Raw genomic sequence first — 112,639 nt, forward strand, 5'->3', positions numbered from 1 at the left:
CATGCAGCTTGCGGAACATCGAACCGACTCTGGTGGAAGGGAGAAAAGCGCTCGGGCAGGCTGCCCGCGGCGATGGCGTAGGCGAGCTCCACGGCGTGAAAGGCCGCGAGCGTCACGCCGGAATGGCAGAGCGCGACGAAGGCGCCGGGATGGCTCTGCGACTGCGCATAGATCGGATAGCTGTCGGGCGTCATGATGCGCAGCCCGGCCCATTGCCTGACGAGGCCGACCTTCGCCAAGGCGGGAACGATCTGCACGGTCTTGCGGCTGAGCCGCGCCGCCGCCTCGCCGGTGGTGGAGACGTCGAAGCCGGGATCGTCCTTGGTCGCGCCGATCATCACCGTGCCCTCGCCGGTCTGGCGCAGGCCGCTCGCCGGCAGCGGCAGGAAGGGAGCGAGCCGCTCGGTGACCAGCACCTGGCCGCGCTCCGGCCGTAAGGGAACGTCGAGACCGACCTGGCGCGCCAGCTCAGGCGAGCCGAGCCCGGCGGCGACGACGATCCGCGGTGCGGTGAGCGTCTCGCCGTCGAGAGTAAGCTTGAAGTCGGTGCCGACACGCTCGATCCGTTGCACCCGGGCGCGATGGCGTAGCGCGCCGCCATGATGGGCGACGCCGGCATGCAGCGCCGCCAGAAGCCGCAGTGGGTTGGCGTGCCCGTCCCGCCGGCCGAAGCTGGCGCCAGCGACGTCCGGACCGAGCGTCACCTTGGGCAGCAGCTTTTCCAGTGCCGGGCGATCGAGCATCTCCCAATCCGGCTCGTCGTCGCCGCGCTGGTTATGGAGGCGCAGCAGATCGACGCGGCGCTTCTCATAGCCTTCTTCGCCGAGGCAGAAGGCAAGGCCGCCATTTTGCTCATAGGCGAGGTCTATCGCCGTTTCTGTCTCCAATTCTTCGGTAAAGCCGCGCCAGAGCGCGATGCTGTCGCGGGTCAGGGCCTGGTAGGCCGGCATGCCCAGGCCCTTGCCCTGCAACCAGACCAGCCCGAAATTCGCCCGCGCCGCGCGGAAATCGCCATCCTCGCCGTCGAGCAGCAGCACCTTCTGCTGCCTGCGGGCAAGGCCATAGGCAATGGCGGCCCCGACCGTTCCTCCCCCGATGACGACGATGTCCGGCCGCATGAAAATCCCTTTCGCCCTTTGACGTTAGGAAGCGACATTGTATTTCGTCAAAGTCGTTTTTCTCTGCACTCTATTCCCTGGGGTTATGCCATGGTGAGGCGGCTCAATCTGCGCCAGGTCGAGGCCTTCAAGGCGGTGATCGAATACGGCACCGTCAGTCGCGCCGCCGAGATGATGAACGTCTCGCAGCCGGCGATGAGCAAGCTGATCGCCCATCTCGAAGCGGATACGGGCCTGCGGCTGTTCGACCGCGTGAAAGGCAGGCTCGTCGCGACGCGGCGCGGCATGCGGCTCTACGAGGAGATCGACCGGATTTTTGCCGGCGTGCGCCAGGTCGAGAATGCGGTCGAGGCGATCCGGCGCGACGAGCAGAGCCGCCTGCTGATCGGCGTCATGCCGGCGCTCTCCGGCTCCTTCATCCAGGAGGCGACCTCGCGCTTCCTCGCCAGGCAGCCCGGCGTGTTCTGCTCGGTCCAGTCGCGCAGCTCGCAATGGATTTCCGATGCGCTGGTCACGCACAGGCTCGATGTCGGCCTGATCATCGCCCCGGTCGACAACCCCTATGTCGCCGCCGAGCCGATGATGGGCCATCCCGTTGTCTGCATCCTGCCGCTCGGCCACCCGTTGACTGCCAAGGAGGTGATCACGCCGCGCGATCTCGCCGGTGTCCCCTTCATCTCCTTCGATCCGGAGAGCCACACCCATCGCAGCATCAGCCGGGTGCTGGAAGGCCATGGCGTCATGCCGGAGGTGGTGATGGTCGCGAATGTCTCGCCGACCCTCTGCGAGTTCGTCGCGGCCGGCGTCGGCGTCTCGCTGGTGCATCCGCTGATCGTCGGCGGCCTGCGCGACAAGATCGCCATCCGCCGCTTCGAGCCGGAGTTCCAGCTCGATTTCCAGCTCTGCCGCAACCGCGACAGTCGCAATGCCAGGCTGGTCGCGGCCTTCCTGGAAAGCGCGCGCGAGGCGGCGGCGGAAATCTCGCGGACGATCCTGACGCCGAATCCGGCCTGATCATTGGGTAGCGGCTACGCTTCGATCTGGCTGAAGCGTCATTGCGAGCGCAGCGAAGCAATCCAGGGGACGTAGAGCATTGCCGCCCTGGATTGCTTCGTCGCTCCGCTCCTCGCAATGACGAACTCTCGCCCAAACGGCGATCGGATTTGATCGAGACTGCTTAGGCCTCAGCGCGCCTTCAGCGTGGTCGCTTCGGTGATCGGCGGGGCGAGGTTGAGCGCACCCTTCAGCTCGTAGCCGAAGTCGAGCTTGTCGCTGCGGGCCCAGACCTGGCGCAGTTCGAACAGGGGAATCGCGCAGACATCGTCCATGATCTTGCGCTGGGCCTCCTTCCACAGCGCCTTCTGCGCATCCGCGTTCGGCGCAACCCTGGCCTCCTCGATCTCCTTGTCGGCGATGGCGCAGTGCGAGAAGTTCGTCGCCGCGGTCGGGGTGCCCACCGTCGCGCGCGAGTGGAAGAACTCGCTAAGATAGGTATCCGCGATCGGAAAGCGCGCCGCCCCGTAGAAGACGAGCCCGCTCAGGTCCTTGCGGCTCTGGCTCTGATAGGTCGCGTGGTCGACGACCTGCATTTCCAGCTTGATCCCGGCCTTGGCGAGCTGCGCCTGGATGATCTCCATGAAGGGCTGCTGCGCCGAGATGTTGGAAACGATCGCCTTGATGGTGATGCCGTCCTTGTGGCCGGCCTCGGCCAGCAGGGCTTTGGCCCTGGCGAGATCGAAGCCATAGCGCAGCGTGCAATCCTCGCCGAGATAGCCGGGCGGCACGACCGAGCAGCCCTTGGGGCCGACATCCTTTCCGACGAAGCGCACGAGGTCGTCGACATTGACGGCGGCGGCGATGGCGCGGCGCACGCGGATGTCGTCGAGCGGCGGCTGGCTGCGGTTGATGTGCAGCAGGCGGTACTCGCCGGGCTGGAAGATCTCGACATTGAAGCCGGGACGCTTGCGGGCTGAATCGACCCAGCGCTGCTCGCGCTTGCCGTAGAACAGGTCGAGCTCGCCGGAGGTGAAGGCGAGCTCGCGCGCGCTGTCGGACGGGATGGCGCGCATCATGATCGTATCGATCTTGGGCTTGCCGCGGAAATAATCGGGATTGGCGGCGAGCTTCACATATTGCTGGGTTACCTGCTCGACGAAGGTGAAGGGGCCGGTGCCGACGGGCTTGGCGCCATAGCGGTCGCCCAGTTCCTCGCCGGCCTTGCGGCTGACGATGTTGCCGCCATGGTAGTTGGAGACGCGGCCGAGGAAATTCACGTCCGGGTATTTCAGGGCGATCCGGACGGTGAGGTCGTCGACCTTCTCCACCTTGTCGATCGCCGAGAAGTCGGAGGAGAAGGTCGAGCGCTTCGGATCGCCGGCGCGCTGCAGGGAATAGACGACGTCGTCGGCATCGAGCGTACCCCAGTCGCCGTGGAACTTGACGCCCTTGCGCAAATGGAAGGTCCAGACCTTGCCATCCGGCGAGATTTCCCAGCGCTCGGCGAGGTCGGGTTCTAGATCCTTGGGATCGGCGCTGCCGGGCTTGAAGCGCACGAGGCCGTTATAGAGCCAGCCGACCAGCGCCTTGTCGTCGGTCGCGCTGGCGCGGTGGGCATCGAGCGTCGAGACATTGCTGGCGCCCGAGCTGACCCGGAGGACTGTCTCCTGCGCCAGCGCCTGACCGTGCAGGCCGGCAACCAGCATCAGGCCCGCAAGCCCGGTGGCATGCATCTTCATCGCTCTGTCCCCTCTTTGCTTGTTGGAGCGATAGTGGTGACGGCCAACCCAGTCTGTCCAAGTCGAAATCGGGGATGAGGTATTCTGCAGGGTTATGGCGAGGCGTGCGCTCGCTGCGCCACCGCCAGGCCACGAAGCGGGCTGGAGTTCAGTAGCGATTGCGCTGGGTGATGTCGCGGATCGCGGTCAGGCCGGACATCGCCTGTGGCGAGCCATTGGCGCGGTAGAGCGCCTGGAAGACCTGCGCGGCATCGTCGAAGCGGCCGAGATTGAAATAGGACCAGCCGCGCATCAGCATCAGGTCGGTGCTCTCGGAGGCATAGCGCGCCCGCTCGCCGAGCGTGATCAGCGCGCCGTTGAAGTCCTTGGCATCGTACTGGGCATAAAAACGTTCGGAGAGCAGCAGGCTCTGGAGCTCCTTGCGACGTGCCGGAGGCAGATTGGAGCTGGCGGCCGCGGCGCCCGCCTCCGCCGTCAGTCCCTGCTGCAGCTTCGCATAGGCCTTCCCCGCGGCGGCATCCGCGGCGATCTGGGCATTGCCGCTGCGCTGGGCGGCGTCGAAGGCTTCGGCCGCGGCGGCCGGCCGCTTCAGGTTGAGCAGGCACCAGCCGCGCTGCAGCGCCGCCGCCCCGCTGGCGCCCGCGCCGCAGGAGCCGCTGCGCGGGCGCTCGGCGGCCGGGCGCCGCGTCACCGTCGCAGCGGGAATGTCGTCTTCGTGGCGCATGACCGGCGCGGGCTCGGCCCGAACGATGCGACGTGGCGCCCGCTCTGCTGGCTCGGGTATCTGGGCTGTCCGCGCGGTCGGGGTTGTTTCCGGGAGGGGTCGGACTTCCCGCTCCTGCGCTGGGGAGCGCCTGCGCGCCGGGTTCAGCAGATCGGCGATGCGCGGCGAGCGATTGCGCCATTCGGCGATGATGGCACGCACTCCGGCCAGGTCGCGCAGGCGCTGATGCACCAAAGCGAGCCCATAGGCGGCCGGTTCGTAATTGCGATCCCAGGACAGGGCGGTCTCGAACCAGGTTTCGGCCGGGGCGATCTGGCCGGAATTATAGGCGTACCAGCCGAGCCCGGCGCCGCCTGGCGCATAGCGATCGACGCCGACCGTCTTGGCGATACGCTCGACGACGGCGCGCTCGAGCCGCGGCGCCGGCTCCTGCGCGATCAGCGCGGTCGCGACATCGAGATAGGCCTTTCGGTTGGCCGGGCCGGCGTCGAGCCATTGCGCACCGAGCGTCTCCGCCTCCTGGTATTTCTGCTGGGCGCCGAGGGCGAGCACGGCGCCTTCGGCCGCCTTGGCGCCACCATTGCGCGCCAGCGCAGTCTGGAACCAGGTCACGGCCTTGGCCGCATCGTTGTGGTGGAAACTGTAGAAACCGAGCAGGATCGCATCGTCCGGCGTCGTCGCCGCATTGGCGAGCGTCTCGATGCGGCGGAGCTCCTCGGGCGTCGCGGTCAGAGCCGGCTCTTCCGCGGCCTTGCCGATACGGCGCCGCGCGATCTCGTCGCGAATGCTCGAGAACTCGCTCTGCTTCTCCTGCGCCAGCAAGGGACCGACCAACGCCTCGGGCAGGCTGGCGAGCGCCTTCTGCATGGTGCCGACCCGCTCGGCCGGGGTGGTGCAGTTGGTCAGCACATAGGCATAGGCGTCGCGCGCGCGCTCCGGCGCGCCGGTCTGGACGAAGGCCTCGGCCACGCGCCAGAGCGCGTCGACATTGGTGCAGGTGAGCAGCGCCGGAATCTCGGTGCCGATCCTGATCACCTGCTCCCATTGCCTGGCGTTGGAGGCATTGACCAGGCGCAGACCAGCCTCGGCCCGGTCGAGCTGGGCGAGGAGATCGGCCGGAGCCTGCCAGGTCGCATCGGTGCTGCTGCGCTGGGCGATTGCCGCGCGCGCCTCGCCGAACTTGCCCTCGGCGAACAGCTTCCAGACTCGCTCCAGCTCGGGATCGCCGGCCGGCAGTGGCGAATTCAGATCGGTCGGCGGCTTCCATTCCGGATAGAGCGCGCGCAGCCTGGCAAGTTCCGCCTCGTAACGGCGAGTGTCGCCCTGGCTGGCGAAATAGCGCAATGCCGTCTCATCGACCTTCTGCGCTGGCCCGGGTGGCGGTGCCGACCGCCCCGGCGCTGCAGGAGCTTGAGCCAGTTCGGTCTCCAACTGACCGGCAGGGGTCGGTTGCGACGGCGGCGTCGGCTCGATCTGCGTCTCGGCCTGCGCCTGGCGCACGGCCGGCACAGATGCCGCCGGCCAGCTGAGGTCATGGCCATAGCGGCCCAGCCCGTAGAAGGCGGCGCTCGAGGCTGCGACGGCGATCAGCACGGATTTCACATGCATTGCGGATACCTCTCGCTGAGCATCGAGAGAGCAAGCAGATGCAGGGTCGACGGATAGTAGAGCGTCGGCTGGAAGGTCTTGAGCTCGGCCGGGATCGGCGTGCGGTCGAGCGCACAGGCCATCGCGGCGTTCAGGATGCGATAGCCGGCATCGGGCAGCGGCTCGGCCACCTTGCCGCTCGGCACGTCGATCACCGCCGTGCCATTGGCCCAGGCCTGGCGGAAAGGTTCGAGGCGCTGCTTGTCGGCAAGGCCGGCCCGCAGGAGATAGAGCGGGATGCGCAGCGCGTTATAGCCGAACTGCCGCGGGAAGCCGTCGGCGGGCTTCGGCTCGCCCTTGAGCGAGAGCCAGTCGGCCGCCGGGATCTTCCGCCTGGCGAGCTCGTCTAGCAGCTTCAGTCCGCTGGCCTGTACCTGCAGCCAGCTCTGATCGCCGGTGAGGCGGGCGAGGATGGGGAAGCTCTCGAACACCCAGTACGACGGGTTTATCACCGGCCCGTCCGGTCGCTCCTGCTCCGAGAAGCCCTTCGCCGCAGGCATCAGCCAAGTTTCGCCGCCACGCTTCAGGAGTGCAACCTTGGCCAATGACCGGGCGATCTGGCGGGCCGCGGTGGTGTAGGCCGGCATTGACCAGCGCGTCCCGGCGCAGGCGAGGGCTTCTGCGATGAGGAGGTCGCCGTCGCTGGCGTTGTTGATGTCGCTGATGCGCGGCGTGGCCTTCGGATCCCAGCGCCAGGCCGCCAGGCCGTCGTCGCGGATCAGGAATTCGGTCCGGGTGAAGGAAAGGATGCTGGCGAAGCTGCCGCGATCGCCGGCGAGGCAGGCCAGCAGCAGCCCATAGCCCTGGCTTTCGCTGTGGCTGATGCCGCCATTGGCGTCATCGACGACGCGGCCCTCGGCGGTGACGAATTTCTGCCGGTAGAGCTCCCAGGCGCCGGCGGGGAGGGCAGCCTGAGCGCCGGAGGTCAGGCTGAGCAGCATGGCGGTCAGGGTTGCGCGAAGCCGTTTCATGAACGCCTCCCCAGCCGGCCGAGCATCAGAAAGGTTCCGATGCCGAGTCCGATGCAGGCTCCCAGCAGGGTCAACGCATAGATGCCGATATTGCTCGACATCCAGTTGGCGAAGACGAGGCGCATATTGGCCAGGCTGAACGCCCGGGTCATGACGAAGGTCGTGCTGTCCGCCGAGAGGATGTGGTTGTCCTGCCCGCTGCGGAAGGCGGTGAGCTTGCCGGCCATCCCGGCCCAGTTGCCGGGGGTGACGAGCCTGTCGACGGTCTTCTCCAGTGCCTCTTCCTGGCGCACGACGAAGGCGGTCCAGACCTGGCGCGTATCGGGGTCTGTCGCTTGGGCGGCGATCAACTCGGCCCCTTCCGCCGGCTCATAGAGTGTTGGTGCGCGTGTGGGTGAGCGCAGCTGCGCGAAGGAAAGATCGAAGGTCCGCTGCAGCCATCGGTCGAAGCTGATGAAATAGCGTGCGAGGGGGCCGCCGAACGAGCCACGCCAGCGATCGCGGGTCGCCTCGGTGCTGGGTGCGACGCCGCCGGAATCTTCGGGCGTCGTCTGCCGCCCCTGGAAGCGGTTGATCACCGCATCGAACACGGCCGTGCCTTCGGTTTCCGGCACGAGGACGACGGCATCGGCGCGTTGCGGCCAGGTGTTGCGGACGTTGTCGGCCACGCCGACGCGCGGCATCAATCCTGCGGGCATCTGGCCTGCGGCGCCGACGATCAGGGCGGGGCGGTTGCCGATGGCGGCGGCGCTGCCGATGACATCGACCGGGAACGGCCGGTCGGCGCGCTGGGCGAGCCTTGCGAGCAGCGTCGCGGCGGCGCCGAGATTGGGAACGTCCAGGCGGCCGACGAGCAGGGCGATCTGGGAGGTGATCGAATAGGGGAAACCGGTTCCCGCTACGGCCGCCAGATTCGGGCTGACGCCGATCTTGGCGAAGTTCGGGATCGCCAGTGCCGTGGTGTCGAACAGCGCGAAGCGGTTCTTGCCGGGCAATGTCGCGCCCGGCCCGCAGGCGAGGTCGGACCTGGCTGGCGTCACCGCCTCGAGCCAAATCTCATTGATGCCGGGCCGGAAATGCCTGAGCGGTATCGTGATCGGGGTTTGCTGGAAGAGGCCCCCGCTCGTCGTATTGAGCGGGACGGTCGCCGCGACGTTGCCGTTGACGAAGATCTCGATATGGCTGTCGCCCGGCAGAACCTCGGAATAGGCGCCATCGAGATAGAGCGTGGCCTCGCCATAGGCGTTGGCGTAAAAATCTCCCGGCATCGCGAGGATGGCGCGCACGCGCATGCGCCGTCCCGAGGATTCCTGCGTCGGAACGCCGAGTTCCGAGAAGCGCAGCACCTGACTGTCGGAGACGAACGGCGCGTCGGGGACATGCCAGCTCGCCGTGGCCATCGTCTTGCGGTTGATGTTGGTCGGCCGGGAGACCGGCCCGGTCAGGAGCCTGGCGATGGTGGCCTCGAGATCCTGCCAGCTCTCGCCGGTGACGAGCAGGGCGGCAGGTCCGAGCTTCGGGTGCGTGGTGAAGCCGACGAAGCTGCCGACGCCAGCCTCCGCCGGCAAGGTGCCGATGAGGTCGCGCAGTTCCTTGCCCGTCCCGAGCAGCACGGTCAGCATGCCCGGGCGGACCCTGTCGGGCAGCTTCTCGGAGATTCGAATGGCTGCCTGACTGTAGCGGCCGCGTAGTGCAACGCCTTGAGCTACGGCAAGAATGCTGTTCGCGGCAACCGCGCTCGCTGCGCTCGGCGCGACGATCTGGATCGTCGTCTGCCCGGTCTCGTCGGCGCCGACGGCTGGCAGGTCGTCGATGCTGCGTAGCCGCGATTGCTGCGCCGGATTCCTGAAGCTGAGCCGCGTGCCGGCGCCGTCGATGCGCGTCCACAACTCATAGGTGGAGGCGATCGTGCAGTCGGTGCGATGGCGCTGCACCGCCTCGAAGCGGATCGTGTTCTGGCCGGGCCTGAGAAGCCCTTTGCGGATCGCGGTGGAGGTGCGCTTCAGGCGATCGGAGGAGGCGATCGGCGCTTCCATGATGCGCTCGCCATTGATGCGCACCGTCAGGCGCGAGGCCTCCGGCATCACGACCAGCGCATTCTGGAAGGCGATGTCGAGATTGAGGTCGGCGCCGGCCTCGTCCTGGGTCAGGTAAAAGGCCCAGCTGCGTGCATCGCCTTCGCCTTCGAGCATGACGCGGGCAGCCGGCAGCAGTGGCTTGAAGGCGAAGCTGGCGGGAATGGCGGGCGTTGCCGGGGCTGGTGCCGGCTCTGCCTGCGGTCTGGGTTCCACCGGGCGGGCGGCCGCAGGTTGCTGGGCAGGTGGGGCGATCATGAACGGCGCCGGCTCGTTCGGCGGCGTCGGCTGGGGTTCCTGTGCCCAGGGCGCGGAGCCCGGGGTCAGGATCGGAAGAGCTGCCGCCGCGGCCAATATGGGCAGGAGGCGCGTCCTCATTCCGCCGCTCCCCGCGTCGGATTGGAACGGGCAAAGCGGGCGAGGCCGAAGAAATAGGACAGGCCGCGGCTGGTCTGGAACACGGCGAGGCGCAGGAAGCGCAAGGTGCCGTAGATCACGCCCATGTTCTGGCGCCGCGCCTTCTGGAAGCTGCTCCAGATCCCGGCATCCGAGAAGGCGAGGTCCGCGATGATGCGGCTGTGCAGCGGCTCGCTCGGCTCGTAGCGGCAGCCGAGCACCAGGCCTTTTGCGTCGGGAGCGAGGCGCACGACGCGTACGGGCAGGGCGCCTACCGGCATCGCGATCGAGGTTTCGAAGGCGATCTCGCCGATGCTGTTCACTGGCAGCCTGTCGAACTCCTTGGACAGCACCCGGATGGCGACGCCGTCGACGGAGACGTTCTCGGTGACAACGGGCGCTGTCTTGCCATCGATGCTGATTTGCCCGCGGCGCTTGACCGGGAAACGCCGGGCGCCGCGGCCTTCCGGCCGCTCCGAGACCACGCCGAGGGCGCAGCCCGCCATCAGCAAGTTGAGGATGTTCCAGAGCCCGACCACGAGGGTGGTGTCGGCATTGTAGGGCTGGGTGATGATGCGCCAATAGGTGGCGACGACGCCGAGCGCCAGCACGGCAAAGATGATGAAGAAGGGCAGGCCGAGCTCGGAGACACGACGCGTTCCGAGCTCCTCGCTCTTGGCGGTGACCTTGAAGGTCGGCTTGCCGGGATTGAGGATGACCGAGATCACTGCCGGCAGCAGGTAGACCGACTGGATGAATTCGTAGAGCTCGGAGATCCAGGGCCAGCGATAGCGGCCATAGAGATAGTTCTGCATCATCAGGTTCACCGCCATGTAGCTGAACACGTAGGCGATGAATTCGGCGCCCGAGGCGGTGAAGATCTCCAGCCCGAAGAAGAGGTAGAATAGCGGCGCCACCAGGAAGGTCAGGCGCACAAAGGGGAACAGCCAGAACAGGGCCGAGGACGAGTAGCATAGGCGTTGCGGCAGCGAGAGGCCGCTTTTCAGCATCGGGCGGTGGTAGATCAGGATCTGCATCATGCCCTGCGCCCAGCGCGAGCGCTGGCCGATGAAGCTCGCGAAGGTCGCCGGCTGGAGCCCGGCGATCAGCGGCTTGTCGACATAGATGCTGGTCCAGCCGGTGGCGTGCAGGGTGATCGCGGTCTCGGCATCCTCGGTGATGCTGCGGCCTGAGAAGCCGCTGGTCGTCTGCAGGGCCGTGCGGCGCAGCACCGCGGCCGAGCCGCAGAAGAACGAGGCGTTCCACTTGTCGAGGCCGCGCTGGATGATGCCGTAGAACATCTCGTTCTCGGACGGCATCGCCTTGAAGGTCTTGAGATTGCGCTCAAGCGGATCGGGATTGATGAAGAAGTGCGGCGTCTGGACGAGGAACAGCTTCGGATCCTCGCCGAAATAGCCGATCGTCTCGGTCAGGAAGTTGCGCGCCGGCGCATGGTCGGCGTCGAAGACGACGACGAGGTCGCCGCTGGAATTGGCGAGGCCGTTGTTGAGGTTGCCGGCCTTGGCGCTGATGTTGCGCTCGCGCGTCAGATAGGTGCAGCCGAGCCCGGCGCAGAGCTTCTGCAACTGCGCCCGGCGTTCCCGCGCGGCGCTGGCCGCGACGAAATTGTCGGCATTGCATTTCTCGTCGGTGCCGCCATCGTCGAGCAGGTAGACGGTGAGACGATCCGCCGGATAGTCCATGGCGAGCGCGGCCGAGAGCGTCGTCGCCAGGAGTTCGGGCTCCTCGTTGTAGGACGGCACGAAGACATCGACGCTCGGAGCGTCGGCTGGGATCGGCGGCGCGCTCGTGCGTCGCGGCAGCGGCATCGCCACCACGAACAGGCTGAGAAACAGCATGCCGATGTTGTAGAACTCGGCGAGATAAAGGATCAGCCCGGGGATGAAATCCTCGAGCTGGTTCACCGGCGGCAACGTGCTCGTCGTGCGCCAGTAGATGTAGCGCAAGACCATCGCCGTGCCGAGGCCGAGCGCGATCAACCGCCAGACGCCGTAGGGGCGCAGGAATTTGAGCAGGATCATCGCCCCCACCACGATCGTCCCGGCGATCAGATGCGCCTGCAGGCTGATCGGCAGCGTGATCAGCGCCACGACCACTGCCGTGGCGATCGCCCAGAAGAAGACGTAGATCGCGGTTCGCATCGGCTCTCGGCGCGCTCGGCTCTCAGGGTGTCGTGGGCGGCGGTGGAACGGTCGGGTATCCGGCCAGCGGCCTGTCCGGGACAGGCTGCGTTTCCGGGAGACGCTCGGATTCGATCCGGGGCTGCCTTGCCGGTCGCGGACGGGCAACCTGCCGAGGGGCCGGCGTGTCGTCGGTTGAAGCCTGCGGCAGCGGGTAGATCGGCGCGCCCGCCTGGCCGAGGCCGGGTGCGGGCGCCGGCGCATCCCCTGCCGGGCCCCAGCCGCTGCGTCGCAAGGAGGCGTTGAGCGAATAGTCATAGGCGAGGCGCAGCAGCGCGGCTTCGCTCGCCTTGGGGTCGCAGATGCGCATGCGGACCGAGACCGCGCCCGATTTCGGCCGGAAGATGCTGTCGCCATCGGCGATGCGCTGCCAGGCGTAGAGGCAGGCCTCGCCGCCGGTGCCGCGGCCGAAGGCGTAGCTGAACGGCCCGTATTTGTTCTGGACGAAGACGGCGGAGGGCGCCATGGCGACGCCCGGCAGGCGCTCCTCCATGTCCTGCGCGACGGAAAAGTCGTCGATCCCCGGCAGCTTGAGCAGGTTGCCCTCGACGCCGGCACTATCCGGCAGATCGGCCGCTGTGAAGAAGGCGACCTCGATCCTGTTCTCGCCGGGCGTTTGGCCGCGCGTCGCCAGCGAGATCGTCTGCGCGATCGCATTCTCATAGCTGCGCTGGGTGATACCGATCACAGGCTGGCTGCCCGGCGGCAGCACGATCATCGCCCGGCCCGGGTCGACGGAGAGCGAGCGCGTCGCCGTCACCAGTTCCGAATCGGCAAGTCTCTGCTCGCCGCATCCAGCTATGGCCAGGCACAGGCCAACGGTCGCGACAGATATCGCCGCGCGCTTCCGTGGCGGATGGCGCCGCGCGGAACGTATGGCCGGACCCTGTCCTGCGACGTTCATCGGCGCGCCGGTCCATGTCTGGTCGGCATCGTCATATGGTGACCATCGATTAATACAGGTTAACGCGAGCCTACCGTCCGCTGCGCATCAACAATGCGGTCCGAGCATCTGAATCCTGTCGGCAATACAGATGATTCGCGCGGCTATTCCAACCGCTGATCGTACGAGATCGTCGCATGGCGATCCGCCGACGCTCTTCCGGCGACCAAAAAAATCGAGGCAGGACGCGGCCTTTAGGCAGGAAAACGGCTGCCCTGCAGTTTGCTGGGGATGACCGCGTCCGGTCGCCCGGGCCTTGACCGAGATCGTTGGGCCGACTCAGGCCGGCGATCGATCGAGGCGTTGCGCAGCATTCCTCAGTCCCAGCAGGGCGACGGCCAGCAGCCCGAGGGAGGCGAGCGCGTTCCAGCCGGCGAGGGAGAGGCCAAGGAAACGCCAGGCGGCCTCCGTGCAGGAGACGATCCGGGTCGTCTGCAGCTGCTTCATCAGGTCCTGGACGCCGGCGGCCGCCGGGGCGGGTGTGCCGCCACAATCGTTCGGACCGGCGAAAATCCCCCACTCCACGCCGGCGTGATAGACGCCGAGCCCGGTGCTCCAGGCCATCAGCAAGGCAAGGACGATCAGCACCGCGATCTGCAGCCGGCGCGAGCGGGCGAAGATCAGTGCGAGCGTCGTGAGGCCGATCACGGCGTAATGCGGCGCCCGCTGTTCGAGACAGAGCTTGCAAGGGCGCAGGTGCAGGACGAGCTCGAAGAACCAGGCACCGCCGATCAAGGCGAGGCTCACCAGGCCGATCAGTGCGATCAGGCGGCGGGGATCGGCAAGGAGGCGCGCGGCAGGGCCGGTCATGGCGACACTCAGCAGGAGAGGAACTGGCCCGAGCCTGTCAGCAGCTTGAGGCCGAAATAGAGCAGGATCAGGAGGGCGGCACCGCCGAGCGCGATCAGCTTCAGCCGCTTCTCGATGAAGTGGCGGATCGTCTCGCCATAGCGGCGCAGCAGGAAGGCAAGGGCGAAGAAGCGGGCGCCGCGGGCGATGACGCAGGACAGCACGAAGAAGCCCAGCCCGATATGGACGGCGCCGGCCAGGATCGTCACCACCTTGATCGGCGGCAGATGTGCCAGGCCCGAGGTGGTGAGCAGCAGCAGAGTCATATCCGGGGTGGCACAGGCGCGCAGTTGCTCGAAGGCGCCGAGCTTGCCGTAGAAGGCGAGTACCGGCCGCGCCAGCGCGTCGAAGGCGTAATAGCCGAGCGCATAGCCGGCGATGCCGCCGAGCGTCGAGAACACCGTCGCGATCAAGGCGAGGCGATAGGCCCGCTGCGGCTTGGCCAGCGCCATCGGCACGAACAGCACGTCGGCCGGGATCAGGAAGAAGGAGCTCTCGATGAAGGCGACGACGGCGAGCCAGACCTGCGCGCTGCGGCGGGAGGCAAGCGAGAGCGTCCAGAGATAGAGGCGTTCGAACATCGCCGGCCCTTAGAGCATCGGACCGAAAAACGGAAACCGCTTTTCGGAGGCAATCCGATGCCTGACAAAGTGATAGATCGCCATTTTGCGTCCGAAAGGACGCATGGCGATCTAGCGGGCGCCGGGCCGTCCGTCCATGGCTGCGACGTCGTTGGAAAAGCCGTTCACGCGAGATTGACCGGCCTTCGGCTATCGCTATAGTCCGCCCCGCCTGAAAAGGGCCCCTGTGGCGGAATTGGTAGACGCGCTCGACTCAAAATCGAGTTCCGCAAGGAGTGCTGGTTCGATCCCGGCCAGGGGCACCATTGTCGACGGCAGCTTGCCGGCTGCTCGATGCGCTAGGCCCGCCGCCCTAAAATCGCCTCTCGCTGCCGCTCTGTCTTGCCCCGAATCGATCCTTACGGGCAGCCGAGGAGTCTCAGCATGAGGGCAATTGCCATCACCGTCGCAGCCAGCATTCTCGGGGCCGTTCCGGCGTTCGCCGACGAGCTTCCGCAGCGCAAGCCGGGTCTCTGGGAAAGCAAGTCGACGAGCGCCGAGGGCGAGACCAGCGCCAAGCAATGTGTCGGTGCTGGCACTGACCGCGCCATGGTCGGCGGCATGGCAGGCGCCGCCTGCTCGAAGATGGAGGTGACGAAGACCGCGACCGGCTACGCGGTTGCGACCGAGTGCGCGATCGGCCAGATCAAGGCGGTCGGCAGCAGTACCGTAACCGGTGACTTTCAGGCGACCGTGCGCACCGAAGGCACCACCACGCTCACCGGCATGCCTGGACAGGCCGGGCCGGTCGAGCGCAAGCTCGTGGTCGAGGCCAAGCGTGTGGGCGATTGCGGACCGGGCCAGAAGCCTGGCGACATCATCATGCCAGACGGCAAGGTCATCTCGCTGCCGGGAGCGGCCGGCGCGAAGCCCTAGCTCCCGTTGCCGGCCGAAACGGCAACTCGCATTCGCCGAACAAAAAATTCGGCTGGCATGTCACATCTCGCCGAGCCGGTTCGTCCTGCTGGAGAGCGCTGCAGCGGCCATGCCGTCCTGTGAAGCGCGCTTCACCGGACGAGGACGGACATGGCAACGGACATCATTCTGGCTGGCGCAGAGAGCGCCGCCGTCGCGGGACGGCTGCTTCTGGGCGGGGCCTTCGCCTTCGCCGGCCTGCGCAATATCGTCAACAGGAGCCTGCTGGCGAGCCTGATCGGCGCGCGCCGCGTGCCGTTGCCGGCTGTCACCCTGTGGCTCGGCATCGTCTTGCAAATTATCGCCGGGCTGATGATCGTCTGTGGCACCAAGGTCTCGCTGGCCGCGCTGATGCTGCTCGCCTTCCTGGTCGCGGCGACGCCGATGTTCAACAATTTCTGGGATCATCAGGGCCCGGACCGGGCTAACCGCATCAACGGCTTCGTCGCCAATATCGCGATCGCCGGCGGTATCCTCGGCCTGATCGGCCAGGCCTGAGCCGCTCAGCCCGCCTCGCCGGCGATCACGCCCTTGCGGAACAGGAAGCAGCCATAGGGGCGGGGATCGCCGACCTGCACCACCGCGAAAGCCTGCTTGGCCGCTTCGTAGAAGGCGAAGCGCTCGATGCCGGCGAGCGGCTCCGAATGGCCGAGCGCCTGGTCGAGTTCGGCCTGGACCTGTGTCTGGACCTCGGGAATCGCCATGGCATCGCCGACGACCAGCATGCGCCGTGCCGGCTGCGGCTCGAAGTCGTCGATCGGCAGCACCGAGAGGATGGCGCGCGCTGCCCGCGCCATGGAAAGACCTGGCAGGCGCACCAGCCGGCCGCTGGTGGTGGCCCGGGCGATCTTTTCGGCTGGGTGGTTGGCGTCGACCAAGGCGAGGTCATCGCCATGGCCCATCGCCGCGAGCACCCAGAGCAGGTCGGCGGAGAGGACCGGGTCGATATTCTTCAGCATGTGACTGTCACCCTTGGTACGCTTCACCGTCGTTGCGAGCGCAGCGAAGCAATCCAGGAAGACTTGGCGCGGCGCCCTGCCGCCCCTGGATTGCTTCGTCGCTGACGCTCCTTGCAATGGCGATCAGCATTAGTTGCGTCCGCGCTGCGAGAGATAGAGCTTTGCGGCATTGCCGCCGAAGACGGCAATGCGCTGCGCTTCCGTGAGGCCGGCGAGCAGCGTTTCCGCCGCCTCGACCCATTGCGCATAGGAGGCACGCAGCGTCACCACGGGCCAGTCGCTGCCGAAGATCAAGCGCTCCGGACCGAAGGTCGCTAGCAGGTGCTCGACGACCGGCCGGAGCGTTTCCAGCGTCCAGTCCAGGCCGGCCTCGGTGACCAGCCCGGAGAGCTTGCAGGTCAGGCGGGGATCCGCCGCGAGCGCCGTAATGCCTGTGCGCCAACCAGCGAGGTCGCCGCTGACGAGATCGGGCTTGGCGCCATGGTCTATGACGCAAGCGAGATCGGGATGCCGCTCCAATACGGTGATCATCGCCGCGATATGGCGTGGCTTCAGCAGCGCGTCGAAGACGAGGCCGCTGGCGATCATCGCCTCGAAGGCCGAGGCCAACTCAGGACGCGCCAGCCAGCCGTCGTCGGCGATGTCCTGGACCATGGGCCGCAGGCCGACGAGCAGCGGGTCGGCCGCCAAGGTGGCGATACGCTCCGCTGCATCAGGCGCATTGAAATCGGTCCAGCCGACGACGCCGGCGACGAAGGGCGTCTTCTCGGCGATGTCGAGCAGATAGGCGGTCTCGGCCTCGGTCGGCGCCGCCTGCACCAGGATGGAGCGTTCGATGGCGTGGACGGCAAGGAGCGGGGCGAGGTCGGCGGGACCGAAGTCACGATGGATGACGCCCAGCGCCGGCGTCAGCCAGCCATAATCGCCGCGGGCGAGGCTCCAGAAATGCTGATGGGCGTCGATGCGCATGGGATCAAGCCGGAGCCGGGACATCGGCGCCGAGCAGGCCCTCGGCTTTCAGCTCTGTCCAGAGCGCGCCCGGAACCGGCGCCGCGAGCTCGGCGACCTGATCGGCGACCTCTTCCGGCTTGACGGCGCCCATGACCAGGCTCGCCACCGCCGGGTGGCCGAGCGGGAATTGCAGCGCGGCGCGGCGCAGCGGCACGCCATGGCGGGCGCAGACCGCCTCGATCGTCGCGACGCGGGCGAGGATCGCGGGCGGCGCCGGCTGGTAGTTGTACTTGGCACCGGCGATCGGGCCAGTGGCGAGAATGCCGGAGTTGTAGACGCCGCCGAGCATCAGGCCGATGCCCTTCTCCCGCGCCAGCGGCATGAAGGAGGCGAGCCCCGGCTGCTCCAGAAGAGAATAGCGCCCGGCGAGCAGCATCGTGTCGAAATCGCCGGCGCGGGCGAAGCGCTCGCACATCTCGGCTTCGTTGACGCCGACGCCGATCGCCTTGACCGCACCGGCAGCGCGCAGTGTGTCGAGGGCGCGATAGGCGCCGTCCATCGCCTGGGCAAAGTGGGCGTCGATTGCGTCCTTGCCATGGGTCCAGACGTCGACGTCGTGGATCAGCACGACATCGATGCGGTCGACACCGAGGCGCAGCGCCGACTGCTCCAGCGAGCGCATGGTGCCGTCATGGGAATAGTCGAAGCGCAGGCCGTGCGGCAGGCCGCCGAGATAGCCGGAACCGTTGCCGCGCCCGGCGAAGGGCTCGGCTACGCGGCCGACCTTGGTCGAGATCACGACGTCCTTGCGGCCGGAGCGCCGCAGCGCCGCGCCGATCCGGTGCTCGGAAAGGCCATGGCCATAGAGCGGCGAGGTGTCGATCAGGTTGATGCCGGAGGCGAGCGCCGTCTCGACCGTCGCGATCGCGCCGGCTTCGTCGAGATGGGCATAGAGATCGCCGAGCGGCGCACCGCCGAAACCGAGCGTGGTGACCTTCAGGCCGGAGCGGCCGAGCGGTCGAACGGGAAGCGTGGAAGTCGTCATCGAAGCTCGGGTGCACGGTCGTGGTGCATGACTATGTGCACGTCAACATGTTAGCTTGCAACCGCATTCGTTCCGGACTAGCGTGCGCACCATTCCGGTAGGCGTGGCCATGCTGAGCTCACCTGCCGGAACCGGATCAAGACGGCCTGAAACGGCCGCGCATTCAGTCCAGGGGAGGACATCCATGACCGAGATCTTGAAGCCCACACGGCGTGGCCTGCTGCGCGGCGCCGCCGCGCTCGGCGCCACCGGCGCCATCGCCTCGCCGCTGGTATTGCGCGAGGCGCGGGCCCAGGCCGCCTTCAACTGGAAGCGCTTCTCCGGCCAGTCGATCGACGTCCTGCTCGTCAAGAACCCGCGCTCGGACCTGTTCCAGGCCGCCGAGAAGGAGTTCACCGAGCTCACCGGCATCAAGGTCTCCTCCGAGCAGGTGCCGGAGCAGCAGCAGCGCCAGAAGGCGGTGATCGAGTTCGCCTCCGGCAAGCCGAGCTTCGACGTCAGCGCGATCTCGCTGCATGTGCAGAAGCGCATGGCGGCGAAAGGCAAGTGGTTCGCCGACCTCTCGCCGATGATAAAGGATGCCTCGCTGACCTCGCCCGATTTCAATTTCGAGGATTTCGGCGCCGGCGCCGTGGCCTATGCCCGCCAGGCCGATGGGGCGCTCGATACGCTGCCCTACTTCGTCGACTACTGGATGCTCTACTACAACAAGGAACTGTTCGACGCGAAGGGCGTCGCCTATCCCAAGAGCATGGACGAGATGGCGGTTGCCGCCGCCAAGCTGCACGATCCGGCCAAGGGCGTCGCTGGCTTCGTCTCTCGCGGCCTGAAGAATGCCAATGTGCCGGTCTGGGCCTGCCTGGTGCTCGGCCAGGGCATCGAGACCACCTCGGCCGAGGGCAAGCTCCTGACCGATACGCCCGAGGCGATCTGGGCCGCCGAGCTCTACAAGAAGCTCAACAAGGACACCGGGCCGGTCGGCTCCGTCGGCTTCAACTGGAACGAATGCCAGACGACCTTCATGCAGGGCCGCGCCGCGATGTGGCTCGACGGCATCGGCTTTGCGACGCCGCTTGAGGATCCCAGCAAGTCGCGCATCGTCGGCAAGGTCGGCTATGGCGTCACGCCGCCCGGGCCGAAGGCGCATCATGCCGGCATGTTCGGCGACGGCATCGGCATCTCGCGCGGCTCCGCCAAGAAGGAGGCGGCCTGGCTCTATATCCAGTTCATCACCAACAAGGCGCAGCAGCTCGCCATGCTGAAGGCCGGCGCCGGCGCTCCGGCCCGCTCCTCGGCCTATCTCGACACGGCGACGATCGAGGCTTCGAAATTCGGCAAGCAGTATTTCGACTGCCTGCTGAACTCGGCCAAGATCGCCCGGGCCGCACTGCCGCAGATCGTCCCGGTCACCGAGTTCCGCGACGTCTTCGGGGTGGCGCTGACCAATGCGATCGGCGGCGCCGATGTCGCCGCCGAGCTGAAGAAGGCGACGGAAGCCTTCGCACCGGTGCTGGCCAAGAGCGAGCAGGGCTGAGGCTGGCCGGCCAGCCATGAGAAGCGTCATGGTCGGGCTTGTCCCGACCATCCACGTCTTCCTGCGGGCAGGCCTGAGTTCAAGACGTGGATGCTCGCCACAAGGGCGGGCATGACGGCGTGAGTTTCCAGAGCAGATAATGACCAGCACAACCCTGCCAGCCAGTAGCCTGACGAGCCCGGCGCAAGCTCCTGCGGCCGACTCGCGGGATTTCACCCCGCGCTACTGGCTGTTCTCTCTGCCGGCGGTGCTGATCGTCGCCGGCGTGATCGTCTTCCCCTGGCTGTTCACGCTCTATATGTCGACGCAGGACTGGAAGATCGGCGGCGGGCCGGAATTTGTCGGCCTGCAGAACTTCGCCGAGCTCTTCCGCGATGCGCGCTTCATCGAGTCGATGGGGCACACTTTCTACTACACGGTGCTCGCAGTCGTGCTGCCGATCCTGTTCGGCACCGCCGCGGCGCTGGTCTTCCATCGCGAATTCCCGTTCCGTGGGCTGCTGCGCACCATCTTCGTCATGCCGATGATGGCGACGCCGGTCGCGGTCGCGCTGGTCTGGACAATGATGTTCCACCCCCAGCTTGGCGTGCTCAACTACCTGCTCTCGCTCGTCGGAATCGGTCCGCAGGCCTGGGTCTATTCGCCGAACACGGTGATCCCGACGCTGATCCTGGTCGAGGTCTGGCACTGGACGCCGCTGGTCATGCTGATCGTGCTCGGCGGCCTCGCGGGCCTGCCGCGCGAGCCTTACGAATCCGCGCTGATCGACGGCGCCAATGCCTGGCACATGTTCCGGCACATCACGCTGCCGCTGGTCTGGCCGTTCATCATGGTCGCGATCGTGATCCGCACCATCGACGCGCTGAAGGCCTTCGACACGATCTTCGTGATCACCCAGGGCGGCCCCGGGACGGCGTCCGAGACGCTCAACATCTTCCTCTATCTGCAGGCCTTCCAGTTCTACAAGATCGGCTACGCCTCCGCGGTCGTGGTGATCTTCTTCGTGATCATCATCATGCTGTCGCTGCTGCTGCTCTATGCGCGCCAGAAGTCGAAGTGGAACGCGTGATGAAGCGGTTCCTCTCCAAATTCGGCTTCTACGCCTCCGTCTTCGTGCTGGTCTCGCCGGCGGTACTGGTCTTCCTCTGGATGATCTCGCTCTCGCTGAAGAACGAGCTCGACAACACCGCCTTCCCGCCGGTGTTCATCCCGAACCCGCCGACCTTCGCCAACTATCTCGACGTCTTCGAGAAGAACAATTTCGCGCTCTATCTCTGGAACTCGATCCTGGTGACGGGCGGGGCGGTGCTGGTCGGCCTCGCCGTCGGCGTGCCGGCAGGCTACGGCATCGCCCGCGGCAAGGCCCACAAGTTCGCGATCCTGATCCTGGTCGCGCGGATGACGCCGGCGCTGTCCTACCTGATCCCGCTCTTCCTGCTCTTCCAGATCACCGGCCTCGTCGGCACGGTGACGGCGCTGGTGATCACCCATCTCGTCATCACCATCCCGATCATCGTCTGGATCATGATCGGGTACTTCGAGAACGTGCCGATGGAGCTGGAGGACGCCGCCCGCATCGACGGCGCCACCACCTGGCAGGCCTTCCGCCATGTCGCGCTGCCGCTGGCGCGGCCCGGCATTGTCGTCGGCGGCATCCTCGCCTTCATCTTCTCCTGGAACAACTTCATCTTCTCGGTGGTGCTCGGCGGCAAGGCCAGCCGCACGCTCCCGTCCGCCGTCTACAACTCGCTGACCTTCGAGCAGATCTCCTGGGGCCCGCTCGCGGCCGCCGCTCTGCTCGTGACCTTGCCCGTCCTGCTGCTGACAGTCCTCGCCCAGCGCGAGATCGTCGCCGGCCTCTCCGCCGGAGGGCTCAAGGATGGCTGACATCGCTGGCGCCGATCTTGCTGCGCGCCCGACCCCTTCAACGCCTCGATCGCTCATCTCACGGAAAGACACTTTGCAATGGCTCTGAACCCCAACCGCTTCGGCCTCTCCTGCGCCATTACCACGCCGATGCGGGAAGGCGGCGCCATCGACCTGCCGCGGCTCGTCCACCATGCCAGGCACGTGCTGGCCAATGGCTGCGACAGCGTCACACTGTTCGGCACGACCGGAGAAGGCGCGGCGCTCGGCAGTCCGGCCCGCACCGCCATGCTCGGCGCTCTGGTCGGCGCCGGCATCGACCCGGCCAGGCAGATCTATGCCGGCGTCGCCGCCGCCTCGCTGCACGAGGCGGTCGACCAGGCGCAGACCGCGCTGAACGTCGGCGCCAAGGGCCTGCTGGTCGCCCCGCCCTTCTACTTCAAGGGCGTCGGCGACGAGGGGCTCTATGCCTGGTTCTCGCAGTTCTTCGAGAAGCTGGGGAGTTCCGCCCGCGACACCATCCTCTATCACATCCCCTCGGTGACGGCGGTCGAGATCTCGATCGGCCTGGTCGAGCGGCTCAAGAAGGCCTTCCCGGGCATCGTCACCGGGATCAAGGATTCCTCCGGCGACTATGCGACGACGGAAGCCTTCCTGAAGGCGCATGGCGAACTCGCCATCCTGGTCGGCGACGAGCGCCTGCTCGGCCGGGCCGTGCGCAATGGCGCGCAGGGCTCGATCTGCGGCGTCGCCAACCTGGTGCCGCATCTGCTGCGCCCGGTCGTATACGAGGGCGCCGAGGACGCCACGGTGAACGCGCTGGTCGACGAGATCTGCTCCTATCCGGTGCTGCCGGCGGTCAAGGCGCTGGTCGGCCATCTCCACGGCGACGCCGGCTATGGCCCGATGCGGGCGCCGCTGGTTGCGCTCGACGAAGGCCAGCGCAAGGCGCTGTTCGCCGCCTTCGACCGGATCACCCGCGCCAAGGCGGACTGAGGAGGACGCGATGAGCCAGTCCGAGCCGGATCGCGACGGCGAGCCGCTGAAGCTCAGGGAGCGGGCCTATGCCAGCTTCACCGAGCGGCTGCTCGCCCGCGAGATCCGGCCGGGCCAGTTCGTCACCCAGCGCGAGCTCGTCGCCATGACGGGCTTCCCGCTCGGGGCGATCCGCGAGCTGATTCCGCGGCTGGAGGCGGAAGGGCTGATCAAGACCGTGCCGCAGCGCGGCATGCAGGTCGCCCATGTCGACCTCAACCTGATCCGCAACGCCTTCCAGTTCCGCCTCTTCCTCGAGAAGGAGGCGACGGCCGCCTATACCCGGACCGCGACCGACGAAGAGATTGCCGAGCAGCGCCGGCGCCACGAAGCGATCATCGGCCGCGCCGAGGCCGGCGGCGACGAGACGCTGATCGAGGATGCCGAGGATGTCGACCGGCTGATGCACGAGGCGATCATCGATCATCTCGACAACGATATCGTCAGCCAGGCCTTCCGCGTCACCTGGCTGAAGATCAGGCTGATCCGGCAATACGAGACGCGGATCCAGAACCATATCCTGATCCCGGTGATGCAGGACCATCTCAAGATCATCGCCGCGATCGAATCGCGCGATCCCGAGGCGGCTGCGGCCGAGATGAGCACCCATATCAACAACGCCCGGACGCGGGCGATGAGCTACTGACCAGCGATCAGGCGCCGATCGAAACCAGGCGCTGGAACGGCGAGCCGGAAAACCGGCCGCTCAGGGAGGAGAGCAACGATGACCAAGCTGACGAAACGTGCCTTTCTCGCCGGCTCGGCTGCAGCCGGCGCCATGATCGCGATGCCGACCGTGCTGCGCGCGCAGGCCACCGTGCTGCGCTGGGGCGAGATGCTGCCGACCACGCATCCGCAGGTGCAGATGGTCGACCGGATCGCCAAGGAGGTGAAGGAGAAGACCTCCGGCCGCGTCGACATCCAGTCCTTCCCCGCCGGCCAGCTCGGCTCCGGCAAGGACATGATGGAGTCGGTCGCCTCTGGCGCGCTGACCATGACGACGGACGGCGCCGCGGCGCTCGGCTCGTTCCTGCCGCAGCTCTCGGTGGTCGAGGCGCCCTATCTGTGGCGCGACCCGGCGCATATGGCCAAGGTCGCCAAGGCGCCGGTCTTCACCCAGATGAACGAGGAGTTGATCAAGAAGCGCGGCCTGCGCATGGCGGCGGTGACCTATTACGGTAAGCGCCACCTGACCACCGGCTCCAAGGCGGTGAAGAGCGCGGCGGATGTCGCCGGCCTCAAGCTGCGCGTCCCGCCGGTCGACACCTTCCGCGCGATGGTCGAGGCTTGGGGCGCCAAGGCGACACCGGTCAACTTCAACGAGCTCTATCTGGCGCTGAGCCAGGGCGCGGTCGACGGGCAGGAGAATCCGCTGCCGACCATTCACAGCGCCAAATTGCAGGAGGTGCAGAAACACCTGATCCTGACCGGCCACATCATCACGCCGCGTCTGATCGTCATCAACCAGGACTTCTGGAAGGGGCTGAAGGACGCCGACCGGACGATCCTGGAAGCGGCGATCGCCAACGGCGTCGCCTGGCAGGATGCCGAGCTGGCGAGCCAGGAGGGCAGCCTCGTCGCGACGCTGAAGGCGGCAGGTATGAGCGTCACCGAGCCCGATCTCGAAAGCTTCAGCAAGCCGGTGCTGGCGAGCCTGCCCAAGCAGTTCGAGAGCAAATGGGGCAAGGGCACCTGGGACGCGCTCGCGGCGCTGTGACGGGCGCTTCGACAGTCGTGATGGGCGCAGGGAACCCTTCTCCCGTGCGGGAAGGGCAGGGATGAGGGCCTGCCCTCACCGCAGAAGGCGCCGCGGCACCTTCGTACCCCAGCAATCAGCGGCGGTCCCTCACCCCTACCCTCTCCCATCCGGGAGAGGGGACGCCGCGCCCCCATGGTGGACGCTCATGAAATCCCTCGTCGCCTTCACCGACCGCCTCGTCCGCGCCGCAGCCGTCGGGCTCTTGCTGGCGCTGCTCGTCGCGGTCCTGCTCGGCGTCGCCTCGCGCCAGCTCAATGCCCCATTGGCCTGGACCGATGAGCTTGCGCAATACCTTCTCGTCTGGACCGGCTTCACCGGCTGGATCATCGCGGCGAGGCGGCGCTCGCATATCCGCATCACTGTCTTCGCCGACCTGCTGCCGAAACCGGCCGGGCGGCTGCTGGAACTCGTGACGCAAGGATCGATCATCCTCTTCGCCGCGATCCTGATCCGCTATTCCTTCGGGCTGATCGAGCGGACCTGGGATGTCGACTCGATTGCGCTGCCGGTGTCGAGCGCGGCGCTCTACGTGGTGATGCCGCTCGCCGGCCTCGCCCTCATCCTGCAGGCGCTAGCCGAGATCGGCGACGTCATCGCCGGCCGCAAGGTCGACACCGCCGAGCCCGGGACGCAGCCGCTATGAGCACCCTGATGCTGCAGATCCTGCCGGTCTGGTTCATCGCCCTGCTGATGGGCGTGCCACTCTTCGTCTCGATGGGGCTGGCGGCGGCGGTCTTCGCCTTCTTCGGTGGCTTCCCGCTCGGCATCGTGCCGCAGAAGATCGCGCAGTCCGCCAATTCCTTCCCGCTATTGGCGGCCCCGCTCTTCATCCTGATGGGCAACATCATGAATTCGGCGGGGATCACCGACCGGATCTTCGCCTTCGCCACGGCCTGCGTCGGCTGGCTGCGCGGCGGGCTCTGCCACGCCAACATCCTCGCCAGCGTGATCTTCGCCGGCATGTCGGGCTCGGCGGTGGCCGATGCCGGCGGCGTCGGCACGCTCGAGATCAAAGCGATGCAGGACGAGGGCTATGATCCGGAGACGGCAGCGGCGATCACCGCCGCTTCCGCCACGATCGGGCCGATCATCCCTCCCTCGCTGCCGATGGTGATCTACGGCGTTTCGGCAGACGTCTCGATCGGCGGGCTCTTCCTCGCCGGCGTGATCCCTGGCCTGCTCATGGCCGGCGCGCTGATGGCGATGGTGGTCTATGTCGCGAGGAAGCGCGACCTGCCGCGCCATCCCTTCCCCGGCGCGGCGCAGCTCTGGATCGCCTACAAGGAGGCGCATTGGGCGCTGATGACGCCCGTCATCCTGTTCGGCGGGATGATGGCGGGCATCTTCACGCCGACCGAGGCGGCGGCGGTCGCGACCGCCTATGCGATCGTGCTCGGCCTGTTCGTCTACCGCAGTTTCTCGCTGAACGACCTGCCGGAGCTGGTGGTTCAGACGGTCGAGACCACCGGCGTCGTGCTGGCGCTGGTGATGACGGCGGCGGCGCTCGGCTGGTGCCTGTCGATCTCGCGCATCCCGCAGACGGTCGGGCCGATGCTGGTCGACCTCGCCGGCAATCCGCTGGTCTTCCTGCTGATCGTCAACCTGCTGCTGCTCTTCGTCGGCTGCTTCATGGAAGCGCTGGCGGCGATGCTGATCCTGATCCCGATCCTGACGCCGGCTGCGGCGCAGTTCGGCATCGATCCGATCCAGTTCGGCCTGATCTTCGTGCTCAACCTGATGATCGGCACGATCACGCCGCCGGTCGGCGTGGTGCTCTTCGTCACGTCGAAGATCGCCAAGATCTCCTTCGAGGCGATGTCGCGGGCGATCGTCCCTTGGCTGCTGCCGCTCTTGGCGGTGCTCGCCGCGATCACGCTCTGGCCGCCGCTGACGACCTGGCTGCCCAACCTTGTGCTCGGCAAATGAGAACTGATCAGACCGTCCGCGTCACCTTGGAGAGGTGAGGCGGGCGGTCTGGATCGAGGCCGCGGCTTTCAGCGAGCGCAGCGAGCGCGCCATAGAAGGCGCGAACCTGCGCCAGAGGCAGCAAGGCGGTCGGCAAGTCCGGCGGCAGAGGCAGATTCTGTCCCGCGCCGCCGCCGGCATAGGCCAGATCGGCACCAAGGCTAGAGAAGGCCGTGGCCGCGGCGCGCACGCTCTCGCTGCCTTCGTCGCCGGGATCGAGCGCCAGCGCCGGGAACCCCTGTCCGACCAGAGCGAGCGGCCCGTGCAGCACCTCTGCGGCGCTGAAGGCCTCGGCATGGATCCGGCAGGTTTCCTTGAACTTGAGCGCGATCTCCTGGGCGATGCCGAAGGACATCCCCCGGCCGATCACATAGAGGCTGCTGGCCTCGCGCCAGGAGAGCAGGGCCGGCGTCCAGTTGCAGCGCCCGGCGGCATCGAAGGCCGCGGGTGCCTTTGCCAGGGCGGCGTACAGGGCCTGGTCCTGCGCCCATTCGGCCGCCAGATGCAGGAAGGCGAGGCAGGTGGCGAGGAAGCTCTTGGTCGCAGCGACGCTCCGTTCTGTCCCGGCGCGCAGCGGTACGATCACGTCGACCATGCCGGCGAGGGGCGAGGCTTCGTCGTTGACGAAGCCGACGACGAGCGCTCCGGCCCGCTTCGCCGCCTCGGTCAGCAGCAAGGCATCGGGGCTGCGGCCGGATTGCGAGGCGGCGATGAACACGGCGCGGGAGAGGTCGAGCTCGCCGCCATAGACCGAGGCGAGGCTGGGGCCGAGCGAGGCGACGGGCAGGCCGAGCGTGCGCTCGATCAGGTATTTGCCATAGCTCGCGGCATGGTCGGAGGAGCCACGCGCGCAGGTCGCGACGAAGGCCGGGCGCTTGATGCGCAGGCGTGTGACGAGATCGGCGATGATTGCGCCATTTTCCGCGCGCTGGCGGCGTGCGACGGCGGCGGTTTCGGCCGCCTCGCGAGTGAGCAGGGCTTCAACCATGGCGGCGCAGAGGCTCTTCAAGCAGTTGGTCGGCGACAGCGGCGACCTGGCGCGGATCGAGCTCATGGCCGGCGCCGCCGACACTCTGGACCGAGAGCGTACCACAGGCGATACCTTCGGCGAGGGCGCGTTCGGGGGAGCTCCCACCGAGCCAGGCCGCGAGGAAGCCGGCGTTGAAGGCATCGCCCGCGCCGGTGGTGTCGAGCACGCCCTGGCAGGGCGCCGCCGGGAGCGCGAGGCTCTCTCGCCCTTCGTAAAGGCGGGCGCCGTCGCCGCCATCCTTGATCACGACCAGTGCGAAGTGCTGGGCGAGCCGCCGGCCAGCCGTGTCGAGATCGTCGCAATCGGCGATCGCACGCGCTTCGGAGGCGTTCGGCAGGAAGATGTCGACGCCGTTGCAGAGTGCGACGAGATCGGGCGAGCGGATCAGCGCATCGTCCCAGCTCGGGTCGAGCGAGACGGTGAGGCCGTGATGCCTGGCATCGGTGACCAGATGCGGGATCTCGGCCAAGGTCGCGAATTCGGCGATATGGAGATGGGCCACGCGGACATCGCCGAGCGCGGCGGGCAGCGTCGCCGGGCGAGCCGATCCGGCGCGGCGCGAGAGGAAGGCGCGCTCGCCATCCTGCACCATCGCGACGGTGAGTTGCGGCCCGGCGTCAGGAGCGCGCTCGAGGAAGCCGAGCTCGACGCCGCTGCGCGCGAGCGCCGGCAGGAGCGATTGCGAGAGCGGGTCTTCGCCGAGGCGCGCCAGCAAGGCGGCAGGCCGGCCCAGCCCGACAAGATGGGCTGCGGTGATGAAGCCGCCGCCTCCGGGCACGATCGCGAGATCGTCGGCGAAGCGCTCCTCGCCGAGGTGCGGCATTGCCGTGAGCCCGCGGAAGACGAGGTCGCAATAGAGCCGGCCGGTGCTGAGCACGAGCCCGTCCGGTCGTGACCGCCGCGAGGTCACAGAGCGCGCTCGCTCTTGGCGTCGAAGAGGCGCAAGCCCGCGGCCGAGGCGCCGAGCCGGACGGCGCTGCCGACGGCGGGCGGATGCTTGGCCGGGGCCGAGGCGAGCAGCAAGCTGCCCTCGGCCTCGACATGGACGAATGTCTCGGGCCCCAGCGGCTCGACTACGGCCACCGTGCCGGCGAGGGTGAGATCGGCGGCTTCGCCCTCGCCGAGCACGCGCAGTTCCTGCGGCCGGACGCCGACGAGCACATCGGCCGGGAGCGCGGCAGGCCATGCCATCGGCGTCTCGCCGAGCTGCAGCGTGCCGTCGGTCGCTTTCGCCGGCATGATGTTCATCGTCGGCGAGCCGATGAAGCGGGCGGTGAAGACATCGGCCGGCTTCTCGTAGAGCTCCATCGGCGCGCCGACCTGGAGGATATGGCCGTCGCGCATCACCACGATCCGGTCGGCCAGCGTCATCGCCTCGACCTGGTCATGGGTGACGAAGACGATGGTGGTCCCCAGCCGCTGGTGCAGGCGCTTGATCTCGAGCCGCATCTGCGCGCGCAATTGCGCATCGAGATTGGAGAGCGGCTCGTCGAACAGGAAGACGGCGGGGTTGCGCACCATGGCGCGGCCGATCGCGACGCGCTGGCGCTGGCCGCCGGAGAGGGCGGAGGGCCGGCGCTCCAGCAGCTTGGTCAGGCCGAGCACCTCGGCGACCTCCTCGACCCGCTTGCGCTTGGCGGTCTTGTCGAGCTGGGAGGTGTAGAGCCCGAAGGCGATATTCTCGGCGACGCTCATATGCGGGTAGATCGCATAGTTCTGGAACACCATGGCGATGTTCCGCTCTTTCGGCTCGAGCCGGTTCACGACGCGGCCGCCGATCGAAATCGTGCCGTCGTTGATCTCCTCGAGCCCGGCGATCATGCGCAGGGTCGTCGACTTGCCGCAGCCGGAGGGGCCGACGAAGACGATGAACTCGCCGTCCTGGATGTCGAGGTCGATGCCGTGCACGACCTGCGTCGTGCCGTAGCGCTTGACCAGCTTGTCGATCGCGATCCCGGCCATCAGGCGGCTCCTGCGAGGGCGGTGAAGGCGGCGTCCAGTTCGCGGCGAGCTGCCTCCTCGCGCCGGGCGATCGCGGTGGCGGCATCCTCGGCTGCGGCGAGCTCGGCGCGATAGCCGGCGAGGGCCTCACTCAGCACCTTCGGCCCAGGCCCGCCGAAGCGCTCGCGCAGGGCGACGAAGTTCTCGGGCGAGACGGCGATGGCAAAGTCCTCGCGGCTGAGAGCAGGCTCGCGACCGGCGGCGTGGCGGAAGGCCTCGACGAAAGGCGCGTAGCCGTCGCGCGGCAGGTCGCCATCTGCCGCGACGACGGCGCGTGCGACCGCCGAGGCGACCTCATGGGCGGCGCGGAAGGAGAGCCCTTCCCGGCGCACCAGCGTGTCGGCGAGCTCGGTGATGGTAATGCAGGAGCGCCGGATCGTCTCGGCGACGCGGCGGCTGTCGACCGAGAGCGCCGGCAGCAGCGCCGCGAGCAGGTCGAGCACGCGTCCGCCGCTCTCGAAGGTCTGGTAGCCGGCTTCCTGGGTCTCGCCCTCCGAGTCGTTCATGTCGGTGAACGGCGTGTTGTGGACGATGTCGCGGACCATGCGGGCGCGACTGACGCTCTGCGAGGCGAGGTGGCGCAGATGCTCGATCGGCACCGGATTGCGCTTCTGCGGCATGATCGATGAGATCTGCACGAAGGCATTGGGCACATAAACCTGCCCGACCTCGAAGGCGGTCCAGAACTGGAGGTCCTGGATCAGCCGGCCGAGATGCAGGAAGACCAGCTCGACCGCGCTGAAGACGCCGGTGACGTAATCGACCGCGGCGATGCAGCCATAGGAATTCTGCAGCGGCGCCTTGAAACCGAGGAGATGGGCGGTGCGGTGACGGTCGAGCGGGAAGCCGGAGGTCGTGATCGCGGCGGCCCCGAGCGGGCAGAGATCGATGAGCTCGCGCGCCTGCATCAGGCGCTGGTGGTCGCGCAGCATCACCTCGATCGCGGCGGAGAGGTAATGTCCGAGCGTCGAGGGCTGGGCCGGCTGGCCATGCGTATAGGCGACGATCAGGGTTTCCTTCTCGCGCTCGGCCAGCGTCAGCGCCGCCGCGATCAGGGCGCGCAGCTGCGCCGCGAGCCTGTCGAGCCTCGGCTTCAGCGCCAGCTTGAACAAGGTGTGCTCGATGTCGTTGCGCGAGCGGCCGGTGTGCAGGCGGCCATTGTCGTCGGGCTTCAGGCGCTTGCGCAGCTCGGCCTCGACCAGGAAGAAATAATCCTCGACCTCGCCGGTATAGCTCAGCGTCGCCGGGTCGATCTCGCGTTCGATCTCGATCAGGGCGCGGGCGATGCCGGATGCCGTCTCGCGCGACAGGATGCCAGTCTCGGCCAGCATGACGAGATGGGCGCGGTCGACGGCGCGGAAGCCGGCGACATGATGCGTCTTCACCGCGTCGAAGAGCGGGCGCAGCACCGTCTCCTTGTAGACCGGATCGGGGAAGACGGACTTATCGGTCGTGCGCGGATCGGTATGGGCGGTCATCGTGTTCATCCCTTGAGCCCGGCGAGCACGACGCCGCGGACGATGTAGCGCTGCAGCAGCAGGAAGATGGCGAGCGTCGGCAGCGTCGCGAGCGCGGCGCCGGTCATGATCAGCTCCCACTGGATCTGCGATTCGACTGCGAAGGAGGCTAGCCCGACCGGGAGCGTGTAGAGTTCCTTGCTGGTCGTGACGATCAGCGGCCAGATGAAGGCGGTCCAGTTGCTCAGGAAGGTGAAGATCGCCAGGGCCGAGAGCGCCGGCGTGACCAGGGGCAGGGCGATGCGCCAGAAGATCGTGAACTCGTTGAGCCCGTCGACGCGCGCCGCTTCGAGGAAGTCGGTCGGCACCGTCTCGAAGAACTGCTTCATCAGGAAGGTGCCGAAGGCGGTCATCATGCCCGGGAACATGATGCCCCAATAGCTGTCGAGCCAGCCGAAGTTTTTGGCCATGACGTACCAGGGGATGACCAGCATCTCGGTCGGGATCATCAGGGTCGAGAGGATCGCCAGAAAGATGAGATAGCGGCCGCGGAACTGGAACTTGGCGAGCGTGTAGCCGACCAGGCTGTCGAAGAAGACGTTCGAGAGGGTGACGATCGTCGCGATCGCCAGCGAATTCCAGAACCAGCGCAGGAAGCGCCCGTCCGAGAGCACGGTTCGGTAGTTGTCGAGCGTCGGCGCCGCCGGAATCAGGCGGAGGTCGTAGATGTCGGCCGAGTCCTTCAGCGAGGTCGAGAACATGAAGAGCAGCGGCGTCAGCATCAGGAGGCCGCCGGCGAGCAGCAGCAGCCAGGCGATGACGCGCCCCGGGGCAAAGCGCGGGGAGAGGGCGGCGCCGGTCATCAACGGTCCCTCAGGAGGCGCAGCTGCAGCAGCGAGATGCTGAGCAGGACGAGGAAGAGCACGACGGTCTGCGCCGCCGCATAGCCCATGTCGAAGGAGGAGAACGCGGTCTGATAGATCATCAGAACCAGCGGCTTGGTCGCGTTGAGCGGGCCGCCGGGATCGCCGCTGGTCATGTTGTAGACCTGGTCGAAGATGCGCAGGAAGCCGATCGAGGAGAAGACGACGAGGAAGATGATCGTCGGCTTGAGCAGGGGCAGCGTGATCTTCCTGAGGATGGCGAAGTCGGAGACACCGTCGATGCGGGCGGCTTCGTAGTAGGTCGTCGGGATGGCGCGCAGACCGGCGAGGAAGATCACGACCTGGAAGCCGAGCCCGGCCCAGATCGCCGGTGCCAGCACTGCCGGCAGCGCCTGCGTCGTCGAGCGCAGGAAGGGCTGCTGCGGCAGGCCGACGGACGAGAGCAGGTCGTTGATCAGGCCGATCGGCACCGGCTGGTAGAACCAGCGCCAGACCCAGGCCATCGCCGTCGCCGTGGTCAGGAAGGGCAGGAAGTACAGCGCCCGGATGAAGCCATGCATGAAGCGGACGCGGTCGAGATGGTAGGCGATCGTGAAGGCTATGATGAGGCTGAGCGGCGTGCCGATGATCAGATAGAGGAAGGTGTTGCGGAACACCTGCCAGAACACCGGGTCGGCCATCAGCCGCTTGAAGTTCGCCAGCCCGACATAGGAGGGCGAATTCATCAGGTTCCAGTTCGTGGTCGAGATGATGAAACCCTCGACCGTCGGGTAGAAGCGGATCAGCCCGTAGAACAGGATCGGCACGGCAAGGAAGCCCCAGGCCCAGACCACCTGCTTCTGCTGCAAGGTGAGGCCCTGCCAGAGGCGCCCGCCGGAGCGGGCGACGTCGGTGTCGGCGGTCATGGCGCGTCCTGCCGTGTCGGGATGCTTCAGGCTGTCGCGATTGCGTCCTGCGCCATCACTTCTTGTAGAAGCGGTCGAGGATCGCCTGCTCGGCCTTGGCCGCCTCGGCGAGCGAGGCCTTGGCGTCCTGGTTCTGGATGAACACCCGGTTGGCCATGTCGAGCCCGACCTGGCGCTGCGCCAATTCGTCGACGAAGACCGTCGCCTGCGAGTAGTTCAGTGCCTTGAGGAAGGGACCGTAGATCGGGTGGGCGAGGTTCTTCTCTGTCTCGGCCGCGGCCTTGCGGGCCGGGAGCTCGCCGACCATGTCGAGCCAGACCTGCATCGCTTCCGGCGAGGTGGTGAAGGCCATGAACTTCTTGGCCGCCTCGAGCTTGACGCCGGTCGGCTTGGCGGTGATGGCGTTGACCCAGTAGCTGGCGAAGTTCGAGCGCTTGCCGTCGGCGCTCGCCGGCAGCTCGGCGACGCCCCATTCGAAGTTCTTGATGCCGCCGAAGGCGCCGAGGCGGAAGGAGCCGTCGACCGTCATCGCGGCGCGCCCGGCGCGGAAGGCAGCCTGGCCCTCGTCCATGAAGCCGGCCTGGCCGACCTTGTGGATGCGCTGCAGGTCGGCATACCAGTTCAGCGCCTTGGCGCCGGCCTCGCTGTCATAGGCGACGGTCTTGTTGTCGTCGGAATAGGGCTTGCCGCCCATCTGGCGCAGCAGCACCTCGCGCCACCAGTGCAGGTCCTGGCCGGGCATGTCGATCACGGCGCCGGCCGAGAGCATGTTGCCGGCAGCGTCGCGCTTCACCGTCTTCTTGGCGACCTCGAGATACTCGTCGAGCGTCTGCGGCGGCTTGCTCGGGTCGAGCCCGGCCTCCTGGAACAGCTTTTTGTTATAGAACAGCGCCAGCGTGCGCACCGCGGTCGGCAGGCCGTAATACTCGCCGTCGCGCTTCATCGTCTGGACGATGGGGTAGAATTCCTTCTCGATCACGTCGTGCGGGAAGGCGTCGCGCGGCAGCGGCTGGATGAACTTGGCGCCGACGAAATTGTCGAGCCAGCCATAATAGAGCTGGACCACGTCCGGCCCCTGGCCGGCCGGGACGGCGGCGGCGATCTTGGTCTGGTAGTCGGCATAGGGGAAGGTCGTGTGCTTGACCTTGATGCCGGGATTGGCGGCCTCGAAGCGCTTGATCAGCTCGTTCATCGCCTTGATGCGGGCGTCGAACACATATTGCCAGTACTCGATCTCGACGGCCTGGGCGCGCGCGCCGGCAATGGCGCCGATCGACATGGCAATGCCCAGGACTAGTCCGCGAAAGCCGCGCATGGGTCTTCCTCCCCGTCTGGTTGCGACGCCCGCCCGCATGCTCGCTCCCGGCTGCCGGACGTTCGGCGGGCATGCTTTCCCGCAGCTTGCTTGCTGTCAACAGATTAATTCACTTGAGTTTGATTAATGGCCAGCGCAGCCTGCGGCACGAAAGAGGCTGCCCATCATGCCGCATCGCAAGCTCCCGGCCGCGCCCAGCGCCGCCCTCGGCACCAATCCGGAGCGGGCGCGCCGCCATAACCGGCGGGTCGTGCTCGAGACGCTGCGTCAGCATGGCCGGCTCGGCCGCTCCGACATGGCCAGCCTGACACGGCTGACGGCGCAAGCCGTCTCCAACATCGTCGCCGAATTGCTGGAGGAAGGCTTTCTGGTGGAGCTTGGCCGCCGGCGCACGGCGCGCGGTCAGCCGCCGGTCGAGTTCGCGCTCAATGCCGATGGCGGCGTCACCGCCGGCCTGGAGATCGCCGCCGACCACATCACCACCGTGCTGGTCGACCTCACCGGCGAGGTCAGGGCCCGGCGCGTCGTGCCGTTGCCGGATCTCTCGGTTGAAGCGGTGCAGGCGCTGGCGGCGGCCGAGCTCGAGCAAGCGCGAGCGACGAGGGGTCTGCCGGAACGCCTGCTCGGCTGCGGCGTCGTCATGCCTGGCCCGTTCGATTTCGAGGGCACGATCACCGTCGGCTCGACGGCTCTCCCCGGATGGACCGGGCGTGACGTAACAGCCCTGATGAGCGCCGCGCTCGCGACCTCGGTGACGGTGGAGAACGATGCGACGGCGGCGGCGGTCGGCGAGCATCTCTATGGTGTCGGCCGCAATCTCCGGCATTTCTGCCTGGTCTATTTCGGGCTCGGCCTGGGCCTCGGGCTGATGCTGGGCGGAGAGCCCTTTCGCGGCGCCCATGGCAATGCCGGCGAACTCGGCCACGTCCCGGCCGTTCCGCAGGGCGCGCCTTGCATCTGCGGCCGCCAGGGGTGCCTCGAACGCTACGTCTCGCCGCCGGCGTTGCAGGACAGGTTGCGTCGGGAGGGAATCGCCGAGGTCGACGCGACGAGCATCGCCAGGCTTCACGCCGAAGGACACCCGGCGATCGCAGGCTGGATCGCCGAGGCCGGGCCGCTGCTCGCGCCGGTGCTCGCCATGCTGGAGAACCTGTTCGATCCGGAGACGATCATTCTCGGCGGCGGGCTGCCGGACAGCGTCATCGATGCGCTGATCGTGGCGGCCGAGCCCTTGCCGCTCTCCGTCGCAAGGCGTGATGGCCGCATCATCCCGCGCATCCAGCGTGGTACGACCGGCCAGTTCACGGCGGCGCTCGGCGCGGCGGCGCTGCCGCTGCTCGACGCGATCGCACCTCGGCTGGTACGTAATCCGGCAGCAGGCGAGCCGGTCGAGACCGAGCAGGCTGCCTTGGCGTGACGGTCGCCGGCTGGCGCGGACTTTTCACAATTGCGATTCGATCGGCAGGAGGCGGACAAGGGCCGCCGTAAGCCGGCGTCCGAAACCCGCTACGGGCTCCTGCTGCAGATGGCCGTCGCGTTGCGACCCTGCGTGCCAGCACAGGCGGTCACGATCGAGGCCGAGCCGGAACGAGCAATGCGGCGCGGTCTCCCTGGCGAAAATCTCCCGCATCTCGGCGACGAGGCCGTCATCGACGACGACGACGCCCATTTCCGTGTTCAGCGAGACCGAGCGCGGGTCGAAGTTGAAGGAACCGACGAAACCGGTATGGCGGTCGACCGTGAAAGCCTTGGTGTGGAGGCTTGCGCCCTTCGAGCCGAAGAGCGAGACGCCCGCCGGCATGAGCTCCGGGCGCAATTCGTACAGTTCGACGCCGAGCTGCAGCAGGCGCTTGCGATAGCCGGCATAGGCGCCGTGCACGGCGACGACATCGGTGGCGGCGAGCGAGTTGGTGAGGACCGTGACCTTCGCGCCGCGTGCGACGAGGGCGGAGAGCGCCTTGAGGCCGCGTTCGCCGGGGATGAAATAGGGCGAGGTGATCTGCAGTTCGCTCCGCGTCTCGGCGATCGCCCGATAGAGCCGGCGCGCGAGCCAGCCCTCCGCTCCGGCGCCGAGGGCCTTCTCCGGCGGATCGGAGAGGATCTGGACCTCGGCGACCCAGCGCAGCCGGCCCAGGATCTCGGCCAGCGCCGCGTCCGCGTCGAGCGTTTCGACGATGCGCGGCAAGGCGGCCACATTGGCGCGGTCTCGGGCCGTCGGCGGTATCGCACGGCTCGGCAGGCGCCGGGCGATAGGGCGGCTGAGCGAGGCGATCGGGACCGCGGTCGGGCTGTTCCAGAAGCGATCGAAGATCGTCTCGGCCTGAGCGACCGCCTCGCCGGCGACGAGCAGGTCGAGATCGTGGAAGTTGCTGGTTTGCGCCGCGTTGAAATAGGCGTTGCCGATGTTCCTGCCGCCGATGATGGCGAGGCGGCCATCGGCGATCCAGGCCTTGTTGTGCATGCGGCGCGTCACGCGGAAGGCGCGCAAGGCGAGCTCGAGGCCGCGGCGGATGCCGTTTGCGCGGTTCCGGCTCGGATTGAACAGCCGGACCTCGATGCCGGGATGCGCATCGAGCTCGAGATAGCTCGAATCGTTGCCGCGGGTGTTGATGTCGTCGATCAGCAGTCGGACGCGCACGCCGCGGTCAGCCGCAGCGACGATCTCGCGCATGAGCAGGCGGCCGGCGGTATCCTTGCGCCAGTAGTAATATTGCAGGTCGAGGCTCCGGCCGGCGCTGCGGGCGGTGAGAGCCCGTGCGGCAAAGGCTTGCGCGCCCTCCGAGAGCAGGACGACGCCATCGAGTCCGGGATGGGCCGTCAGCAGCGGGCCGAGCGCCCGGTCGATCGCGGTGTCGGCATCGGCCGGCGGCAGCGCATGCGACGGCGGAGCGCTGGTGTGGCGAGCGAAGCGGCCATAGGAATAGGCGGCCGTCACCGCGGTCAGCGCGATCAAGGCAAGGGTCGCGATCAAGACTTCGAGAAATGACATTCAGCGACTGCCGGAACTCCGTTTTTCCTATAACCCCTATCTCCGCGAGTCGTTCGTTCCATCCAGATCGAACCGTTGCCGCTTTGGGGAATTGATCATGGCAAGGCTCTTGCTAAGGGCCTTCTTGCTGAGAGCCCTTGTGCTGGAGCCCGTTCGATCGAGCGGGCCTTCGTGGAGATGCCGGCCGGATGCTGGAATTCGAAGGGCGCGGCCTGCGCCGGATCAGGGTGCTGCGGCCGCCGCAGATGTCGAGCTGGACGCGCGAAGCCACTGGCCAGCCGGCGTTCGCCAGCACGCCGCCGGCGACCGAACTCAGGATCGCCTCCTACAACATCCACAAGGCGGTGGGCCGCGATCGCCGCTTCGATCCAGACCGGATCATCGAGGTGATCCGGCAGATCGACGCCGATGTCGTGGCGCTGCAGGAGGCCGATCAACGCTTCGGCGAACGCTCCGGGCTGCTCGACCTCGCCCGCCTCGAGCGTCGCACCGGCCTGAAGCCGGTGCCGGTGCAGAGCGCCTGGCAGGGTCATGGCTGGCACGGCAATGTCGTGCTCTTTCGGGATGGCGCGGTCACCGCGACTCGGCAGCTCGTCCTGCCCGGCGTCGAGCCGCGCGGAGCGCTGATCGCTGATTTAACCGTCTGCGGCTCGCCGATCAGGGTCGTCGCGGCGCATCTCGGGCTGCTGCGCCATTCGCGCTCGCGCCAGGTCGAGACGCTGATCAACGCTTCGAAGCCGACGGATGGGCGCCCGATCTTCCTGATGGGCGACCTCAACGAATGGCGGATCGGCAAGAAATCGAGCCTGCACGGGCTGGCGCCGAAATTCGGCCCGCTACAGGCGGCGATCCCGAGTTTCCCAGCGCGCTTCCCGATCTGGGCGCTCGACCGCATCGTCGCCTATCCCGCCGAGACGATCACGCAGGTCCAGCTGCACGACACCGATTTGTCGCGGCTGGCCTCAGATCATCTGCCAATCAAGGCGGTGGTGCATCTCCCGGGCGAGGAGCGCCAGGCGCACTGATCCGGCGCCGGCCGCGGGACAGGCTTGAGGCATCCTCAAGTGACGCGTCGATGGGGGCATGCCACGATGGCGGCCCCATCAGACCGGATCATGCCCAATGACGACCGAGCCGCGCCGCGCCCCTGCCTACCGCACCCAGAACTGGAGCCTGGCCAAGCCGTCGGCACGCGGGCGCAAGGGCGTCGTCGTCTCGCAGAACCATGAGGCCGCCGCCGCCGGCGCGGCGATCCTCGAAGCCGGCGGCAACGCTGCCGACGCCGCAGTTGCCACCGCTTTCGCCTTGGCGGCGGTCGAGCCCTGGAACAGCGGACTCGGCGGTATCGGCTTCGGCGTCGTGCTCAAGGCCGGCGAGAGCAGGGCGCAGGTCGTCGATTTCGGCCCCGTCGCGCCGCGCCGCGCCGATCCGGCCGACTACCCGCTGACCGGTGCGATGAAGTTCGACCTGTTCGCCTGGCCGGAGGTCGAAGGCGATCGCAACATCCATGGGCCGTTGTCCTTCTGCGTCCCGTCTTCCGTCGCCGGCTACGCCAGGCTGAAGGAGAGATTCGGGACGAGCATGCCCGTCGGCGAGCTGCTTCAGCCCGCGATCGCCCTGGCCAAGCGCGGCCTGGCGCAGGACTGGTACACGACGCTCAAGATCGCCTCCTCGGCCGCGGTGCTCAGGCTCTATGAGGAGAGCGCGCGCATCTATCTGCCCGGCGGCCTGCCGCCGGTGCCACCTTATCAGGGCGTGCCGGGCTTCCGGACGCTCGGCAATCTCGGCGCGACGCTGGAACACCTCGCCAAAGCCGGGCTCGACGATTTCTATCGCGGCGATCTCGCCAGGCGGCTGGCGGCCGACATCGCTGCGGTCGGCGGCGTGGTCGATGCGCAAGACCTGGCGGAGTGCCGCGCGACCGTGCGCGAGGCGCCGGTGATCGACTGGCGCGGCACGCACCGGATCCACACGGCCGGCGGCTTGACGGCGGCGCCGACCCTGCAGGCGGTGGTCGAGGGCATGGCGGCAAGTCCGCCGCCGGAGGGCGGGCCGGATTCGGCCTGGTTCGCGAGGCTTTCGCAGGTGACGCGCGAGGCCTATGCCAGCCGGCTCGAGGGGCTCGGTGCCGCACAGATGGCGAAGGAGCCGGGCGAGACCTGCACCACGCATCTCACTGTCGTCGACGGCGAGGGCACCATCGTCGCGCTGACCACGACCCTGCTGTCGTCGATGGGCAGCCGCCTCGTCCTGCCCGAGACCGGCGTGCTGATGAATAACGGCATGATGTGGTTCGACCCGCGCCCCGGCAGCGCCAATGCCATCGCGCCGGGAGCCCGCCCCTTGTGCAATATGTGCCCCGTGGTCGTGACCCCCGCCGATGGCGGCTATCCCCGCCATGGCGCCGGCGCGTCCGGCGGGCGGCGCATTCTCGCCAGCGTCTACCAGATGCTGGCCTTCACCCTCGACAGCGGCATGAGCCTGGAGGATGCGGCCCACCAGCCGCGCATCGACGTCTCCGGCCCCGACGGCACCAGCGCCGACGCACGCCTGCCGGAGGGCACGCTCGATGCGTTGGCTGCCGTCGGCCCGCTGACGGTGGTCGAGCACGGCGTGCTGCCGCTCAACTTCGCCTGCCCGAACATGGTGCGGAGCGGGCAGGACGGGCAGGAAGGCATCAGTGACGCCGCCTCGCCCTGGTCGGCGGCAGTGGCGGCTAATTGAGGCAGGCGTCATGCTCTGGCCTGACCCGAGCATCTCAGGCCGGAGAGGTCGTCTGCTAGCGTCTTACCGTCATGAGTTTCTCGGGTCGGCGCTGCGCGCCGCCCGAGAATGACGGCGAAATCTCACCCTCGCTTCAGCCCCCAAGGATACGGCGCCGAGCCCGGCAGCATGCCGGTCAGGCCCTTGCGATAGGCCGTCTTGATCACGAACTGGCCGAGCGGGATGGTGGCGCATTCCTCGAGCGCCAGCCGGCCGAGCGCGACCGCCACCTGCTTCTGCTTGGCCTCGTCCGGCGCGTAGAGCCATTCCTCGGCCATCTCCTCGGCCTTGGCGTTGGTCCACCAGCCGAACCAGCCCTTGTCGCCGGGGCCGCGCACGAGGTTGGACAGGGCCGGGTTGCCCCAGCCGACGGCCGCGCCGGTGGTGTGGAAGATGCTCCAGCCGCCCTTCTCGACCGGCTCGCGGCTGTTGCGGCGCTGGATCACGGTGCCCCAGTCGCTCGCCGCCATCTCGACATTCATGCCCATCGACTTCAGCAGCTCGTAGGTGACGTCGCCGAGCGGGCCGATATCGGGGAAGTCGGTCGGGTTGATGATGACGACCTTCTCGCCGTTGTAGCCGGACTCCTTCAGCGCCGCCTTGGCCTTGTTGAGGCTCTGCGGCATCAGGTCCTCGAGTTCGCCGGTGTAATAGGGCGTGCCGCGCCACCACAGGTTTCGGCAGACCTGCCAGGTCGTGGTGTCGTCGCCCTGCGACGCCCGCATATAGTCTTCCTGGTTGACGCCGAGGCGGATCGCGGCGCGGACCTTGGGATTGTTGAAGGGCGGCTGGAGATGGTTCAGCCGCATGATCGAGCCGCGGCCGTTCTTGTCGATGACCTCGCGGACGACATCCGGGCTCCGCGCGAGCAGCGGCTGGAGGTCGGCGAGCGGGCGCTCCCACCAGTCGATCTCGCCCTTGGTCAGTGCGGCGGCGGCGGTCGCCGGATCGGGCAGGATCGGCCATTCGATCCGCTTGAAATGCGCGACCTTGCCGCCCGCGTTGCGGCTCGGCGGCTCGCTGCGCGGCTTGTAGGCCTCGTTCTTCTCGTAGACGACGCGGCTGCCCGAGACATACTCGCTTGCGACGAACTTGTAGGGGCCCGAGCCGGTCATCTCGGTGACCTGCTTGGTCGCCTCGGTCTTGGCCAGGCGCTCGGGCATGATGAAGGGCGGGTTGTCGGCCTTGGCCATGCAGTCGAGCATCATCGGGAAGGGCCGGGTCAGCTTGATCTCGATGGTGCGCTCGTCCGGCGCGCCCCAGGCCTCGACGGCCTTGATCATGAGCTGGCCGTAGGGGTCGCGCTGACACCAGCGCTTCAGGCTCTCGATGCAGTCGGCCGGGCGGACGGGCTGGCCGTCATGGAAGGCGAGGCCCTCGCGCAGCTTGATCTTCCAGACCTTGCCATCGGCGGAGACCTCGTGGCCCTCGGCCATTTGCGGCTGCGGCTTCAGGTCGAGATCGCCGCCATAGAGCGTGTCGAAGACGTAGTAGCCGTGATTGTTGGTCACGGTCGCAGTCGTCCAGATCGGATCGAGCGAGGTGAGGTTGGCTTGCGGCGCCATCTTGAGCACGGTCGCGCTCGGTGCCTGCGCCCAAGCCTCCCGGGCGAGTGTTGGAGCGAACAGGGCGGCGGCTGCCGTGCCCTGCAGGAACTGACGACGCTTCATATGGTCTCTCCCCTTTTATGATTGGATCGTGCGCCTACAAACTCTGCTTGTCCTGCTGTCGTGATCTGGAAGGTTGCGGGCTTCGACTAGTCGAAGCCAAGGAAATTCGGGCTGTCCGCGAGCCTCGGCGCGGCCTTCAGCCTGGCGATATCCGGCACGGGGCGCGCCGTCAGCGGATCGCCGGCCAAGAGTGACTCGAGCGCTGCCGCGACGGCAAGGACCTTGGCGTCGCCACCGCGCGGGCCGACGATCTGCAGGCCGAAGGGCATGCCGCTGCGGTCGAGCCCGACCGGCAGCGAGATCGCGGGATGGCCGACGATCGTCACTGCATAGGCCATGGCGAGCCAGTGGAAATAAGTGCGCGTCGGCTTGCCGTCGATCTCGGCGGGATAGAGTTCCGACCAGGGCCGCGGCGACAGCGTCATCGCCGGCGAGAGGATGACGTCGTAGGTCTCGAAGAAGCGCTGCCACTCATGGTAGAGCACGGTCTGCTGCTTGAGCGCGCGGGTGACGTCGAGCGCGCTGTAGCGCAGGCCTTCCTCGACATTGGCGCGGACATTGGGACCGACCTTGTCGGGCGTCCTGGTCGCGCGGTCGTGATGGCTGGCGAGGAAGGAGACGGCGCGCAGCACCTCGAAGCTCTCATCGGTACCCGCGCAGTTCGGGCTCGCCTCGCCCGCGCGACCGAAGACCTTGCTGAAGCGGCCGACCTTGTCGGCGAAGACTTCACGGATGTGCTTCTCGGTCGGGGCGAAGCCGAAATCCGGGGTGATCGCGACTTTCAGCGAGGCGAGGTCGCAGTGATCGGGCCGGGCGAAGTCTTCCGCGCGCCGGACCTGCCTGCCATGGATCGTCGTCGCCAGCGGGTCGACGGCGTCGTCGCCGACCATGGTCGAGAGCAGAAGGCAGAGATCGGGCACGGTGCGCGCCATCGGGCCGAGCACCGAGAGCGGATTCCAGCCGAGCGGGCGCTTGTCGCTCGGCACCACGCCCGGCGAAGGGCGGAAGCCGACGATACCGTTGAAGGCGGCCGGGTTGCGCAGCGAGCCACCGGTGTCCGAGCCGGTCGCGATCGGCACCATATTGGTCGCGAGCACGACGCCCGAGCCGCCGGAGGAGCCGGCTGCCGAGCGCGAGGGATCGAACGGATTGCCGGTGACGCCATAGACGGCGTTGCGGGTGTTGGCGCCGGCGCCCCATTCGGGCGTGTTGGTCTTGCCAACGATGACGGCGCCGGCCTTGCGTACGGCGGCGACGATGCCCTGGTCCTGCGTCGGGACATGGTCGGCGAAGAGCGGGCTGCCATAGGTGGTGCGCAGGCCGGCGACGTCCTCCAGATCCTTGATGCCGATCGGCAGGCCATGCAGCGCCGGCAGGTCGTCGCCGCGCATCGTGGCGGCGTCTGCCGCCTTCGCCGTGGCCCGCGCCCGTTCGTCGTCGCGGGCCACCATGGCGTTGACGGCGGGATCGACGGCGTCGATCCGGGCGAGGCAGCTTTCGAGCAGCTCGGTCGCCGAGAGCTTTTTCTCGCCGATCAGGCGGCGGGCGGTGACGGCATCGAGGTCGCAGGGTTCGCTCACGGCAGGAAGCTCCGGCAGTCGGGGCGGGTCGATCCTGACCCGTCCTGCCAGTCGAAGCGGCCTGAGCCGCTACGTCAACCCTCGCTGGGTCGAGTGCCGGCCTGCGTTCGCCTCAGATGTGCAAGGCGTGGCCCAGCGCCTTCAGCGCCGATTCCTGGAAGGCCTCGCCCAGCGTCGGATGAGCGTGGATCGTGCCGGCGACGTCTTCCAGCCGCGCCCCCATCTCGATGGCGAGGCCGAAGGCGGCAGACAGCTCCGAGACGCCCTGACCGACCGCCTGAATACCGAGGACGAGATGGTTGTCGGCCCGGGCGACGATGCGGACGAAGCCGGCCTCGCCATGGCGGGTCATGGCGCGGCCATTGGCCTGGAACGGGAAGAGCCCGATCTTGGTCTCGTAGCCGGCGGCCTTGGCCTCCGCCGGCGACAGGCCGGCCGAGACGATCTCGGGATCGGTGAAGCAGATCGCCGGGATGCAGGCCTTGTCCCAGATCCGCGGCTCGCCGGCGACGATCTCGGCGACCATCTCGCCCTGCGCCATGGCGCGATGGGCCAGCATCGGTTCGCCGGTGACGTCGCCGATGGCGTAGATGCCGCGCATCGAGGTCTCGCAGCGCTCGCCGATGCGGATGAAGCGCCCGTCCATGTCGAGCACGAGTTCGTCGAGACCGAGCTTGCTCGTCGCAGGCGCGCGGCCGACCGTGACCAGGATCTTGTCCGCCGGCAGCTCGCGCTCCTTGCCGTCGGCCGTCTCGATGCGCAACCCGTCGCCCTTGGCGGTCGGGCCGAGCGCCTTGGCCCCGAGCAGGACCTCGACGCCGAGCGTCGAGAGACTCTTGGCGACGGGCGCGGTCAGTTCGGCATCGTAGAGCGGCAGGATCTTCTCCTGCGCCTCGACCACGGAAACCTTGCTGCCGAGCTTGGCGAAGGCGGTGCCGAGCTCGAGCCCGATATAGCCGCCGCCGACCACGACGAGGCGCTTCGGCAGCTCGGTCAGCGCCAGCGCGCCGGTCGAGGAGATGACGTTTCCGCCGAAGGGCAGGAAGGGCAGTTCGACCGGAACCGAACCGGTCGCGATCACGATCGTCTCGGCCGTGATGGTCTTGGGACCGGTCTCGGTCTCGACCGCCACGGTCTTGCCGTCGCGGAAGCGGGCCTGGCCATGGACGATCTTGACCTTGGCCTTGCGCAGCAGGCCGGCGACGCCGTTGTTGAGACGCTGGACGATGCCGTCCTTCCAGGCGACGGCTTGCTTCAGGTCCAGCTTCGGCTCGGCGGCGGTCAGGCCGAACGGAGTCTTGCCGGCGGCGGCATGGGCCGCCTTCTCGAATTCCTCCGCGACATGGATCATCGCCTTGGACGGGATGCAGCCGATGTTGAGGCAGGTGCCGCCCAGCTTGGCGCTCTCGACGATGACGGTGTCGATGCCGAGCTGTCCGGCGCGGATGGCGCAGACATAGCCGCCGGGGCCGGCGCCGATGACGAGGAGCTTGCAGGTGATGTCGGTCATGGCTCGCTCCCGCCGCTCACATATCCACGAACAGCGTCGCCGGCGTCTCCAGCAGCTCTTTCAGCCGCTGCACGAAGACCGCCGCGTCCCAGCCGTCGATGACGCGGTGGTCGAAGCTGGAGGAGAGGTTCATCATCTTGCGCGGCACGAAGGTCGTGCCGTCCCAGACCGGGCGGACCACCATCTTGTTGACGCCGACAATCGCAACCTCGGGATGGTTGATCACCGGGGTCGTGGCGATGCCGCCGAGCGCGCCGAGCGAGGTGATGGTGATGGTCGAGCCGGTGAGCTCGTCGCGGGTCGCCGAGCCGTCGCGGGCCCGTTCCGCCAGGCGCGAGAGCTCGATGGCGCAGCCCCAGAGATCGCGCGCTTCGGCATGCTTCACCACCGGGACCATCAGGCCGGACGGCGCCTGCGTGGCGATACCGATATCGATGCCGGCATGCTGGTGGACGACGCCGGCCTCGTCGTCATAGATCGCGTTGAGATTGGGCTGCTCGCCGAGCGCCTTGACCATCGCCCGCATCAGGAAGGGCAATATCGTCAGCTTCGGCCGCTCGGCCGTCGGCTTCTTGTTAAGCGCGGCGCGCAGGTCTTCGAGCGCGGAGACATCGACTTCTTCGACGATCGTGATGTGCGGGATGCGCGACTTCGACAGCGCCATCTTCTCGGCGATGCGGCGGCGCAGGCCGACGATCTTGACGTCGGTGATCCCTGTCCTGGCGACGAGCCCGCCTTTGGCCGGAGCCTCGGGGCCGCGCAGGATGAAGGCGTCGATGTCCTCATGGGTGACGCGGCCGGCCGGGCCGGAGCCCTGGACCTGGCGCAGGTCGATGCCCGCTTCGCGCGCCTTCAGCCTGACGGCCGGCGAAGCCAGCGGCTTCTCGCCGACCGGGCGGCGCGGCGCCGGCGTGGTGATGGCGGGGGCAGGGCGGGCCGGAGCCGCGGGCTTCGGCGTCGGCAACTGCTTGGGAGCGGGCTCCGCAGCCGCGACCGGTGCGGCCGGAGGAGGCGCAGCAGCAGGCTTTTCCTTCGGCGGCTCGGCAGGCGCCTCAGCCTCGGCCGGCGCCTCGCTCGCGGCGCCATCACCCGAAACCTTCAGCTTGACCAGCGCCGAGCCGATCGCGACGGTGTCGCCGATCTCGGCGCCGACCCAGGTGACCTCGCCCTCGACGGGGGAGGGGATCTCGACGGTCGCCTTGTCGGTCATCACCGCGGCGATGAGATCGTCCTCGCGGACGATGTCGCCGACCTTGACGTGCCACTCGACCAGCTCCGCCTCGGCGATGCCCTCGCCGACATCGGGCAGCTTGATGATGCGCTCGGCCATCAGCGTGCCTCCATGATGTCGCGCAGCGCCCGACCAAGACGGGCGGGGCCGGGGAAGTAGTCCCATTCCTGGGCGTGCGGGTAAGGCGTATCCCAGCCGGTGACGCGCATGATCGGCGCCTCCAGATGGTAGAAGCAGTGCTGCTGGACGAGCGCGGCCAGCTCCGCACCGAAGCCTGACGTCAGCGTCGCCTCGTGCAGCACGATGCAGCGGCCGGTCTTGCTGACCGAAGCCACGATCGCGTCGAGGTCGAGCGGCAGCAGGGTGCGCAGGTCGATGATCTCCGCGTCGATGCCCGTTTCCTCGACTGCGGCCTGCGCGACATGGACCATCGTGCCGTAGGTGACGATGGTGACGGCCGAGCCTTCGCGGCGGATCGCCGCCTTGCCGAGCGGAATGGTGTAGTGACCCTCTTCGACCTCGCCGAGCTCGTGCTTCGACCAGGGCGTGACCGGGCGGTCGTGATGGCCGTCGAACGGGCCGTTATAGAGCCGCTTCGGCTCGAGGAAGATCACCGGATCGGGGTCCTCGATCGCCGAGATCAGCAGGCCTTTGGCGTCGCGCGGATTGGACGGCACCACCGTCTTCAGGCCGGAGACGTGGGTGAACAGCGCTTCGGGGCTCTGGCTGTGGGTCTGGCCGCCGAAGATGCCGCCGCCGGTCGGCATCCGGATCACCATCGGGCAGGTGAAGTCGCCGGCCGAGCGATAGCGCAGGCGCGCGGCCTCGGAGACGATCTGGTCATAGGCCGGGTACATGTAGTCGGCGAACTGGATCTCGACGCAGGGGCGCAGGCCATAGGCCGCCATGCCGATCGCGGTGCCGACGATGCCGAGCTCGCTGATCGGCGCGTCGAAGCAGCGGTTGACGCCGTATTTCTGCTGGAGGCCGTGGGTGCAGCGGAAGACGCCGCCGAAATAGCCGACATCCTCGCCATAGACGACGACATTGTCGTCGCGGCCCATGGAGACGTCGAGGGCCGAGCGGATCGCCTCGATCATGGTCATGCGGGCCAAGGTCAAACTCCGATCTGCTGGCGCTGGCGGCGCAGATGCGGCGGCAGCTCGGCATAGACGTCCTCGAACATGTCGCGCGAGGAGGGCTTGCCGCCGGCATGCAGCGTGCCGAAGCTCTCGGCTTCCTTCTGCGCGGCGATGACGGTTGCCAGAATCTCGGCCTCGGCCTGCTTGTGACGCTCCTCGGTCCAGGCGCCGATCGCGATCAGATGCTGCTTCAGCCGGACGATGGGATCGCCGAGCGGCCAGTCGTCGGATTCGTGCTTGGGCCGGTAGGCGGAGGGGTCGTCCGAGGTCGAATGCGCGCCGGCGCGATAGGTGACGTATTCGACCAGGGTCGGCCCGAGATTGCGGCGGGCCCGCTCGATCGCCCATTGCGCCACGGCATAGGTGGCGAGGTAGTCGTTGCCGTCGACGCGCAGCGCCGGGATTCCGAAGCCGAGGCCGCGCGCGGCGAAGGTGCCGGAGCCGCCGCGCGCGATGCCCTGGAAGGTCGAGATCGCCCACTGGTTGTTGACGACGTTGAGGACGACGGGGGCCTTGTAGGTCGAGGCGAAGACCAGCGCGGCGTGGAAGTCGGATTCGGCGGTCGAACCGTCGCCGACCCAGGCGGCCGCGATCTTGGTGTCGCCCTTGATCGCCGAGGCCATCGCCCAGCCCACAGCCTGGATGTACTGGGTGGTGAGGTTGCCCGAGATCGAGAAGAAGCCGTTCTCCTTGGAGGAGTACATCACCGGCAATTGCCGGCCCTTCATCGGGTCGCGCTCGTTCGAGTAGATCTGGCACATCATCTCGACGAGCGGGTAGTCGTGCGCGATCAAGAGCCCGGCCTGGCGATAGGTCGGGAAGTTCATGTCGCCCTTGCCGAGCGCGATGCGGAAGGCGCAGGAGACAGCCTCCTCGCCGGTGTGCTGCATGTAGAACGAGGTCTTGCCCTGGCGCTGCGCCATCTGCATGCGGGCGTCGAAGGCACGCAGCGTCAGCATGTGGCGCAGGCCGCGGACCAACTCGTCCTTGGAGAGCTCCGGGACCCAGGGGCCGACCGCCTCGCCCTCGCGGTTGAGCACGCGGATGATCGAATAGGCGAGGTCTCGGATTTCCTTGGGATCGACATCGACCGGCGGGCGCTGCACCGAGCCGGCCTTGGGGATCACGACATGGGAGAAGTCGGGTTTTTCGCCGGGGCGACTGGCGGGGACGGGAACATGGAACCGAAGCGGTGAGGGGTCTGTCATGTCCACGCTCCCTAGGCTCTGTCCGACCCAGCATTCCGCGCCACGGGCATCGCCGCAAGCCGTGTCTGCGGGGGCATCCGAAGGACGCCATTCTTATTCGGGCATGTTAGGGCTATGAAATGCCTATTTCTTACCAAAATGGCCTTGCGATTTGCTCCTGCTCGGACGATCTTTCTGTCATCTCGATCTTTGGCGGAAAATTCACTCTATGGCGATCAAGGCAAGGCGTGGCGAGGAGCTCGACCAGATCGACCGGCGCATCCTCTCGGCCCTGAACGAGGACGGCCGACTGACGATCAATGCGCTGGCCGAGAAGGTCGGCCTCTCACCCTCGCCGTGCTGGACGCGGGTGAAGCGGCTGGAGGAGAGCGGCGCGATCGAGAAATATGTCGCGGTGCTGAACCATCGCGCGCTCGGGCTCGACAATGTCGTCTTCATCGAGATCACGCTCGATAAGCATGACGACAAGCTGCTCGACCGCTTCGGCGAGGCGCTGGCGCGCATTCCCGAGGTGGTCGAGGCGCATCTCGTCACCGGCGACTACGACTATCTGGTCAAGGCCGTGGTCAGCGGCACCGAGCACTATGAGCGCTTCCTGCGCGAGAAGATCTACCGCCTGCCCGGCATGCGGCAGTCGCGCACGACCTTCGGCCTGCGCGCGCTGAAGCGGGCGATCTCGGTCGACCCGCTGCAGATCGCGCCGGTTTGACCTGTTCTACGCCGGCACCGAGATCGCCATGCCGTCGCGCTGCGGGTCGGCGCCGCCGGTCGCGAGCCCGTCCTCGATCTTGACGCCATGCAGCGCGGCGAAGGGATAGCTCTGGGCCGAGCGCTTGACGTCGTAACCGTCGGCCTTGAGCTGCGCCTCGACGCTGCGGCGGATGCGGTTACTGATGTCGATCGAGTTGGAGACGCCCATCACGCGCGGCGCCGCCACGGCCTCCAGCATCGACATCTCGAAATCGATGACGTTCATGATGCCTTGTGCCATCGCCGGGGCGATATAGCTGCCGCCGGGCGCGCCCATGACGATGAAGGGCTTGTCGCCCTTGAAGACGATGGTCGGCGCGGCCGACGAGGAGCGGCGCTTGCCGGGCGCGATCGAGCCGGCGCGGCCGGGGCGCGGATCGAAGCGGCTCATCGTGCCGTTGTAGATGAAGCCGAGCCCCTCGGTGATTGCGCCCGACGGGCTGCCGAGCGTATGGGTCAGCGCGACCGCGTTGCCGTGGCGGTCGACCACGGTGACATGGGTGGTCTCGCGCGAGGACGAGCGCTCCAGCCGCTTGACGTCGGCGCGCTCGCCGCGGCGGATGCTCTCGGCTTGGCTTGCCGCATGCTCCTTCGAGATCAAATGCGCGACGGGCACGTCGACATAGGCGGGGTCGCCCATGAACTGGTCCTTGTCGATGGTCATGCGCTTCATCGCCTCGGCGAGCAGGCGGACATGCTCGGCGCTGCCATGGGGCAGCGAGCCGATGTCGAAGACCTCCAGCATGTGGAGGATCTGCAGCATCGACATGCCGCTCGCCGGCGGCGGCGAGGTCGAGATGCGATGGCCGCGATAGGAGCCCCAGATCGGCTCGGCGACCGAAAGCTCGTAGCGGGCGAGGTCCTCGCGTGAGATCAGCCCGCCATGCGTTGCGAAGTCGGCGGCGATCTCCTGCGCGAGCTCGCCATGATAGAACAGGTCCGCGCCGCCCCTGGCGAGCCGCTCCAGCGTGTTGGCCATGTCGGCGTTGACGATGATGTCGCCTGGGCGCTTCGCGCTGCCATCGGGGCGGAAATAGAGCTTTTTGCCGGTCTCGCTGTAGCGCAGTTTGTCAGCCGTATTGACCTGGCCGGAGCCGCTCTGGTCCTGGGTCCAGAACCAGTGCATGTGCGGGCGCACCAGCACGCCCTCGCGCGCCTGCCGGATCGCCGGCGCCATGACATCGGCCCAGTCCATCGTGCCGAAGCGCGACAGCACATAGTCATAGCCCTTGACGCTGCCGGGCGTGCAGACGGCAAGATGGCCGAATTCGTTGATCCCGCCCTCGAGCAGGAAGGCGAAGCCGTCGCGTGACTGGCCGCGCAGCTTGTCCTGCCACATGTCCGGCTTCGCCGAATAGGAGGCGCGGGCATAGAACTCGACGATCTCGTGCACGCCCCTGCCGGGCATGTAGAGCTGCATCGAGCCGAAGCCGCCGATGCCGGACATCAGCGGATCGACCACCCCCTGCATGAATGCGCAGGCGATCGCCGCGTCGATCGCATTGCCGCCACGCTCCAGCACGGCGGCGCCGGCTTCGACCGCTTCCGGCTGCGGGGCGACGATCATTCCGTTCTTCATGGCGAGGGCCTTTCATTGGCGCGGCGTGGCCGGAAGGCTTCCCGTCTCCCCTTGCGGGAGAAGGTGCCGGCAGGCGAATGAGGGGTCGCGCTGCGCTGAATCACTGGCGACGAGCAACGGGGCAAAGAGGGCAGGTCGCGCGACCCCTCATCCGTCTCGGCTTCGCAGAGCCACCTTCTCCCGCAAGGGGAGAAGGGGAGGCCGCGCTCTTCATCACGCCGGCTCGCTCAATCTCCAGAACAGCCTGACGCCGCCATCCTCGGTACTCTCCAGCCCGGGCACGGCCGAGAGCAGCTTGCGGGTGTAGTCGTGCTGCGGCGCGTCGAAGATCTGGTCGCGCGTGCCTTCCTCGACGATGCGGCCGTCCTGCATGACGACGACGCGGTCGGAGACCTGCTCGACCACGCCGAGATCATGGCTGATGAACAGGCAGGAGAAGCCGTGCTTCTTCTGCAGCTGCGCGAAGAGCTCCAGCACCTGCGCCCTGACGGTGACGTCGAGAGCAGAGACCGGCTCGTCGGCGATGACGAAGCTCGGCCGCCGGATGATGGCGCGGGCGATGGCGACGCGCTGGCGCTGGCCGCCGGAGAGTTCGTGCGGATAGCGCTCGGCAAAGCCGTCGCCGAGGCCGACCTCGCCCAGAACTTCGGCGAGCCGCGCCTTCTTCTCGGCAGAACCCATGCCCTTGACCAGCCGCAGCGGCTCGCCGACGAGCTCGCCGATGGTCATGCGCGGGTCGAGCGAGGAATAGGGATCCTGGAAGACCATCTGGCAGTTCAGCCGATAGTCCCAATAGGCCGTCTCGCTCTTGTCGATCGGCTTGCCGTTGAACAGGATCGCGCCCTCGCTCGGCTTGATCAGCCCGGCAATGGCATGGCCGAGCGTCGTCTTGCCCGAGCCGGAGCCGCCGACGACCGAGACGACCTCGCCAGGCTTCACCGAGAGGCTGATGCCGTGCAGGGCGCGCTTGGGCTGCTCTTTCCGGAAGAAGCCCTGGCGGCCGCCATAATCGACGACGAGACCGTCGACCGAAACCAGCGGCGTCGCTGCTTCCGGCAGGTCACGTGCCGGCTCGCGATGCGGCATCGCAGCGAGGAGCTTGCGGGTATAGGGGTGCTGCGGCCGGGCGAGGATGTCTTCGCTCTCTCCCTGCTCGACGGCGTCGCCCTGGCACATCACGACGATGCGGCTGCAATAGCGCGCGACCATGCCGAGATCATGCGAGATCAGCAGCACGGCGGTGCTGTTCTCCTTGGTCAGGTCGACCATCAGCTCCATCACGTCGCGCTGGACGACGGCGTCGAGCGCGGTGGTCGGCTCGTCGGCGAGGAGCAGGGCCGGTTTCAGCAGCATCACCGAGGCCAGCATGATGCGCTGGCGCATTCCGCCGGAATACTGGTGCGGATAGGCGTTGAACGCGCCGTCGGGATCGCGGATGCCGACACGCCGGAGCATGTCGAGGATGAGTTCGCGCCGGCCGTTTGCGTCGAGCTTGCGATGCAGCGCCAGGCCCTCCTCCAGCTGGCGCCCGATCAGCATTGAGGGGTTGAGCGAGGTCATCGGCTCCTGGAAGACCATGCCGACCTTGGCGCCGCGGATCGCCCGCAGGCGCTTTGGCGCCATGGTCGTGACCTCCTCGCCGTCGAAGCAGATCGAACCGGAGATCGGGCGCACCGCCGGCGGGATGAAGCCCATCACGGCGCGGGCGGCGAGCGTCTTGCCCGATCCGGATTCGCCGACGATGCCGACGATCTCGCCGGGCGAGACCGAGAAGCTGACATTGTTGACGACGGTGCGGCCGGATGAACCGATCCGCAGCGTCAGGCCGTCGACCTCTAGCAGGGGCTTTGTCGAGGTCATCGCGCACCCCTCATCCGCGGGTCGAGCTTGTCGCGCAGGGCGTCGCCGAGCAGGTTGATGCCGAGCAGGGTCAGCGAGATGCAGAGGCCCGGGAAGATGCCGAGCCAGACCGCCTGGCCGATATAGGGCCGCGAGCCCGCGAGCATATTGCCCCAGGTCGGGGCCGGCGGCGGCACGCCGAGGCCGAGGAAGGAGAGCGAGCTCTCCGCCAGCAGCACCCAGCCGAACATCGAGGTCGCCAGCACGGTCAGCGGCGCGATGCAGTTGGGCAGGATGTGGCGGGCCATGGTGAAGGCCTCCGAATTGCCCATCACCCGCGAGGCCGAGATGAATTCGCGCTCGCGCAGCGAGAGCACAGTGCCGCGGACGATGCGGGCGACGGAGGGCGCGTAGGCGATGCCGAGCGCCAGGATGATGCCGTATTTGTTGGCGCCGACCACGGCGAGCAGGCCGAGCGCCAGCAGGATCCCCGGGAAGGCGAGCAGCGCGTCGTTGAAGGCCATGATGGTACGGTCGACCCAGCCGCGGACATAGCCGGAGAACAGGCCGATCATCGTGCCGAGCGAGACGGCGAGTGCGACCGTCAGCAGGCTGATCCAGACCGAGGTCGCGGCGCCCGCCATCAATCGCGAGAGCACGTCGCGGCCGAACTCGTCGGTGCCGAGCCAGTGCATGGCGGAGGGCGCCGCGAGCTTGGCGCGGAAGGAGAGTCGCAAGGGATCGTACGGAGTCCAGAGCGCGCTGACCGCGGCGACGAGGCCGAGGAAGCCGATCAGCGTGCCGCCGACCAGGGCGTTGGGAGCAGGGAGCTTCATTGCGCCGCCACCCTCGGGTCGAAGATCGGATAGCAGAGGTCGATCACCAGATTGACCAGCACATAGGTGAAGGCGACGAAGAGCATGCAGCCCTGGATCACTGGGTAGTCGCGGGCGAAAATCGAATCGACCAGCAGGCGGCCGAGACCGGGGATGGTGAAGACTGTCTCGACCACCGCGATGCCCCCTAACAGATTGCCGAGCACGAGGCCGATCAGCGTCCAGGTCGGCCCGAAGGCGTTCTTGAAGGCGTGGTTCCAGAGCACGGCGCTCTCGGTCAGGCCCTTGGCGCGGGCATGGGTGATGTAGTCGAGCCGCAGTACCTCCAGCGTCGAGGCGCGCGCCATACGCAGGATCACGCCGATCTCGTGCAGGAACAGCGTCATGATCGGCATGATCAGATAGAGGATGCCGGCGATGGGGTTCTCGGCGATCGAGACGTAGCCGACCACCGGCAGCCATTCGAGCTTCAGGCCGAAGAACAGCAGCAGCAAAAGGCCTAGCCAGAAGGTCGGGATCGATAAGAGCAGCGTCGCGACGGCGACGAGGCTGAAGTCGAGCGAGGTGTCCTGCTTCCAGGCGGCGAGCACGCCTGCGGGAACCGCGACGAGGCTGGCGAGCGCGACCGCAACGAGGACGATCTGGGCCGAGATCCAGAAGCGCTGCAGGATCAGCGGCAGCACCGCCTGCTGCGAGTTGATCGACTGGCCGAGATCGCCCTTGAGCAGGTTCCCGAACCAGATGCCGAACTGCACCGGCAGGCTCTGGTCGAGGCCGAGCCGCGCCTGCAGGTCGGCGATCGAGGCGGGTGTCGCCAGATCCCCCAGCATCAGCGAGGCCGGATCGCCCGGGATCAGCCTGATCAGGGCGAAGACCGAGACCGACACGATCAACAGTGTCGGCACGGACATGAGAATGCGCGTCAGCGCGAAGCGCAGCATCGGTTTCCTCCCGGATGCGCGGTGGCAGGTGGCGTCAGTTCGCCAGCGTCACTTCCCACATGCGCAGCTTCGACTGCCACGGCTTGAAGCCCTGGACGCGCTTGGCATGGGCGATGATGTCGAGGCCGTTGAAGGCGAAGATCATCGGGACTTCGTCGATGACGCGCCTGTGCAGCTCGTCGACGAGCTTCTGCCGTTCGCCCCGGTCGGAGGTGACGTAGAGCTTGTCGATCAGCTTCTGCGCCTCCGGATTGTCCCAGGTCTTGCGCGGCTGCTTGTCCTTCGGCCCCGAGAACTGCTCGAAGGCGATGGCGGGATCGAAGCGGGCCGAGAAGGAGAAGGACTGCATCTGGTAGTTGCCCTTGTTGAAGCGGTCGAGCTGGGTCGCCCAGTCGAGCACTTCGATCTCGGCGTTGACGCCGACGGATTGCAGCATCTGCTGCGCCACCACAGCGGCCGGGAAGCTCGGCACGACCGGGCGCTTGTTGGCGAGGATGACGATCTTCTCGCCCTTGTAGCCGGCCTCCTTGAGCAGGGTCTTGGCGCGGGCCGCGTCGTAGACATGGCCCTTCTTCTCGACGTCGCCGAAATAGCTCGAGCCGGAATAGATCGGCGAGGTGTTGGGCTTGCCAAGGTCGTTGTAGAAGGAGGCGACGATCTCATCCATGTCGAGCGAGGCGGCGATCGCCTGGCGCAGCTTCTGGCTGCCCATCACGGCATCCTTCGTCTGGATCAGGAAGACGTGCCTGACGGCATTGGGCTCGGCCGCGACCGAGAGCTTCGGGTTCTTCTTCAGCTCGGCCGCATCGCTCGGCAGGATCTCGGCCATGTCGAGCGCGCCGGAGATCAGGCCGGCCTTCACCGTGGCCGGATCCTTGACGATCAGGAACTTGACCTCCTTGAGCAGCGGCCGCTTGGAGCCGACATAGCCGTCGGCCTTGCCGCCGTCCTTCGGTGATTTGTAGCCGTCGAAGGCGGTCATGGTGAAGTACTCGCCGCGCTTCCATTCGCCGAACTTGTAGGGGCCGGTGCCGATCGGCTTGTCCCAGGACCCGTCGGCCTTGACCGAATCCTTGTGCAGGATCGCGGTCATCGCGCAGTCGGTGCGGGCGAGCGTGTCGAGGAAGAGCGCGTTCGGCTTGTCGATCTGCATGATGACGGTGCGGGCATCGGGCGCCGTCACCGACTCGACCTTGAGGCCGGAGCGGCCGTCGAATTCCGAGGTGCAGCGCCAGTCGGTCTTGGCGTCCATGTAGCGGTTCCAGCTCCACAGCACGTCGGCCGAGGTCAGCTCGGCGCCGTTATGGAACTTGACGCCCTGGCGCAGCGTGAAGGTGTAGGTCTTGCCGTCTGCGGAGACGTCGACCTTCTCGGCGAGCAATGGCGTCGCGACGCCGCCCTCATTGTAGCCGACGAGGCCCTCGACCAATTGCAGCGCGAAATCGTCGGTGTTGTCGTCGCGGTTGACGCCGGGATTGTTGCTGCGGATGTCGGCGGCGACCGCAACCGTGATGGACTGCGCCGCGGCGGGGCTGGCGAGCGCCAGCAAAGCGAAGGCGGAGGCGAACAGGCGGTTCATCGGCAATTCCCCTTTTTGTCTTGTTGTCTTGGTCTTGTCGTTGTGCGTGCGATCGCTGGTGTCAGGCGGCCCTGGCCGCGCCGGATCGGCGCTTGGCAAGCTCCTCGGCGAAGAAGTCCTCGACCCGCGAGACGGCCTTCAACCCGTCATGCGGCATGTTCGGCACGAGATCGAAGCGCACATCGATGCCGTGCTCCTCGAAATTGCGACGCAGGCTGTCGAGCCGTTCCGGGCGGTTCGTGCCGGCGCGGTTGGCGTCCGGCATCCAGCTGCGGTCGCCGGGCTTGTGGGTGATCTCCCAGGTCTCGAGATCGGCGGCACCGACGATCATCTGGACCGCGACCTTCCGCATCGCCTCGATGTCGGGCGCGCTGCCGAAGAGCTCGGCCATGCTGCGGGTGCCGACCCACCAGTCGCGCGTCGGGTCGAGCAGCGTCACCGAGCCTGGCGCACCGATCGAGGCGGCCCAGAGCTTGTGCGGCTGAAGCATCAGGAAGCGGTGCGCAAAGTGGCCGCCGCCGGAATAGCCGAACAGGGCGAAGCGGTCGAAGCGCAGGCCGTAATGCTCGGCGACCTCCTCGACCATAGCGAGCAGGATGTGGTCGTAGCGGACGTCGCCTTCGCGCATGTATTTGAAGCCGTTGCGGTTGCCGTCGCCCATCACGCCGATCGGGAAGAGCGGGGCGAGGATGACGCAGTTGTTCCAGCGGCCGAAGGACTCGAAGGCGTCGCGATAGCCGGTGAAGCCGCGCCCGGTGCCGTGCATGGTGACGACGAGCTCGGGAGGCTGGCCGCCCTTGCCGAGGCTCTTTGGCACGTAGAGGCAATAGCTGAAGCGGGGATCGGCCTTGCAGGCGATCACCGGGGTCGGGCCGAGGTCGTAGAGCGCGCGGGCGATCGCCGCCGCGTCGTCCTGCTTGGCGGGCTTTGCAGCGGGAGCGGTCATACGGCGGGTCCTGATTGGCTATAAGATTGGCGCCAATTTTGTTGCATGATACGGATGGAGCCGCAAGCCGGATTCGACCGATGCCGAGCGGCCTGTGTGCGAGACGTGCGAGCCGGCTCGCAAGCGTCATTGCAATGCTCTAGAGACCCGTCATGGCCAGCCGTCCGAAAATCCGCCAGCGCGCCAAGGGCGAACTCGCCAACGAGATCGCCAAGGCGATCCATATCCGCGCCTATCGTCCGGGCGAATGGCTGCGCCAGATCGATCTGGAAGAAGCCTTCCAGGCGACGCGCTTCGATGTCCGCACGGCGCTCGACGAGCTCGCCATACGCAAGACGATCGAGCACGTACCCAATCGCGGCTACCGCGTTGTCGAGATCGATCTCGCCACCTACCGCGCGATCCGCGATACCCGCATCATCCTGGAGAGTGCGGCCTCCCGCCTGGTGATCGGCAGGATGGACGAAGAGGCCGTCGCCCGGCTCGATGCACTCGCCCACGAGTTCAGCCGTGCCGTGCAGAGCGGTACGCGCGTCGAGCAGAGCGAGATCAACCGCGCCTTCCATAGCCTGATCTATGCCCATTGCGGCAACCCGGTGCTGGCGGAGACGATCTGGAGCCTGCGCGACCGCTCGCGCGGTTCGGCGGTCACGGTCTGGGCCTCGCATCAGGCCCTGCTCGCAAGCGATGCGGACCACCACGCCATGGTCGCGGCGATCCGCGCCGGGGATGGAGAGCGTCTGGCCGAGCTGATCAGCCAGCACATCCTCAAGGACCTTATCGAGGCCGGTGGTGCGGCCTAGTCCGCGACCGTGACTTCCCAGAGTCGCGGTTTCGACAGGATCGAGGATTTGTAGCCCTTGACCCGCTTGCCATAGGCGCCGGCGTCGATGCCGTTATAGAGCATCACCATCGGCACCTCGGCGATGAAGCGCTGGTGCAGTTCGTCGAACAGCTTCTGGCGCTCGGCCTTGTCGGAGACGACCATCGACCTGTCGAGCAGCGCCTGCGATTCCGGGGTGTCCCAGACCTTGCGCGGCTGCGTCGCCTTCGGGCCGGTCATCGATTCGAAGCTGAGAGCGGGGTCGAGCCTGGCCGAATAGGGGAAGGCCTGGAGCTGGTAGTTGCCCTTGGTATAGCGGTCGAGCTGCGTCGCCCATTCGAGCACCTCGATCTGGACGTTGATGCCGGCAGCCTGCAGCATCTGCTGCGAAACGACGGCAGCGTCGAAACTCTGCGGGTAGCGCTTGTTGGCGATCATCACCAGCGGCTCGCCCTTGTAGCCGGCTTCCTGCAGCAGCTTCCTGGCCGCGGCGAGGTCGTATGCATAGCCCTTGGCCTGGATCGGGCCGTAATAGGACGACATCGACGGCACGATCGAGTTGTTGCGCTTGCCGAGCCCGTCCGTGACCTGCCCCACGAGTTCCTCGGTGTCGATTGCCGCCGCGATCGCCTGGCGCAATTTGACGTTGCCGAGCAGCGGGTCGCGGGTCTGCAGGAGGATGCCGACCAGGCCCATGTTCGGCGTGATCGAAAGTCCGATGCGCTGGTCCTTCTTGAGCTCCTTGACCTCGGCATTGGCGACGTCCGGGATCACATCGACATCGCCGCGCAGTAGGGCCGCCTTGGCGGTGGCGCCGTCCGGGATGACCATGAAGCGGATTTCGTCGACGAGCGGGCGCTTGCCGCCGGTATAGCCGTCGGGCGCGCCCGGCAGGCTGGCATAGGCTTCGTTGCGGGTCAGGCGGACGAACTCGCCGCGCTTCCATTCGGCGAACTTGTAGGGGCCGGTGCCGATCGGCTTGTCGAAGGACCCGTCGGCTTTCAGCGAATCCTTGTGCAGGATCGCCGTCATCGCGCAGTCGGTGCGGGCGAGATTGGCGAGAAAGAGCGAGCTCGGCTTGTCCAGCTTGAAGACGATGGTCGCCGGATCGGGGGCTGTCACCGTCTCGACCTTGACGCGGCCGCGCCCATCGAATTCCGACAGGCAACGCCAGTCGGCTTTGGCGTTCATATAGTGGTTCCAGCTCCAGACCATGTCGGCCGAGGTCACGTCGGCCCCGTTGTGGAATTTGAGGCCCTTGCGCAGGGTGAAGGTGTAGCTGAGCCCGCCCGGCGAAACCTCGACCTTTTCGGCGAGCAGCGGCTTCACCTCCGAATCCTCGCCATAGGCGACGAGCCCCTCGACGACATGCAGCATCACGGCGTCAGTGTTGTCGTCGCGGTTGATCCCCGGATTGATGCCGCGGATGTCGGCATTGAGGTGGACCCGCAACGTCGCGGCCGCAGCCGGCAGGGCGGCAGCGGTTGCAAGGCCCAATCCGGCAAGGGCGAGGGAAAGGCGGCGTCGGTTGTGCATCGGCGGGTTCCCCTTGTCTTCTGGTTTTGGCTTGGATGCTGTCTGGCTTGGCGGCCCTATTCGGCGGCCTGCGCCAGCGTCACCGGCTCATCGGTCAGGCTGTAGCGGGTGAATATGCGGTTGAGGGCCGGGAGCGGTGCGACCTCCATGGTGCCCTTGGCCGGCTGCATGATCACCATCGAAACGGTGGCGGAGAGATTGCCGGTGTCGTTGAGGCGCGGCGGCCGGCAGACCGAATGCGGCGTCAGGAAATCGTCGAAGAAGGCTTCCTTGAGATCGTCGACCGTGAGCTTGCGACCGGCCTCGTTGAGCAGCTTCCTGACGCGCCAGTCGCGATAGAAGCTCTCGGGCACGCGCGGGATGCCGGTGTCGGTGAGCTTGGTCAGCGCGACCTGGCCGACCCAGTGATTGGCGTGCACGATCAGGCCGTCCTCGGGATAGAGCGGGAAGGCGGCGTCGGGCGCGCATTCGAAGTCGATGCCGAAGCCGGCGACCGTCGAGAGCATCATGTTGTTCGAACAGGCTTTCGGCGTCGTCGCGACCGCCTTGATCGCGTAGGCGAGATGCTCCTGCTCCAGCACCTTGCGACGGATCAGCGCGAGCGGCACGCCGGTTTGCGTGAAGTCGCGCTCGCTTTCGAGATAGTTGGCGGTGATCGAGATGCCGGCGGCGTTCATGCCGCAGCGGGCGAGGCCGCCGGCCTCGACGAAGGTCAGGAAATCGGGGCCGTCATTGCGGCGCACGCGCAGCACGATCGCCGTCTCCGCGCATTCGGCCTTCCAGTCCCAGTTCTGGCCGTGGATCAGTTCGCCCGAGGCACTGCGCTCGGGCAGGATGATCGCGCCGGTGCAGCCATCGTCGAGCTCTTCCTCCGCTCCGACCGGCCTGTTCTTCTCCAGCTTCGCCTTGGCGATGACCTCGGTGCGGGCGTTGATCATGATGATGTCTTCGAGCGCGACGCCGGCGCCGTCGGCGATGCCGCGCATCTCCTCGACATAGTGCTTGCCGAAGGCCTCGATCTCACGGGCGAATTCGCCGATCAGGCGCGATTTGGCGGCGGCGTCATAGCCGAGCTCGCCAAGCTGTCCGCCATAGAGTTCGATCGAGCGCTTGACGCGCTTCGGCACCGCCGCACCATGCTGGCGGCCGCGCTCATAGGGTGTGCCGGCGACATCGACGAAGGGAAAGGGTTCGACCATTGCCGGATCTCCGCGGGTTCGCGCTGGTGCTGTGTCTGGCTATAATGTATTTCATTTCAAACTAAGACAATCAAGAGTCTTCTCATGGCAGCACCGACACGATTGCAGCAGGAGATCGCCGAACGCATCATGCAAATGGTGCGGGAGGATGGACTTCAGGCTGGCGCCTGGCTCAACGAGAACAGCGCGGCGCGCCGCCTCAACGTCTCGCGCACGCCGGTGCGCGCCGCGATCGACCATCTCGCCCGTCAAGGGCTGGTGCGCCGGCATCCGAACAGGGGCGTCGAGCTGCTCAGCGCGCCGGAGGCGCCTGCCGATCAAGGCGCCAGCGCCGATGCGACCGAGCTCGTCATGGTCAAGGTGGCGCAGGATCGCCATGGCGGGCACTTGCCCGATGAGATTTCCGAGCTCGAACTGATGCGGCGCTACGAGCTGGGTCGGCCCGAGGTGCAGCGCCTGATGGCGCGGCTCGCCGATCTCGACATGGTCGAGCGCAAGCGCGGCTATGGCTGGCGTTTCCTGCACGAGGCGCGGGACCAGTCGGCGCATGACGAGCGCTATCGCTTTCGCCTGCTGATCGAGCCGATGGTCTTTCTGGAGCCAGGCTTTGCGCTCGACCAAGGCTGGATCGACGAGATGCGGGCCCGGCACGAACTGACCCTGTCGCAGCCCTGGAAGGAAAGCTCGGCGATCGGCTTCTACGAGATGAACGCCGATTTCCATGAGGGGCTGGCGGCCGCCTCCGGCAACCGCTTCATCCACTCCGCCATCCGCCGCCAGAACCAGATGCGCCGGCTCTCCAATTACGATTGGACCTATGGCTATGAGCGCGTCGTGGTGAACAGTCGCGAGCATCTGCAGATGCTCGCGACGATCGAGGCCGGCGATCTCCAGCTCGCCAGCGCCCTGATGCGCAGCCATCTCCAGCGCGCCATGCAGCTGCGCAGGCCGGACGGGCTGGACTGAGGCGGCTTGAAATTCTCACTATTGTCTTTTTGATATAAGAAAGACATCATGCGGCGATCCCTACCGAGGACCCGCCGATGACCGCGCATGCCTTTGCCGCCGAAAGCCGCCGCGACAACGTTCCCGATGCATTCTGGATGCCGTTCACGCCGATGCGCGCTTTCCGGCAGGCGCCGCTGCTGTTCGAGCGGGCGGAAGGCATGCACTACATCACCCCGGACGGGCGGCGCGTGCTCGACGGCATGGCCGGGCTCTGGTGCGTCAACGCCGGTCATGGCCAGGCGAAGATCACGGAGGCGATCCGCGCGGCCGCCGGCCGGCTCGATTTCGTCTCGTCGTTCAAGATGAGCCATCCCGACGCGCAGGCCTATGCTGCCAGGCTTTGCGACTTCGCGCCGGAGGGCATCGACCACGTCTTCTTCGTCAATTCCGGCTCGGAAGCGGTCGATACCGCCCTGAAGATCGCGCGCGCCTACCATCAGGCTCGCGGCCAGGCCGGGCGGACCAAGCTGATCGGGCGTGCCAAGGGCTATCACGGCATGGGCTGGGGCGGGCTCTCGGTCTCAGGCATCGGCCGGCACAAGGCCGCCTTCGGGCCGCTCCTGCCCGATGTGGCTCACCTGCCCTTGCCCTATGACCGCGCGACCATGGCCTTCTCGCGCGGCCGGCCGGAGGGCGGGCTCGCCGCGGCCGAGGCGCTGGAGACCCTGCTGCAGATCCATGATCCCGCGACCGTCGCGGCCGTCATCGTCGAGCCGGTGACCGGCTCGGGCGGGGTCTATCCGCCGCCAAAGGGTTATCTCGAATGCCTGCGCGCGATCTGCGACCGGCACGGCATCCTGCTGATCTTCGACGAGGTCATCACCGGCTTCGGCCGGCTGGGCAGTCCGTTCGCGGCGCAGGCCTATGGCGTCAGGCCCGACCTGATGAGCTGCGCCAAGGGCATGACCAATGGCGCGGTGCCGATGGGCGGCGTCCTCGTCGCCGGCCACGTCTACGAGGCCTTCATGGCCGGCCCGCCCGAGGCGATCGAGCTCTTACACGGTTATACCTATTCGGCCCATCCGCTCGCCTGTGCAGCCGGCCTCGCGACGCTCGACGTCTTTGCCGAGCAGGACATCCTGGGTAGCCTCGCCAAGGTGCTGCCGCTCTGGGAGGAGCGGGCGCACCGGCTGAAGGGCGCGGCCCACGTCGTCGACATCCGCACCGCGGGCCTGCTCTGCGCGATCGATCTTGCGCCGCGTCCCGGTGCCGATGGCGCCAGAGGCGGGGAGGCGAATGCGCTCTGCCTCGACGCCGGCGTGCTGGTCCGCAATGCCGGCGACACGCTGGTGCTGTCGCCGCCATTGGTCATCGCGCGCGCCGAGATCGAGGAGATCTTCGCCGCGATCGAGCGGGCGCTGGGGCGGATCGGTTAAGGGGTGTGCTGCGAGGCTGCGCTCCCGTCATTGCGAGAAGCGTAGCGGCGAAGCAATCCAGAAGCGGCAGCGCTCTACGTCTCCCTGGATTGCTTCGCTGCGCTCGCAATGACGGGAGCGGTGCTTCTCAGGCCCACTCGCCCTTGCGGAAGACCGCGACGCGGCTGCCGTCGGGCTTGATGCCGTCAATATCAACCTCGCCCGAGCCGATCATCCAGTCGATATGGATCAGGCTCTTGTTGCCGCCCTTCGCCGCGATCTGCTCCGGCGTCAGCGTGGTGCCGTCGATGAAGCACTTCGAATAGCACTGGCCGAGCGCGATGTGGCAGGAGGCGTTCTCGTCGAAGAGCGTATTGTAGAACAGGATACCGCTCTGCGAGATCGGCGATGAGTGCGGCACCAGCGCGACCTCGCCGAGCCGGCGCGCGCCCTCGTCGGTGTCGAGCACCTTGTTAAGCACCTCTTCGCCGCGGCTCGCCTTGGCTTCGACGATCCGGCCTTCCTCGAAGCGCACCTGGATGTTGTCGATCAGCGTGCCCTGATAGGAAAGCGGCTTGGTCGAGGAGACATGGCCCTCGACGCGGCGGGCATGCGGGGTGGTGAAGACCTCTTCGGTCGGGATGTTGGCGTTGCAGGTAATGCCGTTCTTGGCGGTCGAGGCGCCGCCCTCCCATTCATGGCCATCTGCGAGGCCGATGGTGAGGTTCGTGCCCGGCCCGGTGAAATGCAGCGCCGAGAAGCGCTGGCCGTTCAGCCATTTGGTGCGCTGCGCCAGCGCTGCGTTATGCTCCGCCCAGGCCGCGATCGGGTCGTCACGATCGACGCGCGAGGCCGCGAAGATCGCCTCGGCGAGACGGGCGACCGCGACCTCTTCGGCATCGCCCGGGAAAACCTGCTGGGCCCAGGCCGTGCCGGGATAGGAGACGATGTTCCAGTTGATGTCGAAATTGGCGATCTTCTCCAGCGCCGGCTGGTAGGCGATCGAGTTCGCTTTGTTGGCGCGGGCGACCTTGGCCGGGTCCTGCTCGGCGAGCAGCATCGGATTGTCGCCGACGATGGCGAGGCGGGCCGTGTTGGCGGCGAAGGCCTTGCCGACGCCCTCATAGAGCCAGGACGGGGCGCGGTCGAAGCTGGCGTCCTGCCCGAAACGATAGCGCGCCAGCGTCAGCGCCTCGTCGGAGAGGATCGGCGTGACCAGGCCGGCGCCGGCCTTGTAGGCGTGCTCGGCGATGCGCCGGACCAGCGGCAGCGCTGCGACCGGGGCGGTCAGGAACAGGTCCTGCCCCGGCTGCAGGTTGAGGCCGACCTTGATCGCGACCTGCGCCAGCTTGTCGAGCTTGTTGGCATCGATGCCGGAGACGTGCTTGTTCATGGGGGGCCTCGTCGAACTGATTTTAAGAGGCCGCATTGCTGGCGGAAATCCTGTCGGGGTCAACCGTTCCTGAGCAGAGGACGCATTCGTTCAGCGCCGGTCGGGCCGTGTGCGCCTCGCCTTGGAACGATCGCCGCGCCAATCGGCCACCGACATGGTCGGCAGGTCGAAATAGTCGCGCGTCGTGGCATAGCCATGGCCGCCCATGCGGCCGATCGCATCGAGCGCGACCGGATCGACGTAGTGCTTCACTTGGTCGACGGTGTCGGCGCGGAAATGCGCGTAGACGACCTCACCCAGGATGATCTCGCGCGAATTGCCGATGCCGAGCGTGGTGTGGTGGCGGCATTCGAAGGCGGCCGGCGCCTGGCCGATCCAGGGGCAGGGCACCTTGACGCCGGGCATTGCGGTGAGGCCGGCCTCGGCGAGCTCGTCCGTGCCCGGCTCGAACGGCACGGCGCAGGCATTCATGCCGTCGAGCAGCGCGTCGGAGACGATGTTGACGGTGAACGCCAGTGTCTCGCGGACATTTCGGCCGGTGTCCTTCTGTCCGCCGGTCTGGCGGTATTCGACGCCGAGCGCCAGGATCGCCGGATCGGCCGAGAGACAGTTGAAGAAGGAGAAGGGGGCGGCGTTGACGACGCCTTGCGCATCGATCGTGGTCACCAGTGCGATCGGGCGCGGCACCACGGCGCCGATCAGCAGCTTGTAGCGTTCGCGCGGGGTCAGCGCGGCAAAGTCGAAGGTGACGATCTCGGCGGCGGCCGACCGGTCCTGCGTCAGAGTCTGGGTCACGATGGGGTCAATCCTTCACTCAAGGCATAGGGTGCGAGCACGTCGCGGATGTCGCGTTCGCCGCGCGGCGCCAGCAAGGCGCGGGTGACGACCGATTGCAGGTGGTGGTCCATCAGCGCGGCGGCGCGGGCGGCGTCGCCAGCGCGCAGCGCTTCGATCAGCTGGCGATGCTCGGAGACGGCGCATTCGGAGGAGTGCGGGCGGCCGTAGATGGCGAGGATCAGCGAGCAGCGCGACGAGGCCTCCTGGACATAGCGCAGCAGCAGCGCGTTGCCGGTCATCTCGGCGAGCTTGATGTGGAATTCGCCGGACAGCCGGATCGATTCCGGCCCGTCCTGCTCATGCGCCTTTTCTTCCAGCCGCACATGCGCCTCGAGCTCGGCCGATTGCGCCGGCGTCAATCGGCCGGCGAGGTTCTCGGCGACGAGCCGCTCCAGCCCGCGGCGGACCTCGAAGACGTCGCGCGCCTCCTCCAGTGTCGGATAGGCGACATTGGCGCCGCGATTGGGCTTGAGCTCGACCAGGCCCTCGACGGCCAGCCGTCCGAAGGCCTCGCGCACCAGCGTGCGGCTGACGCCGAGCTGTTCGCCGATCGCATCCTCCGGCAGCTTCACGCCTGGCTTCAGCGCCTGCTCGATGATGGCACGCCGCAGCGCCTTGTAGACCGCCTGCGCGCGCGGCACCGGCGCGCCCTTCTCGGGCATCCTGACGTTGGAGTTCGACTTGCTCGCAGCGAGCGGGCGGGCAGGGCGCGGCATGAATCGAGTTTCCGCTTGTCTTCAATAATCGCATACAATACTGTTATTGTATCGTATGCAAGTTGATGAATTATCGCACACGAGATGGCGCGGAAAACGCCACGATGGTCACAGAGGCGGCAACGAAACGGCATTCCCCGGTACGCAGCGCGGGCCGGCGGCGAGCAAAGAAACAGGGGAGAGTTCGATGAAGAAGGCCTGGCTGCTGGCGGCCGTCGCCGCCTTTGCGCTGAATGGTGCGGTCGAAGCGAAGACGCTGAAATGGGGCGCGTCGCGCGAGATCGCCTCGCTCGACCCCTATTCCTATGGCGAGACCTTCACGCTCGCTGTGCTGAACCACGTCTACGAGGGGCTGGTGCGCTATACCGGCGATCTCAAGATCGAGCCGGCGCTGGCGGAATCCTGGGAGACGGTGACGCCGACGACCTGGCGCTTCAAGCTGCGGAAGAACGTCAAGTTCCACAACGGCAACCCGTTCACGGCCGACGACGTCATCGCCTCGCTGGCGCGCGTCACCCACGACACCTCGCCGCTCAAGGGCAATCTGCCGGCCTATAAGAGCTCGAAGAAGATCGACGATTACACGGTCGAGCTCGAGGTCAACGGCCCCTATCCGCTGCTGCTCAACGACCTCACCAACATCTTCATCTTCGACAAGGAGTGGATGGAGGCGAACAACTCGCTGCTTCCCACCGATTCCGGCAAGGGCGTGAAGGGTTATGCGACCGACAACGCCAACGGCACCGGCCCGTTCAAGATCGAGAGCCGCCGCGTCGACGCCAAGACGGTCTTCGCCAGGAATCCCGATTGGTGGGACAAGCCGCAGCACAATATCGACGTGATCGAGTTCACGCCGATCACCTCGTCATCGACGCGCGTGGCGGCGCTGCTCTCCGGCGAGATCGACTATACCAATGTCGCGCCGTTGCAGGACCTGCCGCGCCTCTCGGCCTCGCCCGAGGTCAAGGTGCTGCAGACCAACGAGTTGCGCTCGGTCTTCTTCGCCTTCAACCTGACCGACAAGCTGGTCGAGAGCGACGTCAAGGACAAGAACCCCCTCAAGGACATCAAGGTGCGCGAGGCGCTCTACCGCGCCATCGACATCGACGCTGTGCAGAAGCGTGCGATGCGCGGCCTCTCGCGCAATACCGGCGCGCTCGTCGCCCCGGCGATCCCCGGCTATGAGCCCTCGCAGGATGAGCGCCTGCCCTTCGACCTCGCCGGCGCCAAGAAGCTGCTCACCGAGGCCGGCTATCCCAATGGTTTCTCCTTCCTGATGAACTGCCAGAGCGACTCGCTCGTCAACGAGGAGGAGTTCTGCCAGGCGGTGGCGGCGATGTGGTCGCGCGCCGGGTTCAAGCCGAACCTCAGCCTGGCGCCGCGCAGCCAGCAGACGCCGAAGCGGGTGAAGGGCGAGTTCGACGTGATCTCGTTCGGCTGGGCCAATGAGCCGATGATCGACGCCTATTCGATCCTGGTGCAGGTGCTACGCTCCAAGAGCGGCACGGGCGGCGTGTTCAACTGGGGCAATTGGGGCGATCCGCGCATCGACGCGCTGGTCGACAAGGCCGGCGTCGAGCTCGATACGCCAAAGCGCATCGCGCTGATGCAGGAGGCGCTGAAGATCGCCAAGGCCGAGCAGCTCTTCATTCCGCTGCACCAGCAGCCGATGGCCTGGGCGATGCGCAGCACGGTCGCCTCCACGGTTCAGGCCTCGGACAACAAGCCGCGGCTGTGGCTCACCATGATGAAGTGAAGGCGCGCATAGCGCTTCTGGTGTGAGGTCGTCCCGGCCGGAGCCGCGTAGCGGAGCAGAGCCGGGACCCATGCCTGAACCGTTCCGGAATGGATCCCGGGTCTCCCTTCGGTCGCCCGGGATGACCAGACATCAAGTCGGCAGCGGAGTCCCCCAATGCCCGCCTTCCTGTTCAAGCGCTTCGTCAATGCCGCCGGCGTCATGCTGGCGGTGGCGTTCCTCGCCTTCCTGACCTTCCGCTTCGTCGGCGATCCCGTCGAACTGATGCTCAACGAGCAGGCGAGCCAGCAGCAGCGCGACGAGCTGCGGACCAGGCTCGGGCTCGACAAGGGCTTCGTGCTGCAGTTCGCGACCTTCGTCGGCAATGCCGTGCGCGGCGATTTCGGCATCTCCTACCGCAACCAGCAGGAGGTGTTCACGCTGATCGCCGAGCGCTTCCCGGCGACCTTCGAGCTGGTGCTGGTCGCGACCTTCCTGTCGCTGGCGGTCGGCATCCCGCTCGGCGTCTACACGGCGATCCGACGAGAGAGCGTCCTCGCCAAGGCACTACAATTCATCTCGGTGCTCGGCGTCTCCCTGCCGAGCTTCGCGCTCGGCATCCTCTTCATCCTGGTCTTCTCGGTGAACCTGCAATGGCTGCCCGCCTTCGGTCGCGGTGAGGTCGTCCAGCTCGGCTGGTGGAGCACCGGCTTCCTGACGGCGTCGGGCCGCAAGGCGCTGATCCTGCCCGGCATCACGCTCTCGCTCTTCCAGATCACGCTGGTGATGCGGCTGGTGCGGGCCGAGATGCTGGAGACGATGCGGACCGATTTCATCCGTTTCGCCAGGGCGCGCGGCCTGCCGGCCCGCGTCGTGAATTTCCGGCACGCGCTGCGCAATTGCCTGATGCCGGTGATCACGGTGACCGGCCTGCAGATCGGCAACCTGATCGCCTTCGCGCTGGTCACCGAGACGGTGTTCCAGTGGCCGGGCATGGGCATGCTCTTCGTCCAGGCCGTCACCTTCGTTGATATCCCGGTGATGGCGGCCTATCTGATCGTCGTCTCCTTCATCTTCGTCTCGCTCAACACGCTGGTCGACCTGACCTATGCCTGGGTCGATCCGCGCCTGCGCGAGGATGCGCTTTCGGGAGGCGCCAATGCCCGCTGAAGCCGCCAAACCCGGCCGCCTGCGCCGCTTCCTCGACAGCGACATCGGCTGGAGCTTCCGGCGCACGCCGGCCGCCTGGCTCTCGACGCTGGTGCTGTCGATCCTGATCCTGACGGCGCTGTTCTGCCCGCTGATCGCGCCGCAGAACCCGCACGACCTGGCCCAGGTCTTCATCGACAAGGCCGAGATCCCGCCGATCTGGTCGGCGGATGGCGAATGGCCCTTCCTGCTCGGCACCGACCCGCAGGGGCGGGACGTGCTCTCCGCCATCCTTTACGGCACGCGGGTCTCGCTGATCATCGGCTTCTCGGCCGTGCTGGTCTCGATGGTGATCGGCGTCTCGCTCGGCCTTGCCGCCGGCTTCTATGGCGGGCGGATCGATAATCTCCTGATGCGGCTCGGCGATACCGTTCTGTCGATCCCGACGCTGCTGATGGCGATCCTGGTCTCGGCGATCTTCCGGGAATTGCTGCCGCCCGGCTTGCGTGATCCTTTCGCAGCTGCGGTGCTCGTCGTCTCGATCGCACTGACCAGTTGGGTGCAATACGCCCGCACCGTGCGCGCCTCGACAATGGTCGAGCGGCGCAAGGAGTATGTGCTGGCGGCGCGGATCATCAAGGTGCCGGCCGGGCGGATCATGCGCCGGCACATCCTGCCGAACACGCTGACCCCGGTGATGGTCGCGGCCACCCTCAATCTCGGCCTCGCCATCCTGTCGGAAGCGACCCTCTCTTTTCTAGGCGTCGGCATGCCGATCACCCAGCCCTCCCTCGGCACGCTGATCCGCATCGGCAACCAGTATCTGTTCTCCGGCTCCTGGTGGCTCGTCGTCTTCCCCTCGCTGCAGCTCGGCCTGATCGTGCTCTCGGTCAACCTGCTCGGCGACTGGCTGCGTGACGCGCTGAACCCGAAGCTGCGCTGACGAGAAGAAACCAAACGAGGATACGCCTGCGATGACCGCCTCCCTGCTGCTCCGCAATGTCCATCCCTATGCCGGCAAGGCCGTCGATCTCCTGATTGAGAACGGCAGGATCGCCCAGATCGGCGCCAACCTTTCCGCGCCCGCCGGCGTCGCGATCGAGGACGGCAAGGGGGAGATCGTCATCCCCGGCCTGGTCGAGGCTCACACCCATCTCGACAAGAGCCTGCTCGGCCTGCCTTGGTACACCAACGAAGTTGGCCCGAAGCTGCTCGACAAGATCGACAACGAGCGGATGAACAAGAAGCGGCTCGACATCGATCCCGCGCGCCAGTCAGCCCGCCAGAGCATCCTCTCCTCGCTCAAGGGCACGACCCATATCCGCAGCCATGTCGATGTCGATACCGAGCATGGGATGTGGGGTGTCGAGGGCGTGATGCAGACGCGTGACGCCTATCGCGACATCGTCGACATCGAGCTCGTCGCCTTCCCGCAATCTGGCCTGCTGCGCCGGCGGGGCACGCTCGAACTGATGGACCAGGCGATGCAGGCCGGCTGCGAGATCGTCGGCGGGCTCGATCCCTGCACGATCGACCGCGATCCCAAGGGCCATCTCGACGCCGTCTTCGGGCTCTGCCAGCGCTATGGCAAGCCGCTCGACATCCATCTGCACGAGCCCGGCGAAGTCGGTGCCTTCTCGCTCGACCTGATCATCGAGCGGACCCGGGCGCTCGGCATGACCGGCAAGGTAACGGTCAGCCACGCCTTCTGCCTGGGCACGCCCGATCCGGCCCTGATCGATCCGCTGATCGAGGAACTCGCCGTGCTCGACATCGCGATCATGACGACCGCGCCGGCGAGCCGCCCGGCTCCCCCGGTCAAGAAGCTGCTGCAGGCGGGCGTGCGCGTCTGCTCCGGCTCCGACGGCATCCGCGACACCTGGAGCCCCTATGGCAACGCCGACATGCTGGAGCGGGCGATGTTCGTCGGCCTGCGCAACAATTTTCGTCGCGACGACGAGGTCAGGCTGGCGCTCGACGTCTGCACCACCGAGGGCGCCAAGGTTATGGAGATCGAGGGCTACGGGCTCGAGGTCGGCTGCGTCGCCGATCTCATCCTGCTGCCGACCGAGTCGATCGCCGAAGCCGTCGCGACCCGTCCGCCGCAACGCCGCGTGATCAAGCGCGGCAAGATCGTCGCCCGCGACGGCGTTTCGATCAGGACCGCGCCGTGACCCCGCGCGCCAAGAAGCGGCCGGACGGCCGTATCCTGATGACCGCGCGCTGGGTGGTCGGCCACAAGGACGGCCGCCACCGCCTCTATGAGAACGGCGAGGTCGTGTTCGAAGACGGCGAAGTCGTCTTCGTCGGCCATGGCTTTCCGGGCGACGTCGCCCGCCGCCTCGACTACGGCTACGCCCTGATCGGGCCAGGCTTCATCGATTGCGATGCCCTCTCCGACCTGGACACCACCATTCTCGGCTATGACAACCAGCCGGCCTGGAAGAAGGGGCGCGTCTGGCCGCGCAGCTATCTCGAGGCCGGCCCCTACGAGATGTACACGCGTGAGGAACTCGCCTTTCAGAAGCGCTATGCCTTCTCCCAGCTGATCCGCAACGGCATCACCACGGCGCTGCCGATCGCCTCGCTGTTCTACCGGGCCTGGGGTGAGACGGTGCAGGAGTTCGAGGACGCCGCGAAAGCGGCCGCCGATCTCGGCCTGCGCGCCTATCTCGGCCCCGCCTACCGGACCGGCAACCAGCTGGTCGAAGCCGACGGGCGCATCGTCACCCATTACGACGAGCCCCGCGGCCTCGCCGAGCTCGACGCCGCCATCGATTTCGCCCGGCGTCACGACGGCGCGGCCGGTGGCCTGATCCGGGCGATGTTCGCGCCCGACCGCATCGAGACCTCGACGGCCGAGCTGCTGCGCCGCACCGCCGCCGCGGCGCGCGAGCTCGATATCCCCGTCCGCCTGCACTGCTGCCAGTCGAAGATCGAGTACGATCTCGTTCTCGCCCAGCACGGCATGAGCCCGCCGGAATGGCTGGCGAGCCTCGGCTTCCTCGACCAGCGCTGCCTCCTGCCGCATGGTACGGTCGTCTCCGGCAGCCGCCTGGTCGACCGCCCCGGCCGCGACCTCGAGATCATCCGCGATTCCGGCGCCAGCATTGTGCATTGCCCGCTGGTCTCAGGCCGGCACGGCAACGCGATCAACCATTTCGGCCGTTACCGCACCATGGGTCTCAAGATCGCCATGGGGACCGATACCGCCCCGCCGGACATGATTATGAACCTGCAGGTCGGCATGATCCTCTCCCGCACCATGGCCGGCAATGTCGGCGCCGTGCGCTCCGAGGATTACTACGACGCTGCCACGATCGGTGGCGCGGATGCGCTGCGGCGGCCCGATCTCGGCCGCCTCCAGCCCGGCTCCCGTGCCGACATCACCGTCTTCGATTTCGACCGGCCGCATAGCGGCCAGGTCATCGACCCCATCCAGACGATGATGCTGACCGGCCATGGTCGCGATTTTTCGACGGTGGTGATCGACGGCCGCTTCGTCATGGAGGACCGCGCCATTCCGGGCCAGGACGAGGCCGCCGACAATATCCGCGCCCAGAAGCAGTTCGAGGGCGTGATGGCGCGCTATCCGGAGCGCACTTTGGGTCATCCGCCGATGAACAAGATCTTCTCGTCGAGCTACCCGATCGAACGCAAGGGAGACGCCGCGTGAACGCCCAGCCAGCGCTGCTCTCGGTCCGCGACCTGCGCATCGTCTTCGACGGGCGGCGTGGCCCGCTGACGGCGCTCGACGGCGTCTCCTTCGAGATCGCGCCGGGCGAAATCCTCGGCGTGGTCGGCGAATCCGGCGCCGGCAAGTCGCTGACCGGCACGGCGGTGATCGGCCTGCTCGATCCGCCCGGGCGCCTGGCCGGCGGCGAGATCAGGCTGTCGGGCCAGCGCATCGACAATCTGCCGGCCGAGACGATGCGCAAATTGCGCGGCCGCCGGATCGGCGCGATCTTCCAGGACCCGCTGACCTCGCTGCATCCGCTGCTGACCGTCGGCGAGCAACTGGTCGAGACGATCACGACGCATCTGCCGGTCGGCAAGGCCGAGGCGCGCAAGCGGGCGCTCGACCTTCTGAAGGAGGTCGGCATCCCCGCCGCCGAGACGCGGATCGACCATTACCCGCACCAGTTCTCCGGCGGCATGCGCCAGCGCGTCGTCATCGCGCTGGCGCTCTGCGCCGAGCCGACGCTGATCATCGCCGACGAGCCGACGACGGCGCTCGACGTCTCGATTCAGGCGCAGATCACCACGCTGCTGAAGCGGCTCTGCCGCGAGCACGGCACAGCGATCATGCTGGTGACGCACGATATGGGCGTGATCGCCGAGACCGCCGATCGGGTCGCGGTGATGTATGCCGGGCGCGTCGTCGAGATCGGCCCGGTCGAGGAGGTGACGCGCCGGCCGCGTCATCCCTACACCGCCGGCTTGATGGCCTCGATCCCGAGCGTTCACCGCCGTAACGCCGCGCTCAACCAGATCGACGGCTCGATGCCGCGTTTGAACGCGATCCCGACCGGCTGCGCCTTCAATCCGCGCTGCGGCCTTGCCACCGATCTCTGCCGGCAGACCAAGCCCAGCCTGCCGGTTTCCGATCACGCCGCCGCCTGCCATTTCCCGCTGCGGGAGATCGCCCATGGCTGAGGCGAACACCATCCTCGAGGTCACCGCCGCCTCCTGCCGCTTCGACGTCTCGGCGCCGGCGCTGTCGCGGCTGTTCTCAGCTGAGCCGCGCCGCATCCTGCGCGCGGTCGAGAATGTCTCGTTCAGCGTCCAGCGCGGCACGACCTTCAGCATCGTCGGAGAGTCCGGCTGCGGGAAGTCGACGCTGGCGCGCATGGTCGTCGGCTTGCAAAGGCCGACGCAGGGCCTGCTCGATTTCAAGGACATCAGGCGCGCCGACGGCTCCTTCGGGCCGCCGCGGGTGCAGATGATCTTCCAGGACCCTTACGCCTCGCTCAATCCGCGCTGGCGCGTCGGCGACATCATCGCCGAGCCGATCCGCGAATTGAAGCTGCGCAAGGACGAGAGCGAGACGGCGACCCGTGTCGGCGATCTCCTAGAGATCGTCGGCCTGTCACGCGCGGATGCGAGCCGCTTCCCGCATGAATTCTCCGGCGGCCAGCGCCAGCGCATCTCGATCGCCCGCGCGCTGGCGACCGAGGCGGACTTCCTGGTCTGCGACGAGCCGACCTCGGCGCTCGACGTGTCAGTTCAGGCGCAGATCCTCAACCTGATGGTCCGGCTGCAAAAGGAGTTCGGGCTGACCTATCTCTTCATCAGCCATAATCTCTCGGTGGTTCGGCATATGTCGGACCATCTCGCCATCATGTATCTCGGCCGCTTCGTCGAGAGCGGGCCAGCGGAGGACGTGTTCGGCCGGCCGCGCCATCCCTATACGCGGCTCCTCCTCGACACGATCCCCGATGTCGAGAAGCCGAACCGAGAGCGGCGGCCGATGTCGGGCGAGGTGCCGAGCCCGATCGCGCCACCGCCGGGCTGCGCATTCCATCCGCGCTGCGTACAGGCGGTCGAGCGCTGTCGCACCGAGGCGCCGGCGCTGCGGCGCGAGGGCGAGCTGGAGATCGCCTGCCATTTGGCTTGAACGTTTCCGTCATTGCGAGCGCAGCGAAGCAACCCAGGAGCGGCAGGGCGAAGTGGCTTGTTCCCCATCGATCGCTTCGCTGCGCTCGCGATGACGACAGCTCAGCAGAAGTCGAAATCGACACCTTCGTCGGCCTGGAGCACGTGCTCGTCATAAAGCCGATCATAGCCGCGCCGTTCTCTGGCCGGGGGCTGCGGCAAGGCAGCCCGGCGCGCTTCGAGCTCGGCCTCGTCGACCAGAAGGTCGAGCTTCCGCTCTGCGACGCTGAGCCGGATGCGGTCGCCATCCCGGACCAGCGCCAGCGGGCCGCCGACCGCCGCCTCCGGCGCGACATGCAACACGATCGCGCCATAGGCGGTGCCGGACATGCGGGCATCGGAGATGCGGACCATGTCCTTGACACCCTTGGCCGCGAGCTTGCGCGGGATCGGCAGATAGCCGGCTTCCGGCATGGCGGCGGCGCTCTTCGGGCCGGCGTTCTGCAGGACGAGGATATCGTCTAGGCCGACATCGAGATCGGGATCGTCGATGCGGGCCGAGAGGTCCTCCAGTGATGAGAAGACGACGGCGCGGCCCTCATGCTCCAGCAGGCGCTTCTCGGCCGCGGCGCGCTTGACGATGGCGCCGCGCGGGGCGAGCGAGCCGAACACGGCGACGAGGCCGCCATCGGGATCGACCGGGTCTTCGCGCGGGCGGATGATGGCGCGATCGACCTGGTCGACGAGGGGAGCGTCGATCAATTCGCGCAGCGTCTGCCCGGTCACGCTCAGGCAGTCGAGATGGAGCAAGTCGCGCAACTCCTTCAGCACGGCCGGCACGCCGCCACCGGCGAAGAAATCCTCCATGTAGTTGTTCCCGACCGGCTTCAGGTTCACCAGAACCGGCGTCTCGTCGGAGAGCCGGTTGAGGCGGTTGAGGTCGACCTTGATCCCGGCGCGGCGGGCGATGGCCGTGAGATGGACGACGGCATTGGTCGAGCCGGAGATGGCCAGCAGCACGCGCCAGGCGTTCTCGATCGCCTGCTCGGTGACGATCTGGCGCGGCAGCAGCGTTTGCGTGCCGATCAGTTCGACGGCGCGCTTGCCGCTTGCCTCGGCGCAACGCAGCCGGTCGGCATGGACGGCGGGAATCGCGGCCGAGCGCGGCAAAGCGAGCCCCAGAGTTTCGGCGATGCAGGCCATGGTCGAGGCGGTGCCCATCACCGCGCAGGTGCCGGCCGTGGTGGCGAGCCGGCCTTCGACCACGTCGATCTCCTCCTGGTCGATTTCGCCGGCGCGGAAACGGGCCCAGAAGCGGCGGCAATCGGTGCAGGCGCCCAGGCGCTCGCCCTTGTGGCGGCCGGTCGACATCGGCCCGCCGACGAGCTGGACGGTCGGGACATTGGCCGAGAGCGCCGCCATCAACTGCGCCGGCACGGTCTTGTCGCAGCCGCCCATCAGCACGACGGCATCGATCGGCTGGGCCCGGATCATTTCCTCCGTGCCCATCGCCATCAGGTTGCGGAATTTCAGGCTGGTCGGGTTGAGGAAGACCTCGCCGAGCGAAATGGTCGGGAACTCGACGGGCAGGCCACCGGCCATCAGCACGCCGCGCTTCACCGCCTCCAGCAGTTCGGGGAAGTGACGGTGGCAGTTGTTGAAACCGCTATAGGTATTGGCGATGCCGACGATCGGCCGGGCCAGGGCTTCGTCGGAGTAGCCCATCGAGCGGGCGAAGGAGCGGCGCAGATAGGCGGCGAAGTCTGGGTCGCCGTAATTGGTCAGCCCGCCGGCGATGCCGCGCGCCTTCGGTTCCTCGCCCGCCATGCGTGCTCCTCCCTCGACCTGTGCTGAAGAAGAAGCTTGCCGGGATTGCGGGCGCTGTCGAGGCCGCCTCATGCAGGGCGGCCTCGCACTGGACACTCAGTAGCCGAGGGCGCAGCCGTCCTTGCGCGGATCGGAGCCGCCGGTCAGCGTGCCCTTCTCCCAGTCGATCCAGACCGCCTGGGCGCCGCCCATCGGCGATTTCGGCACCTCGACCTTGAAGCCACGCGCCGTGAGGGCCGCGCCGACGCTCTCGCGCAGGCGTGCCTCCGCCTCCACCGTGTTCGTGCCCGGCAGGGGGAAGAGGCGCGGCAGGTCGATCGCCTCCTGCAAATCGAGGCCGTGGTCGAACAGCTTCGCCAGGAAATGGGCATGGCCCATCGCCTGGTAGTGCCCGCCCATCACGCCGAAGGGCATGACGACGCGGCCGTTCTCGGCGAGCATGCCGGGGATGATCGTGTGCATCGGACGCTTGCGCGGGGCGATCGCGTTCGGGTGACCCTGCTTCAGCACGAAGCTCTGGCCGCGATTGTGGAAGAGCACGCCGGACTTTTTGGTCATCAGCCCGCTGCCATAGGGCGAGAAGATCGAGTTGATGAAGGAGACGGCGTTGCGGTCCTTGTCGACGACGCTGATATAGACGGTGTCCTTGTGCTCGGCCCCGCCGGGGATGACCGGCAACGGATCTAGGGCGCGATCGGGATCGATCATCCCGGCGAGTTCGTCGGCGAGCGCATCCGAGAGCAGGTGCTCGACCGGCACCTCGGCTTTGGCGGCGTCTGCCAGGAAGCGGTCGCGCGCGGCATAGGCGAGCCGGGTCGCCTCCAGCTCGATATGCAGGTTCTCGACCACGAGCGGGCCACCCTTCGGCTTGAAGCGCTCGAGGATCTTCATGATCAGTAATGCGATCACGCCCTGGCCGTTCGGCGGGCACTCATAGACTGTGCGGCCACGGAAGGTCGCGCTGACGGGCGTGACGTACTCGCCCTCGGCGGCGGCGAAATCGTCCGCCGTGTGCAGGCCGCCGGCGGCCTGGAGATAATCGACCATCTCTCTGGCGATCTCGCCGCGATAGAAGGCGTCGCGGCCCTCGCGGCCGATCGCTTCGAGCGTCTTGGCGAGAGCCGGCTGACGCTGGACCGTGCCGGCCAGCGGAGCCTTGCCGTCGACGAGGAAGGTCGCGGCCGCGTTGGCGTCCTTGATCAGCAGCTCGTGCTGGGCGGCGAGATCGTAGGCGACGCGCGGTGTCAGCGCATAGCCGTCGCGGGCATAGGCGATGGCGGGCGCGAGGACCTCGGCCAGCGGCAGGCGGCCATGGTCCTTGACGAGCCGAGTCCAGGCGTCGATCGCGCCAGGCACGGTGACGGCATGCGGGGAGTGCCGCTCCAGCGTGGTGATGCCGGCCTTCGCGTACCAATCCAGCGTCGCGGCGGCGGGCGTGCGGCCCGAGCCGTTATAGGCGATGACATCGGTCGATCCGCCCTGCGAATAGAGCACGAAGCAGTCGCCGCCGACGCCGGTCGAGCCGGCCTCGACGACGCATTGCACGGCGCAGGCGGCGATCGCTGCGTCGATGGCGTTACCGCCAGCCTTCATGATGTCGAGCGCGGCGAGCGTCGAGGCGGGATGCGAGGTCGCCGCCATCGCATTGCGGCTGATTGCGAGGGAGCGGCCGGGAAGCTCGAGATCACGCATAGGCTGGCTTTCGTGGAAATCTGGCCGGCGCTGGTCGCCGGCCATGGGGAAGGAGGCGAAGGGCGCTCAGCCCTTGCGCAGATTGGTGAAGACCGGGACGCCGTTCAGCATGCCGGTCAGGTTCTTGCGGTAGGCAACCGGCTGGAGGTACTGCCCGGCCGGGACGTAAGGCACGTCCTGCATCGCCTGCAGCTCGATCTCGCGGGCGATCGCCTTCTGCTGCGCCGAGTCGGCAGCGGTCAGGAAGCGGGCGCGAAGTGCCTCGATCTGGGGGCTGTCGGGCCAGCCCGGGCTGCCCTTGGCGCCGTTGCCACGCAAAGGCGAGCTCGTCGCCGGCGAGCCGAGATCGAGCCCGGCCCAATAGGTGACATAGCAGCTCCAGCCGCCCTGCTCGACCGGGTTGCGGCTGCTGATGCGCTGGAGGACGGTGCCCCAGTCTGCGGCGACGAAGTCGACATTGACGCCGATCTTGCGCAGCGCATCCGCCGCGACGTCACAGACCAGGGCGATGCGCGGCACGTCCTGCGCCGCAAGGAAGACGGCGCGCTCGCCCTTGTAGCCGGCCGCAGCGAGCTCCTGCTTGAGTTTGCCGAAATCCTTGGGGCCCTTCAGGACCTTGCCCGCGACGTCGGATGCCATCGGCGAGTTGTTCGGGAAGAAGCCGATGCTGCCGCGCTCGACCTGCGGATCGCCGCCGCAGACCGCGTTCATGCACTCCTCCTGGTCGATCGCCTGGAGGATGACGCGGCGCACCGCCGGATTGTTGAAGGGCGGCTGCAGATGGTTGAGCCTGAGCTGCCCGGCCATTCCGGTCCGGTCCTTGACCTCGACGGTGATGTTCGGGTCCTTCCGCAGCAGCGGCAGCAGGTCGATGATCGGCTGCTCGACCCAATCGACCGCGCCGGTCTGCAATGCCGCAACCGCGGTCGCGGCATCGGGCATGACGGTGAACTCAATGCGGTCGAGATAGGGCGTGCGCGGGCCGGCGGTGAAGCTCGGCGTGCCCTGGCGCGGGACGTAACCCTCGTGCCTGGCATAGACATGGCGGGCGCCGGCGATGCGCTCGGCAGTGAGATAGCGATAGGGGCCGCTGCCGATCGCCTCCGGGATCTGCTTGAACGGGTCGGTTGCGGCGAGGCGCTCTGGCATGATCGCGGCGACGAGCGCGCTCGGGCGGGCGAGCGCCGCCGGCAGATGCGGGAAGGGCGCCTTCAGCCGGAAGACGATGGTACGATCATCGGGCGCGGAAAGCTCGTCGGTCGCGGCCATCAGCGCCTGGCCGAAGGTGTCGCGGGCGCCCCAGCGCTTGATCGAGGCGACGGCGTCGCGCGCCAGCACCTTGCTGCCGTCATGGAAGACCAGGCCGGGCCGCAGCGTCAGCGTCCAGCGTTTGCCGTCCTCCTCGACGACATGGCCCTCGACCATTTGCGGTTGCGGCTGGAACTGGTCGTCGAGCCCGTAGAGCGTGTCCCAGACCAGCAGCGCGTGGGTGCGGGTCGAATAGCCGTTGGTCCAGATCGGATCGATGATCGCGACGTCGGAATAGGGCACGAAGCGCAAGGTCTTGGCATCCTGCGCGCTGGCGAGATGCGGCGCGGCCGGCAGGAAGGCAGCCGCGGCCGAGGCTTTCAGGAACTGGCGTCGATCCATTATGGACCCCCTCGTTGTTTTGGTTGAGCCTTGGGTGTCCCTCGTCGGAGCGGCCTTCTGGCGAGCCGCTCGATCGTTCGGTTCAGGGCTGGGTGCTCGCCGGAAGCGCCGAAGACGCTCCTGCTGCCTGACTGCGTTTGCGCAGGAACTCGGCGAGGCGCGGCGCGGTGCGCAGGACGTGCTCGCGCATCACCGCCTCGGCATGCTCGGCGTCGCCGGTCCTGATCGCCTCGACAACCTCGTCCTGGCGCTCGGTCGCGTGGGCGGGTTGGGCGACATGGTGGAGCCAGACGCGCATATAGGGCTCGACGGCGATGTGCAGCGCTGCGATCTGGGCGATCAGCTTGGGCCGCCGGCTGAGGCCGCAGATATAGGCGTGGAATTCCTGGTGACGGCCGAGCCAGTCGCCGCCGCCGGCCGCACCGGCGCGGTGCATGCGGGCGACGTGGTCGTCGAGCTCGGCGAGCGCCGCTGCATCGAAGCGCGGCATGGCGAGGCGAACCGCGAGACCCTCCAGCACGGAGCGGATTTCGAAGAGTTCGTAGATCTCGTCGATCGTCAGGCCGGAGACGACGCAACCGCGATTGGGGCGGATCAGGACGAGGCCTTCATTGGCGAGGCGCTGGAAGGCTTCGCGCACCGGCATGCGGCTCATGGCGAGCTCGCGCGCGATCGTCTCCGGGATCAGGCGCTCGCCAGGCTGATAGCGGCCGCTGCGGATGTCCTGGAGAATGGCGCGATAGGCCTCGTCCTGCGCCGTCGCAGCCATGCCTTTCGAGGCGAAGCTCATCCCGTTTCCCCGCAAGCCATCTGCACTCGCTCAGCCACTTTGTATGAGTGTATCCACTATTACAAAGCTAGAATCAGACGATACGCAAGGGGGCTTGCGCGGCGACAGCGCGATGGCGTCGGAGGGTCAGAGCGCGGCGGTGTAGAATTCGAGATAGCGGCGGGCGACCTCGTGCCAGGAATAGGATGCGAGGTTCGAAAGACGCGGGCGCGTATTGCCGGGATAGCGGACGAGGTCGGCATGAGCCTGCTCGACGGCCAGGGCAGCCTCCTCCGCATCGGCGAAATCGACGGTCCGAACAACCGGGAACTTGCTGGCGAGGCCAGCGAAGGCCGCATTGGGCTGGACGACCGGCACCAGGCCGGCGCTCATCGCCTCGACCAGGGCAAGGCCGAAACCCTCGAACTCCGAAGCCGAGACGAAGAGCGAGGCGCGGCTCATCACCTGCCTTGCCGCGGCATCGTCGAGGCCGAGATGAAGGGTGACGTTCTGCTCCATGCCGGCGTCTGCGATCGCCTTGTGCAGCGCTTCTTCGGTCCAATCCGAGGCGACGCCGAGCATGTCGAGATGCCAGGATGGATCGCGCCGCGCCAGGGCCGCCATCGTCGCGATCAGCCGGTCCGGCCGCTTGTTCTTGGAGAAGCGGCCGATGCTGACCAGGCGCCTTTGCGGGTCGGGACTGGAGGCACCGGCGAACTTGTCGAGGTCGACGCCGTTCTCGATCACCCGGACCTTGCCGGGCGCGAGCCGCTCGAACATGCGGGCATCGTTCGTGCTGCAGCCGGCGATACCGCGATAGACCTGTGCCGAGAGCCGGGTCGGGCCGTTGAACCAGAGCTTCTTCAGGCCGGCAAAGTCGCTGGTGTGGAAGAAGCCGCCATGGGTGGTGGCGACGAGCGGCTTGCGATGCAGCAGCCAGCCCAGAGCGAGCGCATCGAAGAAGAAGTCGATCGCGTGGACATGGACGAGATCGGCCTCGCGCAGGTGCTTGAACACCTCGGGAGCGAGCGGATAGCGCGTCGAGCCGCGGAAGGGGATGCGGGTGATCGGGATGCCGTCGATCACCTCGCTCGCCGGCAGGACGAGCTCCGGCCGCGAGAACAGGCGGTCGAGCGTCACCACCGAGGGCTTGAGGCCGAGCGCCAGCTGCGCCCGGCAGAGATTGGCGACGACGTCTTCCAGCCCGCCGCGATTGGGCAGGAACTGGCGCACGACATGAATGACGCGCGTGCCCGCCGGCAGAGCGGGCGCGGCGCGATGGGAGAATGGAGCGGTCACGGCTTGGCCTCCCGGCCGCAAACGGCGCTGGGGCGCTTCGCCTTCAGGCGTTCGAGCAGCACCCTCATCTGCGGGCGCTCGCCCGCCTTGGTCGGTTCGAGGTTGAAGATGTAGTCCGCCGGCCACCAGGGCCCGGCGCCCCAGGCGGTCCAGCCCAGCCATTGCTGCGGGCTGGCGTCGACCTTCGCCACCATCTGCCGGAGTGCGGTCAGGCATTCCGGCTTGTTCGAGGCCGCGAACTCGCCGAGGAAGCCGCGGCGGTCATTGGCCTTGAGCCAAGCGGTGACGTCGTCGATCGCTTTCAGCGCACCGGCCGCGGCCGAGCATTCCGCTGCACGGCCGGAATAGTCGGCGTCGAGATATTGATGGAAGTCGTAGGCGTAGCGATCGAGCGGGTCGACGACGCCGAGGAGGTCGCGGCCGTTGTTGCCGACCGGCAGGTCGGAGGTCCAGCTATGGGCGCCGCCGAAGGCCGTGCCGGTGACCAGCAGGAGCTGCTTGGCGCCGGCCTTGCGGATCGCGGCGATGGCGACGTTCTGGATCTTCGCCCAGTTCGCGCTGGTGATGTCGTAGGGCTCGTTCATCAGCGAGAAGACGAGCTTGGGCCGTTCGCGATAATGCTCGGCGAGCCGGCGCCAGACATCCGCGAGCGCTTCGGCCGGCAGCTCCTTCGAGCCGAGCTGCTTCTTGGCATAGTAGCCGTAATTGTGGAGGTCGATGATGGCGATCAGCCCAGCCTCGTTGATCCGGCGGACCGTCTGGTCGAGATAGGCCAGCTCCATGATGTCGAGCCCGCCATTGAGGTCAGGCTGGATGCGTTCCCAGCGGAAAGGCAGGCGGATGGCACTGGCGCCGAGCTTGCCGAGCCGCTGGATCGCCTCTTCGCTCGGATAGGTATAGTCGGTGTCGACCTTGCCGGGGGTGTCGCCGAACTCGGCGCCAGACAGGTTGACGCCGCGCAGACAGGTCTCGGCCCGCGCCGGCAAGGTGGCGAGCAAGGCCAGGGCAAGAACAGGCAGTCTCACGGCGTGACGATCCGGATGAGCGCATCGAGCAGCCGGCGGCCGGCGGCGAGATGCGTGAAATTGTGGTCGGCGTCGGCCAGCATGGTCAGCGAGGTGTTCGGATAGGCGGCAAGCCCCTTGCCGGCTTCGCCGAAATAGGTCTCGAGCTCGGCGAGGCCGACATCGCCATCGGCATAGAGCAGCGAGAGCTCGACATTGCGTGCCGCGAGCGTCGCGAAATGGCGATGGCACTGGTGGTGGAGCCGGCCATGCTTGGTGAGGCGCCCGAGCAGTGGCGCGAGCTTGACCGAGAGCCGTTTGCGATAGCGCCAGATCAGATAGCGCCCGGCCGGTCCGACCCGGAGCTTGCCGGTGAGCAGGCGGCGCAAGCCGTCCTTGCGGGCCAATGTCGCGCCGAGGTCGCCGGCGCTGCGATGGGCATAGCGGATTGCATCCTCGACGCTCTCGTCGGGATCCCAGACGAAGCGCTCATTGTTGACGATGACGAGGCGGCGGATGCGCTCGTCGACGACGGCGGCATGGAAGGCGGCATAGGCGCCGCTGCAGCGCCCGATCAGGACGGGTGCGTCGAAGCCGCGCGCCTGCATGGCATCGATGGCGAGGCGGACATCGTCGATCTGCGCCTGCGAGTAGAGGATCTCCTCCGGCCCGTCAGCGGCGACGCCGCTGTCGCCGACGCTGCTGGCGTCGAAGCGCAATGAGGCGACGCCGCGCTGGCCGAAGGCGCGCGCCTGGCTGACGCTGACCCGGGCCCAGCCGATATGGTAGTCGCGGCCGGCATTGACGAAGACGATGGTTTCGCGCGCTGCCGGCCCGAGCGGCTCGCAGAGCACGCCGAAGAGCCGGCCATCCGGGCCGAAGCGGATCGGCCGTTCGATGAAACCATCGCCGAGCAGGCCTTCCGCCGGGCCGGGCAATTGCGACGTCCCGATGTCGGCGCGAGCAGAGCCGGCAGCCGCCGCCCGCTCGGCGATCCAGTCGACGATCCCGGCTATGGTCGCCATTGGCGGGCGCGCCGCGGTCGGGTCGGTCGTCAGCGTCTCATAGCCGTCATAGTCGCGCTGCGTCACGGTGGCGCCGAGACCGGTGAGTGCCTCGGCGAGTGCCGCGTCGCCACCATGGCCCGGCCGCGACAGCAGCAGAATCTGCTCGGACGGCGCCTGTCGGAGCGCTGCCGTGCCGAGCGTCGCGATCGCCGGCAGGCGGCCGGGCGCGATGCGCAGGCCCGCCACGGCGCAGCGTGTATCGTCGTCGGGGTCGGTGCCGATGCCGATCCGGTCCGAGACGATCCGCGTCCAGGCCGAGAGCTCGCGCAGATAGCGCTTGCCGTTGCCGACCGGCGCCATCAGCACGCTGGCCGCGACCGGCGCGAGCTGCTCGGCGAGCTTGAGCGCCAGCGTGCCGCCGAGCCCCTGGCCGAGCAGCACGAGGCGCTCGCAGCCGCTGGCGTGCCGCAGCAGGTCGGCGGCGGCGCGGATGGTCTCGAACCAGTCGTCCAGCCCCTGCACATCGGCGGCTTCATGGGCGTCGCCCTGGCCGGGATAGTCGAAGCGCAGGCAGGCGATGCCCCTGTCGGAGATCGCCTGCGCCAGGCTGCGCCAGGTCGCGCGCAGGCAGAGCTCCTCATAGCCGATGGCGCCGAGCATCAGCACTGCGACCGGGGCGCGGCCGGCATGGAGCATGCCCATGCTGCCGCCGAAGGTCACGGGCGTGCCGAAAGGCGATGGGGCCGTCCTCGCCTCGCCGGCCGGATCGATACGATAGGCTGCAGCTGCCGTCATCGGCCGGCTCCTTCGCTGGCGCGGCCGGGCGGCAGCGGGTCTGGCTGGTCCTGCGGCGCGCCGCCGAAGAGGAAGGGCCGGAAGAAGGCGGTCGCCATGTTGTCGATCCGCCATTTCTGCTTGATCCAGTACCAGGCGGCGAGGCTGGACGCCGTGCTGAAGATCAGCCCGGCGATGGCGATGCCCATCAGCCCGCCGACCCGCGCCAGCGCATAGAGCAGGCCGAGATAGAGGACGAACATGATCGCCCGCGCGATCAGGAAGAAGCGCTCGCCGCCGCCGATCATCAGCAGCCAGGAACCGGGGCCGAAGAAGGCGAGCGAGACCGACATCACGCAGAGCGCGACCAGAACGTTCTCGTGCTGGACGAACTCCGGATTGAACAGATGCAGGATGAAGGGCGCCACCACGGCGAGCGCCAGCGCACCCAGCAGCGAGATGCAGAAGCTGGCGAAGGAGAGCCGCCCGATCAGCAGTTGCGCCCCGGCCGTGTCGGATTTCTGGAAGCGGGCGGCGATCATCGGGATGCCGACCGTATCGATCGCTGCCAGCGGCAGCAGCAGCAGCATCGAAATCCGCAGCGCGACGAAATAGAAGCCGGCTTCGTTCAGCCCGAGCAGCGCGCCGATCAGGATCGTCTCGAGATAGGCCGAGGCCGAGTTCAGCACGTTGTTGGCGATGAAATAGCCGCTTTCCCGGCGCCACTCGCCATGGGTCTCGGCCGGCACCTGGTCACGCGCCTTGAGCCAACCCACCCCCTCGTCCTGGAGGAAGCAGACGCTCTGATAGAGCGTCGTGGCGGCGAGCAGTCCGGTGATGATCGCCATGGCGCCCGCGCCGCCGCCGAGGAGGCCGACGAACCCGGCACCGGCGATCAACAGGATCGAGCTGCCGCGCCAGACGATCTCGCGCGGCACCAGTGACATGTTGATGCGGCCATGGATGCGGAAATAGTTCTGGAGGTACTCGCTCAGCGCGAAGATCGCGGCGAAGACGAAGGCGAGCCAGAGATAGTGGTAGGTCGGCGGCAGCCGGTCGGCGAAGAGCCAGAGCGGCAGCGCCGCCGCCAGCAGCACGAAGCAGCCGAGCGCGAGCCAGCGCGCGTTGACGCCGAGGAGGGCCTGGTTGAGCGGATGGCCACTCGCCTCGGCCCGGCGATAATGCTTCACCACCAGGATCTGCTGGCCGAGCACGGCGATCAGGCCGAGCGCGCTGCCGATCGAGAACAGGAAGACATAGAGCCCGTATTCCGAGGTCGGCAGGAAATGGCTCGCGGCCAGCAGCACGAGGAAGCTCAGCAGCGTGCTGCTGAAGCGCGACGAGAAGGCCGGCAGGAAGCGGCCGGCCCCGGTCCAGGCGAGATCGAGCAATTCCCTCACGGCCGCGCCTCCCGCGGCTGCAGGAGCGCGGTCCCGGCCGGCTTGCCGACGAGGCCATCGAAGACGGCGCCGTAGGCGGCGGCGATCCGGTCCGGGCTGTAGCGGGCGGCGGCGGCGAGCGCGCCGGCCGATTGCACCGCGACGAGCCCGCGATCCCGGGCGTAGGCCGTGATCTGCGCCGCCAGCGCGGCATCGTCACCCGGCTCGAACAGGGCGCCATTGACGCCCGTTTGGATCGTCTCGGAGATGCCGCCGGACCTGGCGCCGATCACCGGCACGCCATGGGCGAAAGCCTCGATCACCACCCGCCCGAACGGCTCGCGGAACAGCGAGGGAACGGCGAGGACGTCGATCTCGGGCAGGAAGGCATCCGGCTTGGTCCAGCCGAGGAAGCGGGTGTTGTGCGCCGGGAAGCGCCCGGGCAGCGCCTTGGCGTAGTCGCTCTGGCCGGTGCCGGCGATCAGGAACTCGACCGGTTCGCCGGCGAGCCGTTGCGCGGCTGCGGCCAGCGTGTCGAGGCCCTTGATCGGGTCGTGTACGCCGATGAAGCCGATGCGTAGCGGGCGCTCCGCCGGCGGAGCTGAGCGGGGCAGAGCGCCGGGCACGGGCGCGATCGCGCCGGGAATGGCGTGCGTCGTCGCGTTCGGGAAATAGCCGTGCTCGGTGTGGCGGCCGATGATGAAATCGGTCTCGCCGATCACGGCGTCGACGAAGCGCGAGTTCAATTTCTTGCCGTAGGAGCTCACCTGGCAGGAACCGCAGGCGCGTCCGCAATTGTCGTTGCCCTTCCACATGCTGCCCTTCCAGCAGAGCAGGAAGGTGCTGCGCAGGATATGCGCGACCGGCACGCCGCAGCTTTTCGCCGCCGCCCAGGTCGCGACATTGATGTTCTCGATCGAGTCGGTCAGCACGATGTCGGGGCGTAGGCGCCTGATCTCGCGACGCATGACGAAAAAGGCGCGCGGATTGAAGTTCTCTAGTGCGTGCCAGATCGCTTTCTTCCAGCCTGGCCGAGGCAGCCGGTAGTTCCAGTCGATGTTGAGCGAGCGCAGGCGGTGCACCGGCACGCCGTCATAGGTCTCGTGCCTGTCCTCGCCGGAGACGTTGACAACGGTCAGGTCATGGCCGGCCGCGAGCAGCAGCTTGGCGACGATCATCGCCGAGATCGGCCCGCCGCCGTCGATGAAGGGCGGGAACGCTGCACAGGCCATCAGGATACGCATGCTGTCTGGACTCGTCCTCGTCACGGCGCGTTTGCCGGGGCGGCCTTTCCCAAGGGCAGCAATACCCGGCGCGGGCTAAGCAAAGGTTGGCGTGCCCGGGGGATTTCTTCGTGTTGTAAACGAGGCGTGAACGGGATCGCGCAGGCCACAGGTAGGGCGGTCGAAAAATCGTTCCGGTCACGCTGATTTTCGTAAATGTTGAACTATCATCGGCGTCCCCGGAGCGGAACAGCTCATTGAAAATGCTTTGGCCGTGTAGTTAATTTTCGGCGGGCTGATTGATTGAATACTTGAATCAAATCGCCCTGAGTCTGTTGCCGAAATGTTAACTACGCCTCGGCAGGATGCGCGGTGGAATTCCAGCCGAGCCGTCGGCGCGTCCGGCCGTGGATGCGCCGTGCCGGGCCGGATCGAGGAGGCTTGTGGTGTCGGCTGCGTTCGAGGCGGGGAGACGGGAGGAGGCGCCGGCGAAGGACCGCGACTCCGCCGCTTTCAGTCTGTCCGAATTGCTCCAGCTGCTGCGCCGCCGCCGCTGGCTGGTGATCGCCAGTGCCGCGATCTGCCTGCTGTTCGCGCTCGCCTATCTTGCGGTGCAGGTCCCGGTCTATCGCGCGACCGCCGAACTGCTCGTCGACCCGCAGGCGCTGCAGGTCGTCGGCAAGGACATCGTGCGCACCGACACCTCGGCCTCGATCGACTTCGCCAATGTCGACAGCCAGGCGCTGGTGATGACCTCCACCGGCGTGCTGCGCCAGCTGATCGAGGAGCTGGACCTCGAGAACGATCCCGCTTTCGTCCGGCCGCCGGGGCTGGTCTCGCGCCTGCTCGGCAGGCTGGTGCAGCCGACGCCGGAGCAGCGCCTGGCCCAGGCGGTCGATGCGCTCAAGAAGGCGATCGTGATCCAGCGCGTCGACAACTCGCTGGTCTTCCGCATCACCGTCTCGCATCCGCAGGCGCAAAAGGCGGCCGACATCGCCAATGGGCTGGCCCAGGCCTATTTCCGCCAGGGCAATGATGGCCGCCGTGCTGTCGTCGAGCGCGCCAACATCTCGCTGATCGGCCAGATCGCCGGCCTGCGCACGCAGCTCGACGAAGCCGAGCGCGCCGTCCAGAGCTTCCGCAGCCAGCACAGCCTCGTCAGCACGGGCGAGGGCGGGCTCATCGTCTCCCAGCAATTGCGCGACCTCTATGGCCAGATCAGCCAGGCGGAGGCCGAGTTCGCGCGCCAGCAGGCAAGGCGCGACCAGCTCGCCCGCTATCAGAGCCGCGATCCCTTGTCCGACACCCTGCCGGAGGCGCTCACCTCCTCGGTGGTGACCTCGCTCAGGGGGCAATACGCCCAGAGCGCGCGCGAGGCGGCGAGCCTTGCCCAGACGCTCGCGCCGCAGCATCCGCGCCTGATCGAGATCCGGGCCGAGCTCGCCGAAACGCGCAGGCTGCTGTCCGGAGAGCTCGCCCGCCTGCGTTCGACCGTGCAGGAAAGCTATCGCCAGAGCGAGGCCAATCTCGCCAATCTCAGGAAACGGGCGACCGAGCTGACAAAATCGCAGGAGGTCAGCGGCGCCGCGCAGATCAAGCTGCGCCAGCTCGAGAGCGAGGCCGAGGCGGTGCGCGTCGTCTACAGTGCCTCGCTGCAGCGCGCCAAGGAGCTGGAGCAGCAGAAGCGGATCGAGACCAACAATTCGCGCATGCTGTCGGAAGCGGTCGCGCCGGCGCAGCCGACGAAGCCGCCGGCTCCCATCGTGCTCGCCGCAGCCCTGCTTTTCGGCGCCTGCGCCGGCCTCGGCATCGCCTATCTGCTGGAATGGCTACCATCCTCGCGGATCATGCCCGAGCGGCTGAAGCCGATGGCAGCGTTGACGCCGGAAGCCGCCGGTCGGGCGATCGGGGTCGGCACGGTGGTGTCGCTGCCGGCCGCTGCCGCCCGTCGCGAGGATGCGCTCATACCTGTGACACGCCTGCTGCAGCGGACGCTCGGCCCGCATCTGCCGGCCTCCGTGATGATCGCGGGCTCGGTCGACGATGCGACGCAGGCGGCGCTCGCCGAACATCTCGCCAACAGCCTGGCGGCGCATGGCGAGAGCGTTCTGCTCTGCCAGGACGGCTCGGGCCGCGACATGAACATCCGCCGGATCGAGCCAGCCGCCTCGGCCACGGCCAGGCCCGGGCGGCGGCGCAATTTCATCATCATGCGGCAAACCTCTCCTTCGGACGGCAAGGCGGGTGCACGTCCGGACGCGATCGTGCTTGCTTCGTCCCTGACGGGCGAAACCCCGCGCAGTCTCGTCGATCAGGCGGCGGCGATCGATCCGGTCGGCGAGCACATCGTCGCGCTCGTCGTTCCCGAGGATGCCGGAGCCGGGGTGCGGGGCCTGGCGTCGCGTTGGCTGCGCCGCCCGGCGCAGGCGGCCGCGTGACCAGGCAGGCGGCGATGGCCGGTGGCGTCGACCCGACCCGCCCGATGCCGATCCTGCCGCTCGCGCTGCTGATCGGCGCGCTCACCTTCAACATGGCGTTGTGCTTCATCAACACCAACGTCATGGGCATCAACGACACCATGGTGATGGGGTGCGAGGTCGTGCTGGTCGCGACCGCGCTCTATCTCGGCCTCGGCCGCAATGCCGCGCCCTATCTGCTGCTGGCGGTGTTCTTCTCCTATGCCGTGCTGCTGATGGCGATGCGGCCGCTGATCGACCCCAAGGCGGTGCGCGACTTCCTGATTCCGGTCGCCTTCTATCTGCTCGGCAAGAGCTGCAGCGATCCGCGCCTGGCCGATCGCGCTGCCCTGATCAGCGGGCTCATCGTCGTCGTCTTCGGCCTGTTCGAGTTCCTCGCCCTCGACCTCTACGTCACCTATTTCAACATCATCAAATACTATGTCGCGCGCGGCACGGTCGCGCCAAGCGACGTCAGCAGCCAGACTGGCGCGCTCTTCGCCAGCGGCCTGCGTCCGGATTCGCGGACGCTGCTGCCATTCCTCGGGCCCCACCGCGCCTCATCGGTCTTCCTGGAGCCGATCTCGACCGGCAATTTCGGCGCGATCCTCTATATCTGGGCGCTGAATCGTCCGCAGATGGCCAAACGCTGGCTGACCATGGCCGCGGGCATGACCGCGATCGTGCTCAGCGATTCCCGCTTCGGCGCCAATGTCTGCATCGTCGCGACCGTCGCCTATCTCGCCGCGCCGATCACGCCGCGCTTCGTCTGGCTGGTGGCGCCCTTCGTCATGCTGATCGGCTTTGCCATCTACGGCTTCGTCAGCGCCGAGGTGAACTGGCAGAACAACTTCGCCGGCCGCATGCTCTGGACGTCGCGCCTCATCACCTCGTTGTCGCCGGCCGCGGTCTTCGGCCTGTCGCCCGACAAGCCCTTCCTGTCGGATTCCGGCTATGCCTATTCGCTGAACCAGATCGGGCTCTTCGGCGTCATCGGCTTCTGGAGTCTGTTCATCTTCGCGCCGGAGAGGTCGCCGCAAGCCTGGCGCTTCAAGGTCTGTGTCGCGACTTATATCTGCCTTTTGATGATCGTCAGCGACTCCGTCTACTCGATCAAGACCGCGGCTCTGCTCTGGTTCATGACAGGGTCGAGCGATGCCGATGCCGGGCCTGAGCCCGCACCTATCGCCGAGCGCAGCATGGTTCCCAACTATTCCGCGGCAACGCCCGGCTGAATTCACTAAAAATCGAGTATTCGCGGCAATCCACCGTTTACCACATCTCCAGACGTCGGGCTGTGCGACGCTTCTGCCAGTCATTCTACGGCAGGCGCAAGGTAACTTTAAATTTTATGCGTTAGGCCTGACGCAACGAACAACACGGCGTTAAACCAACCGACCTAAGCGTCCCTGAGGTGATCGCGAGCGCCCTGCGCCAGCGTTTGCCGCCGCACGCCGAGGACGGAGCCAAGACGGGGCTGCACCGCAGCAGCGATGGCATCAGACAGGGCAGGACCGAAAGATGAAGACCAGGATCCGCGAAATCCTCAAGACCACCGGCAAGCTGCCGGTCGATGTCGCAACCCTCGCCGACGAGGCAGATCTCTATAATGCCGGCCTGACCTCCTTCGGCACGGTCGAGCTGATGATGGCGCTCGAAGAGGCCTTCGAGGTCGAATTCCCCGACAACATGATGAACCGGCGCAACTTCGCCTCGATCGCCGCGATCGAGAGCGCGATCCGCACCATCCAGAGCGAGCACGTCTGATGACGACGCTCGCCCGCCTGGCCGAAGCCGGCTACCAGCTCACCTCGGAAGCGACCGGCGCCAGCGCCGAGGCGCAGAAGGCGATGATCGCCAAGGCGCGCAAGATCGCCAAGATCGCGGCCGAGCATGCCGGCGATGTCGATGCGAAGTCGCGCTTCCCGCACGAGGCCTTCGAGGCGCTGAAGCGCGAGCGCCTTCTCGGCATCATGATCCCGGCGGCCCATGGCGGCGAGCAGGCAAGCCACGCGACCATCGCCGAGATCTGCTCTGTGCTGGCTCAGGCCTGCGCCTCGACCGGCATGATCTACGCGATGCACCAGATCAAGGCGTCGAGCCTGGTCGTGCATTGCAACGACGATCCCTGGCACGCATCCTTCATGGCGCGCATCGCCCGCGAGCAGCTGCTGCTCGCCTCGGCCACGACCGAGGGTGGCGGCGTCGGCGGCGACCTGCGCTCCTCGATCTGCGGCGTGGTCCGCGAGGGCGACGACTTCACTCTCGACAAGGAAGGCTGCCTGATCTCCTACGGCGCGCAGGCCGACGCCATCCTGATCACCTCGCGGCGCACGCCAGAGGCGCCGCCCTCCGATCAGGTCATGTCCGTCCTGACCAAGGACCAGTACACGCTGGAGCGCAGCGCCGCCTGGGACACCATGGGCATGCGCGGCACCTGCTCCGACAACTTCACCTTCTCCGGGCGCGCGCCTGCCGAGCAGATCATCCCGGTCTCCTTCGCCGAGATCGCAGCGCAGTCGATGCTCCCCAACGCGCATCTGCTCTGGGCCTCGGTCTGGTACGGCATCGCGGCCGAGGCCGTCGCCCGTGCCGAGGGCTTCGTGCGCAGCGAGGCCCGCAAGCGCCCGGGCTCGACACCGCCGAGCGCGCTGCGCCTGGCCGAGCTGCTCGCCCGCCTGCAGCAGTTCAAGGCGCTGGTCGTCGCCGGGCTCGACCGCTACGAGCGCGCCCGCGGCGATGCCGACGAACTCTCTTCGATGGGCTTCGTCGTGGCGATGAACAGCATCAAGGTCGTGGCCTCGCAGAGCGTCGGCGAGATCGTGATGCAGGCCTTCCTGATCTGCGGCATCCAGGGCTATCGCAATGACAGCCCAGCCAGCCTGGCGCGCCTGATGCGCGATGCGCTCTCGGCGCCGATCATGATCAACAACGACCGAATCCTCGGCAACACCTCCAACCTGCTGGCGGTCTACAAGCACGACCCCAGCCTTTCCAGGTGATCGCATGTGCCAGAACTGCCCCCAGCCGCAGGGTTTCCTCGCGGAACTGATCGATAGCGGCCTGCTGATCGACACCGGCGTCGACGGCCTCTATGGCCGCAGCGGCCTGTTCGAGGAGGTGATCGCCCGCTTCGACGACCTGATCACCCGCCATGGCGGGCAGGACGGCGCCGAGATCGTGCGCTTTCCGCCGGCGATGAGCCGCAAGCATTTCGAGAAGAGCGGCTATCTCAAGAGCTTCCCGCAGCTCGCCGGCACCGTGCATTCCTTTGCCGGCGACGAGCGTGCTCATGCCCAGTTGCTGCACAATGTGGCCGACGGCGTCGACTGGACTGACGGGCAGATCTCGACCGAGGTCGTGCTGACCCCGGCCGCCTGCTACCCCCTCTATCCGGTCGTCGCCAAGCGCGGCCCGCTCAAGACCGAGGGCGCGCTGTTCGATCTCCAGTCCTATTGCTTCCGGCACGAGCCCTCGAAGGACCCGGCCCGGATGCAGCTCTTCCGGATGCGCGAATATGTCCGCTTCGGCACGCCCGAGCAGGTCACCGAATTCCGCGCGACCTGGCTGGACCGTGGCCAGGCGATGATGGCTTCGCTCGGCGTGCCGCTCAATCTCGACGTCGCCAACGATCCGTTCTTCGGCCGCGCCGGACGCATGCTCGCCAACAACCAGCGCGACCAGCGCCTGAAATTCGAGCTCCTGATCCCGATCGAGAGCGAGGAGAAGCCGACCGCCTGCCTCTCCTTCAACTACCATCAGGACCATTTCGGCACGACCTGGGGCATTGAGACCGCCGCCGGCGAGACCGCCCACACCGCCTGCGTCGGCTTCGGCATGGAGCGGGTCGCCCTCGCCCTGTTCAAGCACCATGGCTACGATGTCGAGCGCTGGCCGGCTTCGGTCCGCAACGTGCTCTGGCCGTGAGCGCGATGACGGCCCAGCACAGGATCGCCGCGCCCGCCGCCATGGCGGGCCGGCTCCTGCCGATCGATCCGCTCGCCTATGACCGGCATGCCATGCATGCCGGCGAGCGGCACTGGCCGCAGACCAATTGCTATGCCGACCTCTGGATCGAGATCCTACATGCGCTCGGCCTGGAGCCGGCGGCGGCCTTCGGTTTCACGATCACGCAGGATTTCGAGGGCGACCAGTTCACCTTCTTCAAGCCGCCGCTCGATGACCTCGAGGCGCTCTACGGCCTCAGGGTGACCGAACTCGCGCTCTATGACGATCTGATCGGCCATATCGAGCAGCAGATCGGGCTCGGCCGTCTCGTCCTGCTCGAACTCGATTCCTTCTACATGCCCGATACCCGCGGCGTCTCCTATCGCGACAGCCACGGCAAGACGACGATCGCGGTGAACCGGCTGGACCGCGCCGCCCGCGAGCTCGACTATTTCCACAATGACGGTCTGCACCGGGCCGAAGGCGAGGATTTCGACGGGCTGTTCCGGCTGCTGCCTGGACAGATGCACGACGACACCCTCTTCCCCTATGCCGAGATGGTGCGGCTGCCGCCGCGTCGGCCGGACGAGGCGGCTTTGCGCGCCGCCGCGTTGAAGCTGCTCGCCCGCCATGTCGCGCGCCGGCCGAGCGACAATCCCGTCGCAGCCTTTCGGGCAGTCGCGACCGCGCAGGCCGAGGCGCTGGCCGAGCGGCCGGGCTCGGCGTTTCACCATTACGCCTTCAACACGCTGCGCCAGCTCGGCGCCAATTTCGAACTGCTCGCCAGCCATCTGACTTGGCTCAGCCAGTCGGTCGATGGGCTGGAGGCCGCCCGCGATGGTTCCCTGCGTATCGCCGAGGGTGCCAAGGTGGCGCAGTTCCATCTCGCCAGGGCGATGAAGCAGAAGCGCTTCGAGCGTTTCGACGCGACGCTCGCCGGCCTCGTCGGTGAGCACGATCAGGTCAGCGAGGCGCTCGGGCAGCGCTTCCCCGGCTGAGCCATGGCCCGCATCGTCGCGCGTAGCGGTGAACGGCTAGAGCCGCTCGCAGGCTGGTCCTGGCTCGCGACGGCTGCCGATGCCGCCGCAACGCCCGCCGATCTGCCGGAGGCCGGCGATTGGCAGGAGGCCGCAGTACCCGGCACGGTCGTCGGGACGCTGCGCGCCCTCGGCCGGCTCGACGATGCCAGCGCCAATGCGATCGGCCAGCAGGATCACTGGTATCGCACGCGGCTGACGGAAGCCCTGAATGGACGCGTGCGTTTCGAGGGGCTGGCGACCGTTACCGAGATCTGGGTCGGCGGCGTCAAGCAGGCCGATAGCGCCTCGATGTTCGCGCCCGTCGAGCTTGCCGTGGATTGCCCGGCCGGAACCCAGATCGCGCTGTGCTTCCGCGCACTCGCCCCGAAGCTTGCCGCTGCCCCGCGCCGGTCCCGCTGGCGGCCGGCGATGATCCAGCCCAACGGCCTGCGCTGGTTCCGCACCAGTGCGCTCGGCTCGATGCCGGGCTGGTGCCCGCCCGGCCTGCCGACCGGCCCGTACCGGCCGGTGCTGCGGATCGAGAGCGAGGCGAATGCGCCGAGGTTCGAAGCCGTCGATCTGCGCACGCGCTATGATGGGCAGACCGGCACCATCACGCTCAGTCTCACGCTGGCCGCGAACGCGGCGTTGCCGGCTCGCGCGATCATGCGCTGCGCCGGCGACGAAGCGGCCTTGCACGCGGATGGTGACAGGCGATTAGCCGGCACATTATCCTTGCCCGGCATCGCGCCCTGGTTCCCGCATACCCATGGCGAGCCGGCGCTGCATGCTCTCACGCTCATGCTGGATGGCGAGACGATCGATCTCGGCCGTGTCGGCTTCCGCTCGCTCGAAGTCGATCGCGGCGATGATGGCGAGGGCTTCGGCCTGATCGTCAACGGCGTGCCGGTGTTCTGCCGTGGCGCCTGCTGGAGCAATGCCGACGTCACCACGCTGGCCGGCGGCCGTGCGGCCTACGAGCCCTGGCTCCGGCTGGCGCGCGAGGCCGGCATGAACATGATCCGCCTGCCCGGCGTGATGACCTATGAGGGCGAGGCCTTCTTCGCGCTCTGCGACGAACTCGGCATCATGGTCTGGCAGGAGATGATGCTCGCCAATTTCGACTATCCGCAGGGCGATGCCGGCTTTCGTGCCGCGATCACGGCGGAGGTCGAAGCGCTGCTCGGCCGGACGCAGGGCTCGCCGAGCCTCGCCGTGCTCTGCGGCGGCAGCGAGGTCTTCCAGCAGTCGGCGATGCTGGGCGCGCCGGCCGAAGCCTGGTCCGGCCCTGTCTTCGACGAGGTGCTGCCGGATGCGGTCGCCACTTTCAGGCCGGACATCGCCTATGTCCCGAACTCGCCCTCGGGCGGGCCGCTGCCCTTCGTCGCCGACAAGGGCGTGACGCATTATTACGGGGTCGGCGCTTATATGCGCGGGCTCGACGATGCCCGCCGCGCCAATGTCCGCTTCGCCGCCGAGAGTCTCGCCTTCGCCAATGTGCCGGAGGAGGTCTCGTTGCGCGCCGGCAAGCCGCCGGCGATCACCCATCATCCCGATTGGAAGCGTGCCGTCCCGCGTGACGCCGGCGCCTCCTGGGATTTCGAGGATGTGCGCGACCACTATCTCGAGCGGCTCTACGGGCTTGAACCGGCGCGTTTGCGGCGAGAGGATCCGGAGCGCTATTTCGCCCTGTCGCGGGCGGTCGTCGCTGAGGTGATGGAGGAAACCTTCGCCGAATGGCGCCGGCCGGCCTCGCCCACGCGGGGTGCGCTGGTCTGGCTTCTGCAGGACCTGCAACCTGGCGCCGGCTGGGGCGTAATCGCCAGCGACGGCGAACCGAAATCGGCCTGGCACGGGCTCGCCCGCGCCTTCCGCCCGGTCCAGCTCGCGCTGACCGACGAGGGCGTCAACGGCCTCGGCCTGCATGTCCTGAACGAGTGCCCGGAGCCGCTGACTGCAACCGTCGAATTGACTTGCTGGCGTGCCGGTGAAGTTGCTGTCTTCCAGGCGAAGCGCGAGGTCGCGCTCGGGCCGCACTCGGCGACGACACTCTCCGCCTTTGAGCTGATCGGCCGCTTCTTCGACATCGCCTATGCCTATCGCTTCGGCCCGCCCGGCCATGACGTGACCTCCGCGGTGCTGCGCGATGCTGCGAGCGGCAAGGTCTTGGCCGAGGCTTTTCATTTCCCGCTCGGGCGCGGCCATGAACGCCATCATTGCGGGCTCGCCGCAAAGCTGGAGTGCGAGGGCGACGACTGGAGCCTCGTCCTCTCGACCCAGCGCTTGGCGCAATCGGTCGAGATCGTCGATCACGGCTGGCGGCCGGAACACAGCTGGTTCCATCTCGCGCCCGGCGAGCCGCGGCGAGTCCGCATAACTCGCCGTCCGGGCACCAGCAGTGAGCCCTCCGGCGAGGTCCGCGCGGTCAACGCGATCGACCACGCCAGTTACGCCGTGGGGGCGTGAACGCTCAGCCGTCCGCGCCGACAAGGGCGTCGATCTCTTTGCGCCTCGCCTCGACATGCCGCAGCAGCGGATCGAGATGCGGCACGCGGTCGCCGGCCGCGGCGAAGGGGGCCGCCTCGCGCACCAAAGCGAAGAGCTTGCCGGTGATGGCGCCGAGCGGCGCCGCCTTGCGGCTCTGGGTCGCCTGAGCCGCGACCATCAGTTCGACTCCGGCGATCGATTTGCACAGGCCCGCCACTTCCATCGTCTTGCGCGCCGCGAAGGTCGCCATGCCCGCCCGGTCGAGATTGCCGTTGGAATGGCTCGAGCTGGCGAGCTCCTGAACCACCGGAGCCGTCGCCAGCCGCGCCTCCGAGGTAATCGCCTTGTGGACCTGGGCGAGGCCGTTGAAGCCTGGCAGGCCGACGCCATCCTCTTCGATCAGCCCGACCGTCAGCCCCGACCAGAAGGAATCGACCTGCTTGGCGACGCGCTCTGCTGACGCCGTCACCACCGGCGCGAAGGCGAGGCGGGCGATGTCGAGCGCCATCGAGAGCGAGACCGTGTCGAAATTGGCGACCGAGACCAGCGAGCGCTCCTCCCTCCTCCCTCCATGCTGAACGCGCCGATCAGGCTCCAGAGGTCGAGGCTGCGCTGCAGATCGGCGGCGCCTTCCCGAGGGAGGTGCACCGCCCCTGCCTAGTGTCCGGACAATCGCTGCAGAGCTTGGCCCGGGTTCGCCTGGGCCGTGCTCCCGTCTTCCATTCGGCTTTGGCTGATCGGGTTGCCTGACGTGACGAATGTCGCGATCGGACCGATTTGCACCCCTGGGCCAATTTGTCGCCCCAAGCCTGCCATGCCCCTAACTCGCCCTTAACCTTGATCAGTCATTTCCTTCAAGGGAGTGGTGGCTTCGCGCGGGCTGTAGCTGCTGCGGTGCGAGGGTGACACACCATGCGGCTGATCGTCGGCGCAATTATTGTCTTCGTCTGCGTCTTCGGCAGTTACGCGGCCATGGGTGGACATGTCCTGGTCCTCTGGCAGCCGTTCGAGTTCGTCATCATCCTCGGTGCAGCGATCGGTGCCTTCGTCATCGGCAATCCCGCGCCGGTCCTCAAGGCCGTGCCGTCCATGCTCGGCACGATCATGAAGGGCTCCAAGTACAAGCAGGAATGCTATGTCGAGCTGCTGGGGATGCAGTATTCCCTGTACAAGCTCGTGAAGCAGAAGGGCATGCTCGCCGTCGAGGAACACATTGAAAATCCCGAGAAATCGACGCTGTTCAATGCCTTCCCGACATTCGCCGCGAACCATCATGCCGTCGAGTTCGTCTGCGACTACATGCGGATGCTGACACTGGGCGCCAACAACGCCCACGAGATCGACGCTCTCATGGACGAGGAGCTGGAGACGCACCACCAGGAGCAGGAGCGTCTCGTCTCGGCCATGCAGTCGCTCGCCGACGGAACGCCGGCGCTCGGCATCGTCGCCGCCGTGCTCGGCGTGATCAAGACGATGGGGGCGATCAAGGAGCCGCCGGAGGTACTGGGACATCTGATCGGCGGCGCGCTCGTCGGCACCTTCTTCGGCGTCTTCGTCGCCTACGGCTTTTTCGCGCCCATGGCGGCGTCGCTCAAGAGCACCTTCGAGGCGGAAGCCAAATACTTTCAGTCGCTCAAGGCGGGTCTACTCGCCCATATCAGCGGCCAGCCGCCGGTGATGGCGGTCGAGTTTGCCCGCAAGGCCCTGATGAGCGACGTCCGCCCGACCTTCAGCGAAGTGGAAGCGGCAACCGCCAAACTGGCCGCCTAAAGGCTGTTCGTTCCCATGGTCACTGACAGTCTCTAGAACCGGCCCAATCTCAAGCAAGGACTTAGATGAGCAAGCCTGCCCAGCAGATCATCGTCAAGAAGGTCAAGAAGGCCGCTCATGCGCATCACGGCGGCGCCTGGAAGATCGCCTATGCGGACTTCGTGACCGCGATGATGGCGTTCTTTCTGCTGATGTGGCTGATCAGCATGACGACACAGGAGCAGAAGGAAGGCCTTGCGGAGTATTTCGCGCCGGGGTCATTGAGTCCCAGCACCAGTGGCGCCGGCGGCATGCTGTGGGGTACCGCACTCGACAAATCGGGCAGCAAGCCGTCGCCGCCGCGCGAGGTGGCGACAGGGACCTCCAAGCCGGACGATAAGGTGCGCCGGGCCAGCGCTGGCGGAGCCGGCGACCGCGAGATCAACCGCTCGGCCGCCGGCCAGCAGGCCAGCCACAGCGCGATAGCCAGCCTCCGGCAGGCGCTCCAGAGCATGCCCGAAATCGCCGATCTGTCGCGCAGTATCGTCATCGAGCCGACCAAGGAGGGGTTGGATGTCGCCCTCATGGACGAGTCCGGCCGCTCCATGTTCCCCGAGGGCTCCGTCCAGCCCTATCCGAGCACCCGTCGCGTGCTGGAGACGCTCGCGCCCACTCTGCGCCGCCTGCCCAACCGCTTGGCCATCACCGGCCACACGGCAGCCACGCGCCCGGGCGCGGTGGCTGGCGTCGATCCCTGGAGCTTGACCACCGGGCGCGCGCTCGCCGTGCGCGAAATCCTGTCGGGTGCAGGGTTCCCCAACGACCGCTTCGCCTCCGTGGTGGGGCGCGCCGACACCGAGCCGGTCTTCCCCGACAATCCCTACATCTCGCCGAACCGACGGGTGAGGATCACGCTGCTCAGCGAAGAGCCGCCATTGCCCCCGAACCTCGTTCGCTGAGTGCCCGCAAGGGCGCGAGCGGACTGCCCCACCAGTTCCGTGGGCTTTCTATCAGGCGACCGCCTCCAACCCGAGCAACTCCGCCGCACCCCCACCGGTCAGCTGCTTGATCTCGGCCTCCGTGAACTGCAGGTCGAGCAAATGGCCGACGATTTCGCGATGGCCGTCGATCGGGCGCGGTGAGTCTATCAGCCCGAGATCCGAGCAGAGCACGGTGTTCATAGTCGGCGCCGGCATAGGCCTTGACCGGGACCGCCTTCGCCGCTGCCGGAGCGGCGAGCTTCGAGCGTGGATCGCTGGAGGGATAGCTCACGGCCCCGTTTCTCTTAGCGCGCGCCGGGGTTCTCGACCCGGCTCCTGGCTGCCTGCATCTGCCCAAGAGCTTGGCTCGCCGCCTTGCGCAAAAAGCCCTGGTCGGAGGAGAGGATGAAGGCGCTGGCGCCGCGCTCGGCGAACCCCGCGGATTCCTCGCCATTGTCGGTCATCACGCAGACCGGCTTGCCGGCCTTCTTGGCGGCCCGCAGGATCGCATCGATGGCGTCGCTGACTTCGGGCGCGTCGCGGGTCGGCGCACTGAGCGCGACGGTGAGGTCGCCGCGGCCGATGAAGACGGCGTCGAGCCCCTCGACCGCGAGAATGGCGTCGATCTCGGCCAGCGCCGCCGGGTCCTCGATCATCGCGATCGTCGCTACCGCCGCATCGGCTGCGTCGACGAGGTCCCACATCTTGCTGCCGCCATAGCGGCCGGCGCGGGTAACGCCGAAGAAGCCGCGCTTGCCGCCGCGATAGCGGCAGGCGGCGACCAGCGCCTGCGCATCCGCGACGCTCGCGACATGCGGAGCGAGGATCCCCACCGCGCCGCAATCGAGCGACGCCTGGATCGCGTCGCTGGTCAGCGTCGGGACGCGCACGACGCCGGCGATGCCGGCCGCCCGCGCCGCCAGCAGCACGAGGTCGGTGGTGACGCGGTCGAAGGGGGCGTGCTCCTGGTCGACGACGATGAAGTCGAAGCCGCTATTGCCGAGGATCTCGGTGGCATGCGGGCTCGGCGTCTTGACGAAGCTCCCCGCCAGGAAGGCGCCGCTGACGAGGCGCTTGCGAAAGCTGGACTGGGCGGATGTCCGCATGGTCTGCCGTGCCGATGTCGATCATCGGATGATGGCACTCCCGTTCCCGGATATGGCTGGAAGTCCCGCCGTTTCACATCTCGAAATCAGCCGAGGCGCGCGCCCCCCGCGTCAGAAAGCCGTCAGGATCGCTCTGGGATCTGGCGGGGAAACGTCGGATACGACACTCGGGGGAAGGGTATCCGAATGACAACTCGCCTGCGCAGCGCCTATGCCGCGACGAAGTTCGCAGTGATCGGCATCACCGAGGCCGTCGCACAGGAGGTCGGCATCCACGGCATCCGGGTCAACGCGCTCTGCCGGGCGCGGTCAATGGGGAATTGATGCAGCGCGTCATCGCCGCCCGCGCCGCCAAGGAAAACCGGCCGGCGGATGAGATCGTCCGGGCGAACTACACCGACAAGGCGGCGATGAAGCGCTGGGTCGAGCCGGAGGAGGTGGCGCGCGCCGCACCGTTCCTGGCGAGCGAGTCCTCCTCGATCACCTCCGAGCGCATCAAGGTCGACGCGGGCCGGATGTGATCCGGCCGGCCAGTCGGTTGCCAGACCCGCAGTATAGCTCAGTCCTGAGCCACGCTGCCACGCAGCCCGCGGGAGCTCGGCATCAGCGCCGCGATCCGGGCGTCGCTCTTCGGCGGCGCAATGAAGGTCCGCGCCAGCCTCTTGGGCATGTCGAGATCGAAGGGCCGACTCGGCGGCAACGTCGCCTTGCTGACCATATGTGTGGACTGGCTGGCATGTTCGGCGGCAGCAGGGGCTTCCGGAGCGAAGGCCAGCGGCGCATTGGCGAAGGAGGTCGGAACGGACGAGGCACTGGCGGCAACTGGCGCCGGCGCGGTGACCGCGGCCAGCTGGTAGCTCGGCTCCTCGATGCGGCGGCGCTCCGGACGCTCGCCCTTGACATAGAAGGCGTTGCCGCCCGCCACCGTCACGTAATGCATGTTCGCGTAGGAGAAGCGCAGGCCGGCCATGTGGAAATGCTTGGCATTGCCGACAGCCTCGTTGCGCTTGCCGGCGAGGATGGCGTCGGCGGCGGCCTCGGCCTTGGGCAGGTCGCGCGCCACCATCTGGCGGGTCAGCACGCCCGGGGCGAACTGGCGCGGTGCGCCGACGACGCCGCAGATCGTCTCGGGGTAGCGCGGCGCCCCGACCCGGTTCATCACGACGGTACCGACGCCGAGCAGGCCTGATTCGCTCGACCGGTTCGATTCGAAATACATCGCGCGGACAAGGCATTCGCGCTCGCGCGGGTCGGCTTTGGCCAGCTCGATCGCGCGCTTGCGGGTCTCGTGGGTCTGCTTCGTCGTCGTCCCGGGGCTGGCCGTCGTCGTCGAAGCAGTCTGGACCGGGGCGGTGCTGCAGGCGGCCAGCGCCGGCGCGGCCAGAGCCATCAGAAGCGGGATCGCTGTGCGGCCGTGGCGGCTCTTGTCGAGAGAACGAACGGCATCTGCAGCGATCGCGGTCCGCTTCATGCGGTGACCTCCTGATTACGGGATCTCGGCTGCCGCAATCAGCGAGCCATCGTCACCGGCAAGGAAACCCGAACCTCTTACCAGAAAGTTAATTTCGGACGGAAGAGGCAAAGATGACACGGCCGAAAGTGGCGGCAGTGGACCCCGCAGGCCGTTCAGCGGCGCGCAGCCGAGCCCTGTCCCGTTGCGTGCTCTCCGCGCCGTGGGCGAGGATACGGGCATTGATCCCGGTTTCCGTCGGCGCTTTACCGGCATGGTGGCAGGCGGCCAGCCTCTCATCGACGTCGCGCCTCGGGGCCTCGCTTCTAGACCTATAGCGTGGCCTGTTGCGGCAATCCGTCCGGCCGGTTGATCTCTCCTCGAATTCGTGCAATTAAATGACCGACCGGTCGGTTGATAAAAACAAAGCGGCGAAACGCGGGGAGAGACATCGTGGCGGACGCTTTCATTTGCGATGCGGTTCGCACGCCCGTCGGCCGTTATGGCGGGGCGCTTTCCGGCGTCCGTGCCGATGATCTCGCAGCCATCCCGCTCACGGCGCTGATGCAGCGCAATCCCTCCGTGGACTGGAGCCAAGTCGACGACGTCATTCTCGGCTGCGCCAACCAGGCCGGCGAGGACAATCGCAATGTCGCGCGCATGGCTGTCCTCCTTTCCGGGCTGCCGGTCGATGTGCCCGGCACCACGGTCAATCGGCTCTGTGGCTCGGGCCTTGATGCGCTCGGGCTTGCCGCCCGTTCGATCCGCGCCGGCGATTGCGGGCTGATGCTCGCCGGCGGCGTCGAGAGCATGTCGCGCGCGCCCTTCGTCATGCCGAAAGCCGAGTCTGCCTTCTCGCGGGCCAATGCGGTCTACGACACCACGATCGGCTGGCGCTTCGTCAACCCGAAGCTGAAGAAGGCCTTCGGCATCGATTCCATGCCCGAGACGGCCGACAATGTCGCCGCCGATTTCGGCGTCTCGCGCGCCGACCAGGACGCGTTCGCGCTGCGCAGCCAGCAGCGCTGGGCCGCGGCTCAGGCCGCCGGCCGCTTCACTGATGAGATGGCGCCGGTCTCCGTGCCGCAGAAGAAGGGCGATCCACTCATCGTCGATCGCGACGAGCATCCGCGTCCGGATGTGACGCTCGATCAGCTGGCCAAGCTGAAAGGCGTCAACGGCCCCGATCTCAGCGTAACCGCCGGCAATGCCTCGGGCGTCAACGACGGCTCGGCGGCGCTGATTGTCGCGAGCGAGGCAGCCGCGAAAGCCAACGGCCTGACGCCGCGCGCCCGTGTCGTCGCCATGGCGGCTGCCGGCGTCGCGCCGCGCATCATGGGCATCGGCCCGGTGCCGGCGGTGCGCAAGGTGCTGCAGCGTGCCGGGCTGGAGCTCGCACAGATGGACGTGATCGAGCTCAACGAGGCCTTCGCGGCGCAGGGACTTGCGGTGCTGCGCGAGCTCGGCCTGCCGGACGACGCTCCGCAGGTGAACCCGAATGGCGGCGCGATCGCGCTCGGCCACCCGCTCGGCGCGAGCGGCGCCCGCCTGGCGACGACGGCGATGTGGCAGCTCCAACGCAGCGGCGGGCGTTACGCCCTCTGCACGATGTGCGTCGGGGTGGGGCAGGGAATTGCAGTGATCCTCGAGCGCGTCTGACGCGCGAGGCGGAACAGGAGGCGAGCCGATGTATGCCCAGATGGTCAAGACCGAGGCGAAGCGGGTCCGCAGCCTCGACGAGATGGAGCCGCAGGAGCGCGCCTTCCAGCAGCGCATCGACGCCGGCCAGAAGATCGAGCCGAAGGAGTGGATGCCGGAGGACTATCGCAAGACGCTGATCCGCCAGATCAGCCAGCACGCCCATTCCGAGATTGTCGGCCAACTCCCCGAGGGCAACTGGATCACCCGCGCGCCCACGCTGGAGCGCAAGGCGATCCTGCTCGCCAAGGTCCAGGACGAGGCCGGTCATGGCCTCTATCTCTACTGCGCGGCGGAGACGCTCGGCATCAGCCGCGACCAGATGTACGAGCAGCTGCATTCCGGCAAGGCCAAGTACTCCTCGATCTTCAACTATCCGACGCTGAGCTGGGCCGATATCGGCGCGATCGGCTGGCTGGTCGATGGCGCGGCGATCATGAACCAGGTGCCGCTGCAGCGCTGCTCCTACGGCCCTTACGCCCGCGCCATGGTGCGCATCTGCAAGGAGGAGAGTTTCCACCAGCGCCAGGGCTTCGACATCATGACCGTGCTCAGCAAGGGCACGCCAGAGCAGAAGGCGATGGCGCAGGACGCGCTCGACCGCTGGTGGTGGCCGTCGCTGATGATGTTCGGCCCCTCGGACGACGCCTCGGTGCATTCGGCGCAGTCGATGGCCTGGAACATCAAGCAGGATTCCAATGACGAGCTGCGCCAAAAATTCGTCGACCAGACCGTGCCCCAGGCCACGTATCTCGGCCTCACCGTCCCCGATCCCGCGCTGAAGTGGAACGAGGCGAAGGGCGGCCATGATTTCGGCGAGCCGGACTGGACCGAGTTCTTCGCTGTGATCGCCGGCGAGGGCCCGTGCAATCGCGAGCGGCTGGAAGCGCGCCGCAAGGCCTGGAACGACGGCGCCTGGTTCCGCGATGGGCTCACCGCCCATGCCGGCAAGCAGGCGGCGCGGCGTCAGGCCTCGCGCATCGCGGCCGAGTAACACTCCGACGGAAGGGAGCTGATGATGTCGAGCGAATGGCCCCTCTGGGAGGTCTTCATCCGCGGCCAGCATGGCCTCAACCACCGGCATGTCGGCAGCCTGCACGCGCCCGACGCCGAGATGGCGATCCTCAATGCCCGCGACGTCTATACGCGCCGGAATGAGGGCGTGAGCATCTGGGTGGTGCGCTCGGCCGACATCGTCGCCAGCGCGCCGTCCGACAAGGGGCCGCTGTTCGATCCCGCCAACGCCAAGGTCTACCGGCACCCGACCTTCTTCGACGTACCGGACGAAGTGGGGCACATGTGATGAGCGCCCCGGCCTCTTCCTCTGCGGTTTCTGCGGCGGTCGCCGAGTTCGCGCTGCGCATGGGCGACAGCTGCCTGATCCTCGGCCATCGCAATTCGGAATGGTGCGGCCATGCCCCCGCGCTGGAAGAGGACATTGCGCTCGCCAACACGGCGCTCGACCTGATCGGCCAGACCCAGCTCTGGCTCGGGCTCGCCTGCGAGGCCGAGGGCAAGGGCCGCACGCCCGACAATCTCGCCTTCCTGCGCGATGTCTCCGGCTATCGCAATCTCCTGCTGGTCGAGCAGCCCAATGGCGATTTCGGCCGCACGCTGATGCGGCAATATCTGTTCGACGCCTGGCATCTGCCGCTGCTGAAGGCGCTGATCGGTTCGGCCGACAGGCGCATCGCCGAGATCGCCGAGAAGGCCTCGAAAGAAGTCGCCTATCATCTCGAACGCAGCGCCGATCTGGTTGTGCGTCTCGGCGACGGCACGGCTGAAAGCCATGCCCGCATGCAGGCGGCCGTTGATTTCCTCTGGCCCTATACCGGCGAGATGTTCCTCGCCGATGCGGTCGACGATGAGCTGGCGTCGGCGGGCCTCGCACCGGAGCCGGGCTTGCTCAAGGCCGCCTGGCAGGTGCATGTCGGCACCACCTTCGCCGAGGCGACGCTGAAGGCGCCAGAGAAGAGCTTCGTCCAGAAGGGCGGCCGGCGCGGCGTCCATTCCGAGCATCTCGGCTACATCCTCGCCGAGATGCAGTTCCTGCAGCGCGCCTATCCCGGCGCCAGCTGGTGAGGAGGCGCTGATGGATGCCGCCACCATCTCCCGCCCGGCCGTCGCCGAGATCTGGTCCTGGCTCGGCGAGATTCCCGATCCCGAGATCCCGGTGATCTCGCTGGTCGATCTCGGCATCATCCGTGATGTCGCTTGGGTCGATGACCTGCTGGAGGTGACGGTGACGCCGACCTATTCCGGCTGCCCGGCGACCGGCGTCATCAATTTCGAGATCGAGCGCGGCCTGCGCGAGCATGGCATCGAGAAGCTCAGGCTCAAGCGGCAATTGTCGCCGGCCTGGACCACCGCCTGGATCAGCGTTGAGGGCCGCGCCAAATTGCGCGACTACGGCATCGCTCCGCCAGTCGAGGGCACGGCCGCTTGCGCCGGCGCGCTGGTGCCGCTTCAGGTCTCCTGCCCACGCTGCGGCTCGCAAAGGACCGAGCGCATCAGCCAGTTCGGCTCGACGCCCTGCAAGGCGCATTTCCGCTGCACCGACTGCCTCGAACCCTTCGACTACTTCAAGAGCATCTGATGGCACGCTTCTTTCCATTGGAGGTCGCCGATATCCGCCGCGAAACGCGCGATGCGGTCGTCGTCACGCTCGCGCCGCGGCCTGAGGACCGCGCCGCCTTCGACTTCACCCAAGGCCAGTACCTGACGTTCCGAAGGGAGTTCGAGGGCGAGGAGCTGCGCCGCTCCTATTCGATCTGCGCCGGCAAGGACGAGGGCGTGCTCAAGGTCGGCATCAAGCGCGTCGATGGTGGCGCCTTCTCGACCTGGGCGAACGAGGAGCTGAAACCCGGCGACATGGTGGAGGCGATGCCACCTATGGGCGCCTTCCACGTGCCGCTGAAGCCGGAGGAGAAGCGGCATTATCTCGGCTTCGCCGGAGGCAGCGGCATCACGCCGGTGCTCTCGCTGATCAAGACGACCTTGGCGCGCGAGCCGGGCTCGCGCTTCACGCTGGTCTACGGCAACCGCTCGATCAACTCGATCATGTTCCGCGAGGAACTGGAGGACATCAAGAACACCCATCTCGGCCGGTTCAACGTGGTGCATGTGCTGGAGAGCGAAGCGCAGGAGGTCGAGCTCTTCTCCGGCCGCATCGACGCCGAGAAATGCGCCAGGCTGTTCAAGGGCTGGATCAACATCGCCGCCATCGACATGGCCTTCATCTGCGGTCCCGAGCCGATGATGCTGGCGATCGCGGCGGCGCTGCGCGAGCACGGCCTGCGCGACGACCAGATCAAGTTCGAGCTGTTCGCCTCCGCCCCGCGCCGCGGCAAGCATGTGGTCAAGAGTGCTGTCGACAACGGCAAGGCCGCGACCTGCACCGCGACGATCACCCTCGACGGCATGACGCGGGTGATCGAGATGGCCAAGACCGGCCAGACCATCCTGGAGGCGGCGCTCGGTGCCAGCCTCGATGCCCCCTATGCCTGCAAGGCCGGCGTCTGCTCGACCTGCCGCGCCATGGTCGTCGAGGGCGAGGTCGAGATGGCGACCAACCATGCCCTCGAGGATTACGAGGTCCGCCAGGGCTATGTGCTGAGCTGCCAGTGCTATCCGCTCTCCGACCGGGTGGTGGTGACCTATGACCAGTGACGCCGACACCATGCCGCTCGAGGACTATCTGGCGCAGGGCGGCAAGCTGACCACGTCCGAGAACGCGCCGCCGCGCTATCGCGGTGAGTTGCTGCGGTTGATGGCGACCTTCGTCGACAGCGAGCTGGCAGGCGCCGCTGGCTTCGCCGACATCATCAACCAGGGCCCGGGCATCAAGGAGCGCATCGCCGCCTCCCGCATCGTGCTGGAGAAGCTCGACCATGCCGAGCGCGTGCTGGCGGTGATGGGCGAGTTCGGCGCCGACATCTCGCGCTATGCCAACCACCATCCCTGGGCCGAGCGCGTGGCGCGCGACAGCGATCTCGGTGCTGCCCGCCACGGCGCCGACATGCGGCTTGCCGTGCTGCACTATCCGCTGCAGGGCTGGCTCGACGCGGTCGTGATGAACGTGCTGATGGGCCAGGCCGTGGTGATCCAGATCGAGGAATTCGCCGGGCTTTCCTACCAGCCGCTGGCCGAGATCTTCCGCGCCATCCTGCCGCGAGAGCGCCGGCACACCGAGCTGGGCGAGGAAGGTTTGCGCAAGCTACTTGAGGATGCAGGCAACCGGCCGCAGATTGCCGCAGCGCTCGCCTATTGGCGCCCGCGCGTCGCCGCGAGCTTCGGCCGCGGCAGTTCGGCGCATTTCGAGACGCAGAGGAAGTTCGGCCTGCGCCATACCGGCAATGCCGAACTCGCCGCCGCCTGGGAGCGGCAGGTCGGCAAGCTGCTGCACGCCATCGGCATCGCCTGAGCCGCATATCCAACCGATGACGGCGACAAGCCGCAAACTGCGATCGACAAGGGATCTCCAGGGATGAACGCGCCAGTGAAGACCGTCCGCCAGCTCGAATCCTATATCGCCGGAGACTGGGTCCGCGGCGCCGGCAAGGCCGTGCCGCTGCTCGATGCGGCGACGGGGGCGGAGGTCGCGCTGATCGACGCCAGCGGGCTCGACATGAAGCGTGCGCTGAACCATGGCCGCGAGACGGGCGGACCGGCGCTGCGCAAGCTGAGCTTCCACGAGCGCGCCTTGATGCTGAAGGCCCTCGGCCAGGTGCTGATGGAGGCGAAGGAGGAGTTCTACGCCCTTTCGACCGCCACCGGCGCGACGCGCACCGATAGCTGGATCGACATCGAGGGCGGCATCGGCACCTTACTGTCCTATGCCTCGAAGGGCCGGCGCGAGCTGCCGAACACGCGCACGCTCGTCGATGGCGATGTCGAGGCGCTCTCGCGCGACAACAGCTTCTCCGGCCAGCACATCCTGACGCCGCTGGAAGGCGTCGCGATCCATATCAACGCCTTCAACTTCCCGTGCTGGGGCATGCTGGAGAAGCTGGCGCCGACGCTGCTCGCCGGCATGCCGGCGATCGTCAAGCCGGCGAGCCAGACCGCCTATCTGACCGAACTGATGGTGCGCCGGATCATCGCGACCGGCATTCTGCCCAAGGGCGCGCTGCAACTGATCAGCGGCTCGGTCGGCGACCTGCTCGACCATGTCGATTGCCAGGATGTCGTGACCTTCACCGGCTCGGCCGCCACCGGCCGCAAGCTCAGGGCGCACAAGGCGATCGTCGAGAATTCCGTTCGCTTCACCATGGAGGCGGATTCGCTCAACGCCGCGATCCTCGGCGCCGACGCCGTCGCGGGCACCGAGGAGTTCGACCTCTTCGTCAAGGAGGTCGCCCGCGAGATGACGGTGAAGGCCGGGCAGAAGTGCACGGCGATCCGTCGCGTGATCGCGCCGCGCGCCACAGTCGAGCCGCTGATCAAGGCGCTCGGCGAGCGTCTCGCCAGGACCGCGCTCGGCAATCCCGGCGAGGAAGCGACCCGCATGGGCCCGCTCGCCAGCCTCGCCCAACGCGACGAGGTCCGCGCACGCATCGCCGAACTGCAGGGGGATGCCGAGGTCGTCGCCGGCGATCCGAGGCAGGCGAAGCTGACCTCTGGCGATGCCGAGGCCGGCGCCTTCCTCAGCCCCGTCCTGCTCTATTGCGGCAAGCCGGGCTCAGCCAAGGCCGTGCATGATGTCGAGGCCTTCGGCCCGGTCAGCACGATCATCCCTTACGAGACTGCCGAGGAGGCCGCGGAGCTGGCACGGCGCGGCAAGGGCAGTCTCGTCGCCTCCGTCTTCACCAATGACGCCGGCTTCGCACGCGAGGCCGTCGAGGCGCTCGGCCCCTGGCATGGCCGCGTCATGCTCGGCAACCGCGTCAGCGCCAAGTCCTCGACCGGCCATGGCTCGCCCTTGCCGGTGCTGGTCCATGGCGGCCCCGGGCGCGCCGGCGGCGGCGAGGAGCTGGGCGGCATGCGCTCGGTCAAGCACTACATGCAGCGCACCGCCGTGCAGGGCGCGCCCTGGCTGCTGTCGGAGGTCACCGGGCGCTGGATGCAGGGTGCAAAGACACGGCAGGACGGCATCCATCCCTTCCGCAAGTCGCTGGCCGAACTGGAGATCGGCGACCAGCTCGTCACGGCCTCGCGCACGGTGACGCTGGAGGACATCGAGCATTTCGCCCATTTCACCGGCGACACCTTCTACGCCCATATGGACGAGGACGCCGCCAAGGCGAACCCGTTCTTCGACGGGCGCGTTGCGCACGGCTACCTGATCGTGTCGTTCGCCGCCGGCCTCTTCGTCGATCCGGCGCCGGGCCCGGTGCTCGCCAATTACGGCGTCGATGCGCTGCGCTTCCTCACCCCGGTCAATCCGGGCGACACGCTGCAGGTGACGCTGACCTGCAAGCAGATCAATCCGCGCGAGACGGAAAACTATGGCGAGGTACGGTGGGACTGTGCGGTCAGCAACCAGGAGGCTCAGCTCGTCGCGCAATACGATGTGCTGACCATGGTGGCGAAGACCTGGCCGGCGTGAGCGCGGCCTATTTCATCGCGCTGGCGCCGTCGAGGAACAGCGCGGTGACCATGTCGGCATAGCCTTCACGGCTGAGCGCGCCGCTCGGCCGGAACCAGGTGTAGACCCAGTTGAGGATGCCGAAGAGCGACATGGTGACCGGCGTCACACCGGCGCTGCTTTTCGCCAGCGCCGGGTTGATGTCGACCAGCACGTCCGAGAACGCCTTGACGATGCGGCGCTCCATCTCGCGCAGTTCCAGCCTCTGGGCGTCGGTGAGCGAGCCGGTGCCGTTGAGCAGGACCTGGTGGAAGTTCGAGGCCGTGCGATAGTTCTCGAGCACGCCGCCGATCAGATGGCGCAGGCGCGCCCTTGGCTCGAGATCGGGCCGGTCGGCCTCGATGATCGCCGCCTCCAGCTCGACCAGATGGGTCAGGCCGATATCGAAGATCAGCAGGTCCTTGCTCGGATAGTAATGGTAGAGCAGCGCCTTGGAGACGTTGTTCTCCTGGGCGATCTGCGCCATCGAGGCGCGCTCCATGCCGAGCTTGGCGAAGACGGCTGCGGCGCTGTCGAGGATGCTGCGCCGCTTCTCGTCGAAATCCGCAGCCCTGGTGCGGGCCATCGCCTGTCATCCTTTCGGCCGGTTGTCGACGACGCGCCTGGCCTTGCCGGCCGAGCGCTCGACCGAATCGGGGTCGCCGACCTCGATCCTGGTGCTCACCCCCACCACGCTTTTGATGTGGTGCGCAAGCTCCTTGGCTGACGCAGCGCGCGCGTCGGCATCGGCTGCGTGCGGCATCGCCTCGACATGCACGACCATGTCGTCCATGCGGCCGGCGCGCACGAGCTCGATCTGGAAATGCGGGGCGAGCCCGCCGCATTTCAGCAATTGCTCCTCGATCTGCGTCGGGAAGATGTTGACGCCGCGCAGGATCATCATGTCGTCGGTGCGGCCGGTGATCTTCTCGATCCGGCGCATCGCCCGCGCCGTGCCGGGAAGCAGTCGCGTCAGGTCGCGCGTGCGGTAGCGGATGATCGGCAACGCCTCCTTGGTCAACGAGGTGAAAACGAGCTCGCCGATCTCGCCGTCGGGCAGGACTTCGCCGGTCTCCGGATCGATGATCTCAGGATAGAAATGATCCTCCCAGACATGCAAACCGTCCTTTGTCTCGACGCATTCGCTGGCGACGCCGGGGCCGATCACCTCCGACAGGCCATAGATGTCGACGGCATGCATGTCGAAGTCCTGCTGGATCTCCTGGCGCATCGCATTGGTCCAGGGCTCGGCGCCGAAGATGCCGATGGCGAGCGAGGAGCTGCGCGGGTCGATGCCCTGGCGTCGGAATTCGTCGAGGATCGACAGCATGTAGGACGGCGTCACCATGATGATGCGCGGCTTGAAGTCCTGGATCAGGCAGACCTGGCGCTCGGTCATGCCGCCTGAGATCGGGATGACCGTGCAGCCGAGCTTCTCGGCACCGTAATGGGCGCCGAGCCCGCCGGTGAACAGGCCGTAGCCATAGGCGACATGGCAGATGTCGCCGGCCCGGCCGCCCGCCGCCCGGATCGAGCGGGCGACGCAAGTCGCCCACATCTCGATGTCGTTCTGGGTGTAGCCGACGACCGTCGGCTTGCCGGTCGTGCCGGAGGAGGCGTGGATGCGGGCGACCTTTTCTCGAGGCACCGCGAACATCCCGAACGGATAGGTGTCGCGAAGGTCCTGCTTCACCGTGAACGGGAACTTCGAAAGGTCGGACAGCGTCCTGAGATCATCCGGATGGACGCCGGCCTCGTCGAACGTCGCTCGGTAATGCGCCGAGTTGCGATAGGCATGGTCGAGCGTCGTCTTCAGCCGCTTGAGCTGGAGCGCCGAGATCTCGTCGCGGGAGGCCGTTTCGATGGGGTCGAGCTCGCCCGGGCGGGGCGAAAGGTCTTCCATGGGTCTCCTCCGCTTCAGTCTTGTTTCAGCCGGCGCGTTCAGTCCGGTACGGGTATCGGCGTGCCCTTGACGGTGCGGGAATGGCCGCGGAATTCCGCGACATGCTCGCCGTTCTGGTTCGTCACCGTGATGTCATAGATGCCGCCGCGGCCGATGCGCGAGACTTCGCGCGCGCTCGCGCTGAGCCGGTCACCCGCGAAGGCGGGGCGCAGGAAGGTCACTGAGCAATGCTGCGCGACGGTGTTCTGGTTGTAGCTGTTGCAGGCGAAGGCGAAGGCCGAGTCCGCCAAAGTGAAGATGTAGCCGCCATGGCAGGTCTTGTGGCCGTTGGTCATCTCGACCGTGATGGTCAGCGACAGCTGCGCCTCGCCGGGACCGATCGCGTCGAGACTCATGCCGAGGCTGCGGGAAGCGAGGTCCTTCTCCCACATCGCCGCGGCAGAGGCGCGGGCGACGGCGAGCGGATCGGAGACGTCGAGGCTCATCGTCCGCTGAACTTCGGCTGGCGCTTGTCGAGGAAAGCGAGCACGCCCTCGGCATAGTCGGCGCTGCGGCCGGCCCGGCGCTGCAAATCGCGCTCGAGGTCGAGCTGCTGGTCGAGGGTGTTGCCGGCCGAAGCCTGGATCGCCTGCTTGATCAGGCCGAGCCCGAAGGTCGGGCCGGCGGCGAGCTTCTTGCCGAGTGCCTCGGCCTCGCTCATCAGCTCTGCATCATCGACGGCGCGCCAGATCAGGCCCCAGGCGGCGGCGGTTTCCGCCGTCAGCGGCTCCGCGGTCAGCGCGAGCGCCTTGGCGCGGGCTTCGCCGAGCAATTGCGCGAGGCTCCAGGTTCCGCCGGAATCGGGG

Annotated in this window: 99 protein-coding genes and 1 tRNA gene (3 of these 100 only partly in view); 45 read left to right on the forward strand and 55 right to left on the reverse strand. The window is 67.3% G+C overall.

What is annotated here, in order from left to right:
• Positions 1-19, reverse strand: the 5' portion of a protein-coding gene (locus BMZ21_RS10220; RefSeq protein ID WP_091832930.1) for a (2Fe-2S)-binding protein. It extends 278 nt beyond the left edge of the window; 19 of the gene's 297 nt are visible here — the first part of the coding sequence; the start codon lies at positions 17-19; its stop codon lies beyond the left edge, outside the window.
• Positions 1-1,118 carry the 5' portion of an NAD(P)/FAD-dependent oxidoreductase gene (locus tag BMZ21_RS10225; RefSeq protein ID WP_091832933.1) on the reverse strand. It extends 1 nt beyond the left edge of the window, so only the first 1,118 of its 1,119 coding nucleotides appear in the window; it begins with the start codon at positions 1,116-1,118; the stop codon is cut by the window's left edge — 2 of its three bases fall inside, at positions 1-2. The genes BMZ21_RS10220 and BMZ21_RS10225 overlap by 20 nt, the downstream gene beginning before the upstream one ends.
• A 90-nt stretch (positions 1,119-1,208) precedes the next feature.
• On the opposite strand from BMZ21_RS10225, the gene BMZ21_RS10230 reads away from it, so the two are divergent.
• Positions 1,209-2,132 (forward strand): LysR substrate-binding domain-containing protein, encoded by a 924-nt coding sequence (locus BMZ21_RS10230; RefSeq protein WP_091832936.1) that lies wholly within the window; start codon positions 1,209-1,211, stop codon positions 2,130-2,132.
• Between the two features lie 170 nt (positions 2,133-2,302).
• On the opposite strand, the gene BMZ21_RS10235 is transcribed toward BMZ21_RS10230, so the two are convergent.
• From BMZ21_RS10235 to BMZ21_RS10270, 8 genes are all read right to left on the reverse strand, one after another.
• Positions 2,303-3,853: an ABC transporter substrate-binding protein gene (locus BMZ21_RS10235; RefSeq protein WP_091832938.1), complete on the reverse strand. Its 1,551-nt coding sequence runs from the start codon at positions 3,851-3,853 to the stop codon at positions 2,303-2,305.
• A 148-nt stretch (positions 3,854-4,001) separates the two neighbouring features.
• Positions 4,002-6,185 carry a tetratricopeptide repeat protein gene (locus tag BMZ21_RS10240; RefSeq protein ID WP_091832941.1) on the reverse strand — a complete coding sequence of 728 codons (2,184 nt, stop codon included), beginning with the start codon at positions 6,183-6,185 and terminating at the stop codon, positions 4,002-4,004.
• Complete coding sequence (locus BMZ21_RS10245; protein ID WP_091832944.1) at positions 6,176-7,195, reverse strand: family 8 glycosyl hydrolase; 1,020 nt, start codon at positions 7,193-7,195, stop codon at positions 6,176-6,178. Before BMZ21_RS10245 ends, BMZ21_RS10240 begins: the two co-directional genes overlap by 10 nt.
• Complete coding sequence (locus tag BMZ21_RS10250) at positions 7,192-9,648, reverse strand: cellulose biosynthesis cyclic di-GMP-binding regulatory protein BcsB (RefSeq protein WP_091832947.1); 2,457 nt, start codon at positions 9,646-9,648, stop codon at positions 7,192-7,194. Before BMZ21_RS10250 ends, BMZ21_RS10245 begins: the two co-directional genes overlap by 4 nt.
• Positions 9,645-11,828, reverse strand: coding sequence for a UDP-forming cellulose synthase catalytic subunit (gene bcsA, locus BMZ21_RS10255; RefSeq protein WP_091832950.1), 2,184 nt, complete (start codon positions 11,826-11,828; stop codon positions 9,645-9,647). Before bcsA ends, BMZ21_RS10250 begins: the two co-directional genes overlap by 4 nt.
• Positions 11,829-11,850: 22 nt before the next feature.
• On the reverse strand, positions 11,851-12,627 hold the full coding sequence (gene bcsN / locus BMZ21_RS10260; RefSeq protein ID WP_167561598.1) for a cellulose biosynthesis protein BcsN: 777 nt from the start codon (positions 12,625-12,627) through the stop codon (positions 11,851-11,853).
• Between the two features lie 462 nt (positions 12,628-13,089).
• Complete coding sequence (locus BMZ21_RS10265) at positions 13,090-13,620, reverse strand: disulfide bond formation protein B (protein ID WP_091832956.1); 531 nt, start codon at positions 13,618-13,620, stop codon at positions 13,090-13,092.
• An 8-nt stretch (positions 13,621-13,628) separates the two neighbouring features.
• Positions 13,629-14,240 carry a YqaA family protein gene (locus tag BMZ21_RS10270; protein WP_091832959.1) on the reverse strand — a complete coding sequence of 204 codons (612 nt, stop codon included), beginning with the start codon at positions 14,238-14,240 and terminating at the stop codon, positions 13,629-13,631.
• A gap of 220 nt (positions 14,241-14,460) precedes the next feature.
• Here BMZ21_RS10270 and BMZ21_RS10275 point away from each other — a divergent pair.
• The 3 genes from BMZ21_RS10275 to BMZ21_RS10285 all read left to right on the forward strand — a co-directional run bounded on the left by BMZ21_RS10275 (position 14,461) and on the right by BMZ21_RS10285 (position 15,692).
• A tRNA-Leu gene (locus BMZ21_RS10275) sits at positions 14,461-14,545 on the forward strand.
• 118 nt (positions 14,546-14,663) lie between these two features.
• Complete coding sequence (locus BMZ21_RS10280; protein ID WP_091832962.1) at positions 14,664-15,155, forward strand: DUF3617 domain-containing protein; 492 nt, start codon at positions 14,664-14,666, stop codon at positions 15,153-15,155.
• A gap of 150 nt (positions 15,156-15,305) precedes the next feature.
• Positions 15,306-15,692 (forward strand): DoxX family protein, encoded by a 387-nt coding sequence (locus BMZ21_RS10285; protein WP_091832965.1) that lies wholly within the window; start codon positions 15,306-15,308, stop codon positions 15,690-15,692.
• 5 nt (positions 15,693-15,697) lie between these two features.
• Here the strand turns inward: BMZ21_RS10285 and BMZ21_RS10290 are convergent, their stop codons facing one another.
• From BMZ21_RS10290 to BMZ21_RS10300, 3 genes are all read right to left on the reverse strand, one after another.
• Positions 15,698-16,153 (reverse strand): RbsD/FucU family protein, encoded by a 456-nt coding sequence (locus BMZ21_RS10290; RefSeq protein WP_091832967.1) that lies wholly within the window; start codon positions 16,151-16,153, stop codon positions 15,698-15,700.
• Positions 16,154-16,282: 129 nt separating this feature from the next.
• Positions 16,283-17,122 carry an amidohydrolase family protein gene (locus BMZ21_RS10295; protein ID WP_091834279.1) on the reverse strand — a complete coding sequence of 280 codons (840 nt, stop codon included), beginning with the start codon at positions 17,120-17,122 and terminating at the stop codon, positions 16,283-16,285.
• A gap of 4 nt (positions 17,123-17,126) precedes the next feature.
• Positions 17,127-18,149: an aldo/keto reductase gene (locus tag BMZ21_RS10300; RefSeq protein ID WP_091832970.1), complete on the reverse strand. Its 1,023-nt coding sequence runs from the start codon at positions 18,147-18,149 to the stop codon at positions 17,127-17,129.
• A gap of 184 nt (positions 18,150-18,333) precedes the next feature.
• On the opposite strand from BMZ21_RS10300, the gene BMZ21_RS10305 reads away from it, so the two are divergent.
• The 8 genes from BMZ21_RS10305 (at position 18,334) to BMZ21_RS10340 (ending at position 26,269) form a co-directional block, all read left to right on the forward strand.
• A complete protein-coding gene (locus tag BMZ21_RS10305; RefSeq protein ID WP_091832973.1) occupies positions 18,334-19,683 on the forward strand; it encodes an ABC transporter substrate-binding protein in 1,350 nt (449 codons plus the stop codon).
• Between the two features lie 139 nt (positions 19,684-19,822).
• Positions 19,823-20,752: a carbohydrate ABC transporter permease gene (locus BMZ21_RS10310; RefSeq protein WP_091832977.1), complete on the forward strand. Its 930-nt coding sequence runs from the start codon at positions 19,823-19,825 to the stop codon at positions 20,750-20,752.
• Positions 20,752-21,570: a carbohydrate ABC transporter permease gene (locus BMZ21_RS10315; protein ID WP_091832980.1), complete on the forward strand. Its 819-nt coding sequence runs from the start codon at positions 20,752-20,754 to the stop codon at positions 21,568-21,570. Before BMZ21_RS10310 ends, BMZ21_RS10315 begins: the two co-directional genes overlap by 1 nt.
• 78 nt (positions 21,571-21,648) lie before the next feature.
• Positions 21,649-22,545: a dihydrodipicolinate synthase family protein gene (locus BMZ21_RS10320; protein WP_091832983.1), complete on the forward strand. Its 897-nt coding sequence runs from the start codon at positions 21,649-21,651 to the stop codon at positions 22,543-22,545.
• Between the two features lie 10 nt (positions 22,546-22,555).
• Positions 22,556-23,230 carry a GntR family transcriptional regulator gene (locus BMZ21_RS10325; RefSeq protein WP_091832988.1) on the forward strand — a complete coding sequence of 225 codons (675 nt, stop codon included), beginning with the start codon at positions 22,556-22,558 and terminating at the stop codon, positions 23,228-23,230.
• 78 nt (positions 23,231-23,308) lie between these two features.
• Positions 23,309-24,301 carry a sialic acid TRAP transporter substrate-binding protein SiaP gene (locus tag BMZ21_RS10330; RefSeq protein ID WP_091832992.1) on the forward strand — a complete coding sequence of 331 codons (993 nt, stop codon included), beginning with the start codon at positions 23,309-23,311 and terminating at the stop codon, positions 24,299-24,301.
• Positions 24,302-24,488: 187 nt separating this feature from the next.
• Complete coding sequence (locus BMZ21_RS10335) at positions 24,489-24,986, forward strand: TRAP transporter small permease (RefSeq protein ID WP_091832996.1); 498 nt, start codon at positions 24,489-24,491, stop codon at positions 24,984-24,986.
• Positions 24,983-26,269, forward strand: a complete 1,287-nt coding sequence (locus BMZ21_RS10340; protein ID WP_091832999.1) for a TRAP transporter large permease — start codon at positions 24,983-24,985, stop codon at positions 26,267-26,269. Before BMZ21_RS10335 ends, BMZ21_RS10340 begins: the two co-directional genes overlap by 4 nt.
• A 7-nt stretch (positions 26,270-26,276) precedes the next feature.
• Here BMZ21_RS10340 and BMZ21_RS10345 read toward each other — a convergent pair whose 3' ends face one another.
• The 7 genes from BMZ21_RS10345 to BMZ21_RS10375 form a co-directional block, all read right to left on the reverse strand.
• Entirely contained in the window at positions 26,277-27,296 is a 1,020-nt protein-coding gene (locus tag BMZ21_RS10345; RefSeq protein WP_091833001.1) for an SIS domain-containing protein, read from the reverse strand.
• Positions 27,289-28,161, reverse strand: a complete 873-nt coding sequence (locus tag BMZ21_RS10350; protein ID WP_091834282.1) for a carbohydrate kinase family protein — start codon at positions 28,159-28,161, stop codon at positions 27,289-27,291. The genes BMZ21_RS10345 and BMZ21_RS10350 overlap by 8 nt, the downstream gene beginning before the upstream one ends.
• A gap of 83 nt (positions 28,162-28,244) precedes the next feature.
• On the reverse strand, positions 28,245-29,300 hold the full coding sequence (locus BMZ21_RS10355; protein ID WP_091833004.1) for an ABC transporter ATP-binding protein: 1,056 nt from the start codon (positions 29,298-29,300) through the stop codon (positions 28,245-28,247).
• Entirely contained in the window at positions 29,300-30,817 is a 1,518-nt protein-coding gene (gene argH, locus BMZ21_RS10360) for an argininosuccinate lyase (protein ID WP_091833007.1), read from the reverse strand. The genes BMZ21_RS10355 and argH overlap by 1 nt, the downstream gene beginning before the upstream one ends.
• 5 nt (positions 30,818-30,822) lie before the next feature.
• Positions 30,823-31,659, reverse strand: coding sequence for a carbohydrate ABC transporter permease (locus BMZ21_RS10365; RefSeq protein WP_091833010.1), 837 nt, complete (start codon positions 31,657-31,659; stop codon positions 30,823-30,825).
• On the reverse strand, positions 31,659-32,585 hold the full coding sequence (locus tag BMZ21_RS10370) for a carbohydrate ABC transporter permease (RefSeq protein WP_091833014.1): 927 nt from the start codon (positions 32,583-32,585) through the stop codon (positions 31,659-31,661). The genes BMZ21_RS10365 and BMZ21_RS10370 overlap by 1 nt, the downstream gene beginning before the upstream one ends.
• A gap of 55 nt (positions 32,586-32,640) precedes the next feature.
• Complete coding sequence (locus BMZ21_RS10375; RefSeq protein WP_091833017.1) at positions 32,641-33,900, reverse strand: extracellular solute-binding protein; 1,260 nt, start codon at positions 33,898-33,900, stop codon at positions 32,641-32,643.
• A 166-nt stretch (positions 33,901-34,066) separates the two neighbouring features.
• Between BMZ21_RS10375 and BMZ21_RS10380 the strand changes: the two genes are divergently transcribed.
• The gene (locus BMZ21_RS10380; RefSeq protein ID WP_091833020.1) at positions 34,067-35,317 is read left to right on the forward strand and encodes an ROK family transcriptional regulator; all 1,251 of its coding nucleotides are present in this window, start codon (positions 34,067-34,069) and stop codon (positions 35,315-35,317) included.
• 24 nt (positions 35,318-35,341) lie between these two features.
• Here BMZ21_RS10380 and BMZ21_RS10385 read toward each other — a convergent pair whose 3' ends face one another.
• The gene (locus tag BMZ21_RS10385; protein WP_091833022.1) at positions 35,342-36,889 is read right to left on the reverse strand and encodes a phospholipase D-like domain-containing protein; all 1,548 of its coding nucleotides are present in this window, start codon (positions 36,887-36,889) and stop codon (positions 35,342-35,344) included.
• A gap of 188 nt (positions 36,890-37,077) precedes the next feature.
• Here BMZ21_RS10385 and BMZ21_RS10390 point away from each other — a divergent pair, with 188 nt between their 5' ends.
• Complete coding sequence (locus BMZ21_RS10390; RefSeq protein ID WP_244543791.1) at positions 37,078-37,914, forward strand: endonuclease/exonuclease/phosphatase family protein; 837 nt, start codon at positions 37,078-37,080, stop codon at positions 37,912-37,914.
• Between the two features lie 97 nt (positions 37,915-38,011).
• Positions 38,012-39,613, forward strand: coding sequence for a gamma-glutamyltransferase (locus BMZ21_RS10395; protein ID WP_091833025.1), 1,602 nt, complete (start codon positions 38,012-38,014; stop codon positions 39,611-39,613).
• 122 nt (positions 39,614-39,735) lie between these two features.
• On the opposite strand, the gene BMZ21_RS10400 is transcribed toward BMZ21_RS10395, so the two are convergent.
• From BMZ21_RS10400 to BMZ21_RS10425, 6 genes are all read right to left on the reverse strand, one after another.
• On the reverse strand, positions 39,736-41,322 hold the full coding sequence (locus tag BMZ21_RS10400; RefSeq protein ID WP_091833028.1) for an ABC transporter substrate-binding protein: 1,587 nt from the start codon (positions 41,320-41,322) through the stop codon (positions 39,736-39,738).
• Positions 41,323-41,408: 86 nt separating this feature from the next.
• On the reverse strand, positions 41,409-42,902 hold the full coding sequence (locus tag BMZ21_RS10405) for an amidase (RefSeq protein WP_091833031.1): 1,494 nt from the start codon (positions 42,900-42,902) through the stop codon (positions 41,409-41,411).
• A 112-nt stretch (positions 42,903-43,014) separates the two neighbouring features.
• A complete protein-coding gene (gene lpdA, locus BMZ21_RS10410) occupies positions 43,015-44,412 on the reverse strand; it encodes a dihydrolipoyl dehydrogenase (protein WP_091833034.1) in 1,398 nt (465 codons plus the stop codon).
• A gap of 16 nt (positions 44,413-44,428) precedes the next feature.
• The gene (locus BMZ21_RS10415) at positions 44,429-45,742 is read right to left on the reverse strand and encodes a dihydrolipoamide acetyltransferase family protein (RefSeq protein WP_091833037.1); all 1,314 of its coding nucleotides are present in this window, start codon (positions 45,740-45,742) and stop codon (positions 44,429-44,431) included.
• Positions 45,742-46,758, reverse strand: a complete 1,017-nt coding sequence (locus tag BMZ21_RS10420; protein ID WP_091833040.1) for an alpha-ketoacid dehydrogenase subunit beta — start codon at positions 46,756-46,758, stop codon at positions 45,742-45,744. Before BMZ21_RS10420 ends, BMZ21_RS10415 begins: the two co-directional genes overlap by 1 nt.
• 2 nt (positions 46,759-46,760) lie before the next feature.
• Entirely contained in the window at positions 46,761-47,993 is a 1,233-nt protein-coding gene (locus BMZ21_RS10425; RefSeq protein WP_091833043.1) for a 3-methyl-2-oxobutanoate dehydrogenase (2-methylpropanoyl-transferring) subunit alpha, read from the reverse strand.
• Positions 47,994-48,201: 208 nt separating this feature from the next.
• Here BMZ21_RS10425 and BMZ21_RS10430 point away from each other — a divergent pair, with 208 nt between their 5' ends.
• The gene (locus BMZ21_RS10430) at positions 48,202-48,702 is read left to right on the forward strand and encodes an Lrp/AsnC family transcriptional regulator (protein ID WP_091833046.1); all 501 of its coding nucleotides are present in this window, start codon (positions 48,202-48,204) and stop codon (positions 48,700-48,702) included.
• Positions 48,703-48,708: 6 nt separating this feature from the next.
• Here the strand turns inward: BMZ21_RS10430 and ggt (BMZ21_RS10435) are convergent, their stop codons facing one another.
• The 6 genes from ggt (BMZ21_RS10435) to BMZ21_RS10460 all read right to left on the reverse strand — a co-directional run bounded on the left by ggt (BMZ21_RS10435) (position 48,709) and on the right by BMZ21_RS10460 (position 56,463).
• The gene (gene ggt, locus BMZ21_RS10435) at positions 48,709-50,322 is read right to left on the reverse strand and encodes a gamma-glutamyltransferase (protein WP_091833049.1); all 1,614 of its coding nucleotides are present in this window, start codon (positions 50,320-50,322) and stop codon (positions 48,709-48,711) included.
• 213 nt (positions 50,323-50,535) lie between these two features.
• The gene (locus BMZ21_RS10440; protein ID WP_091833053.1) at positions 50,536-52,182 is read right to left on the reverse strand and encodes an ABC transporter ATP-binding protein; all 1,647 of its coding nucleotides are present in this window, start codon (positions 52,180-52,182) and stop codon (positions 50,536-50,538) included.
• On the reverse strand, positions 52,179-52,997 hold the full coding sequence (locus BMZ21_RS10445; protein WP_091833056.1) for an ABC transporter permease: 819 nt from the start codon (positions 52,995-52,997) through the stop codon (positions 52,179-52,181). Before BMZ21_RS10445 ends, BMZ21_RS10440 begins: the two co-directional genes overlap by 4 nt.
• On the reverse strand, positions 52,994-53,938 hold the full coding sequence (locus BMZ21_RS10450; RefSeq protein WP_091833059.1) for an ABC transporter permease: 945 nt from the start codon (positions 53,936-53,938) through the stop codon (positions 52,994-52,996). The genes BMZ21_RS10445 and BMZ21_RS10450 overlap by 4 nt, the downstream gene beginning before the upstream one ends.
• A gap of 34 nt (positions 53,939-53,972) precedes the next feature.
• Positions 53,973-55,517 carry an ABC transporter substrate-binding protein gene (locus tag BMZ21_RS10455; protein WP_208862257.1) on the reverse strand — a complete coding sequence of 515 codons (1,545 nt, stop codon included), beginning with the start codon at positions 55,515-55,517 and terminating at the stop codon, positions 53,973-53,975.
• 61 nt (positions 55,518-55,578) lie between these two features.
• Positions 55,579-56,463: an alpha/beta hydrolase family protein gene (locus BMZ21_RS10460; RefSeq protein ID WP_091833065.1), complete on the reverse strand. Its 885-nt coding sequence runs from the start codon at positions 56,461-56,463 to the stop codon at positions 55,579-55,581.
• 152 nt (positions 56,464-56,615) lie between these two features.
• Here BMZ21_RS10460 and BMZ21_RS10465 point away from each other — a divergent pair, with 152 nt between their 5' ends.
• On the forward strand, positions 56,616-57,266 hold the full coding sequence (locus BMZ21_RS10465; RefSeq protein WP_091833068.1) for a GntR family transcriptional regulator: 651 nt from the start codon (positions 56,616-56,618) through the stop codon (positions 57,264-57,266).
• Here BMZ21_RS10465 and BMZ21_RS10470 read toward each other — a convergent pair.
• Positions 57,263-58,822: an ABC transporter substrate-binding protein gene (locus tag BMZ21_RS10470; protein WP_091833070.1), complete on the reverse strand. Its 1,560-nt coding sequence runs from the start codon at positions 58,820-58,822 to the stop codon at positions 57,263-57,265. The genes BMZ21_RS10465 and BMZ21_RS10470 overlap by 4 nt on opposite strands.
• Positions 58,823-58,878: 56 nt before the next feature.
• Complete coding sequence (locus BMZ21_RS10475) at positions 58,879-60,021, reverse strand: C45 family autoproteolytic acyltransferase/hydrolase (RefSeq protein WP_091833073.1); 1,143 nt, start codon at positions 60,019-60,021, stop codon at positions 58,879-58,881.
• Between the two features lie 84 nt (positions 60,022-60,105).
• Here BMZ21_RS10475 and BMZ21_RS10480 point away from each other — a divergent pair, with 84 nt between their 5' ends.
• The gene (locus BMZ21_RS10480; RefSeq protein ID WP_091833076.1) at positions 60,106-60,987 is read left to right on the forward strand and encodes a GntR family transcriptional regulator; all 882 of its coding nucleotides are present in this window, start codon (positions 60,106-60,108) and stop codon (positions 60,985-60,987) included.
• 77 nt (positions 60,988-61,064) lie between these two features.
• Entirely contained in the window at positions 61,065-62,405 is a 1,341-nt protein-coding gene (gene aptA, locus BMZ21_RS10485; protein WP_091833079.1) for an omega-aminotransferase AptA, read from the forward strand.
• Positions 62,406-62,532: 127 nt separating this feature from the next.
• On the opposite strand, the gene BMZ21_RS10490 is transcribed toward aptA, so the two are convergent.
• The 3 genes from BMZ21_RS10490 to BMZ21_RS10500 form a co-directional block, all read right to left on the reverse strand.
• Positions 62,533-63,777: an aminopeptidase gene (locus BMZ21_RS10490; RefSeq protein WP_091833082.1), complete on the reverse strand. Its 1,245-nt coding sequence runs from the start codon at positions 63,775-63,777 to the stop codon at positions 62,533-62,535.
• A 90-nt stretch (positions 63,778-63,867) separates the two neighbouring features.
• Positions 63,868-64,572 carry a flavin reductase family protein gene (locus BMZ21_RS10495; RefSeq protein ID WP_244543792.1) on the reverse strand — a complete coding sequence of 235 codons (705 nt, stop codon included), beginning with the start codon at positions 64,570-64,572 and terminating at the stop codon, positions 63,868-63,870.
• Positions 64,569-65,276, reverse strand: a complete 708-nt coding sequence (locus BMZ21_RS10500) for a GntR family transcriptional regulator (RefSeq protein WP_091834290.1) — start codon at positions 65,274-65,276, stop codon at positions 64,569-64,571. The genes BMZ21_RS10495 and BMZ21_RS10500 overlap by 4 nt, the downstream gene beginning before the upstream one ends.
• 241 nt (positions 65,277-65,517) lie before the next feature.
• Between BMZ21_RS10500 and BMZ21_RS10505 the strand changes: the two genes are divergently transcribed.
• The 7 genes from BMZ21_RS10505 (at position 65,518) to BMZ21_RS10535 (ending at position 73,831) form a co-directional block, all read left to right on the forward strand.
• Entirely contained in the window at positions 65,518-67,086 is a 1,569-nt protein-coding gene (locus BMZ21_RS10505) for an ABC transporter substrate-binding protein (protein ID WP_091833085.1), read from the forward strand.
• Between the two features lie 156 nt (positions 67,087-67,242).
• Complete coding sequence (locus BMZ21_RS10510; protein ID WP_091833088.1) at positions 67,243-68,235, forward strand: ABC transporter permease; 993 nt, start codon at positions 67,243-67,245, stop codon at positions 68,233-68,235.
• Positions 68,225-69,157: an ABC transporter permease gene (locus tag BMZ21_RS10515; protein ID WP_091833091.1), complete on the forward strand. Its 933-nt coding sequence runs from the start codon at positions 68,225-68,227 to the stop codon at positions 69,155-69,157. The genes BMZ21_RS10510 and BMZ21_RS10515 overlap by 11 nt, the downstream gene beginning before the upstream one ends.
• Before the next feature lie 31 nt (positions 69,158-69,188).
• On the forward strand, positions 69,189-70,388 hold the full coding sequence (locus BMZ21_RS10520; protein WP_091833094.1) for an amidohydrolase family protein: 1,200 nt from the start codon (positions 69,189-69,191) through the stop codon (positions 70,386-70,388).
• Positions 70,389-70,426: 38 nt separating this feature from the next.
• Entirely contained in the window at positions 70,427-71,890 is a 1,464-nt protein-coding gene (locus BMZ21_RS10525; protein WP_091834293.1) for an amidohydrolase family protein, read from the forward strand.
• Positions 71,887-72,870, forward strand: a complete 984-nt coding sequence (locus BMZ21_RS10530; RefSeq protein WP_091833097.1) for an ABC transporter ATP-binding protein — start codon at positions 71,887-71,889, stop codon at positions 72,868-72,870. Before BMZ21_RS10525 ends, BMZ21_RS10530 begins: the two co-directional genes overlap by 4 nt.
• Complete coding sequence (locus tag BMZ21_RS10535; RefSeq protein WP_091833100.1) at positions 72,863-73,831, forward strand: ABC transporter ATP-binding protein; 969 nt, start codon at positions 72,863-72,865, stop codon at positions 73,829-73,831. Before BMZ21_RS10530 ends, BMZ21_RS10535 begins: the two co-directional genes overlap by 8 nt.
• 101 nt (positions 73,832-73,932) lie before the next feature.
• On the opposite strand, the gene BMZ21_RS10540 is transcribed toward BMZ21_RS10535, so the two are convergent.
• From BMZ21_RS10540 to BMZ21_RS10580, 9 genes are all read right to left on the reverse strand, one after another.
• Entirely contained in the window at positions 73,933-75,636 is a 1,704-nt protein-coding gene (locus tag BMZ21_RS10540) for an IlvD/Edd family dehydratase (RefSeq protein ID WP_091833103.1), read from the reverse strand.
• 96 nt (positions 75,637-75,732) lie between these two features.
• Positions 75,733-77,328, reverse strand: coding sequence for a gamma-glutamyltransferase (gene ggt / locus BMZ21_RS10545; RefSeq protein ID WP_091833106.1), 1,596 nt, complete (start codon positions 77,326-77,328; stop codon positions 75,733-75,735).
• Positions 77,329-77,394: 66 nt separating this feature from the next.
• A complete protein-coding gene (locus BMZ21_RS10550; protein ID WP_091833109.1) occupies positions 77,395-78,978 on the reverse strand; it encodes an ABC transporter substrate-binding protein in 1,584 nt (527 codons plus the stop codon).
• 82 nt (positions 78,979-79,060) lie between these two features.
• Positions 79,061-79,768: a GntR family transcriptional regulator gene (locus tag BMZ21_RS10555; RefSeq protein ID WP_091833113.1), complete on the reverse strand. Its 708-nt coding sequence runs from the start codon at positions 79,766-79,768 to the stop codon at positions 79,061-79,063.
• A gap of 126 nt (positions 79,769-79,894) precedes the next feature.
• Entirely contained in the window at positions 79,895-81,046 is a 1,152-nt protein-coding gene (locus BMZ21_RS10560) for a glycosyltransferase family 4 protein (protein WP_244543793.1), read from the reverse strand.
• A complete protein-coding gene (locus tag BMZ21_RS30800) occupies positions 81,043-82,071 on the reverse strand; it encodes a glycoside hydrolase family 5 protein (protein ID WP_244543794.1) in 1,029 nt (342 codons plus the stop codon). The genes BMZ21_RS10560 and BMZ21_RS30800 overlap by 4 nt, the downstream gene beginning before the upstream one ends.
• Positions 82,068-83,852: an alpha/beta fold hydrolase gene (locus tag BMZ21_RS10570; protein WP_167561599.1), complete on the reverse strand. Its 1,785-nt coding sequence runs from the start codon at positions 83,850-83,852 to the stop codon at positions 82,068-82,070. Before BMZ21_RS10570 ends, BMZ21_RS30800 begins: the two co-directional genes overlap by 4 nt.
• On the reverse strand, positions 83,849-85,231 hold the full coding sequence (locus BMZ21_RS10575; RefSeq protein WP_091833126.1) for a lipopolysaccharide biosynthesis protein: 1,383 nt from the start codon (positions 85,229-85,231) through the stop codon (positions 83,849-83,851). Before BMZ21_RS10575 ends, BMZ21_RS10570 begins: the two co-directional genes overlap by 4 nt.
• Positions 85,228-86,454, reverse strand: a complete 1,227-nt coding sequence (locus BMZ21_RS10580; protein WP_091833129.1) for a glycosyltransferase family 4 protein — start codon at positions 86,452-86,454, stop codon at positions 85,228-85,230. Before BMZ21_RS10580 ends, BMZ21_RS10575 begins: the two co-directional genes overlap by 4 nt.
• A 425-nt stretch (positions 86,455-86,879) precedes the next feature.
• On the opposite strand from BMZ21_RS10580, the gene BMZ21_RS10585 reads away from it, so the two are divergent.
• From BMZ21_RS10585 to BMZ21_RS10615, 7 genes are all read left to right on the forward strand, one after another.
• Positions 86,880-88,871, forward strand: a complete 1,992-nt coding sequence (locus BMZ21_RS10585) for a GumC family protein (RefSeq protein ID WP_167561600.1) — start codon at positions 86,880-86,882, stop codon at positions 88,869-88,871.
• Positions 88,868-90,124, forward strand: coding sequence for a UDP-phosphate alpha N-acetylglucosaminyltransferase (locus tag BMZ21_RS10590; protein ID WP_143079685.1), 1,257 nt, complete (start codon positions 88,868-88,870; stop codon positions 90,122-90,124). Before BMZ21_RS10585 ends, BMZ21_RS10590 begins: the two co-directional genes overlap by 4 nt.
• A gap of 286 nt (positions 90,125-90,410) precedes the next feature.
• On the forward strand, positions 90,411-90,656 hold the full coding sequence (locus tag BMZ21_RS10595; RefSeq protein WP_091833139.1) for an acyl carrier protein: 246 nt from the start codon (positions 90,411-90,413) through the stop codon (positions 90,654-90,656).
• Positions 90,656-91,891, forward strand: a complete 1,236-nt coding sequence (locus BMZ21_RS10600) for an acyl-CoA dehydrogenase family protein (RefSeq protein WP_280141476.1) — start codon at positions 90,656-90,658, stop codon at positions 91,889-91,891. Before BMZ21_RS10595 ends, BMZ21_RS10600 begins: the two co-directional genes overlap by 1 nt.
• A 4-nt stretch (positions 91,892-91,895) precedes the next feature.
• Positions 91,896-92,816: an amino acid--[acyl-carrier-protein] ligase gene (locus BMZ21_RS10605; RefSeq protein ID WP_091833143.1), complete on the forward strand. Its 921-nt coding sequence runs from the start codon at positions 91,896-91,898 to the stop codon at positions 92,814-92,816.
• 5 nt (positions 92,817-92,821) lie between these two features.
• Entirely contained in the window at positions 92,822-93,835 is a 1,014-nt protein-coding gene (locus BMZ21_RS10610) for a DUF1839 family protein (protein ID WP_244543825.1), read from the forward strand.
• Between the two features lie 3 nt (positions 93,836-93,838).
• A complete protein-coding gene (locus BMZ21_RS10615) occupies positions 93,839-96,322 on the forward strand; it encodes a glycoside hydrolase family 2 protein (RefSeq protein ID WP_091833147.1) in 2,484 nt (827 codons plus the stop codon).
• Between the two features lie 4 nt (positions 96,323-96,326).
• Here the strand turns inward: BMZ21_RS10615 and BMZ21_RS10620 are convergent, their stop codons facing one another.
• Entirely contained in the window at positions 96,327-97,103 is a 777-nt protein-coding gene (locus BMZ21_RS10620; protein ID WP_091833150.1) for an aromatic amino acid lyase, read from the reverse strand.
• Positions 97,104-97,255: 152 nt separating this feature from the next.
• On the opposite strand from BMZ21_RS10620, the gene motA reads away from it, so the two are divergent.
• Together motA and BMZ21_RS10630 are read left to right on the forward strand one after the other, a co-directional pair.
• Entirely contained in the window at positions 97,256-98,113 is an 858-nt protein-coding gene (gene motA, locus BMZ21_RS10625; protein ID WP_091833153.1) for a flagellar motor stator protein MotA, read from the forward strand.
• A 65-nt stretch (positions 98,114-98,178) separates the two neighbouring features.
• The gene (locus BMZ21_RS10630) at positions 98,179-99,051 is read left to right on the forward strand and encodes a flagellar motor protein MotB (protein ID WP_091833156.1); all 873 of its coding nucleotides are present in this window, start codon (positions 98,179-98,181) and stop codon (positions 99,049-99,051) included.
• A gap of 51 nt (positions 99,052-99,102) precedes the next feature.
• Here the strand turns inward: BMZ21_RS10630 and BMZ21_RS29895 are convergent, their stop codons facing one another.
• Together BMZ21_RS29895 and BMZ21_RS10635 are read right to left on the reverse strand one after the other, a co-directional pair.
• A complete protein-coding gene (locus BMZ21_RS29895; protein ID WP_208862258.1) occupies positions 99,103-99,273 on the reverse strand; it encodes a hypothetical protein in 171 nt (56 codons plus the stop codon).
• Positions 99,274-99,377: 104 nt separating this feature from the next.
• Complete coding sequence (locus BMZ21_RS10635; RefSeq protein WP_091833159.1) at positions 99,378-100,178, reverse strand: HpcH/HpaI aldolase family protein; 801 nt, start codon at positions 100,176-100,178, stop codon at positions 99,378-99,380.
• A 186-nt stretch (positions 100,179-100,364) separates the two neighbouring features.
• Between BMZ21_RS10635 and BMZ21_RS30580 the strand changes: the two genes are divergently transcribed.
• Together BMZ21_RS30580 and BMZ21_RS29900 are read left to right on the forward strand one after the other, a co-directional pair.
• A complete protein-coding gene (locus BMZ21_RS30580; RefSeq protein ID WP_208862259.1) occupies positions 100,365-100,502 on the forward strand; it encodes an SDR family NAD(P)-dependent oxidoreductase in 138 nt (45 codons plus the stop codon).
• The gene (locus tag BMZ21_RS29900; RefSeq protein WP_143079688.1) at positions 100,502-100,699 is read left to right on the forward strand and encodes an SDR family oxidoreductase; all 198 of its coding nucleotides are present in this window, start codon (positions 100,502-100,504) and stop codon (positions 100,697-100,699) included. Before BMZ21_RS30580 ends, BMZ21_RS29900 begins: the two co-directional genes overlap by 1 nt.
• Positions 100,700-100,737: 38 nt before the next feature.
• Here the strand turns inward: BMZ21_RS29900 and BMZ21_RS10645 are convergent, their stop codons facing one another.
• A complete protein-coding gene (locus BMZ21_RS10645) occupies positions 100,738-101,649 on the reverse strand; it encodes a cell wall hydrolase (RefSeq protein ID WP_244543796.1) in 912 nt (303 codons plus the stop codon).
• A gap of 432 nt (positions 101,650-102,081) precedes the next feature.
• On the opposite strand from BMZ21_RS10645, the gene pcaF reads away from it, so the two are divergent.
• The 8 genes from pcaF (at position 102,082) to paaZ (ending at position 109,873) form a co-directional block, all read left to right on the forward strand.
• A complete protein-coding gene (pcaF, locus tag BMZ21_RS10650) occupies positions 102,082-103,287 on the forward strand; it encodes a 3-oxoadipyl-CoA thiolase (protein WP_091833162.1) in 1,206 nt (401 codons plus the stop codon).
• 28 nt (positions 103,288-103,315) lie between these two features.
• On the forward strand, positions 103,316-104,320 hold the full coding sequence (gene paaA, locus BMZ21_RS10655) for a 1,2-phenylacetyl-CoA epoxidase subunit PaaA (RefSeq protein ID WP_091833165.1): 1,005 nt from the start codon (positions 103,316-103,318) through the stop codon (positions 104,318-104,320).
• 24 nt (positions 104,321-104,344) lie between these two features.
• Positions 104,345-104,629 carry a 1,2-phenylacetyl-CoA epoxidase subunit PaaB gene (gene paaB, locus BMZ21_RS10660; RefSeq protein ID WP_038360406.1) on the forward strand — a complete coding sequence of 95 codons (285 nt, stop codon included), beginning with the start codon at positions 104,345-104,347 and terminating at the stop codon, positions 104,627-104,629.
• Complete coding sequence (gene paaC / locus BMZ21_RS10665; RefSeq protein ID WP_091833168.1) at positions 104,629-105,408, forward strand: 1,2-phenylacetyl-CoA epoxidase subunit PaaC; 780 nt, start codon at positions 104,629-104,631, stop codon at positions 105,406-105,408. The genes paaB and paaC overlap by 1 nt, the downstream gene beginning before the upstream one ends.
• Before the next feature lie 10 nt (positions 105,409-105,418).
• Positions 105,419-105,922 (forward strand): 1,2-phenylacetyl-CoA epoxidase subunit PaaD, encoded by a 504-nt coding sequence (gene paaD, locus BMZ21_RS10670; RefSeq protein WP_091833171.1) that lies wholly within the window; start codon positions 105,419-105,421, stop codon positions 105,920-105,922.
• Positions 105,922-106,995: a 1,2-phenylacetyl-CoA epoxidase subunit PaaE gene (gene paaE / locus BMZ21_RS10675; RefSeq protein ID WP_091833174.1), complete on the forward strand. Its 1,074-nt coding sequence runs from the start codon at positions 105,922-105,924 to the stop codon at positions 106,993-106,995. Before paaD ends, paaE begins: the two co-directional genes overlap by 1 nt.
• Positions 106,985-107,749: a Phenylacetic acid catabolic protein gene (locus tag BMZ21_RS10680; RefSeq protein WP_244543797.1), complete on the forward strand. Its 765-nt coding sequence runs from the start codon at positions 106,985-106,987 to the stop codon at positions 107,747-107,749. Before paaE ends, BMZ21_RS10680 begins: the two co-directional genes overlap by 11 nt.
• Positions 107,750-107,812: 63 nt before the next feature.
• On the forward strand, positions 107,813-109,873 hold the full coding sequence (paaZ, locus tag BMZ21_RS10685; protein WP_091833177.1) for a phenylacetic acid degradation bifunctional protein PaaZ: 2,061 nt from the start codon (positions 107,813-107,815) through the stop codon (positions 109,871-109,873).
• A gap of 7 nt (positions 109,874-109,880) precedes the next feature.
• Here paaZ and BMZ21_RS10690 read toward each other — a convergent pair whose 3' ends face one another.
• The 4 genes in view from BMZ21_RS10690 to paaG are tightly spaced (at most 38 nt apart) and all read right to left on the reverse strand, a layout consistent with a single transcriptional unit that may run on beyond the window.
• Positions 109,881-110,477: a TetR/AcrR family transcriptional regulator gene (locus BMZ21_RS10690; RefSeq protein WP_091833180.1), complete on the reverse strand. Its 597-nt coding sequence runs from the start codon at positions 110,475-110,477 to the stop codon at positions 109,881-109,883.
• Positions 110,478-110,483: 6 nt separating this feature from the next.
• Positions 110,484-111,794, reverse strand: a complete 1,311-nt coding sequence (gene paaK / locus BMZ21_RS10695; RefSeq protein ID WP_091833183.1) for a phenylacetate--CoA ligase PaaK — start codon at positions 111,792-111,794, stop codon at positions 110,484-110,486.
• A 38-nt stretch (positions 111,795-111,832) separates the two neighbouring features.
• Positions 111,833-112,279 (reverse strand): hydroxyphenylacetyl-CoA thioesterase PaaI, encoded by a 447-nt coding sequence (paaI, locus tag BMZ21_RS10700; RefSeq protein ID WP_091833186.1) that lies wholly within the window; start codon positions 112,277-112,279, stop codon positions 111,833-111,835.
• On the reverse strand, positions 112,276-112,639 hold the end of the coding sequence (gene paaG, locus BMZ21_RS10705) for a 2-(1,2-epoxy-1,2-dihydrophenyl)acetyl-CoA isomerase PaaG (RefSeq protein WP_091833189.1). The gene runs 437 nt beyond the window's last position; only the last 364 of its 801 coding nucleotides appear in the window; its start codon lies off the right edge, out of view — the gene reads right to left on this strand; its stop codon occupies positions 112,276-112,278. The genes paaI and paaG overlap by 4 nt, the downstream gene beginning before the upstream one ends.

The organism is Allobosea lupini (assembly GCF_900109525.1).
GTDB classification, from domain to species: domain Bacteria; phylum Pseudomonadota; class Alphaproteobacteria; order Rhizobiales; family Beijerinckiaceae; genus Allobosea; species Allobosea lupini.

What these genes read in the sequence shown, in the direction of transcription:
- BMZ21_RS10475 (WP_091833073.1), bottom strand. Translation starts at nt 60,021, where the DNA reads ATGGTCGAACCCTTTCCCTTCGTCGATGTCGCCGGCACACCCTATGAG.
- BMZ21_RS10680 (WP_244543797.1), top strand. Translation starts at nt 106,985, where the DNA reads ATGACCAGTGACGCCGACACCATGCCGCTCGAGGACTATCTGGCGCAG.
- BMZ21_RS10330 (WP_091832992.1), top strand. Translation starts at nt 23,309, where the DNA reads ATGACCAAGCTGACGAAACGTGCCTTTCTCGCCGGCTCGGCTGCAGCC.
- BMZ21_RS10345 (WP_091833001.1), bottom strand. Translation starts at nt 27,296, where the DNA reads ATGGTTGAAGCCCTGCTCACTCGCGAGGCGGCCGAAACCGCCGCCGTC.
- BMZ21_RS10290 (WP_091832967.1), bottom strand. Translation starts at nt 16,153, where the DNA reads ATGCTGAAGAATATCGACCCGGTCCTCTCCGCCGACCTGCTCTGGGTG.
- paaB (WP_038360406.1), top strand. Translation starts at nt 104,345, where the DNA reads ATGTCGAGCGAATGGCCCCTCTGGGAGGTCTTCATCCGCGGCCAGCAT.
- BMZ21_RS10230 (WP_091832936.1), top strand. Translation starts at nt 1,209, where the DNA reads ATGGTGAGGCGGCTCAATCTGCGCCAGGTCGAGGCCTTCAAGGCGGTG.
- BMZ21_RS10385 (WP_091833022.1), bottom strand. Translation starts at nt 36,889, where the DNA reads ATGTCATTTCTCGAAGTCTTGATCGCGACCCTTGCCTTGATCGCGCTG.
- BMZ21_RS10430 (WP_091833046.1), top strand. Translation starts at nt 48,202, where the DNA reads ATGGCGATCAAGGCAAGGCGTGGCGAGGAGCTCGACCAGATCGACCGG.
- BMZ21_RS10450 (WP_091833059.1), bottom strand. Translation starts at nt 53,938, where the DNA reads ATGCTGCGCTTCGCGCTGACGCGCATTCTCATGTCCGTGCCGACACTG.
- BMZ21_RS10350 (WP_091834282.1), bottom strand. Translation starts at nt 28,161, where the DNA reads ATGCCGCACCTCGGCGAGGAGCGCTTCGCCGACGATCTCGCGATCGTG.
- BMZ21_RS10235 (WP_091832938.1), bottom strand. Translation starts at nt 3,853, where the DNA reads ATGAAGATGCATGCCACCGGGCTTGCGGGCCTGATGCTGGTTGCCGGC.
- motA (WP_091833153.1), top strand. Translation starts at nt 97,256, where the DNA reads ATGCGGCTGATCGTCGGCGCAATTATTGTCTTCGTCTGCGTCTTCGGC.
- paaA (WP_091833165.1), top strand. Translation starts at nt 103,316, where the DNA reads ATGTATGCCCAGATGGTCAAGACCGAGGCGAAGCGGGTCCGCAGCCTC.
- BMZ21_RS10320 (WP_091832983.1), top strand. Translation starts at nt 21,649, where the DNA reads ATGGCTCTGAACCCCAACCGCTTCGGCCTCTCCTGCGCCATTACCACG.
- BMZ21_RS10615 (WP_091833147.1), top strand. Translation starts at nt 93,839, where the DNA reads ATGGCCCGCATCGTCGCGCGTAGCGGTGAACGGCTAGAGCCGCTCGCA.
- BMZ21_RS10245 (WP_091832944.1), bottom strand. Translation starts at nt 7,195, where the DNA reads ATGAAACGGCTTCGCGCAACCCTGACCGCCATGCTGCTCAGCCTGACC.
- BMZ21_RS10305 (WP_091832973.1), top strand. Translation starts at nt 18,334, where the DNA reads ATGACCGAGATCTTGAAGCCCACACGGCGTGGCCTGCTGCGCGGCGCC.
- BMZ21_RS10265 (WP_091832956.1), bottom strand. Translation starts at nt 13,620, where the DNA reads ATGACCGGCCCTGCCGCGCGCCTCCTTGCCGATCCCCGCCGCCTGATC.
- BMZ21_RS10505 (WP_091833085.1), top strand. Translation starts at nt 65,518, where the DNA reads ATGAAGAAGGCCTGGCTGCTGGCGGCCGTCGCCGCCTTTGCGCTGAAT.
- BMZ21_RS10580 (WP_091833129.1), bottom strand. Translation starts at nt 86,454, where the DNA reads ATGCGTATCCTGATGGCCTGTGCAGCGTTCCCGCCCTTCATCGACGGC.
- BMZ21_RS10285 (WP_091832965.1), top strand. Translation starts at nt 15,306, where the DNA reads ATGGCAACGGACATCATTCTGGCTGGCGCAGAGAGCGCCGCCGTCGCG.
- BMZ21_RS10395 (WP_091833025.1), top strand. Translation starts at nt 38,012, where the DNA reads ATGACGACCGAGCCGCGCCGCGCCCCTGCCTACCGCACCCAGAACTGG.
- paaD (WP_091833171.1), top strand. Translation starts at nt 105,419, where the DNA reads ATGGATGCCGCCACCATCTCCCGCCCGGCCGTCGCCGAGATCTGGTCC.
- BMZ21_RS10595 (WP_091833139.1), top strand. Translation starts at nt 90,411, where the DNA reads ATGAAGACCAGGATCCGCGAAATCCTCAAGACCACCGGCAAGCTGCCG.
- BMZ21_RS10600 (WP_280141476.1), top strand. Translation starts at nt 90,656, where the DNA reads ATGACGACGCTCGCCCGCCTGGCCGAAGCCGGCTACCAGCTCACCTCG.
- BMZ21_RS10460 (WP_091833065.1), bottom strand. Translation starts at nt 56,463, where the DNA reads ATGACCGCTCCCGCTGCAAAGCCCGCCAAGCAGGACGACGCGGCGGCG.
- BMZ21_RS10570 (WP_167561599.1), bottom strand. Translation starts at nt 83,852, where the DNA reads ATGACGGCAGCTGCAGCCTATCGTATCGATCCGGCCGGCGAGGCGAGG.
- BMZ21_RS10340 (WP_091832999.1), top strand. Translation starts at nt 24,983, where the DNA reads ATGAGCACCCTGATGCTGCAGATCCTGCCGGTCTGGTTCATCGCCCTG.
- BMZ21_RS10295 (WP_091834279.1), bottom strand. Translation starts at nt 17,122, where the DNA reads ATGCGCATCGACGCCCATCAGCATTTCTGGAGCCTCGCCCGCGGCGAT.
- BMZ21_RS10630 (WP_091833156.1), top strand. Translation starts at nt 98,179, where the DNA reads ATGAGCAAGCCTGCCCAGCAGATCATCGTCAAGAAGGTCAAGAAGGCC.
- BMZ21_RS10645 (WP_244543796.1), bottom strand. Translation starts at nt 101,649, where the DNA reads ATGAAGCGGACCGCGATCGCTGCAGATGCCGTTCGTTCTCTCGACAAG.
- BMZ21_RS10535 (WP_091833100.1), top strand. Translation starts at nt 72,863, where the DNA reads ATGGCTGAGGCGAACACCATCCTCGAGGTCACCGCCGCCTCCTGCCGC.
- BMZ21_RS10610 (WP_244543825.1), top strand. Translation starts at nt 92,822, where the DNA reads ATGACGGCCCAGCACAGGATCGCCGCGCCCGCCGCCATGGCGGGCCGG.
- paaZ (WP_091833177.1), top strand. Translation starts at nt 107,813, where the DNA reads ATGAACGCGCCAGTGAAGACCGTCCGCCAGCTCGAATCCTATATCGCC.
- BMZ21_RS10335 (WP_091832996.1), top strand. Translation starts at nt 24,489, where the DNA reads ATGAAATCCCTCGTCGCCTTCACCGACCGCCTCGTCCGCGCCGCAGCC.
- BMZ21_RS10300 (WP_091832970.1), bottom strand. Translation starts at nt 18,149, where the DNA reads ATGACGACTTCCACGCTTCCCGTTCGACCGCTCGGCCGCTCCGGCCTG.
- lpdA (WP_091833034.1), bottom strand. Translation starts at nt 44,412, where the DNA reads ATGACCGACATCACCTGCAAGCTCCTCGTCATCGGCGCCGGCCCCGGC.
- BMZ21_RS10470 (WP_091833070.1), bottom strand. Translation starts at nt 58,822, where the DNA reads ATGCACAACCGACGCCGCCTTTCCCTCGCCCTTGCCGGATTGGGCCTT.
- paaC (WP_091833168.1), top strand. Translation starts at nt 104,629, where the DNA reads ATGAGCGCCCCGGCCTCTTCCTCTGCGGTTTCTGCGGCGGTCGCCGAG.
- BMZ21_RS10515 (WP_091833091.1), top strand. Translation starts at nt 68,225, where the DNA reads ATGCCCGCTGAAGCCGCCAAACCCGGCCGCCTGCGCCGCTTCCTCGAC.
- BMZ21_RS10315 (WP_091832980.1), top strand. Translation starts at nt 20,752, where the DNA reads ATGAAGCGGTTCCTCTCCAAATTCGGCTTCTACGCCTCCGTCTTCGTG.
- BMZ21_RS10690 (WP_091833180.1), bottom strand. Translation starts at nt 110,477, where the DNA reads ATGGCCCGCACCAGGGCTGCGGATTTCGACGAGAAGCGGCGCAGCATC.
- BMZ21_RS10465 (WP_091833068.1), top strand. Translation starts at nt 56,616, where the DNA reads ATGGCCAGCCGTCCGAAAATCCGCCAGCGCGCCAAGGGCGAACTCGCC.
- BMZ21_RS10390 (WP_244543791.1), top strand. Translation starts at nt 37,078, where the DNA reads ATGCTGGAATTCGAAGGGCGCGGCCTGCGCCGGATCAGGGTGCTGCGG.
- BMZ21_RS10605 (WP_091833143.1), top strand. Translation starts at nt 91,896, where the DNA reads ATGTGCCAGAACTGCCCCCAGCCGCAGGGTTTCCTCGCGGAACTGATC.
- paaI (WP_091833186.1), bottom strand. Translation starts at nt 112,279, where the DNA reads ATGAGCCTCGACGTCTCCGATCCGCTCGCCGTCGCCCGCGCCTCTGCC.
- BMZ21_RS29900 (WP_143079688.1), top strand. Translation starts at nt 100,502, where the DNA reads ATGCAGCGCGTCATCGCCGCCCGCGCCGCCAAGGAAAACCGGCCGGCG.
- BMZ21_RS10270 (WP_091832959.1), bottom strand. Translation starts at nt 14,240, where the DNA reads ATGTTCGAACGCCTCTATCTCTGGACGCTCTCGCTTGCCTCCCGCCGC.
- argH (WP_091833007.1), bottom strand. Translation starts at nt 30,817, where the DNA reads ATGACCGCCCATACCGATCCGCGCACGACCGATAAGTCCGTCTTCCCC.
- BMZ21_RS10365 (WP_091833010.1), bottom strand. Translation starts at nt 31,659, where the DNA reads ATGACCGGCGCCGCCCTCTCCCCGCGCTTTGCCCCGGGGCGCGTCATC.
- BMZ21_RS10375 (WP_091833017.1), bottom strand. Translation starts at nt 33,900, where the DNA reads ATGCGCGGCTTTCGCGGACTAGTCCTGGGCATTGCCATGTCGATCGGC.
- paaE (WP_091833174.1), top strand. Translation starts at nt 105,922, where the DNA reads ATGGCACGCTTCTTTCCATTGGAGGTCGCCGATATCCGCCGCGAAACG.
- BMZ21_RS10440 (WP_091833053.1), bottom strand. Translation starts at nt 52,182, where the DNA reads ATGACCTCGACAAAGCCCCTGCTAGAGGTCGACGGCCTGACGCTGCGG.
- BMZ21_RS10325 (WP_091832988.1), top strand. Translation starts at nt 22,556, where the DNA reads ATGAGCCAGTCCGAGCCGGATCGCGACGGCGAGCCGCTGAAGCTCAGG.
- BMZ21_RS29895 (WP_208862258.1), bottom strand. Translation starts at nt 99,273, where the DNA reads ATGAACACCGTGCTCTGCTCGGATCTCGGGCTGATAGACTCACCGCGC.
- BMZ21_RS10380 (WP_091833020.1), top strand. Translation starts at nt 34,067, where the DNA reads ATGCCGCATCGCAAGCTCCCGGCCGCGCCCAGCGCCGCCCTCGGCACC.
- BMZ21_RS10445 (WP_091833056.1), bottom strand. Translation starts at nt 52,997, where the DNA reads ATGAAGCTCCCTGCTCCCAACGCCCTGGTCGGCGGCACGCTGATCGGC.
- BMZ21_RS10310 (WP_091832977.1), top strand. Translation starts at nt 19,823, where the DNA reads ATGACCAGCACAACCCTGCCAGCCAGTAGCCTGACGAGCCCGGCGCAA.
- BMZ21_RS10500 (WP_091834290.1), bottom strand. Translation starts at nt 65,276, where the DNA reads ATGCCCGAGAAGGGCGCGCCGGTGCCGCGCGCGCAGGCGGTCTACAAG.
- BMZ21_RS10480 (WP_091833076.1), top strand. Translation starts at nt 60,106, where the DNA reads ATGGCAGCACCGACACGATTGCAGCAGGAGATCGCCGAACGCATCATG.
- BMZ21_RS10525 (WP_091834293.1), top strand. Translation starts at nt 70,427, where the DNA reads ATGACCGCGCGCTGGGTGGTCGGCCACAAGGACGGCCGCCACCGCCTC.
- BMZ21_RS10520 (WP_091833094.1), top strand. Translation starts at nt 69,189, where the DNA reads ATGACCGCCTCCCTGCTGCTCCGCAATGTCCATCCCTATGCCGGCAAG.
- ggt (WP_091833106.1), bottom strand. Translation starts at nt 77,328, where the DNA reads ATGCGTGATCTCGAGCTTCCCGGCCGCTCCCTCGCAATCAGCCGCAAT.
- aptA (WP_091833079.1), top strand. Translation starts at nt 61,065, where the DNA reads ATGACCGCGCATGCCTTTGCCGCCGAAAGCCGCCGCGACAACGTTCCC.
- BMZ21_RS10355 (WP_091833004.1), bottom strand. Translation starts at nt 29,300, where the DNA reads ATGGCCGGGATCGCGATCGACAAGCTGGTCAAGCGCTACGGCACGACG.
- BMZ21_RS10490 (WP_091833082.1), bottom strand. Translation starts at nt 63,777, where the DNA reads ATGAACAAGCACGTCTCCGGCATCGATGCCAACAAGCTCGACAAGCTG.
- BMZ21_RS10425 (WP_091833043.1), bottom strand. Translation starts at nt 47,993, where the DNA reads ATGACAGACCCCTCACCGCTTCGGTTCCATGTTCCCGTCCCCGCCAGT.
- BMZ21_RS10555 (WP_091833113.1), bottom strand. Translation starts at nt 79,768, where the DNA reads ATGAGCTTCGCCTCGAAAGGCATGGCTGCGACGGCGCAGGACGAGGCC.
- BMZ21_RS10240 (WP_091832941.1), bottom strand. Translation starts at nt 6,185, where the DNA reads ATGCATGTGAAATCCGTGCTGATCGCCGTCGCAGCCTCGAGCGCCGCC.
- BMZ21_RS10280 (WP_091832962.1), top strand. Translation starts at nt 14,664, where the DNA reads ATGAGGGCAATTGCCATCACCGTCGCAGCCAGCATTCTCGGGGCCGTT.
- BMZ21_RS10370 (WP_091833014.1), bottom strand. Translation starts at nt 32,585, where the DNA reads ATGACCGCCGACACCGACGTCGCCCGCTCCGGCGGGCGCCTCTGGCAG.
- paaK (WP_091833183.1), bottom strand. Translation starts at nt 111,794, where the DNA reads ATGGAAGACCTTTCGCCCCGCCCGGGCGAGCTCGACCCCATCGAAACG.
- bcsA (WP_091832950.1), bottom strand. Translation starts at nt 11,828, where the DNA reads ATGCGAACCGCGATCTACGTCTTCTTCTGGGCGATCGCCACGGCAGTG.
- BMZ21_RS10510 (WP_091833088.1), top strand. Translation starts at nt 67,243, where the DNA reads ATGCCCGCCTTCCTGTTCAAGCGCTTCGTCAATGCCGCCGGCGTCATG.
- BMZ21_RS10250 (WP_091832947.1), bottom strand. Translation starts at nt 9,648, where the DNA reads ATGAGGACGCGCCTCCTGCCCATATTGGCCGCGGCGGCAGCTCTTCCG.
- BMZ21_RS10635 (WP_091833159.1), bottom strand. Translation starts at nt 100,178, where the DNA reads ATGCGGACATCCGCCCAGTCCAGCTTTCGCAAGCGCCTCGTCAGCGGC.
- BMZ21_RS10415 (WP_091833037.1), bottom strand. Translation starts at nt 45,742, where the DNA reads ATGGCCGAGCGCATCATCAAGCTGCCCGATGTCGGCGAGGGCATCGCC.
- BMZ21_RS10550 (WP_091833109.1), bottom strand. Translation starts at nt 78,978, where the DNA reads ATGGATCGACGCCAGTTCCTGAAAGCCTCGGCCGCGGCTGCCTTCCTG.
- BMZ21_RS10400 (WP_091833028.1), bottom strand. Translation starts at nt 41,322, where the DNA reads ATGAAGCGTCGTCAGTTCCTGCAGGGCACGGCAGCCGCCGCCCTGTTC.
- BMZ21_RS10455 (WP_208862257.1), bottom strand. Translation starts at nt 55,517, where the DNA reads ATGAACCGCCTGTTCGCCTCCGCCTTCGCTTTGCTGGCGCTCGCCAGC.
- BMZ21_RS10540 (WP_091833103.1), bottom strand. Translation starts at nt 75,636, where the DNA reads ATGGCGGGCGAGGAACCGAAGGCGCGCGGCATCGCCGGCGGGCTGACC.
- ggt (WP_091833049.1), bottom strand. Translation starts at nt 50,322, where the DNA reads ATGAAGAACGGAATGATCGTCGCCCCGCAGCCGGAAGCGGTCGAAGCC.
- BMZ21_RS30580 (WP_208862259.1), top strand. Translation starts at nt 100,365, where the DNA reads ATGACAACTCGCCTGCGCAGCGCCTATGCCGCGACGAAGTTCGCAGTG.